This is a genomic window from Pseudomonas sp. WHRI 8519, assembly GCF_040224055.2.
Classification (GTDB): Bacteria; Pseudomonadota; Gammaproteobacteria; order Pseudomonadales; family Pseudomonadaceae; genus Aquipseudomonas; species Aquipseudomonas putida_X.
In genome coordinates this window covers 4450929-4564815 of the sequence record NZ_CP167996.1, presented here as the reverse complement: position 1 = coordinate 4564815, position 113887 = coordinate 4450929, and the positions used below count along the sequence as shown (strand labels likewise).

The following is a 113887-nucleotide window of genomic DNA, read 5'->3' as shown; positions in this document are numbered from 1 at the left end:
GATGAACGCGGCATCCAGGCCTTCAGCGCTTTGCAGGTGGGGTAGACGGAGCATGGTGGCGATGCCGCCGAAACGCGGCATTTCGTTGCCGCCCAGTGGTTGATGGAGAACTTTGTCCACGGTGGGCCTCATCAGTCGGTCGATTGTTTTGTTTGTTCGAACCTGTGCCGCCGCGCGCCTTGAAATACGGTGATGCCGGCGGGCAGGGACATTTCGGCCAAGTCTGCTGAAGGTAGTGCGTGGGAAAAATCGCTACCGGCAAATACTTACTTCAGGAATTTCTGAACTAAACGCCCCCGCAGCGGGTAGACTGCGCGCAAATGACACTGCGGAACCGTTGCACCATGGCCTCGACCCTGCCTGACCTGAAACTGCTGCGCATCTTTGTCAGCGTGGTGCGCCACCAAGGCTTCGCCAATGCACAGCGCGATCTCAACCTGTCGACCTCGGCCATCAGTACCTACATGAGCCAGCTCGAAGGTGCCTTGGGCATCGTGCTGTGCCACCGCGGCCGTGGCGGCTTCAGCCTGACCAGCAAGGGCGAGCTGTTCCACCAGGAGACCTTGCGCCTGCTGGCGGAGCTCGATGGCTTCGAGCAATACGCCGCAGCGCTCAAGGGGGAGCTGCGCGGTACGCTCAACCTCGGGGTGATCGACTCAACCGTGGGCGACCGCGCGCTGCCTTTGGCTGAAGCGATCGGCGCCTACAGCCAGGAGCACCCGGCGGTGCACCTGCACCTTTCGGTGTCCAGCCCCTATGAGCTGCAGCTGGGCGTGCAGGACAACCGCCTGGACCTGGCGATTGGGGCATTCTCCTCGCGCATGAGTGGCCTGGTTTACCAGCCGCTGTACCGCGAGCAGCATTGGTTGTACTGCAGCAGTCGCCACCCGTTGTTCGTCGAGCGGCGTATCCCCGAGCCGGTGGTGACCCAACAGCGTATGGTCGGGCGTGGTTACTGGAGCCAGGCGGAGTTGGCCCGGCACGGCTTCAAACACAGCGCGGCGACCGTCGAAAGTATGGAGGCGCAGCTAATTCTGATCCTGTCCGGTGCCTATATCGGCTACCTGCCCGAGCACTATGCCCAGGCTTGGGTCGACAAGGGCGACTTGCGGGTACTATCTCCGGCCACTTTCGGCTATCAAGCGCCATTTTCGTTGATCATTCGCCGCGGTCGCAGCCGGGAGCCCTTGATTCAGACCTTCCGCGATTTGCTCAAAAGCCAGCTCAATGTTGGCTGATGTACAAGGCGTTCCGGTCATTCCGTCGGGATGAGTAAATTTCCTACAAACCTGACCACTACGCTGATGGCGTTCTGCTAAACCTCTACTTGCTTTGATGATTTTCCCCTTCATCTATACAAGCAAGGACCGCCCAGATGCGCATGAATTTGCCCGTCACTGAGCATGAAAGAACCTTTTCCAGCGACCAGCGGCTGATCTCTACCACCGACCTGAACAGCCACATCACGTACTGCAACGACGCGTTCGTGGCGATCAGCGGGTTCACCTACGACGAGCTGGTGGGCCAGCCCCACAACCTGGTGCGACACCCCGACATGCCACCGGCGGTTTTCGGGCATATGTGGGACACCCTCAAACAAGGTAAACCTTGGATGGGCGTGGTGAAGAACCGCGCCAAGAATGGTGATTTCTACTGGGTGAGTGCCTATGTCACCGCCATCTATGAGAACGGCCGCATCAGCGGTTACGAGTCGGTGCGTTCGGTGCCCAGCCGTGAGCAGATCCGCCGCGCAGAGCTGCTGTATGCGCGCCTGCGCGCCGGGCGCCCGGCCGTACCCTGGGCCGCGCGGCTGGGGCGTGGCGTTGGCGATGGCTGGCCGCTGATCGGTGCAGGCCTACTGTCGGCCGCCGGCTACCTCTGGTTACCGCCCTATGCAGCGCTGGGCGTACTGATGGCCAGCATGCTGTTGGCCTGGTACCTGATCGAACAGCGGCATAACCAGGCGATCCGCCGCACACTGGCCGAACATCCCAAGGCCTTCACCAGCCCGCTGGTAGCGCTGACGTACAGTGACAATCCGGGCCTGCATGGCCAGCTCGACCTGGCAATCATCAGCGAGGAAGCCAGGCTGCAGACCGCCCTGACGCGGCTGGTGGACGCCGGCGTCGGCGTGAAGTCGCGGGCCGCCCAGTCGGCCGACCTGTCCGATGCCCAGGCACAGATGCTCGATCGCCAGCGCAGTGAGACCGACCAGTCGGCCACCGCCATTGCGCAAATGGCGGCGACCATCCAGGAAGTGACGCATAACGTGCAAAGCACCGCGCATGCAGCAGGCGATGCCGACCAGTTGGCGCAGCAGGGCAGCGAACTGGCCCAGCAGAGCCTCAAGGCGATGGGCAGCATGAGCGAGGCGGTCAGCGACATTGGCCAGGCGGTCAATGCCCTGGCTGAACAGACCCAGTCGATCGGCAGTGTGGTCGACACCATCACCTCGATTGCCGAACAGACCAATTTGCTGGCGCTCAATGCCGCGATCGAGGCGGCGCGGGCGGGTGAGCAGGGCAGGGGCTTTGCCGTGGTGGCCGATGAGGTGCGCTCGCTGGCGCAGCGCACGCGCACCTCGACCGAGGAGATCCACCAGATCATCGCCTCGCTGCGCGCTGGCGCCGAGCGGGCGGTGAGCACTGCCAGCCGTGGCGAACAGATTTCACGCGACAGCGTGCACAGTGTCGAGGCGGTGCAGTCGGCGCTGGCCGGGATCGCCCAGGCGGTCAGCCGTATCACGGGCATGAGCCAGCAGATGGCGACGGCGTCCGAGCAGCAAAGCCACGTGGCTGAAGACATCAACCAGCAGATCGTGCGCATCGCCCAGTTGTGTGACCAAACGGCGGGGCAGGCCAAGCAGGGGGCTGAGATCAGCCAGGACCTGGAGCGAATGGCGGAGTATCTGCACAGCCTGGCGGAGCGTTTCAACCGCTGATTCACAGCCTCTCCCACAAGGATGTGGGGCTTTTCCTCAGGGCTGTGGCACACTGCGCCCGGTAAGGAGAAGCCGATGTCCAGACCCCGCTGCGAGCGCTGCCAGCGCCCGCTCGATCACTGCCTTTGCCCACTGATCCCCTCGCTCGACAGCCGCACCCGTGTGGTCCTGCTGCAGCACCCCAGTGAAACCTCGCACGCCCTGAACACCGCACGCCTGGCTGCGCTTGGGCTGGTCAATGCCGAGTTGCGCGTTGGCGAGGTGTTTGAAGACCTGAGTGATTTGCTGAGCGCACCAGGGTACCGGCCGGTGCTCTTGTTCCCAGGTGAGCAGGCCCAGGTGCTCGCCGCCTATGGCGATGCAGAGGGCAGGCCGCTCATGCTGATCGTCCCCGATGGCACCTGGCGCAAGGCCCGCAAGCTTTTGTACCTCAATCCATTGCTCGAAGCGTTGCCCAGGGTGACGCTGGCGCAGGTGTCGCCCTCGCGCTACCGCCTGCGCAAGGCGCCGGAGCCGGGAGCGGTGTCGACCATAGAGGCGGTGGTGCAGGCCTTGAATGTGCTGGAGCAGCCGGCGTGTTTCGATGCGTTGCTGCGCCCGTTCGAAGCGTTGATCGAAGGGCAGATCAGGGCGATGGGGACTCAGACGTTCCAAAGAAATCATGGCGAAGGCTGATAACGGCACAGGCGGGGCCTTTATCTGCCAACGATTGCAGGCGTTTTTTTAGCCTGTAGCCTCGTGCCAGGGCAGCTGTGCGTGGGAGACCTTAAGGTCTGCCGAGTTCCAGGCTCCCGGTTCACCGCTCCCGCAACGCCTCGGTCCGTGCTTTGAGCACCGGCTTGAGCAGATAATCCAGCACGCTCTTCTGCCCGGTGATGATATCCACCGTGGCCACCATCCCGGGGATGATCAGCAGCGGCTTGTTGTCGCCGCCCAGGTGGTTCTTCTCGGTGCGTACCTGAATCAGGTAAAACGCATTGCCTTTGTCATCGGTCACGGTATCGGCACCGATCAGCTCGAGCTTGGCCTTCATGCCGCCATAAATGGTGTAGTCATACGCACTGAACTTCACCATCGCCGGTTGCCCCGGGTGCAGGAACGCCACGTCCTGTGGCCGCACCTTCGCCTCGATCAGCAGGTTGTCCTCGATCGGCACGATCTCCACCAGGTCGCTGCCCGGCTGCACCACGCCGCCAATGGTGTTGACCTTGAGCATCTTGACGATACCTCGCACCGGCGACACCACGGTGGTGCGGTTGACCCGGTCGTCGATGGCGATGCTGGTGGCGGTGATCTTCGACAGCTCCGTGCGTTTGTCGTTGAGCTCCTTGGCGGCGTCGGAGCGAAAGCCGGCCTCTGATTCCTGGATCTTGCTCCTGATCTCAGCCACGGCTGCCTCGGCACGGGGGATGGCCAGGTTGGTGGCGTTGAGTTGGCCGCGAGCTTCCACGGTGCGTTGCTTGAGCCGCAGGATTTCCACCGGTGAGATGGCACCTTTGCTCACCAGGGGGGCCGACATGTCCAATTCCTGTTGCAGCAGGCCTACCGCCGAGCGGTACTGCTCGACCTTGGAACGGAACTCGGCCAATTCCTGGGTCTTCTGTCGCAACTGCTCGTTGAGGGTTTGCTTTTCACTGGCCAGGCGACGCTGGCGCGAGTCGTACAGCGACAGCTCGTCCTCGGCCACCTGGGGCGCCTTGGCCCGTACCTCGTCGGACAGCACGAAGGGCCGGCCTTCGGCTTCTGCTGACAGGCGCTCGACCTGGGCAGTCAAGGCATAGCGGTCAGCCTCGCTTTCGCCTTTGTTGGACTGGAACCGCGTGTCGTCCAGGCGCAGCAGGGTGGCGCCTTTGTCCACCATCTGGCCTTCGCGCACGAAGATCTCGGTGACGATGCCGCCTTCAAGGTTCTGCACCACCTGCACCTTGCTCGAAGGGATCGCCTTGCCTTCGCCGACCGTCACCTCGTCGAGCACTGCCAGGCTTGCCCAGATCACGGCCGCCAGCAGTAGCGCCGCCGCCAGCCATACGGTCAGGCGCGACAGGCGCGGGGAATCCTGCAGGGTGGCGCTGGCCAGCTCTGGCATGTAGTCGTGTTCGGTGCGCTTGTCGGCGCTGCTGTGGGTGCTGCGCACGCTGTGGCCGATGAGCATGTGAACCTCCTAGAGAGCTGCGCCGATGCGGCCCTTGCGCAGGGCATCGATGACCGCATCCTTGGGTCCGTCGGCGACGATCTTGCCGTTGTCCAGCACCAGCAGGCGGTCCACCAGGCTCAGCATCGAGGTGCGGTGGGTGACCAGCAGCAGGGTCTTGCCAGGCACCCAGTTCAGCAGGCGTTGGCGCAGTTGCTCTTCACTGCTGTTGTCCATGTGGCTGGTAGGTTCGTCGAGGATCAGGATGGGCGGCTCCAGCAGCAGCGCACGGGCCAGTAGCACGGCCTGGCGCTGCCCGCCGGAGAGCAGCTGGCCGCGTTCGCCCACCGGGCGGTCGAAACCCTGCGGGTGCTGGCGGGCCAGCTCGCTGACGCCGGTCAGCTCGGCCACTTCGAGCATGCGCGCATCGCTCACGTGGCGGGCACCGAGGGTGAGGTTGTCACGCAGGCTGCCGGCCAGCAGGGGCAGGTCATGGGCCACGTAGCCAAGCTGGCTGCGCAGGTCGGCGATGTCCAGTTGGCGCAGGTCGAGGTTGTCCAGCAACACCTGGCCTTCCTCTGGGTGATGAAAGCCCATCAGTAGCCGGCCCAAGGTGCTTTTGCCCGAGCCGCTGCGGCCAATGATGCCGATCCGCTCACCTGGCTTGATGGTCACATTGACATCCTGCAGTGCCGGGCCGATCTGTGCTGGGTAACGGAAGCTGACATGGCTGAGGGTCAGGCCGCCCTTGAGGGCGGTGTGTTCCAGGGCTTGCTGTTCGGCCTGGCGTTCTTGCGGCAGGGCCATCAGGGCATCGGTGCTGCGCATCGTCAGTTGCGCTTGCTGATAGCGGGTGATCAGCCCTGCGATCTGGCCGAGCGGTGCCAGTACTCGGCTACCGAGCATGTAGCTGGCGACCAGGGCGCCGACACTGAGGTTACCCGCGATGATGCTGTACACCCCGGCGACGATGGTGGCCATGCCGCAGAACTGTTGGATGAACAGCGTGCCGTTGCTCGCCAGCGACGACAGGTTGCGGGCGTGGGCGTCGAGCCGGGCGATGGCGCCATTGGTGTGTTCCCACTGGTACTGGCGCTCGCTCTGAGCGCCGCAGGCCTTGAGGGTTTCCAGACCACCGAGGGTTTCGATCAGCAATGCCTGGCGTACCGCACCGAGGCTGAGGCTTTTTTGCACGGTGTCGCGCAGGCGTGCCTGAATGAGCAGGGCAAAGCCCACCGCCAGCGGGAAGGCGATCAGCGGGATCAGTACCAGCCAGCCGCCCAGCAGGCCGATCACCAGTAGCATGAGGGCGACGAAGGGCAGGTCGATGATGCTGGTCAGGGTGACTGCGGTGAGGAATTCGCGCAGGCCCTGGAAGTCGTGGATGCTCTGGGCGAAGCCGCCGATGCTGGCAGGTTTGGCCTTCATCGCCATGCCGGTGATGCGTTCGAACAGGGCGGCGGAGAGGATCAGGTCGGTCTTCTTGCCGGCTTGGTCCAGCAGGTGGGCGCGGACCATGCGCAGCACCAGCTCGAAGGCGGTGCCGATGAACAGGCCAGCGACCAGCACCCACAGGGTCGAAAGAGCCTGGTTGGGTACTACGCGGTCGTAGGTCTGCATCACGAACAGCGGCACCATCAGGCCCAGCAGGTTGATCAGCAGGCTGGCCAGCAACGCATCGCCGTACAGCCAGCGGGAATGGCGCAAGGTATCGCGGAACCAGGCCTCGACCCGCGGTAGCAGTGGCGAGCGGACCTCCTCCAGGGTATGACGGGGGCGTGCGAACAGGGCGTGGCCTGCGTAGGCCTGTTCCAGCGCCTCGCGCTCTACCCATTGTTCGCCGCCTTCAGCCTCGCAGGGCAGGATCAGCGCCCGGCCATCTTCGCCCCAGCGCTGCAGCACGGCACTGCGGCCGTCTTTGAGCAACAGCAGCACCGGCAGGTTGAGCGGCGAAATGGCCTCCAGTTCACGCTGCAACACACGCCCTTGCAAACCGGCACGCGCCGCAGCGCGTGGCAGCAAATCCGCCCCCAGGCGTTGCTGGAACAGTGGCAGCCCACTGCTCAGGCTGGCGCGGCTGGCCGGCCGACCATGCAGGTGGCATAGGATCAGCAGGCCATCGAGCAGCGGGTCATCGATATCGGGGCGCGGTTGTGCGCTTTGCATACTGGTCACGATGAACTACTCCCGCCACGGTGTTAGGGGGTGAGGTGCGGTACTGCGTGCCAGTTGCGAGCGGCTGGCTCAACGCATGTCAGGCAACCTGGCCTCGGTGCGTACGTCGTTGTTGGCAATGGCCTCCGGCGGCAGCGAAATACGCTGTTTGCTCAGCAGCTCACCCATGGTCGCCAGCACCCGATACATCGAGTACTCCTCGGTGTAACGCACCTCGGTGTAACGACGGTTGGCGTTGTAGAGCTCATTCTCGCTGTCGAGCACATCGAGCAGGGTGCGTTGGCCCAGGCCGAACTGGTCCTGATAAGCGGCGCGCACACGCTGCGTCGTTTCTGCGTACTCGCGGGCGGTAGGGGTCTGCTTACGCGCGTTGTTCATGGCGTTCCAGGCCAGGCTGAGGTTTTCGGTCAGCTCGCGCAACGCGTTGTTGCGGATGTCCAGCGCCTGGTTGATCTTGTGAGCGTCGGACTGCAGGCGGGCCTTGTCGCTGCCGCCGCGGAACAGGTTGTAGGTGAGTTCTACGCCGGCCTGCCAGTCGTTGTTGCTGTGGCCTTTTTCACCACCGAGGTTGTTGTTGGCGCCGGTGGCCAGCACCGCGTCCAGGCGCGGGTAGAACGGTGATTTAGCCACTTCGTACTGCTGCTCGGCGGCGTTGACGTCGGCCTGGGCAGATTTCAGGTAGGGGTTGTTCTGGCGCATGCCTTCGCGCGCCTCGTCCAGCGTGCCCGGCATTTGCACCTTGACCGATTGCGGGCCTTCCAGCTCATCCGGCAGGCGGCCGACCACGCTGTAGAAATTGGCTTCGGCATCGGCCAGGTCGACCTCGGCGGTGTCCAGATTGTTTTCTGCCAGAGCCCGGCGTGCGCGGGATTGGTCAAGGTCGGCAGTGCTGCCCACGCCCCGCTCGCTACGCAGGCCTATCTGGTCGCTGACGCGCAAGTGCGCCTGCAGGTTGTTCTTTGCCAGGGTCACCAACTCGCGGCGTTTGAGCACTTCCAGGTACACCTCGATCGCGCGCAGGGCGACATCTTGGGCGACGGCCTGTGTGTAGTAGGCGCGGGAGGTCGCTACCGCCTCGGTACGCCCCACTTCGTTGGCGGTGTTGAAACCATCGAAGATCATTTGCCGAAGACGCAACTCCGACTGGGTGTAGTTCAGGGTTTCTTTGTTGTGGTTGCGCGTACCGTCAGGGTTCAGGCCGCGGGTGTTGAGGTTGTCCGAACGCTGCCTGCCGTACCCGGCTACCAGGTCGACGGTTGGGTAGTAGCCGCCACGGGCGAATTTCACGTCCTCGTCGGCGGATAACCGGCTGTTACGGTTGGAGCTTATTTCCGGGTGGTAGTCCACGGCGCTCTGGACGGCCTCGGTGAGTGACATCGCCTGAACGTTGGCGCACGCCATGGCCAACAGAATTGCACTGGTGATGGGGTTGAAAACGCGCATGGGGTACTTCTCCCTGATCTCAAAATGGTCCTGCTATTCGCCAAAAAAATGACGATTTTTTTAGTTAAAACCGTTTCATGTTTGTAACAACAGAGCTAAGAACATTTAGCGCGCGAGCTAAGAAGATTTTTTCATAAGCCCTATGCGAAAAAAAACTTATGCGCTCTATCGAAACCAAGACATTGTTTTACCCAAGTGATTTGGGAAGCCGCTGTAGCCTGCGAGTTTCCTGCATCGCAAAGAGTTCCAGAGTTTTTATGGCTAAGGACGTGGGGTAGGTAGGTAAAAGCGGAATTTGGCGACAAAAATTTGGCATCGACTGATGGCAAATTCACATTGTTACTATCGCCAAATCAGTGACCTTCGCGCACGATGCTCACGGTTGAGACAATCGGACGAACGCGAAGCCGTTGACCTCCCTCTGCCATGTTGTTGGCTGTGTAGCCAATCGGTTAGGGAGGCGTGCGCTCATGGCTAAGTCAGTCGGTGTGGTCAGCAAGGTGGTGGGGCAGGTATTCGCCGTTGGCAGCGATGGCAGCCAGCGTCTTCTGATCGAAGGTGACCGCCTGTACGCGGGCGAGCAGCTGCAAACGGGTGTCGCTGGCGCCGTGGCTGTGCGCTTGGATAACGGCGCCGAGCTGACACTCGGCCGCGATAGCAGCCTTGTGATGACCCACGAACTCTTGGCTAACCAGCCAGCCCACGTTCAGACGCAGGATGTTGCGCCGAGCCAGGCGCAATTGAGCGACGTCGAGCGTATTCAGCGGGCGATTGCCGCCGGCGACGACCCCAGTGTCAGCACTGAAGCGCCTGCCGCTGGTAATGGTGGCAACGGCGCGCCAGGGGCACTGGGCGGTGGCCACAGTTTTGTGATGCTTACCGAAGTGGCGGATCGGGTTGACCCGGTGGTGGGCTTTCCCACGGCTGGCTTCAATGGCATTCCTGAATTGGCCAACCGCTATGTGGGTGACGAATTTGGCGCTGACAACGCAGGCAACGCGGGCTTGCCGCCCAGTCCGCCGGAGCAGCCAAATCCACCCGTCACGCCCATCGATGAAGACCGCCCGGTAGAGCTTTCCGGGTTGGACGTGAGCCCTGGCGAGCTGACGCTGGATGAGGCCAATCTGCCCCTGGGCTCGGCCAGCGACCCCGCAGCCCTGACCCAGCAAGGCAGCTTTACCGTGCTGGCGCCAGACGGGGTGTACAACCTCAGTGTGGGTGGCATCAACGTGGTGACGGCTGGTGTGGTCACCGGTGTTGGCCAATCGATAACCACAGGCCTGGGCAACACCCTGACCATCACCGGGTATAACCCTGCCACGGGCGTGGTGAGCTACAGCTACACCCTGAGCGGTGCCGAGCAGCACGTCGACGGCGCGGGCAACAACTCCCAGAGCGAACATCTCCGGGTACTGGTCAGCGACAGTGACGGCGATGTCGCCCAAGGGTCGCTGGACGTGGTCATCCGTGACGATGTGCCCCAAGCCGTGGATGACAGCAATGCGGTTGCCGCCACCGAACAGCACACCGCACTGACCGGGAATGTACTGGGCAACGACATACAGGGCGCCGACCGTGTGCCGGGTGGCCCGGTAATCGCCGGGACCTTCACCGGTACTTACGGCACCTTGGTGCTCGCCGCAGACGGTTCCTACACCTACACGCTGAACACCAGCGACCCGGACTTCAAGAACCTGGGTGGCGGCGGCCAGGGCGTGGAGAGTTTCAACTACACCATCAAGGACGCCGACGGCGACACCAGCAGCGCGACGTTGACGCTGAACGTGACCAACCTCAACGACCCGGTCTTGCTCGATGGCCTGGGTGTGCAGGGTGGCGAGCTGACGGTCTACGAGAAAAACCTGCAGGACGGCAGCGCACCCGATGCCGGCGCCCTGACCCAGCAGGGCACCTTCAAGGTCACTGCACCAGACGGTTTGCAAAGCCTGAGCGTGGGTGGCATCAGCGTGATCAGTGGTGGCGTGGTGGCGGGCTTCCCGCAGTCGATTGTCACGCCTGAAGGCAACACCCTGACCGTGACCGGGTATGACCCGGCGACGGGCGTGGTGAGCTACAGCTACACCCTGACGGGTGCAGAGCAGCATGCCGACGGCGCGGGCAGCAATTCGCTGAGCGAGCACTTCCAAGTGATCGCCAAGGATGTCGATGGCAGCACGGCGACCGGCAGCCTGGATGTGACCATCCGTGACGATGTGCCCCAAGCTGTGGATGACAGCAACGCTGTTGCGGCCACCGAACAGCACACCGCACTGACCGGGAATGTACTGGGCAATGACATACAGGGCGCCGACCGTGTGCCCGGTGGCCCGGTAATCGCCGGGACCTTCACCGGTACTTACGGCACCTTGGTGCTTGCTGCAGACGGTTCCTACACCTACACCCTGAACACCAGCGACCCGGACTTCAAGAACCTGGGTGGCGGCGGCCAGGGCGTGGAGAGTTTCAACTACACCATCAAGGACGCCGACGGCGACACCAGCAGCGCGACGTTGACGCTGAACGTGACCAACCTCAACGACCCCGTCTCGCTCGATGGCCTTGGCGTGCAGGGTGGCGAGCTGACGGTCTACGAAAAGAACCTGCAGGACGGCAGCGCACCCGATGCCGGCGCCCTGACCCAGCAGGGCACCTTCAAGGTCACTGCACCAGACGGTTTGCAGAGCCTGAGCGTGGGTGGCATCAGTGTGGTCAGCGGTGGCGTGGTGGCGGGCTTCCCGCAGTCGATTGTCACGCCTGAAGGCAACACCCTGACCGTGACCGGGTATGACCCGGCGACGGGCGTGGTGAGCTACAGCTACACCCTGACGGGTGCAGAGCAGCATGCCGACGGCGCGGGCAGCAATTCGCTGAGCGAGCACTTCCAAGTGATCGCCAAGGATGTCGATGGCAGCACGGCGACCGGCAGCCTGGATGTGACCATCCGTGACGATGTGCCCCAAGCTGTGGATGACAGCAACGCTGTTGCGGCCACCGAACAGCACACCGCACTGACCGGGAATGTACTGGGCAACGACATACAGGGCGCCGACCGTGTGCCGGGTGGCCCGGTAATCGCCGGGACCTTCACCGGTACTTACGGCACCTTGGTGCTTGCCGCAGACGGTTCCTACACCTACACGCTGAACACCAGCGACCCGGACTTCAAGAACCTGGGTGGCGGCGGCCAGGGCGTGGAGAGTTTCAACTACACCATCAAGGACGCCGACGGCGACACCAGCAGCGCGACGTTGACGCTGAACGTGACCAACCTCAATGACCCGGTCTCGCTCGATGGCCTTGGCGTGCAGGGCGGCGAGCTGACGGTCTACGAAAAAAACCTGCAGGACGGCAGCGCACCCGATGCCGGCGCCCTGACCCAGCAGGGTACCTTCAAGATCACTGCACCAGACGGTTTGCAAAGCCTGAGCGTGGGTGGCATCAGTGTAGTCAGCGGTGGCGTGGTGGCGGGCTTCCCGCAGTCGATTGTCACGTCTGAAGGCAACACCCTGACCGTGACCGGGTATGACCCAGCGACGGGCGTGGTGAGCTACAGCTACACCCTGACAGGGACAGAGCAGCATGCCGACGGCGCGGGCAGCAATTCGCTGAGCGAGCACTTCCAAGTGGTCGCCAAGGATGTCGATGGCAGCACGGCGACCGGCAGCCTGGATGTGACCATCCGGGACGATGTGCCCCAAGCTGTGGATGACAGCAATGCGGTTGCCGCCACCGAACAGCACACCGAATTGACCGGGAATGTACTGGGCAATGACATACAGGGCGCCGACCGTGTGCCCGGTGGCCCGGTAATCGCCGGGACCTTCACCGGTACTTACGGTACCTTGGTGCTCGCCGCAGACGGTTCCTACACCTACACCCTGAACACCAGCGACCCGGACTTCAAGAACCTGGGTGGCGGCGGCCAGGGCGTGGAGAGTTTCAACTACACCATCAAGGACGCCGACGGCGACACCAACAGCGCGACGTTGACGCTGAACGTGACCAACCTCAATGACCCGGTCTCGCTCGATGGCCTTGGCGTGCAGGGCGGCGAGCTGACGGTCTACGAAAAGAACCTGCAGGACGGTAGCGCACCCGATGCTGGCGCCCTGACCCAGCAGGGCACCTTCAAGGTCACCGCACCAGACGGTTTGCAGAGCCTGAGCGTGGGTGGCATCAGTGTGGTCAGCGGTGGCGTGGTGGCGGGCTTCCCGCAGTCGATTGTCACGCCTGAAGGCAACACCCTGACCGTGACCGGGTATGACCCGGCGACGGGCGTGGTGAGCTACAGCTACACCCTGACGGGGGCAGAGCAGCATGCCGACGGCGCGGGCAGCAACTCGCTGAGCGAGCACTTCCAAGTGATCGCCAAGGATGTCGATGGCAGCACCGCGACCGGCAGCCTGGATGTCAACATAGTCGACGATCTGCCTCAGGCTCATGACGATCACACCGCCGTGGATAAAGGCGGTGTGGTGTACGGCAATGTGATGTACAACGACGTGGTCGGTGCCGATACACGCGGCGACGGCCAGCACGTGGTCGGCGTGCGTGCCGGCAGCGATACCTCCACGTCGGCTATCGGCCAGCTCAATACCCAGGTCAACGGCCAGTACGGCTACCTGATCATCGATGCCCAGGGCAACGCTGAGTACCACTCCAACCCCAGTGTCGTTTCTCCACGGGACGCTGTAGACACCTTCGTCTATACCATTCGCGACGCCGATGGCGACGAAAGCACCACGACCATAACCGTGAATGTGCACAATTCGTTGATGGCCTGCGAAGACCGTGACATTACGGTTTACGAGAAAGCCCTGGACCTGCAAAAGGACGGTAACGACCTGGCCGCCGGCAATGTCACAGGCAGCGAGCCGGGTTCGAGCCAGGAAACCACATCCGGTACATTGGTCGGCTCAGCCAGCGGCGGGGTAGGTGCGCTTACCTACACACTGGTCGGAAATGCCGTAGGCCAGTACGGCCAGATTCAGCTCAACGCTGACGGCTCCTACACCTATACGCTGACTTCGCCGGCGAACTCCCCGAACCCTGCCAATGACGGCGCCAATACCGTGACCGAAACCTTCACCTACCAGGTGCAGGACTCCCTCGGCAATTCGACCACCAGTACCATCGTCATAACCGTCGTCGACGACGTGCCCACCGCCAACAGCGATTTTGTCAGCGTCTTCAAAGGCGACGTGGTGCGCGGCAACGTGATGTACAACGACGTGGTGGGCGCCGATACCCGCGGCGACGGCCAGTATGTGGTGGGTGTGCGTGCTGGCAGCGATACCTCCAGTTCGGCCATCGGCCAGCTCAACACGCAGGTGAACGGCCAGTACGGCTACCTGACCATCGATGCCTATGGCAACGCGGAATACCATTCCAACCCCGCTATCGCCTCTTCCCGGGATGCCATCGACACCTTCGTCTACACCATCCGTGACGCCGACGGTGACGAAAGCACCACGACCCTCACCGTCAATGTGCACAACGGTCTGATCGTCTGTGCTGACCGTGATGTGACCGTGTATGAAAACGCGCTGGACTTGCACAAGGACGGTAGCGACCTGGCGGCAGGCACGGTCACCGGCAGCAACCCTGGCTCGACCCACGAAACGGCGTCCGGCACGCTTACGGTCGGTGGGGTGGGCGCGTTGACCTTTACCCTGGTGGGCAATGCCGTAGGCCAATACGGCCAGATCCAGCTGAACGCGGATGGCTCCTACACCTACACGCTTACCTCGCCCGCCAATTCGCCCACCCATGCCAACGATGGGGCGAATGCCGTGACCGAGACCTTCACCTACCAGGTGCAGGATTCGCTGGGCAATTCGGCCATCAATACCATCGTGATCACCATCGTCGACGACGTACCCACCGCCAACAGCGATTTCGTCAGCGTGGACAAAGGCGATGTGGTGCGTGGCAACGTCATGTACAACGACGTGGTCGGTGCTGACACCCGTGGCGACGGCCAGTATGTGGTCGGCGTGCGCGCCGGCAGCGATACTTCGACCTCAGCCATCGGCCAGCTCAACACCCAGGTCAATGGCCAGTTTGGCTACCTGACCATCGATGCCTACGGCAATGCCGAGTACCACTCCAACCCCAACGTTGCCTCGCCGCGTGATGCCGTCGACACCTTCGTCTACACCGTCCGCGATGCCGATGGCGACGAAAGCACCACCACCCTCACCATCAACGTGCACAGTGCACTGATGACCTGTGAGGACCGCGATGTGACGGTGTACGAGAAGGCCCTGGACCTGCAAAAGGACGGCAACGATCTTGCGGCAGGCACGGTTACGGGGAGCGACCCCGGCTCGCCGCAGGAAACAGCTGCCGGCACCTTGGCCGGCTCCACCAGCGGCGGCGTTGGCGCGCTGACCTACACCTTGGTCGGCAACGCTGTAGGCCAATACGGGCAGATCCACCTGAACGCAGATGGCTCCTACACTTACACGCTTACCTCGCCCGCCAATTCGCCCACCCACGCCAACGATGGCGCGAATACCTTGACGGAAAGCTTCACCTACCAGGTGCAGGATTCCGCCGGCCATTCGACCACCAGCACCATCGTCATCACCATCGTCGACGACGTGCCCACCGCCAACAGCGACTTCGTCAGTGTGTACAAGGGCGACGTGGTAAGCGGCAACGTGATGTACAACGACGTGGTCGGTGCCGACACCCGTGGCGACGGCCAGTACGTGGTCGGCGTGCGCGCCGGCAGTGACACCTCCACGTCTGCCATCGGCCAGCTCAACAGCCAGGTGCATGGCCAGTATGGTTACCTGACCATCGATGCCCAGGGCAATGCCCAGTACCACTCCAACCCGGATGCCGTGGCACCGCGTGATGCGCTCGACACGTTCGTCTACACCATTCGCGATGGCGATGGCGATGGCGACGAGAGCACCACGACCCTCACCATCAATGTGCACAACCCGGCGCTGCAGCCGTGCGGTGACGGTGGCGTGTGGGTGTACGAGAACGCCCTGGACCTGTACAAGGATGGCAACGACCTAGCGGCCGGCAGCGTCACTGGCAGTGACCCCAGCTCAACCCGCGAGACTGCGTCCGGCAGCCTGGTCGGGCAAGTCGCTGGTGGCGTGGGGGCGTTGACCTACACCCTGGTCGGCAATGCCGTCGGCCAATTCGGCCAGTTGCACCTGAACGCTGACGGCTCCTATACCTACACGCTGACCTCGCCGGCGAATTCGCCAACCCATGCCAACGACGGCGCCAATACCGTCAGCGAATCCTTCACCTACCGGGTGGAGGACACGGTGGGCAACTGGACCACCAGCACGGTCAAGATCACCGTCGTCGATGACGTCCCGCAGGCCCATTGCGACTTTGTCAGCGTGGCCAAAGGTGACATCGTGCGCGGCAACGTGATGTACAACGACGTGGTCGGTGCCGACACGCTGGGCGACGGCGCCTACGTGGTCGGGGTGCGCGCCGGTCATGACACCTCCAGTTCGGCGGTTGGCCAGCTCGGCAGCCACGTCTACGGCCAATACGGCTACCTGACCCTCGATGCCCAGGGCAACGCGGAGTACCACGCCAACCCCAATGCCGTGGCGCCGCGCGACGCGATCGACACCTTCGTCTACACCCTGCGCGATGGCGACGGCGACGAAAGCACCGCCACCGTGACCATCAACGTGCACGACAAATCGCTGCACCCATGCGGCGATGGCGGCGTCACCGTGTTCGAGAAAGCCCTGGACCTCAACAAGGACGGCCATGACCTGGCGGCCGGTAGCGTCAACGGCAGTGACCCAGGTTCGCCAGCGGAAACCGCCTCAGGCAGCCTGGTCGGGCAGGTGGGGGGTGGAGTGGGGGCACTGACCTACACCTTGATCGGGCACGCCGTCGGCCAGTACGGCCAGATCCATCTGAACGCAGACGGTTCCTACACCTACACGCTGACCTCGCCAGCCAATTCGCAACCCCACGCCAACGATGGCGCCACTACCGTTAGCGAATCCTTCACCTACAGGGTCGAGGACACGGTGGGCAATTGGACCACTAGCACAGTCAACATCACCATCGTCGACGACGTACCGCAGGCCCATTGCGACACCGTGAGTGTCAGCAAAGGCGATGAGGTGCGGGGCAACGTGCTGTACAACGACGCCATCGGTGCCGATCTGCCCGCCGACTGCGGCTACGTGGTGGGCGTGCGCGCCGGCCATGACACCTCCACTTCGGCCATCGGCCAGCTGGGCAGCCATGTGGCAGGCCAGTTCGGCTACCTCACCCTGGATGCCCAGGGCAACGCGGTCTACCACTCCGACCCGAACGTTGCTGCGCCGCGCGATGCCATCGACACGTTCGTCTACACCCTCCGCGATGGCGACGGCGACGAGAGCACCGCGACCATTACCATCAATGTGCACGACAGCTCGATGTCCGAATGTGCTGACGGCTATGGCAGGGCGCAGGGGCAGCGGGTGATCGATCGCGGCGCGTTCACCCTCGATGCCAGCAGCATGACTGCAGCGTTGGTGGTGCTCGGCTACCTCGGCGCCACAGGCGCGGCTGCGGCGCAAGGCAATGCCGAAGAGGTGATCAACGTTAGCCTGCGCAAGGGTGAGACCCTGCAGCTCGACCACGACCAGCACGATGGCAACCTGGCGCTGCAGTGGAAGGACGCCGGTGGCGGTTACCAGCCCATTGCCGCCGGTGGCAGCTTCACCGCCAGCCATGACGGGGTGTACAGCATCCATGCCAGCGACCCGACGGGGGCGGGCAAGGCGGGCGAAAGCTACAAGCTGAGCCTGGTCGTGGACTATGCGCAGGCCGCGGCGCCGCACCTCAATGGCGGCAGTGAGCACTCCGCTGCGGGCATTTCCAGCCCGGTCGACATCGCTTCGCTGCAGGCGCCTGCACCTGCCGGCGATGAGCACGACGGCCACACTGCCAACTACGCACAGGCCAAGGCCGCGGTAACAATCGACCTGAGCCATGAAGGCGCGCAGGACACCGGTGGTGCCGGTGTGGAGACCTTGAACGGCATCCACAACCTGGTCGGCTCGGACTACGGCGATACCCTCATCGGCAACAGCGCCGACAACGTGCTCGACGGCGGCGCGGGCAATGATGTGCTCAAGGGTGGGGGTGGCAACGACATCCTGATCGGCGGGCCGGGCAACGACAGCATGACCGGCGGCAACGGTAACGACACGTTCGTCTGGCAGAAAGGCGACACTGGCCATGACACCGTCACCGACTTCACCCCGGGCAGCGATAAGCTCGACCTGTCGCAACTGCTGCAGGGGGAACACGGCACCGCCGCGTCATTGGACGACTACCTGCACTTCAAGGTCAGCGGCACAGGGGCCGATGTGGTCTCGACCATCGAGGTCAGCAGTGTGGCGGGCGCTGCGCCGGTACAGACCATCGACTTGGCTGGCGTAGACCTGGCTCAGCATTACGGGGTGTCGGCAGGGGCAGGGGGAGTGGTATCGGCGGGGCATGACACGGCGACCATCATCAACGGGATGCTGGATGACCATTCGTTGAAGGTGGATACAGTGTGAGGTGTCCGGACGTGCGTTGAACGGGCTGGCCTCATCGCGGGCAAGCCCGCTCGTACAGGGTTGCCGCTGGCCTGTAGGAGCGGGCTTGCCGCGATCAGGCCAGCACTGAGGACCCAAAACACCAAGCCCAATCACCCAACTAGCCAGTCACTATCGCCCTCGACCAACATCCCATCGTGGTCCGTCCGATCGCCTTCGCGTGCGACCTCTTTGCCCTCGATCAGATAACTCGCCGAACCACCGGTGATCACCGCACCACAACTGATGCGGTCGCCCACTCGGGCAACGGCCTTGCTATTGAAGGTGTAGTCGGCGCTGCCTGTTTCCACTACGCCAATGCCATGTATCGGGCAATCATGGCGGTGACCTACCAGGACGACGGGATTCATGGGTGTTCTCCTTGGGCGGGGGCGGTGCGGGATTCCAGGTCCATTTCGGGGGGCCATTGGACTTTGGGGGCTAGACGGTCGAACGGGTTGGAAAAGTTTTTTGTGTTCCAGTCAACGGAGCTATGCACGAACGCTGGAATAGCTTCGATACCGTCCTGCATGAAAAGCTTCGCAAGCTCCCAGTACTGCTTACCCTGTTCGAGATCACAGGAAAAGAATACCCGGTCGATTACCTCATCAGTCTCCGGGTTGCGAACTGATAACAGGATGTTTTCAATGAGTCCGCCGGCCCCCATGGGTCTGTAGATACGATAGACCTCTGCCGTAAGATCATCCCAGTTGTAGGCGACAGGTTTAACTCCCCAATTTTTTCTGCCTAAAGGGAGAAGTCGATCAAATCGGTATTGGTAGAAGTATACCTTTCGACGAGCCCTGTTGAAGCGAATAGGTTCGTTGTGCGGTGTTTCTATTTCCATTCTTATGTATGGGATCATGGCCCAATAACAAAACAGGTGTGTGGAAATGCCGACTCCAATAGTGTCCAATCTAATTTCTGATGGTGAGATCAATAATTCCAGTATCGGCGGAAGTGTCACGAATAAGCTCAGTAGCGTTATTATGATTCCTGTTACAATCCAATAGCCTCTGATTCTTATCGTCCTTCTGGTGAGCTCCAGGTAGATACTATTAACATGGTTGGGTGGTATGTCCAGTTGAGCGGTGATGCCATCCGTTTTGGCTGGAGTGTTTGGGCCGGGTAAGTTGTAAATCCTACCCCGTGGGCGATAGACTTCTGGCATTAGATGTAATCCTGAATTGTGATCTCGGCGTAACTGTTCGGGCTGTCGCAACTGCTGTAGGGTGAACGCAGAACGGCCGCGTCATTGGACGACTAGCTGCACTTCAAGGTCAGCGGCAGAGGGGCAATGTGGTCTCGACTATAGAGGTCAGCAGCGTGGCGGGAGCTGCGCCGGTGCTCGCGCAACGGCCTTGTCATTGAAGGTGTAGTCGGCGCTGCCTGTTTCCACTACGCCAATGCCATGTTTTGGGCAGCCATGGGGGTGATCTACCAAGACGACGGGATTCATGGTTGGTTTCCTTGGGCGGGGGGCGGTGCGGGATTCAAGGTCCATTTCGGGTGGCCATTGGACTTTGGGGGCTAGGCGATGAAAGGGGTTGCGCAGATCATCACTGTTCAAGTCCGTAGGCGCGTGGGTAAATGTTGGGAGGGCGTCCGGGCCTTCCTGCATAAAAATTCTCGCAAGTGCCCAGAATTGTTTGCCCTGTTCAATATTACCGGCGAAAAAAACGCGGTCGATCACTTCGTCGGTGCCAGGTTTGCGGACTGAGATCATGACTTTTTCAACTCGCCCACCGTATCCCATTGGGGCAGTAACACTATAGACTTCGGCGGTAAGCTGTTCCCAGTCGTAGGCAACAGGTTTAACACCCCAGTCTTTCCGACCAAAGGGGTGAAGTCGATCAAATCTGTATTGATAGAAATAAACCCTCTGGCGGCGCCTGTTGAATCGAATAGGCTCGTTGCGAGGGTATGTAAGGTCCATGCGTATGTATGCAAATGTGATAAAGAAAACAATTGCGTAATAGGTTGTAAAAATGAGTAGGTCACTAACGTCTACTCTGGTGGGGGAGGTGAATTCTTCGTAGATGAAGTAGACGAGCATCATTAAACCCACGAGCATGAGTGAGCCGCCTACAATAGGGTTGTAGCCTCTGAATTTGAATAGGGATCTCGGAAGCTCAATGTATATCGAGTCAACATGGCTTGGTGATGACAGAAATTCTTCTGTCACTGGGCGAAAATCTAAAGGGGTGGACGGGTCGGGTAAGTCATATTTCCAGCCGAAAGCTCTTCCGGGCAACGTCATATGTTAACTTCCTGTGGTTAAATTTCGGCCTATGCACTTGGGATGTCGCGCTCTGGCAATAGGTCAAACCTCGTCGCGGCCAAGCCCGCTCGTAAAGGTTTGTCGCTGGCCTTAGAGGCGGGCTTGCCCGCGATGAGGCCAGTAATGGCGACCCCCATCGTAGATCGTCTGATCTCCTTAGCATTCGACCTCTCTGCCCTTGATCAGATAACCCGCCGAACCATCAGTGATCAGCGCACCACTACTGATCCGGCCGCCCACTCGGGCAACGGCCTTGCCATTGAAGGCGTAGTCGGCGCTGCCTGTTTCCACTACGCCAATGCGATGTTTTGGGCAGTCATGGCGGTGATCTACCAGGACGACGGGATTCATGGTTGTTCTCCTTGGCCGGGGGCGGTGCGGGATTCAAGATCCATTTCGGGGGGCCATTGGACTTTGGGGGCTAGGCGTTCGAACGGGTTGGAAGAGTCTTTTGTATTCCAGTCAACGGAGCTATGCACGAACGCTGGAATAGCTTCGATACCCTCCTGCATGAAAAGCTTCGCAAGCTCCCAGTACTGCTTCCCTTGTTCGAGATCACAGGAAAAAAATACCCGGTCGATTACCTCATCAGTTTCCGGGTTGCGAACTGATAACAGGATGTTTTCAATAAGTCCGCCGCCCCCCATGGGTCTGTAGATACGATAGACCTCTGCTGTAAGATCATCCCAGTTGTGAGCGACAGGTTTAACTCCCCAATTTCTTTTACCTAAAGGGTTAAGTCGATCAAATCGGTACTGGTAGAAGTAGACCTTTCGACGAGCCCTGTTGAAGCGGATAGGTTCGTTGCACGGTGTTTCTATTTCCATTCTTATGTATGGGATTATGAGCCAATAACAAAAAAGGCATGTGGAAAGGGCGATTGCAGTCGTTTCCAAGGCTGTTTGTGACGGTGAGGCCAATGCTTCCAGGGTCGCCCAGCCTATTACGAAGAGGCTCAGTGGCGTCGTTATGATCCCTGTTAGAATCCAGTAGCCTCTGATTCTTATCGTCTTTCTGGTGAGCTCCATGTAGATACTACTCACATGGGTGGGTGATAGGTCCAGTTGAGCTGTGATGCCATCCGTTTTGGCTGGAATGTTTGGGCCGGGTAAGTTGTAAGCCCTACCTCGTGGGCAATAGACGTCTGGCATTAGATGTAATCCTGAATTGTGATCTCGGCGTAACTGTTCGGGCTGTCGCAACTACTGCAGGGTGAACACAGAACGGCCGCGTCATTGGACGACTACCTGAACTTCGAGGTCAGCGGCAGAGGGGCAATGTGGTCTCGACCATTAGAGGTCAGCAGCGTGGCGGGAGCTGCGCCGGTGCTCGCGCAACGGCCTTGCCATTGAAGGTGTAGTCGGCGCTGCCTGTTTCCACTACGCCAATGCCACATTTTGGGCAGTCATGGCGGTGATCTACCAGGACGACGGTATTCATGGTTGTTCTCCTTGGCCGGGAGCGGTGCGGGATTCAAGATCCATTTCGGGTGGCCATTGGACTTTGGGCGCTAGACGATGAAATGGGTTGCGCAGATCATCACTGTTCCAGTCCGTAGGCGCGTGGGTAAATGCTGGGAGGGCGTCCGGGCCTTCCTGCATAAAAATCCTCGCAAGTGCCCAGAATTTTTTGCCCTGTTCAATATTACCGGCGAAAAAAAAGCGGTCGATCACTTCGTCGGTGCCGGGTTTGCGGACTGAGATCATGACTTTTTCAACTCGCCCACCGTATCCCATTGGGGCATTAACACTATAGACTTCGGCAGTAAGCTGTTCCCAGTCGTAGGCAACAGGTTTAACACCCCAGTCTTTCCGACCAAAGGGGTGAAGTCGATCAAATCTGTATTGATAGAAATAAACCCTCTGGCGGCACCTGTTGAATCGAATAGGCTCGTTGCGAGGGTATGTAAGGTCCATGCGTATGTACGCAAATGTGATGAAGAAACAAATTGCATACGTGGCTGCAATTGTGAGTAGTCCGCTAACGTCTGCTCTGGTGGGGGAGGTGAAATCGTCGTAGATGAAGTAGATGAGCATAATTATCCCCGCGAGCATGAGTGAGCCGCCTACAATAGGGTTGTAGCCTCTGAATTTGAATAGCGATCTCGGAATCTCAATGTATATTGAGTCAACATGGCTTGGTGGTGCCAGAAATTCTTCTGTGACTGGGCGAAAATCTGAAGGGGTGGCTGAGTCGGGTAAGTCATATTTCCAGCCAAAAGCTCTTTTGGGCAAAGTCATACGTTAATTTCCTGTAGTTCAATTTCGGCATATGCACTTGGGATGTCGCGATCTGGCCAATAGGTCAAGCAGAGCGTTGCGGCTGTGATGTTGAGGACTCCCATCGTCGTTAGTGTTACCGACCCGCTGACGGTCATATTATTTTCTTCATCAGCCTGACTTTGCTCTGCTTTGCGCTTGGGCCTCGTAAACGCAATGCTATCTTTGAAGTAGTCGGCGTGGTTAGGTGCGGTAGAGACATTGAGTTCGCTGAGTGTACGCATCCTCTCCGAGATTGCCTGCGTATAGCTCATCTCATGAATGAGTATCTCTCCGCCACCAAATCGAGGTGGGTTACCATCTCCATGGCGATGGATTACCAAAATCCAATTGTAACTTGAAATGTGCTCGATGAAGCCAGGGAGTCTAAAGCGGAACTCCAAGGAGTGTCGTGTTTTGGGGTTGATAATGCCCTCGCTTTTTGAGGTTGTGGTCGTGGCTGTCCACTGAGTTTTGAACTTAAGCGCACCGCTGATGCCCAGAGTTGCCGCATTGAGTTCGGAAAAGGCAATATCGGCGTCATTCGGTGAGTGCCAATGGACAGGAGGCGTCTCATCAGCGGTTCCAAAATGGCAGCGCTTGACCCAAAGCTCGAGCGGTGTGGACTCATTGTTTATTGCGTATTTACTGAAGCTGTAGGCTGTCAGTCCCAGGGCGACGGCGTACCCTAATGGTCCTAGTAGCGAGGCGTTGTATATCGCTAGGTAAGCCGCATAAGCCCCGATTGTGCTGAATAATGCGGCGGTGAAGTGATACTTATTGGCACTGGTATCACCTGAAAGAGCATTGCGTCTAATCGCCTGTATTGACTGAAATGTGTCGATCACTCCCACTGCAACACCGATAATCGCCCCAGCTCGATAAATCATTTGTCCAGCGGCAACTCTCGTAGGATTGTATTTTTGAACAACGAGACCTAATGCCTGAATTGCACCCCCAATAATCCCTGCGCTAGATCCATAGAGCGCAAGCGTCGCCTCTGTAGACTTCGCCCCAGTTTCCTCTTCCACTTTTTTCAGGTTCTTGCCCAAGCTGTCACTCAGCAAATACAACCCGCCCAGCGTGAGCAGCAACTCTCCGCTTCCCGCCACCCCCTTCAGCCCAGAAAAACTGCGTCGCACCATCTGCGACGCCTGCAGCGCGCTGATCCGTATCCCCTCGAGCATTTTCCGCGCACCGGGCTCCAACGTGCCCGCCGCGACCCTTATGTCTACCAGGCTCATCTGCGCCGCGTGACTGAGCTGGTTCACATTCTGGCTGACCTCCTGGAGCAGCTGCTCTCGCAACACCTCAGCCTTGCCCTCGACCCAGACGCTGACGTCGATCAGCGTATGCGCCACCTTGGGATCGAGGACCGCTAGGCTCAGCAAACCGCTCTGGATAATCGGTTGTACCTTGCGGGCGTTCATCTGGGCGCCGGCTTTCAGTTCTTCGAGACTAGGCATCATCCGGTCTCGCGCTTTGGCCAGCGTGGCGCTTGCCTTGTTTTGCAATTCCCGAAGGTGCGCATTCTGCAGGGCGTAGTACTCGCTCAGTTTCATCTTTACCTGCAGCTCGACCAGGTGTACGCCGTTATAGAGGTACTGACTGGCGCTGTTCAGATGTCGCACGGCTTGCTGAATACCTGGGCCGAGCAGGGCCTGCAGGCGTTGACTGGCTGCATTCAACGCGCCTTGAGTTTGCGCGACCGCCTGATTGAGCTGATGACGCAGGTGAAGACGACCCTCTTCGCTGGTGATCATCTTGCTCAACGCCGCGTAGAGCTTTTCGCTGTCGTTCCAGTTGATTGGGGCGCTGGCGGAAAAACTGGGCAGCAGTGCCGCCAGTAGAAATTCGTTGCGTAGCAATACGGCGCGGTAGGGTGGGCTGTTTGGGTCCTGCAGCCATTTGAGCCACAGCGCTTCGCTGGTGCCGGAGGACGGCTGGCCATGCGCTGCGCTGGTTGCAGCCGCCTCGGTGACGCCGCCAGCCAGGCAACCGGCCATGGTCTTGCTGTAGGCCACGCCGGACTCACGATCATGGCCGTCATAGTCGTATTGCTCGATCAGCGTGAACATCTGGCTTTGGCAGCGTTCGGCATAGGCGTTGGCGTTCTGGTCGATATAGGCCTGAAACTGGCGTTCCTGCCGATCGTATTCGTCCTGGAAGGCGGCACGCTGGGGCTCGTGGTAGCGCTCCTCAAGGCGTTTATCGCTTTGTTGCTCCTGCACCGCGACGAGCCGTTGCCTCTCCACCTCGGGCGCAGCAAAGGCCGGTGCCCCATCACCTGTAGTCGGGGCTCCGAACGGCGCGACCTGCTGCGCCGCCCACTGTCTGTGCGTAGCCCGAATGATCTGCAGAATTTGCGATGTCTGGAATTGGTAGGCGCGCAGCGGGTCCTCGCGCCATGCCTGGCGTTTGACGAGCCAGCTCAGGCGCTGATGGTTGTACTCCTGCACCAGCCCGACCGTGTCATCCAGCACCACGGCTAGCACGCCCTGTTCCAGTTGGTGCCTGTTCATGGCATTGACCACGAAGCCACGCAGGGCGGTTCGGCGCAACAGCCGGCTGTGAAAGCCATGTGCACTGTCGAAGGGTGCGCAAAGCTGCTGGGCGTATTCAAAGACTTGCTTGTCTACCTGCAGGTTGTCCGGGGTCATCGCCAAGCCCAGCAGTTGCGGGTGCTCACGCGCCTGGACCAGGTCCAGGCCCTCGAAACGCTGCGCAGGTGCATGGCCGCGCTTGTACGCATCCAGCACGCTGCGCGGCCAGGCGTCACTGGAGAAGGCGAGCCAGGCCGAGCCGTAGGCTTCGCTGTCGAGGGTGAGAAAAGACGAGGGGATATCGTGGTTTTCGTTCAGGCACCGGGCGGGCAGCGAAGGCGGTGGGCCGGGCGGTGGCTCGTAGGGGTTGAAGCGGCGCAGGTGGCCTTGGTCGGTGACCTCGTAGGCCTGCCAGATGCGCTGGTCGAGCAGCACGTACAGATAACCGGAGCGCAAGGTGCGCAGCCCCATTCGGGTCTCGACATGGGGCTCGCCGGCCACGGTGCCGGCGTAGCCCGGGCGCGTGTCGGGCACCAGGGCGCGGCGCAGTGGCAGGATCGGCAGGCCTTGCCGCTCACAGGCCCTGCACGGGTCGACCGAGACTGCGGCTTCGGCGAGGGCGGTGGCGACGCGTTGGCTGATGCTCATGGGCGAACCTCTGAAGGGCCAAGGGTGGCGATCATTTGCCGCCAGTGCGCATCGTCGTGGCGGGCGAGCAGTGGCGCGAGGGGACGTTGCTGTTGCACAGCGGCGTCGATGATCTGGCGCACGTAGGGCGCGGCGTGCAGGCGAGGGTGCAGGTACAGGTGGTACAGGGCGAAAATCAGGATGTCATCGGTTGCGCTCAAGCCCAGCCTGCGAGCGTCATCTATGTGGTTGGAGGCTTTTACCGCAGCGAACGGCGGGAGCGGCCTTGGCTTCGGATCAGCAGGGCCTGATGGCAGGGCTCGCCAGGCCGCGAGGAGCATTTCGATCAACGCCACGTCGTCCTGAATGCGCAAGGCGGACGCAGGCAAGCCGCTGCGAGGACGGGCTTCACCGCTGAAACCAGCCAGCTGCGCGCCGCTGCTCACGAACAGCCAGTGCTTGATCGGCCACCAAGGCCCGCGCTCCACGTGTTCGAAGCTCGCAGCCAGCAGTTCGAGGCGCACGGGTTCGTAGAGGGGGTAGAAACGGGGCTCGCTTGCGGAACCGGGAAGCCGGCACAGCGCCGCCAGGTGCGCAGCGATGACCGGTGCCGGTGCTTCGCTCAGCAACCAGCCACACACGTGGCGCTTTCGGCGCTGGTTATCACGTTGTGCTGCATGGGCAGTCATCTTCAGCAGTGGCGGGCTCGGTTTCGCCCCGGGTGATGACAGGCAGGCCAGCACGGGGTGCAGCTGCGGGGCATGGGGCAAGTCGGCTCGATCCACCCGACTCATCGCACCTTCCCCCAACGCTTTGTTCAAGTGTGAAAGCACGGATTGGTCGCTGTTCTCGGGTATTGCCAGCGGGTCGATCAGTACATGGCAGTGCAGCTCTGGGGTGTGGTAGTCGGCGATGAGTTGGAGCAAGGCTTCGGTGCTCATCGGCGTCGTTCCTCGCACTGGCTGCCGGTAACGGCGGCGAGGTCCAGTGCCAGGGCGTTTCCAGCGCCTTTTGCCCCGGCTTTGGTCGGCCCAAGCAGGGTGAGTGACAGGCCATTGAGGGTGATGCCTTCGGCGTCCAGCACGATGCTGCCCCCCGGGCTTCTGAACTCGATACGTTCGCTGGCGCGGAGCTGGTAGACGGTCGTTTGCTGATCCACGCCATCGCCGACGCTGATCTTCTGGCCGCCTTTGACGAGTAGTGCGCTTTGACCTCCGATGGTGACAGAGTGATTGACCCCCGTGGATTCGCAGCGGTCATTGCCGACGTGCTCGATCAGGTCGTGGCCAACCTTCACCTTGCACGTTCGCCCCGTCCGTTCGGTGCGGTCCTGGCCTATGTCCTGGCAAAGATTGTTGCCGACACTGAGCTGTTCATCATTGCCCACTTGCTCTACACGGTTGCGCCCGATGCAGGTCGACTCATCGTTGCCGACTTCGATGTTCTGGTCCCGTTGCGCATGGATATAGAGTTCCTCGCGCCCCAGCTCATCCTCGAAGCGCAGCTCATTGAAGCCTGTGCCCTTGTGAGTCTGGCTCTTGATGGTCATGCGCGTCTTGTGCTGTGGCAAATCGTAAGGGGGCAGCTGATTACCGCAGTAGGTGCGCCCGGTGATCATCGGTTGGTCCGGGTCGGCGTTGACGTAGTGGATGATCACGTCCTGGCCAATGCGCGGGATGGCCATCGAGCCCCAGCTCCCACCGGCCCATCCTTGCGATACACGCACCCAGCAGGAGCTGAATTCGTTGTTCTTGCTTTCCCGGTCCCAGGGGAAGCTGACCTTGACCCGGCCCCACTCATCGCAATAGATCTCTTCGCCGGCGGGACCGACCACGGTGCCCATGTGTGGGCCATCGATGCGCGGTTTGGGCAGCGGCTGTGGGCGCCACTCGAAGCGGCCGGGTACCAGCACTGCAGTCTGCTGGTAACGGGTACCCTGCTCGGCACCAGCGGCTTCGTCCTCCAGGCTGGAGTACTGGATGCCTTCGTGAGCCACGCTTTTCACGCGCCAGTGCACGTTGAGGTCGTCACGCTCGTGGTTGACGAGGTTGAAACTCAGGCCGGGTTGCAAGCGCTCGTCATCGCCTTCGACCTCGGCAACGCGTGCGTCATGGCGCAAACCGGTGATGCGGGTTTCGGTGAAGGGCTTGCCGACCGCGTCGCGCTTGTAGCGGCCGGGGTAATCGAAGCGTTCGTACGCCTTGGACTGGTGCTCGAGGTGAGCACCGGTGGCGCGATGCTCCTGGCGGTACTCGGGATTGGTGAAGGTATGGTCGCGTTGCACCTGGCGTGCTGTGCGTACTTGTTCGCTGTAGTGGAAACGACGCAGGCAGGGTTCGGCCTGATAGCCGCCGCTGTTTGGGTTGTACAGCACGGTGTAGCCAGCTGCGGTTTCATCGCGCTCGACGCGGGCCAGCTCTCTGTCCTTGATCACGCTGATCGTGCCCAACGAAAGCACCCGGTCAGTGATGACCAGTTCGTGCCGTTCAGCGGTGTGCTTGAAGCGATAGACGAACCCTGCCTCGCCTGCCAGGCGGGCGAAGAAGTCGAGGTCGGTTTCGCCAGCCTGGACACAAAACTCGCGGGGTGGGTCGTCGTTTCTGATAATGAACTGGGACCGGGTAATGCCTTGGCGTTCGAGCATCAGCTCAAGAATCTGTCGTGTGGTTTTGTGCTGGAAGATACGCCAGTTCGAGCGCAGGCTGGCCCGGGCCAGTTGCGGTTCGACCAGCGCTTTGTAGCGCGTACGATGAAAGCCGGTCTCCCCTTGAGTGAAGCTGCTGACCAGGCCGTGCACATAACGCACCGGGCGCTCGTCACGCCAGATCGTGAACAGCACAGGTTTGTCGAGCAGGTGACCGAAGTCGACAGCGTGCTCGAAACTGACCAGTTCCAGCGTCAGGGTGAACGGCTGGCTCAGTTCCTCTTTGAGGGTGAACGACACCACATCGAATTCGCCATCGCCCACGAGCGGCTCAAAGGTGTAACGCAGATCGGATTGGCTAGACACGGTTCCTCCTGGAAGCACTTTTCCAGCTACTGCTGCAAAATGAGGTCGAGCGATTCGAGTACTTCTGCGGTGAGCAGGCCCAGGCGGTAGCTGTAATAGCTGTACGCAGCTACCATGGCCAAAGCCGATATCACCAATGGACTCCACCAAGGCAGCCAATCGCGTGGCTTTTTGTACGGGCGCATGACGACATTGGTATAAGGGTCGCAAACGTCTTCAGGCACGGGCCCGCGAAGTTGGCGGATGATGCCGTGTAGTTCCGTTATCAGTGCGTCCAGCAGTTCATCGCCTTTGGGCTCTAGGGCGTACTTGCCTTTCAGGCCAAAGCACAGGCACAAGTAGAGAAATTCCAGAACATCCTGGAAACGCTCAGGCTCTTGCATCATGCGCGAAAGCACCGCGAATATTTTTTCGCCACCCTGGGTGTCCTGATGAAAATCGCTGAGCAATGTTCGGCCACTCCAGACGGAGTTGCTGCCCCACGGTGTGGCCATGACGATTTCGTCGAGGTGCAGGCACAAGGCATAGGAGTAGGCCTGCATCTGGATAGCGTCGTAGCCGCGCTGGCCCACCTCTTCGAGAATGGCGCAAATCTGCGTGTGCACCTGCTGGCGTAGCGCCGCGATATGGGGGAGTGCGTCCAGGGTGCGAAGGCGCATGGCCAGGCCGAACAGCGGCATGGCTGCATCGACCATCAGGTTGCTGTGGCCGCCCCTCAGCTGGAATTGCGGGTCGGCTGGATAGCCGCACACGTTGATTTCAGGGCCCGCTGAAGCGCCTTGAGCCGATGAGGGGGGATCGCCCCACACCGCCTGTTTGAGCAGCAGATTTGCTCGGCGCTCGGTTACGTCGTAAGGAGGAGTGTTCGAATCGTCCGTTTCAGTGCAACGCCTCGTTTTATCTGGCATTGGTAATCCTCGCGCACTGTTAGTGTCCATGTTTTAGCTGTGGACCTAACACTAACGGGGAACTGAATCTTAGTGCAGATTTTGGCGTCCTAAAATGATGTAGGAATTGTCGCTAATATATATTTGTAATTGTTGCAGTGAAAATAAACGGCAACAATTAATCAACAGGAAGTACCCGTTGGCAACAGGGCCAATTCAGTCAGGTTTGCGCAACGTCTTCTGCTTCAGGATGTACAGGCTGACCAGCACCGCACTGGTCAGCATGAATGCCCGCGCCCAAAACAGGGGTACCAGGAAGCACGACAGGCCGATGCTCGCCCACATCAGGCCGATGGCGTACACCTTGCCCTTCAAGGGGATACCTTCACCGCTCAGGTAGTCACGGATCCACGGCCCCAGGGTGGGGTGGTTGACCAGCCAGTGATGAAAGCGTGGCGAGCTGCGGGCGAAGCAGGCCGCCGCCAGCAGCAGAAAAGGGGTGGTGGGCAACACCGGCAGGAAGATCCCCAGCACCCCCAGCGCAACGCTGAGCCAGCCGATGGCCAGCAGCAGGTAGCGCACAGCCGACTCAGTGGTGGCGGGGCTTGAGCAGCGCAGGCTTCTCGTCAGGCGCGTGCAGCAGCAGGAACAACGCGCTCAGCGCCTCTGGGATCTGCACGATCATGTCGTCCTGCAGGTTGGCGTTGCTGGCGATGTCGGCGAACTCCGGTTGCTCGTCGAACAGGCCCGAACCGACCATGATCGGCAGCAGCATCTCGCTGACTTCTTCTTCGGCGTTCTCGAACCAGGCCTCTTCACGCAGGAAAACGCCTTCCATGAAGCCGATGCACCAGCCGCGCAGGTCGGAGTCGTCCGGCTCGTCGGTCAGGTCCAGGTCGCACGGCAGGTCGAATTCTTCGTCGCTGGCCAGCTGGCGGGCGATGTGGCCCTTCAGTGCCACCAAGGTAGCTTCGATCTCGGTGCGCTGGGCATCGCTGGCGTAATGAGGCTCTTCGGCGAACAGCGCGTCGATCCATTCACGCTCGGGGACGTCTTCCGAGCAGATCGACAGCGCGGTCAGGTAGCCGTGGGCGGCGACGTAGTCCAGCGCTTCTTCGTGCAGCTCGTCGGCGTCGAGGAAGGCTTGCAGGCGGGTCAGTTGCTCGGCGAAGGACATTACAGGGCTACCTTGGGGAATAAACGATAGTGAATTCTAGCACCTTGCGGCGATGGCGGGGCAAAGGGAACATCTGTCACCGGGCATCCTGTACAGGCTGGCACTGGGGTATACTTCGCGGTTTTTCACCCAGGGGCGGGTTTCCCCGGCTTCTGGCAAAAGCCGCTTACGCATTTGGCGTGTGCGGAGCGGGTTTTTCGTCCAGCCTGTGTCCAGGATGGTACGGCGATTTGTGGAGTTGCACATGCTCGAACAGGCTCAGCGCGTTCTCAAGGATATCTTCGGCTACGACAGTTTCCGTGGGCGCCAGGCAGCAATCATCGAATGCGTGGCCAATGGTGGCGATGCCCTGGTGCTGATGCCCACCGGCGGCGGCAAGTCGCTGTGTTTCCAGGTGCCGGGGTTATTGCGCCCGGGCCTGACCGTAGTGGTGTCGCCGCTGATCGCGCTGATGGACGATCAGGTCGCCACGCTCGATGAACTCGGGGTCGCGGCCGCGGCCCTGAACTCCACCCTCAGTGCCGAACAGCAGCGTGATCTGGCCGGGCGGCTGCGCCGCGGTGAAGTGAAGATGCTGTACCTGGCGCCTGAGCGCCTGGTGCAGCCGCGGATGCTGGATTTCCTGCGCGGCCTGGACGTTTCCCTGTTCGCCATCGACGAGGCCCACTGCGTTTCGCAATGGGGCCACGACTTCCGCCCCGAATACCTGCAACTGGGCCAGTTGGCCGAGCTTTTCCCGCATGTGCCACGCATCGCCCTTACCGCCACCGCCGACATGCGTACCCGTGAGGAAATCGTCCAGCGCCTGCACCTGCAGGGCGCCGAGCGGTTCCTGTCGAGCTTCGACCGGCCCAATATCTTCTACCGCATCGTGCCCAAGGAGTCGCCGCGCAAGCAGTTGATGGCCTTCCTCGGCGAGCGCCGCGGCAATGCCGGCATCGTCTACTGCCTGTCACGCAAGAAGGTCGATGAGACCGCCGCCTACCTGTGCGCCCAAGGCTTCCCGGCGCTGCCGTACCACGCCGGCCTGGCTGCTGAAACCCGTTCGGCCAACCAGCATCGCTTCCTCAACGAGGAAGGGCTGATCATGGTCGCCACCATCGCCTTCGGCATGGGCATCGACAAGCCCAACGTGCGCTTCGTCGCCCACCTCGACCTGCCCAAGTCGCTCGAGGCTTACTACCAGGAGACGGGGCGTGCCGGCCGGGATGGCTTGCCGTCCGATGCCTGGATGGCCTACGGCCTGCAGGACATGGTGATGCTCAAGCAGATGCTGCAGAACTCCGACGGGGACGAGCGCCACAAGCGCGTCGAGCAACACAAGCTCGATGCCATGTTGGCGCTGTGCGAGGAAACCCGTTGTCGCCGCCAGGCGTTGCTGGCCTATTTCGATGAAGTCCTCGAACAGCCGTGCGGGCATTGCGACAACTGCGTCGACCAGGTCCAGACCTGGGACGCCACTGAGCCTGCGCGCCAGGCGCTGTCGGCGGTGTTCCGTACCGGCCAGCGGTATGGTGTCGGCCACCTGATCGATGTGCTGCTTGGCAAGGATACCGAAAAGGTGCGCAATTTCGGCCACGAGAAACTGTCGGTGTTTGGTGTTGGCAAGGCGATGGCCGAGGTCGAATGGCGCTCGCTGTTCCGCCAGTTGGTGGCGCGCGGCCTGGTCGACATCGACCTGGAAGGCTACGGTGGCCTGCGCCTGTCCGACAGCTGCCGGCCGCTGCTGCGCGGCGAAGTGACCTTGCAGTTGCGTCGCGACCTAAAGCCCCAGACCGTGGCGAAAACGTCCTCGGGCGGCGGCAGCCCGGCCAGCCAGTTGGTGCGCGCCGAGGAGCGCGAACTGTGGGACGCGCTGCGCACGTTGCGCCGCAAGCTGGCCGAAGAGCACAGCGTGCCGCCTTATGTCATCTTCCCGGACTCCACGCTGCTGGAGATGCTGCGTAGCCAGCCTACCAGCCTCAGCGACATGGCCCAGGTCAGCGGCGTGGGTGCGCGCAAGCTGGAGCGCTACGGGCAGGCCTTCCTCGAAGTGCTCAATGACGCCGGTGGCACCACGGAGGCGCCCAAGGTGGTACTCGATCTGCGCCACGAACTGGTCAGCCTGGCCCGTGCCGGCATGACCCCGGCGCAAATCGCCGGCCAGCTCAATTGCAGCGAAAAGAACGTCTACAGCCTGCTGGCCGAAGCTATCGGCCGTCAGGAGCTGAGCCTGGACCAGGCGCTGGACCTGCCAGAAGACTTGCTGATGGAGGTGCAGGATGCCTTCCTCGATGGCGAAGGCGAGCTGCCGCCGGTTTCGGCCATCGCTCCGCTGTTCGGCGCGCGCCTGCCCGAAGGGGTGTTGTACTGCGTGCGTGCTGCGCTGGCAGCTGAGTTCGAGCTTTGATGATGGAAGACATTTCGGACATCCACTGATCAATGTCATCCTTTTTGACGACTTTCAGACATTTCCGGGCGGGGCAGCCTTGCCTGATGGCCCGGGGCATGGTTAGCTGACTAATAATTAGTTCTAGTCAATGAGTTGTTTATGCCCCTGACCGACAACCAACACCGTTTCGGCATGCAGCTGGCCCAGATGTCCCGTGGCTGGCGCGCCGAACTGGATCGCCGCTTGGCCGGGCTCAACCTGTCCCAGGCGCGCTGGCTGGTGTTGCTGCACCTGGCTCGTTTCGAAGAAGCGCCTACCCAGCGCGAGCTGGCCAAAAGCGTCGGCGTTGAAGGCCCGACCTTGGCGCGTCTGCTGGACAGCCTGGAAAGCCAGAGCCTGGTTCGACGCCAGGCGGTGCTTGAGGACCGGCGGGCGAAGAAGATCCAGCTGTGTCCTCCGGCAAAGCCGCTGATCGAGCAGATCGAAACCATCGCCAATGCCTTGCGCCTGGAATTGTTCACCGGGGTTGATGAGGCTGACCTGGACGTGTGCATGCGCGTGCATGCAAAGATTCTGGCCAACCTGGAAAAGTCCTGAGGCCCGATTCGGCCTTCAGGCTTAGAACGTGTTCCCCAGGTTCAAGTAGATTGCCTGCTCATCCGCGGTGTTAGCGCCATAGCTGAGGCTCAGCGGCCCCAGGGGCGTGTCCAGCCCCAGGAAGATACTGGCGGCATTGATGTAGCCACTGTCGAACTCATTGTCATTGTTCCACGCCCGCCCGCGCTCCAGGGACCCGCCGATGTAGAGTGGAAAGTCCAGCGGCAGATAAGAGCGCGGCGTGAGGCGGCGGTAATAGACCATGCGCAGCAGGCTCACGTTCTGCCCGGATACCGAGTCCTGGCGGAAGCCGGACAGTTGCCGTGCCCCGCCAAGCACAAAGCTCGACGTCACCACCTCGGTGTCGTCGAGCGTGCGACCATACCCCCCACCGAGCACCAGCGTGTTCGGCCCGCTGCTCAATGCCTTGTCCAGATTGAACATCCATTGGCGGTAGTCCGCGTCCGAGTCCAGCGATTTGTCGTATTTGCGCAGGGTCAGGCCTATGTTCTCGCCACTGTGCGGGAAGTACACATTGTCGAGCGTGTCGAACGAGTATTTCAGCTCGTAGAAGCCTTCGTTGAAACTGAGCTTGGGCAGGTCCTGTTCGCCGATGCGCACCTCGGCCTCGCCCCAGGCCTTGCCCGCACCCAGGCGCACTTCGCCATAGGTGCCGATCTGGCGGCCGATGTTGAGGCCAAAGCCATAGCGTTCGAGGCGGTATTCGGCTATCGGATCGCTGTCCAGGGTGGCTTCGATATTCTGCGAGCCGAAGTCCAGATAAGGGGCGATGAAGTAGCGTGAACCCACGTCAAGTGGCTGGTAGAACTCGCTGTAAAGCTCTTGCTTGTCCCCGATCTGCGCGCGCGTCAGCCACTCGGCGCCCAGTTGGTTGATACCGTTGACCCGATAGCTGGCGCCCAGGTTGAAGGCACTGTCCCCGCGCAGGTCATCCGACAGGTTCAGGCCCAGGCGCAGGTAATCGGTGCCGCCGCGCTTGCCGCGGGCGTTGATCACCAAGGTGTTGTCGTTGCCTTTGTGGACCACGCGGTATTGCACGCGGTCGAAGTAGTCCAGGCCATACAAGGTGCCCATGTCGGTTTGCAGCCGGTCGAGCTCCAGCGGCTCGCCGATCGGCTGGCGGATGTAATAGCGGATCACGTCATCGCTGACCTTGGAGTCGTTCTCCACCTTGATGGCGGTGATCACCGGGGTGCGTTGGCGTGGTGAGCGTGCCATGGCCAGTTCGGCATCCCCTTCAGGCTGGCGCAGGGCCGCCAGGCGAGGGTCGAGCAGGCGGGTTGCGCGGTAGCCGGCTTCGATCATGTCGCGCGCGCGGCCGAAGTCGGTGACGCCGAACGCGGCCAGCTGTGGCTGGATGAGGATGTCATCTCTGTGCAAACTGGCCAGCTGCTCTTCGGAATTGCGCCGGGTCATCAGCGTGATGGACTGGTTGAGTACGTCCACCACCGTGGCCAGTTGTTTGCGGTCACGCAGCGGGGTGCCGATATCGACCACGATGGCCAGGTCAACGCCCATGTCCCGGGCGACATCCACGGGTATGTTGTCGACCATGCCGCCATCGACCAGCAGGCGCCCATCAAGCTCGACCGGGGCGAATACCGCCGGGATCGACATGCTGGCGCGGATCACTTGGGGCAGGTGGCCGCGGCGGAATACCACTTTCTCGCCGCTGGCGATGTCGGTTGCCACGGCGCGGAACGGTATCGGCAATTTGTCGAAATCGCGGGTATCGGCGGTGTGGGCCAGCTTGCTTTCCAGCAGCAGTGCGAGGTTCTGGCCTTGAATCACGCCCAGTGGCAGGCCGAGGCTGCCGTCGTCTCGAAAACTCAGCTTCTGCTTGACCAGAAAGTCGCGGTCGTCCTGCTTGCGCCGGAAGGGCACGTCCTTGCGCGGTGGGGCATCGGACAAGGCTTCCTGCCAGTCCAGCGTGGTGGCGAGCTTTTCCAGCTCCTCGACGCTGTAGCCGGACGCATACAGGCCGCCAACCACAGCGCCCATGCTGGTGCCGGCGATGGCGTCGATGCGCACGCCCTGTTCCTCCAGGGCCTTGAGCACGCCGATGTGGGCCAGGCCACGGGCGGCGCCCCCGGAGAGTACCAAACCGACCTTGGGGCGTGCCGCCTCGGCGAGCACGGTGAAGGAGCTGAGCGTCAGCAGGAGGCAGAACAGCAGGCGGCGCATCGTGAGTCTCAAACAGGGGGCTAAAGACCGCTAGTATAAGCGGCCATTACCTGGAGAAAGCGCACCATGGCCGACAACAAGCCGGAAATCATCATCACCTATTGCACGCAGTGCCAATGGCTGCTGCGCGCCGCCTGGCTCGCCCAGGAACTGCTCAGCACCTTCGCCGATGACCTGGCCAGGGTGGTGCTGGAGCCTGCTACCGGCGGTACTTTCCGCATCACTTGCAATGGCGTGCAGATCTGGGAGCGCAAGGCTGACGGTGGCTTCCCTGAGGCCAAGGTGCTCAAGCAGCGTGTGCGTGACCAGATCGACCCGCAGCGCGACCTTGGGCACAACGACCGCTGATCAGGCGCCCTCGGCCACGGTGCGTGGCCTGGGCGGCTGCTCGGCGGCAAGGCGGCTGGAGAGCACGATGGCGAAGATGATCAGTGCACCGCCCAGCAGCATGCGCAGGGTTGGGGTTTCGGCGAACACCATCCAGGCAACAGCGATGCCGTAGATCGGTTCCATGCCGAAAACCAACGCGGCAGTACGTGCCTTGATCACCGCCAGGCTGGCGACGAACAGGCTATGGGCGACGCCCGTGCAGAAAACCCCCAGCAGGGCGATCCACAGCCAATCCATGGGCTCTACCGTACCCAGGCCCTGCGCAGCGAACGGCAGCAGGCACAGGCCGACCACGAGGTTTTGCCACAGCGCTGCCTGAACGGCAGGCAAGCGCCCGGAGCCTGCCCGGTTGGTCAGCGACAGTAGCGAAAACAGCAGGCCGGAAAGCAGGGCCCATAGCAGCCCGCCCGTGGCGTCGCTGGCCAGGTCGAAAGAGGGCGTCACCAGCACCAGGCCGATACTCACCAGCAACACCAGCAGCGCTTCGTTGCGGCGGATGCGTTCACGGAACAGCAGCCCTTCGAGCATCACGGTAAATGCCGGGAAACTGGCGAAGCCCAGGGTGGCGATAGCCACGCCACCGACTTTGACGGCGATGAAGAAGCTGACCCAGTGGCCGGCCAGTAGCACACCGCCCAGCAAGAGGCGCTGGACGTCCTGGCTGCGCAGGCGCTGCCAGCCTGGGCCGGCGATGCTGGCGAACAGCGCAAGGGCAAGCACGGCAAAGGCGGCACGGCCGAAGACGATGATGGCTGGGCTCGCGCTGGCGGCCAGTTTGCCAAAGACGCCGGTCAGGCCGAAGAACAGTGCGCCGATGTGCAGGGCGCCCAGGGCGGTACGGTGGTTCATGGTGGTCCTTTGAAATCCTTCTGGTCAGGCCCGGCCTTGTCGTGCGGTTACCCCACAGGCCGGGGCAGGCACAGTGTAAAGCCGCTGCCAAGCCCGGTCTGTCGCCACCCTAGCGTGGTTTGTCGCCAGATTCTCGTCGCAATGCACTCGGCACGCATCCGAACATGCGCAGCATCGCCGCCGAAAACGCACTTTGTGAGCTGTACCCCACCTGCGCGGCAATCTCTCCCATCGGCAGCAATGTCTGGGTAACCAGCTCGCGCGCCTTGAGCAAGCGCCGCTGGCGGATGTAATCCATTGGCGTCATGCCGCACTCGGCCGTAAATCGCGCATGCAGCCGCGCACTGGACAATCCGGCGATGCGCGCCAGGTCGGCGACCTGCAGCGGGTAGGCTGCATGCTGCTCGATGTGGCTGTCGAAAGCGGCGTAAGGCAGGCGATGGCTGGGTGTGACATTGGCCGACGCCGCAGGGTTGAGGCAGGCCAGCAACAGCGCTGCGCCTTGGCGGGCGATCAGCGGGTCGTCCACCGGGCTTGCCGCCAGCCAGTCCACCAGTTGCTGTTGGCGAGGGTCCAGGCCCAGCGCGCCAGAGCGGTCCAGCAGCCGGCGGCTGGCGTCGGCATGCTCGCCGAGTTGCTCGTCCAGCCAATGGTCGCTCGGTACATCGAGCACCAAGCAGTGGCTGCCAGTATCGCTGCCACAGGTATGGTGGGCACCGGCGGGCACCACGATCAGGCCCTGACGGTCGATCCGCGCCCCGTGCCCTTGTACCTCGAAATCCAGCCGGCCGCGCAGGCCGAACACCAACTGTGGGTGGTCGTGGCTGTGAGCGATCACGTCATCGCGGTAGTGGCGAAGGGAAAGAATCGGGCCGGCGGCCATGGTGGGTCCTCGCAGGGCAGAGCGCCATTGTGCATCAATCCTGGCTGCTCAGCACCGGTCACATCGCTGCCACCAGCCTGTCATGTACCGATGCCAGTCTCCAGCAAACAGCGCCGGAGCCCGCCCCATGACCCATGCCGAACTCTCTCGCCCGTCGCGCAAGCAGCGCGTACGCACCCTGTGGATCTCTGACGTGCACCTGGGCACCCGCGACTGTCAGGCCGAACACCTGTCGCGCTTCCTCAAGGGCTACCAGGCCGACCGTCTCTACCTGGTCGGCGACATCATCGATGGCTGGAAGCTGCGTGGCGGTATCTACTGGCCCCAGGCCCACACCAATGTGATCCGCCGTTTGTTGACCCTGAGCAAACGCGGCACCGAGGTGATCTACGTGACGGGCAACCATGATGAGTTCCTGCGGCGCTACTCCAGGCTGGTTCTGGGCAACATCCACCTGGTGGACGAGGCTGAGCACCTCACGGCCGATGGCCGTCGGTTGCTGGTGATCCATGGTGACCAGTTCGATGTGATTACCCGCTACCACCGCTGGCTAGCGTTCCTTGGCGATCGTGCCTATGAATGCACCTTGGTGCTCAACCGCTGGCTCAACCATTGGCGGGCCCGCTACGGGTATGGTTATTGGTCACTTTCGGCCTACCTCAAGCACAAGGTCAAAGGTGCGGTGAACTTCATCAGCGATTTCGAGGATGCCATTGCCCATGAGTGCACCCGTCGTGGCTTTCACGGGGTGGTGTGCGGGCATATCCACCATGCCGAAATCCGCAAGGTCGGGAACGTGGATTACCTCAACTGTGGCGATTGGGTGGAGTCCTGCACTGCGCTGATCGAGCATTGGGATGGCAGCATCGAGCTGTACCGGTTGGCCGACGCCCAGCTACGGCAGGCAGAGGGCGTGGCGGCGTTGCGCGAACCTGCGTGACAGCCGCCCGGGCAACTAGAGGCTGATCCTGCCCAGCAGAATGTCGCGGAACATGGCGAAATCGCCAATCAGGCTGTACAGCGGATGCTTGAAGGTCGCTGGCCGGTTTTTCTCGAAAAAGAAGTGCCCGACCCAGGCAAACCCATAGCCGAACACCGGCACCGCCAATAGCAGCAGCCATTTGCCGCTGGCGATGGTGTACGCCAGCAGGGCGATCACCAGGCTGGTGCCGACGAAGTGCAGGCGCCGACAGGTGGGGTTGCTGTGCTCCCCCAGGTAATAGGGGTAGAACTCGGCAAAACTGCGAAACTGCGCTGAGCTGTTCATGGGCAGTGCTCCAGGATTGACACTTTTTGACAGGATACACGGCGTGGAGCCTGAATCGAGTCTAGAGTCATTGGCGGAGCCTACCAGTGACAATAGGCGCCAAATGAGTATCCTTGGGGTTAACCGCATGAAGCGGTGAGCATAAGAAGCCTGTCATGAGCGAGAGAACCACGTCAGCCAGCTGGGCATCAGGGATTGTGAAGGCGCTCGAGCTGGAAGGGCTCGATTGCCCGGCCATGTTCGAGCAGCTCGGCCTGGATTTCGCTGCCCTCGACGACCCCGATGCGCGCTTCCCGCAGGATGCCATGACCCGCCTTTGGCAACTGGCTGTAGAGCTGTCGGGCAATGAAGCGATTGGCCTGAACATGGCACGGGTGGTCAGGCCGGCTTCGTTCCATGTGGTGGGCTACGCGTTGATGTCCAGCCGCACCTTGGCCGAAGGTTTCGAGCGCCTGGTGCGCTACCAGCGCATCATCGCCGAAAGCTCCGATCTGAGCTTCCGCCTGGGGCCTGAGGGGTATTCGCTGATCCTCACCGTGCACGGTGATCACCTGCCGCCGACGCGGCACAGTGCGGAGGCTTCGCTGGCCTGTGCGCTGGCGCTGTGCAAGTGGCTCAGCGGGCGACCCATCCAGCCGCGGCGGGTACTGATCCAGGGGCCTCAACCCAAGGACGTCGAGCCCTACAAGGTGGCTTTCCATTCCCCGCTGGTGTTCGGTGCGCCCCACGATGCGCTGGTGTTCGAGCGCGCCGACATGGAAGCTGCGCTACCTACCGCCAATGAGGCCATGGCCATTCTGCACGACCGGTTTGCCGGGGAATACCTGGCACGCTTCTCTGAAAGCCGGGTGACCCACCGGGTGCGCCAGGTGCTATGCCGCATCCTGCCTCAGGGCGAACCGAAGCGGGAAACCCTGGCCCAGGCGCTGCACCTGTCCCAGCGCACGCTGCAGCGCCGCCTGCAGGAGGAGGGCACCAGCTTTCAGGCATTGCTGGACGACACCCGTCGTGAGCTGGCCGAGCAGTACCTCGCCCAGCCCGGCATGACCTTGCTGGAAACCGCCTACCTGTTGGGGTTCGCTGACCCGAGCAACTTCTACCGGGCCTTCCGCCGCTGGTTCGACGTTACCCCCAGCGAGTACCGCGCCCGTCTGGGCGCGGACCCCGAGGCGGTCAGTGACGCCAGAACGCCGGCATGCACAGCACCAGCACCGTGATGATCTCCAGGCGGCCGAGCAGCATGCCGCCGGCAAGAATCCACTTGGCAGCGTCCGGCAGCATGGCGTAGTTGCCTGCCGGGCCGATCACTTCACCCAGGCCCGGGCCGACGCCTGAAACGGTTGCCGCGGCGCCGGTCAGTGCGGTCATCCAGTCCACGCCCAGCAGCGACAATAGCAACGCCATCACGCAGATGGTGATCGCGAAGAAGAACGAGAAGGTCAGGATCGAGCGCACGATCTCTTCGTCCAGGCGATGGCCGTTGTATTTCTGCTTGATCACCGCACGTGGATGGATCAACTGGTTGAGGCTGGCCTTGAGCAGGATGTAGGCCACTTGGAAGCGGAAGATCTTGATACCGCCGGCGGTCGAACCAGAGCAGCCACCGACGAAGCCCAGGTAGAAGAACAGCATCAGCGAAAAATTGCCCCACAGGCTGTAATCGCCCAGGGCGAAACCGGTGGTGGTGACCACGGAGGTCACGTTGAACGCAACGTGGCGCAAGGCATCGAGCCAAGGCAGGTTGGTGGTGACCCAGTACCAGGTGCCCAGCACCAGCCAGGTGACCACCAGCAAGCCAAGCAGCCCCTGGACCTGCTGGTCGCGAATCAGCGCCCTGCGGTTGCCGCGCAAGGTGGCCACGTACAAGGCGAAGGGCAGGCTGCCCAGAATCATCACGACCACCGCGACCCAGTGCACGGCAGGGATGTCCCACTTGGCCAGGGACTGGTCAGAGGTGGAGAACCCCCCGGTGGAAATGGCTGACATGGCGTGGTTGATGGCGTCGAACGGCTTCATGCCGGCCCACCAGAAGGCCAGGGCGCCAAGCACCGAGAAGCAGACGTACACCCCGACGATAGACTTGGCGACCATGTGTGAGCGCGGCATGACCTTTTCCGAGCGGTCGGACGATTCGGTCTGGAACAGGCGCATGCCACCGATGCGCAGCAGCGGCAGGATCGCCACCGCCATGGCGATGAAGCCGATACCGCCGAGCCAGTGCAGCATCGAGCGCCACATCAGGATGCCCGGCGACATGGTATCCAGCCCGCTGAGCACGGTGGCACCCGTGGCAGTGATGCCGGACATGCTTTCGAAGAAGGCGTCGGTGTAGCTGATGTGCTGGGTCAGCAGGAAGGGCAGGGCGGCGAATACGCCTACCACCAGCCAGCTGCTGACGGTCAGCAGGTACATGTCGCGCGGACGCAGGTGCACATGCTCCGGACGGCCTTGGACGATCAGGAGCAAGCCTGCGACGAAGGTGATCAGGCTTGACCAGAGGAACGACGGCATGTCGCCGGTACGTTCGAAGATCACCAGCGTCGCCATGGGTACGACCATGCTGACCGCCAGGGTGATCAGGAAGATGCCGATGATGAAACCAATGATCCTTAAGGTCGGCAACGCCATGTGATCTGCTCTGACTTTGAACGGAGGGGCGCCATTCTACCTATGGGCCTGCCAGCTGCAAGCCGAGAGCTGCACGCAGGCAGAAATGGCAGTGTGCACCGGGTGGCTTCTGCGTGGCGCTTGCAGCTTGTGGCTTGCAGCTTGAGAATGGCCGCACATTCAACTGCCAGGAGGGTAGCCGATGGAGGCTCTCGACGCATTGCTCAACCGTGTATCCGTGCCACGCCTGACTGAACCTGCGCCCAATGCCGCCCAGCGCGAGGCGCTGTTCCAGGCTGCGCTGCGCGCGCCCGATCACGGCCAGCTGCGGCCATGGCGCTTTCTGACCATCGAAGGCCAGGGCCGCGACAAGCTCGGCGAGCTGTTTGCCGAAGCGGTGCAGAACAAGGGCGATGCCACCCAGGCTGCGCTGGACAAGGCCCGCGCCATGCCGTTGCGTGCGCCGCTGCTGATCGTGGTGATCGCCAAGCTGCAGGAGCACTACAAGGTGCCGATGTCAGAACAGCGCCTGGCCGCTGGCTGTGCCGCGCATGGCATTCTGATTGCCGCGCATGCCCAAGGCATCGGTGCCGTGTGGCGTACCGGCGACATGGCCTTCGATGCCCATGTGCACAAGGGCTTGGGGCTGGGCGAGAACGAAGAGTTGATCGGCTACCTGTATGTCGGCACGCCGCTGGCCGAGCCGCGTACGGCGCCAGTGCTGCAAACCGCCGAGTTCGTCAGCGCCTGGGGCCAGTAACGCCAGGGCCGCTGTGGCTTGATCGCCGGCAAGCAGGCCCCCACAAGGTGGTTTGCGTCAACGTTTAGACATTGGGTAAGGCAGCTGCTCCCACTGGTGCGGGAGCGCTGAATTCAGCTGCCAACCTCCACTTCCAGCGGCAACTCCAGGCGCGCGACAAAACCACCCTGTGGGTGGTTCGCAAGTACCAGGCTCCCGCCATGGCGCTCCGCCGCCTTGCGCGCAATCGCCAGCCCCAGGCCATGCCCCGCTGCTTCCTGCCCGGGGGCACGGAAGAAGGGCTCACCCAGCTGCGCCAGGTGCTCGGCAGACACCCCAGGCCCATGGTCACGCACACTCACGACGATGCGCCCCTGCTCGCGCCCGGCGCGCACTTCGATCGGCTGCCCCTGTGGGTTGAAGCGCAAGGCATTGCGCAGCAGGTTGTCAACGGCACGTTCGATCAGCGTTGGCCAGCCTTGCAAGGTCAAGCCTGGTTGCGCCTCCAGCCGAACGTCCTGCTCTGGCGCGCTGAGCTGTGCGTCCTTGCGCACGCTGCCCAGCAGGGCGTTGAGGTCGACCGTTTCGGCGTGAGACTGTTCGGCATCGACCCGGGCCAGCGTGAGGATCTCGCTGATCAGGTCCTCCAGGCGGTCACATTCGCGGGTCAGGCGCGGCCACAAGGCTTGGCGTTGCTCGGCTTCAGCCCGTTCGGCGAGCGCCAGGGCGATGCGCAGGCGTGCCAGCGGTGAGCGCAGTTCGTGGGAAACGTCGCGCAGCAACTGGCGCTGGCTACCGATCAGGCTCTGCAGGCGGGCGCCCATCTTGTTGAAGTCCTTGGCCAGCACGCCGAACTCATCGCGCCGTGCAGCCAGGCGCGCCAGGCTGTTCTGCTGGTAGCTGGCCTGGCCAAGGTCGTGCACGGCACTGCGCAAGCGGCTCAGAGGGCGGGTGATGGACAGGGTCACCAGCAGGCTGAACAGGGTCAGCACCACCAGGGCTATACCCAAGGCACTCAACGGCCAGAGCAGGCTCTCGCGGTGCCAGGCATCCAGTTCCGGGTGTGGAATTCGGTAGATCAGCAGGTACGTCTCGCCGCTCTCGGGGCTGGTGTACTCCTCGGTCAGGCGACGCCACGGCAGGTGCCGCTCGTCATTGCGCTGGCGCGCCTCGAAGGCTGCGGCACGGCGCGGGAAGGTACCGGGCACCACCGCCTGGCCACTGTCGTCGAGTACCTGTACATCGATCTTGAAGCGCTGCTTGCGACGTTCGAGGAAATGCTGGGCCGACGCCAGGCCTTCGTGTTCATAGTGCTTGACCCAACGGCTGGCGAGGGTACTGAGGCCGGGGTGGCGGCTGAGTATCCAGGCATCCTGGTTGAGCATGTGGCCCAGCAGGATCGACAGGCCTGCGACCAGGGTGATAGCCAGCCAGAAACTGGCCAGGATGCGCCAGAACAGAGAACGCAAGAGCACCTCCTAAACGGGAAAAGCCCGGCCCGCTTGGGGGCGGGCCGGGCATGGGTGGGACAGCTTACTGGGCCTTGGCGGCTTTTTCAGCTTTCCAGGCCTGGAATTCCTTCCATTCAGCCTTGCGTGCTTCGCGGGCTTTCTGCAGTTCGTCGAACTTCTTTTGCTGCTCTGGCTTGAGCAGGGCGCGGACCTGGCTGTCGGTCTTGTCGCGGCTGGCCTTGAGTTCGTCCTTCATGGCTTTCTGGTCTGCTGCTGGCAGTTTGGCCAGGTAGCGTTCGGTGATGTCGTGGCGGTTTTTCATCTGCTCGCCCATCAGCTTGCCAATCTGCTGGCGCTGGTCGCGGCTCAGGTCCAGTTGGGCGAAAGGCGCGTCACCGCGATGATGCGGGCCGTCGTGACGCGGGCCGCCGTCGGGCATGGCCATGGCCACGGTCGGCAGGGCAGCGGCGAACATCAGGGCGATCAAGGTCTTGCGCATGGTGTCTCTCCTGTCATGGGCCGGTGGTTACCGGATGAGCTCAGTTTAGGGAGATCAAGGTCAGGCGCGGTCAGCGAACGGTAAAGGCTGGGTAAAGAAGGGGCTTTGAGCTGCGAGCTGCAAGCTTCAAGCAAGAGCAAGAGCAAGAGCGAGCGCGCACGCCGGGCTTTTTCTTGCAGCTTGCAGCTTGAAGCTTGCAGCTCAGAGACTGTAGTAGTAGCCGCGGCTACGCAGTGCGACGATGCGCGGGCGGCCGTCGGCGTGGGGGCCGATCTTCTTGCGCAGGTTGCTGACATGCATGTCCAGGCTGCGATCGTAAAGGGTCAGCTTGCGGCCAAGGCCGATTTGCGCAAGCTCCTGCTTGTCCAGCGGCTCGCCAGGCTGGCGCAGCAAGGCTTCGAGGATGCGGCTTTCAGACAGCGTAAGGGTCATCTCGCGGCCATCGATGCTGACCACCCCGCGCACAGGGCTGAAGGCCAGATCGCCGATCTCCACCTGCGTCGTGGTGGCTGTCGGGTGGCTACGGCGCAGCACTGCGCGCAGGCGGGCGGTCAGTTCGCGCGGGTCGCAGGGCTTGGCCAGGTAATCATCAGCGCCCAGTTCCAGGCCAAGAATGCGGTCCAGAGGCTCGCCGCGGGCCGACAACATCAGCACCGGCAGTTCAGCGTGGTCGCTACGCAACTGTTTGAGCAGCTCAAGGCCGCTACCGTCAGGCAGCATCACGTCGAGCACCACAGCTGCCGGCGCATGTTCGGCCAATGCCTGGCGCGCGCTCTGGCCATCATGGCAGGCGCGGACGGCAAAACCTTCCTGGGTCAGCCAGCTGCCGAGCAGCTCGCAGAGTTCCTGGTCATCATCAATCAGTAACAGCTCGCTCATGACTCACTCAATTCAAATCGACGGCGTCTGACGCGCTCGCCAGTGGCAAAGATACCGCAGACGCCGACAATTTATCGATCAGGGCAAGACTTGCTTGAAGGGTTTGACGATGACCTGGTCGTAAACACCCGCAGCGATGTACGGGTCGGCATCGGCCCAGGCCTGGGCAGCGCTCAGGGAATCGAACTCGGCGACGATCAGGCTGCCGCTGAAGCCGGCTTCGCCCGGGTCGTTGCTGTCGATGGCCGGGTGCGGGCCGGCCAGCACTACGCGGCCTTCGCTCTGCAGCTGCTTCAGGCGCTCGATGTGCGCCGGGCGCGCGGCCAGGCGTTTTTCCAGGGAATTTGCGACGTCGCTGGCAATGATGGCGTAAAGCATGTCAATCCTTGGGTTTGGAGGTAGAAGGGTCGTCGTGCAGGTGGCGCGACAGGTACAAGCCTTGCGCTACCAGGAATATCACGGTCATGCCCAGGCTGCCGAACACTTTGAAGTCGACCCAGAAATCCTGGAAGGTGAAAGCGACAAACAGGTTGGCCGCGCCACAGAACAGGAAAAACGCGATCCACGCCACGTTCAGTCGGGTCCAGATGGCATCGGGCAAGCTCAGGGCGTGGCCCATGATGCGCTTGATCAACACCCGGTCGCCGATGAAGTGGCTGCCGGCAAAGCCCAAGGCGAACAGCCAGTTGACCACCGGCGCCTTCCACTTGAGGAAGGTTTCGCTATGGAAGGTCAGGGTCAGGCCGCCGAATACCAGGCAGGCCACCAGCGTCAGCCACTGGCCTTTCTCCAGCTTGCGCTGGCGCAGGAACAGCGCGCCATACACCACCAGCGAACTGATGATCAGCATTGCCGTGGCGCTGTAGATGCCGCCGAATTCGAAGCTGTGCCCGGCAACTTCCAGGGGGCGTGGGTCAAGCTTGTAGACGATGAAGAACAGCAGCAGCGGGATGAAATCGATGAATTGTTTCACAATGGCAGCCAGAATCGGGATGTGGCGGCATAATAACAAACATCGAATCCAGCGGTAGCGCTCCTCCATGAATGTTGATCTGCACTGTCACAGCACGGCCTCCGACGGCGCCCTGTCGCCTACGGTCCTGGTCGCCCGGGCCCATGAGCACGGGGTGCAGACCTTGGCACTGACCGACCACGATACCCTTGAAGGCCTGCCCGAGGCCCGCCAGGCCTGCGTCGAACGGGGTATGCGCTGGGTCAGCGGCGTGGAGCTTTCGTGCACGTGGGGGGGCGCGACCATCCATGTGCTGGGGTATGACTTCCCGCTTGATGCCCCGCCGTTGCTCGAAGCGATCGAAGCCCTGCACCGTGGCCGCTGGCTGCGAGCCGAGGAAATCGACAAGCGGCTGGCGGCCAAGGGCATGCCAGGTGCCCTCGAGGGTGCCCGCGCCGTGCAGCAGGCGTTGGGCGACAGCGGTAACGCGCCGGCGCGGCCGCATTTTGCCGAGCACCTGGTGCGCGCGGGCCACGTCAAAGACCGTGGTGAAGCGTTTCGCAAGTGGTTGGGGGCCGGCAAGCTGGGTGACGTCAAACTGCATTGGCCGACGCTCGAGGAAACCGTTGCCACCTTGCGCCGGTCCAACGCCTGGGTGAGCCTGGCCCACCCCATGCACTACGATCTGACCCGCAGCAAGCGCAGGCGCCTGATTGCCGACTATATTCAGGCAGGCGGGCAGGCGCTTGAAGTGGTCAATGGGATGATGCCTGCCGAGCAGGTGGGCACGATGTCCATCCTCACTCGTGAGTTCGGCCTGCTGGCAAGCGCTGGCAGCGATTTCCACGGCCCCGGCACCTGGGGCGAGATCGGTGCCTACCGGCCATTGCCTGAGGATCTGCCACCTCTGTGGCGCCGATTCAGCCATGAACAACCTATGGCGATATGAACAGGAAGACTTCGTGAGCCAATTTTTCCAGATTCATCCGGAAAACCCCCAGCCGCGGCTGATCCGTCAGGCGGTGGAAATCATCCGCAAGGGCGGTGTGGTCGTCTACCCGACCGATTCGGCCTACGCACTGGGATGCCAGATCGGTGACAAGGCAGCGATTGAACGGGTTCGGCGTCTGCGTGGGCTGGACAAGACCCACAATTTCACCCTGATGTGCTGCGACATGTCGCAGCTGGGCCTTTACGCCAAGGTCGACACCGGTACCTTCCGCCTGCTCAAGGCCCACGTACCCGGCCCCTACACGTTCATCCTCAATGGCACCCGTGAGGTGCCGCGGCTGTTGCTGCACGAGAAGCGTCGCACCATCGGCCTGCGCGTGCCGGACCACGCCATCACCCTGGCATTGCTGGCTGAGCTGGGTGAGCCGCTGATGAGCGTGAGCCTGATCCTGCCCGGGGATACCGAGCCGATGACCGACCCGTATGAAATCCGCGAGCGCCTGGAACACCATGTGGACCTGGTGATTGACGGCGGTTTCGGCGACCTCAAGGCCTCGACCATCATCGACCTGTCCGGCGAAGAGCCTGAACTGATCCGCGAAGGTTGCGGCGACCCCACGCCTTTTCTGGTCAACGCGTGAGCCAGATGGAGCTACCTGAGGCTTCGGCCATCGAAGCCGAACTGCCTCGGCAATTGCAGTTGGCCCTGGTCTACGGCGAAGCCCTGACCGAGATGCCGGTGGACCTTTACATTCCGCCGGACGCACTGGAGGTCATCCTCGAGGCCTTTGAGGGGCCGCTCGACCTGCTGCTTTACCTGATCCGCAAGCAGAACATCGACATTCTCGACATCCCCGTGGCGGAGATCACCCGCCAGTACATGGGTTATGTCGAATTGATGAAAAGCGTGCGCCTGGAGTTGGCCGCCGAATACCTGGTGATGGCTGCCATGCTTGCCGAGATCAAGTCGCGCATGTTGCTGCCACGCTCCGCCGAGGTCGAGGAGGAGGAAGGCGACCCGCGTGCTGAACTGATTCGCCGCTTGCAGGAGTACGAGCGTTTCAAGGCTGCAGCCGAAGGCATCGACGAGCTCCCGCGTGTTGGCCGTGACGTCGTGGTGCCGCGTCTGGAGGCGCCCCAGGCCAAGGTGCGCAAGCTGTTGCCCCAGGTCAGCCTGGAAGAATTGTTGGTCAGCATGGCCGAAGTCATGCGCCGCAACGATCTGTTCGAAAGCCACCAGATCACCCGTGAAACGCTGTCTACCCGTGAGCGCATGAGCGAAGTGCTGGCGCGCCTGAAGGGCGGCGGCTTCGTGCCTTTCGTCGAACTGTTCACGGCTGAGGAAGGCAAGTTGGGTGTGGTGGTCACCTTCATGGCGATTCTTGAGTTGGTGAAGGAATCGCTGATCGAACTGGTGCAGAATGAGCCTTTCGCCGCTATCCATGTCCGGGTGCGTGCCGAGTCTGTCGAAGAACCTGATGAATCTGAATGAACCCCGCGACCTGGCGTCGCTGATCGAGGCGTTTCTGCTCGCCTCAGGCAAGCCGCAATCTCTCGAACGGCTGTACGAGCTGTTCGAGGAGGCCGAGCGCCCTGAGCCGAAGGTATTCAAGAAAGCGTTGGAAGTGCTCGGCAAATCCTGCAGTGGTCGGGCCTTCGAGCTCAAGGAAGTGGCCAGTGGCTATCGCTTGCAGATTCGCGAGAATTTCGCGCCTTGGGTGGGCCGCCTGTGGGAAGAGCGCCCGCAGCGCTATTCCCGTGCGCTGCTCGAAACCATGGCCTTGATCGCTTACCGCCAGCCCATCACCCGCGGCGAGATCGAGGACGTGCGGGGTGTTGCGGTCAACAGCAACATCATCAAGACCCTGATGGAGCGTGAATGGATCCGGGTGGTTGGCCATCGCGAGGTACCTGGGCGGCCGGCGATGTTCGCCACCACCAAGGCGTTTCTCGATCATTTCAACCTCAAGAGCCTGGACGAGTTGCCGGCCTTGGCCGAGCTGCGTGAAATGGAGCCGGCGCCCTCGATCGACCCGGATGATGCACCGGTGCCAGCGCATTTGCAGGCGTTGGCCGATGCCAGCCTGGCCGACGAGCAGGCGGTTGCCGAACCTGAGGAGAAAACGAGCTTTCGTAGCCTGCTGGTGGAACTGGATGCGATGGAGGAGGGGCTCAAGACCGATTTCGATGATTTGCCAGAGCAGGATGCGCCAGAGCCAGAGCCAGAGGCCTCGGTCGAGGATCAAGGTAAGCTGCAGCCCTGAGTCTTGTGCGCCAAGATCACAGGCGCTGCGCGGTCGGGTGGGCACCGGCTTGCCGGCGATGAGGCCGGGGCTTTCAATACGAAACCGCTGGGCAGAAAACCACTTCACCCCCTGAAAACCCTCTAAGCTCCAGTGCGTTCCCCGTTAGAAGCGCGTATGATGCGCGACCTTTTGGCGCGTTCGTCGCCAGAATCTCTGTTTTCATTCCTACACCGGGAGGTGCCCAGATGAGTGAGCAAGACCTGCAAAACACCGAAATCACCCCGCCAGCCGGCGAAAAGCTGCAGAAAGTGCTGGCGCGCATTGGCGTGGGTTCGCGCCGTGACGTCGAGGCTTGGATCAGCCAGGGCCGTATCAAGGTCAATGGCGTCGAGGCCACCCTCGGCCAGCGCGTCGACCTGCACGATGCCATCGCTGTCGACGGCAAGCTGATCAAGCGCGAAGAGGCCGCCGAGGCCACGCGCCGGGTGATCATGTACAACAAGCCCGATGGCGAGATCTGCACCCGTGACGACCCGGAAGGCCGCCCGACCGTGTTCGACCGCCTGCCGCGGCCGAAGGAAGGCCGCTGGATCAACATTGGCCGCCTCGACATCAACACCACCGGCCTGCTGCTGTTCACCACCGACGGTGAGCTGGCCAACCGCCTGATGCACCCGTCCTACGAGATGGACCGCGAATACGCGGTGCGTGTGCGTGGCGAGGTCGATGACGAGATGATCGAACGCCTGAAGGCGGGCGTGATGCTTGAAGACGGCCCGGCCAAGTTCACCGACATCCAGAAGGCTCCGGGTGGTGAAGGTTTCAACCACTGGTACCACTGTGTGGTGATGGAAGGGCGCAACCGTGAGGTACGCCGCCTGTGGGAATCGCAGGGCATGGTGGTCAGCCGCCTCAAGCGCGTGCGTTTCGGCCCGGTGTTCCTCAACTCCGATCTGCCGATGGGCCGCTGGCGTGAAATGACCCAGGGCGAAATCGACATCCTGGCCGCTGAAGTGGGCCTGCAGCCGGTGGCGCTGCCTGCCATGAACCTGAAGGCCAAGGACAAGATGGAGCGCCTGCAGCGCAAGTCGACGCGGCCGATGGGGCGTAGCGAGCGTGTGCGCAGCCTGCGGCCGGCGCAGGATGCCGCGGCTGCCGAGCGTCCGGCTCGCCAGCCGCGTGAAGAGGCGCCACGCAAGGGCAGCCGCGGCAGCGCCGTTGCTGAGCGTCCGAGCGAGATGCGCAAGCGCCCGGCCAAGCCTGACGGTGACAAGCCGGCAGGGCGTGGTCGCGGCAAGCCGCGTGGCTGATCCGCTACGGCCCGTCAGTTAAGCGACTTGGGGCCGCTGTGCGGCCCATCGCCGGCAAGCCGGCTCCCACCCGGGCCGCGCAATCTTCAGATTTGCGCGGTGACCTGTGGGCCGGCTAGCCGGCGATGGGCTGCACAGCAGCCCCAGCAACGCTGACAGGCACCACCCCATCCTTCAGGCCGGCTTTCTAAAGCCCAACGCGGTCCAGGTGGGAGCCGGCTTGCCGGCGATGGGCTGCAAAGCAGCCCCAACAACGCTGACAGGCAATACCCCATCCTTCAGGCCGGCCTTCTGAAGCCCAACGCGGTCTAGGTGGGAGATTCTATGGTTATCAGCAAGCCATTTTCCCGCCTTTGGTAACGTATTCGTCCTGATTTCTCATCAGGGCGAATGCCACTCGTGCGAGCTTCCTGGCCAGAATTACCAACGCCTGGGTCGTTGCCTTACCGCTGTTTCTGTACTGCTCATATACCCCTTTCCAAGCGGCCGACCTGCTGGCCGCCATTGCTGCGTTATGCAGCAAACGACGGATTTCCGAGCAGCCGCGCTTGGTGAGCCGACGACGTCCATTCTTCTCTCCAGAATCATTAACCCGTAGGTCCATTCCCAGGAATGCGATGTACGAATCACTGCTCTTGAACTCGCCCCTTACAAAAGCCATTACCAGGGCTGTAGCGGTAAGAAACCCAATTCCCTCTACCGCCTGACAGCGGGCAACTTGCTCGTGCAGCCCAGCCTCTCGTAGCACTTCCTTAATCTTTTTTTGTATCAGCTGATCCAGCCGATCTATCGATGTTACGAAGGTTTTGAAGGCGGCCTTCAGCAGGCTTTCGTTTGTCCAGCTCTGAGCTAATGCAGTGCGAGCAGTCACCAAGACAGCTCTGCGTCGAAGGAGGCTCTGAAGCTTGCCGTAGACAGCAGGAGGCGGGGTCCAAGGACGAAGATCGTCGCCCTCGTTTTTCAAAAATCGGGACAGCAACCGAGCATCAGAGGGGTCAGTTTTAACCCGCCCTCCAACACTTTTCCTGTAGTTGCTCAGTTGGAAACCATCGATGACATAAACGTCGAAACCGAAGCCATGGGCTAGCTCAACCAGGTCCAGATGGTAGACATTGGTCGCCTCAACAGCGATTGCAGTGCCGAGGGGCTGTTGCTTTAGCCAGCTTTTGATTTCGGGCTTGGTATTTTTCAGCCTGATAATTTCATCACGATCATCGTGATGAATCACTAATTCGGCTTTTGCGACATCCGCACCCACGATCAGTTTGTTTACCTGCATTGCCATGGGCGGCTCCTCGCGTTATGGTTTTTGAGCTTGAAGGGTTTTCACCAAGAGGCGCTGGCTTGCTTCTATCGTCGTTTGCAAACGATGCATTCTTTATCGGCGCTTTGGTGGAAGGGGTGGGGCGATGTCTCCCACAGTCTGTACTGCGTCAACAGTCAGAATCCGGCATTTAGTCCCACCACCCCTTCAAGTCTAACCATACAAGCCGGCTTGCCGGCGATGGGCTGCAAAGCAGCCCCAACAACGCTGACAGGCAATACATCAACCTGCATCCTGGCCTACTGCGCCCGCAGCAGCTCCGCACCCGCCTCACCGCGCGCCAAGATATTGAAGAAAAAGATTTTTTCGGACGACTGGCAAGTTTTCGAACCGCGCTGTAAAGAAAACTATACGAATTCACCCGCTTTCTCTACTCGGCCCCCCTCCCTGTAAACAGATCTTGCCGCGCCCCACCGCCTAAGACCCCACCTGCGCCCGTCAACCCTATTGCTCAAACCCCCGTCCCACGCTGATATAGCGACCATTGCCGTGCGCAAAAGCCCGTCCACAGAGCCGGGCAGACAGAACAACAAATGGAGGCGCCATGTACGCCGATCACTCCGCCTTTCTAGGCTTCCTACCACAGGATCGCTGCGTTTTTTCTGAGGAAACGACGCAACGCGTTGACGCCTGCGCGCTTGCAGGGGTATACAGTGCGCCGCGTTTTACCTGTGACCCTCTTGCGTACCGCGCACTCTTGCTCACACCCGGCTGATCCGCTCCGGCAGCGGCTGTGTTCAAGAAACCAAGGTAACCACCTTGCCCATTCCGCTGCGCCACGAGCGCGGTGGGTCCGATTCCGTCACAGATAAAAACAATGCAGGTGACTTCGTTCATGAGTGAACACAACATGCATTCAGGCGAGCTCAAGCGGGGCCTGAAGAACCGCCACATCCAGTTGATCGCCCTTGGCGGCGCGATTGGTACCGGCCTGTTCCTTGGCTCGGCAGGCGTGATGAAATACGCCGGCCCGTCGATGATCCTGGGCTACGCCATCTGCGGTTTCATCGCCTTCATGATCATGCGCCAGCTTGGGGAGATGATCGTCGAAGAGCCAGTGGCCGGTTCGTTCAGCCACTTTGCCCATAAGTACTGGGGCGGTTTTGCCGGATTCATGTCGGGCTGGAATTGCTGGGTGCTGTACATCCTGGTGGGCATGTCGGAGCTGACGGCGGTCGGCAAGTACATTCACTACTGGTGGCCGGAGATCCCGACGTGGGTCACGGCAGCAGGCTTCTTCCTGCTGATCAACGTCATCAACCTCATGAACGTGAAGGTGTTCGGCGAAGCCGAGTTCTGGTTCGCCATCATCAAGGTCGCCGCCATCGTCGGCATGATCGGCCTGGGTGCCTACCTGCTGACCAGCGGCAGCGGCGGCCCCGAAGCTTCGGTGACCAACCTGTGGGCGCATGATGGCTTCTTCCCGAACGGTGTCAGCGGCCTGGTCATGGCACTGGCGTTCATCATGTTCTCCTTCGGTGGCCTGGAAATGCTCGGCTTCACTGCAGCCGAGGCAGACAAGCCGAAAACCGTGATCCCCAAGGCCATCAACCAGGTCATCTACCGCATCCTGATCTTCTACATCGGTGCACTGGTCGTCCTGCTGTCGCTGACCCCGTGGGATACCCTGGTCGCCAGCATCGATGCTTCTGGCGGCAGCTACGGCAGCAGCCCGTTCGTGCAGGTGTTCTCGCTGCTGGGCAGTGATGTGGCCGCCCACCTGTTGAACTTCGTGGTCCTGACGGCGGCACTGTCGGTGTACAACAGTGGTACCTACTGCAATGCCCGCATGCTGCTGGGCATGGCCGAGCAAGGCGATGCCCCCGCAGCGCTGGCCAAGGTCGACAAACGTGGTGTGCCGGTGCGTTCGATCCTGGTGTCGGCAGCCGTTACCCTGATCGCCGTGCTGCTCAACTACTTCATGCCGCATGATGCGCTGGAGCTGCTGATGTCACTGGTCGTGGCGACCCTGGTGATCAACTGGGCAATGATCAGTTTCTCGCACCTGAAATTCCGCCAGCATTTGAACCGCACCGGCCAGAAGCCGCTGTTCAAGGCGCTGTGGTACCCCTATGGCAACTACATCTGCCTGGCGTTCGTGGTGCTGATCCTGGGCATCATGCTGCAAATCCCGGGCATCCAGGTTTCGGTATATGCCATTCCAGTGTGGGTGCTGATGATGTTCCTGTTCTACATCATCAAGCCCAAACGCCGCGAGCTGGGCAACGGCGCAGCAGCCGGTACTGTTGCCAAGTAAGCGCAGCGGGCGGTGAACGAAACCCGATGTCAGGTAGCTGGCATCGGGTTTTTCATTGCCTGCCCTCAGCGTTTTTGCGGGCATTGCTGGAGGCTTTCTGCGTCGCCTTGGCAGCGACAGGGCCTGTGACGGGAGAAAGCACTCAGATCTGCTCGAGCAGCCAGCCACGAAACGCCCGCAGCGAGGGCAGCGCTTCGTTCCGTGGGGGGTAGATCAGGTAATAGCTGCGCTGGCTGGCGAACGCCGTGCCCGGGCTGAACAGTTCGCCCTTGGCCAGCTCCTCGTCCACCAATATCCGCGGCACCAGGCCGATGCCGATCCCTGCGCGCACCGCCTGAATCAGGTGTGACGTCAGCTCGAAGCTCGGCCCCAGGCGCATCGCCCGGTGCGCCAGGCCATGGTGCGAAAACCATTCGCCCCAGGCATGAGGATTGTTGGCGACGTTGAGCAGTACCTCGGCACTGATGCGTGCCGGGTCCCAGGCCTGGGCATCGCTGCCGGCTTGCGGCGGGAGGATCACCACCAGCTCCTCGGCATGCAGCCGATGGCAGATAAGCCCCGGCAGGTCATGGCTGGCCACGCCGATGGCGGCATCGATCTCGCTGGTATCGAAGTTGATCGCTTCGATCCGCGAATGAATGTGTACCAGCATGCCCGGGTGGGCGCTGTAGAAGGCATGCAGGCGCGGCAGCAGCCACTTGGAGCCGAAGGTGGGCAGGGTAGCCAAGCGCAGCGTGCCGACCCCGGACTGGTAAGCCAGGGCTTGCAAGGTGGCGCTGCGGATGCGGCCCAGCGCCTCGCTGAGTTCGCGCTGGTACAGCCGGCCCACGTCGGTGAGTTGTACCTGGCGGCCTTCGCGGCGGAACAGGGTCAGCCCGAGTTGCTGTTCCAGCGCCTGCACTTGCCGGCTGACCGCGCTCTGGGTCAGGGACAGTTCGGCAGCGGCGCGGGTGTAGCTTTCATGCCGGGCGGCAGCCTCGAAAGCCAGCAGCAATGACATGGAGGGTGTCAGGTGACGGTAATTCATTCATTAAAGTCATTGATAGCGGCAGGATTATCCGTTTGCCCCTGGGGCGAAACTACAGGAACATTGGCCCATTCGTCATCCTTGCCTGGTTCGATCCATGCCAAGGCGACAGGAATCCCGTGAATTAGCCCATTTCAAGAGGCCATCCTTCGATGATCGCCCAACTGCCGACCACTGCGCCAAGCGCCGGTTACCCAGAATTCCTCGAAGCCCTGCGCAACAGCGGCTTCCGTGGCCAGATCAGCGCCGATTACGCCACCCGTACCGTGCTGGCGACTGACAACTCCATCTATCAGCGCCTGCCCCAGGCGGCGGTATTCCCGCTGGACGCCGACGATGTCGCGCGGGTGGCCGCGCTGATGGCCGAAGAACGCTTCCAGCAGGTCAAACTGACCCCACGCGGTGGCGGTACCGGCACCAATGGCCAATCGCTGACCGACGGTATCGTGGTCGACCTCTCGCGGCACATGAACAGCATCCTCGAAATCAATGCCCAGGAGCGTTGGGTGCGAGTGCAGGCTGGCGTGGTCAAGGACCAGCTCAATGCCGCGCTCAAGCCTCACGGGCTGTTCTTTGCGCCTGAACTGTCCACCTCCAACCGCGCTACCGTCGGGGGTATGATCAACACCGACGCCAGCGGCCAGGGCAGTTGCACCTACGGCAAGACCCGCGACCACGTGCTGGAACTGCACAGCGTGCTGCTCGGTGGTGAGCGCCTGCACAGCCTGCCGATCGACGATGCGGCGCTGGAGCAGGCTTGTGCGGCCCCCGGTCGGGTGGGTGAGGTGTACCGGACTGCCCGCGACATCCAGCAAACCCAGGCCGAGCTGATCGCAGCCACCTTCCCCAAGCTCAATCGCTGCCTGACCGGCTACGACCTGGCGCACCTGCGCGACGAGCACGGCCGTTTCAACCTCAACAGCGTGCTGTGTGGCGCCGAGGGGTCGTTGGGTTATGTGGTCGAAGCCAAGCTCAACGTGCTGCCGATTCCCAAGTATGCGGTGCTGGTCAACGTCCGCTACACCAGCTTCATGGACGCGCTGCGCGATGCCAATGCACTGATGGCGCACAAGCCCCTGTCGATCGAGACAGTGGATTCCAAGGTGCTGATGCTGGCGATGAAGGACATCGTCTGGCATAGCGTTGCCGAGTACTTCCCGGCCGACCCGCAGCGCCCGACGCTGGGTATCAACCTGGTGGAGTTCTGTGGCGATGAGCCTGCCGAGGTCAATGCTCGGGTTGAAGCCTTCATCGATCACCTGCAGCGCGACACCAGTGTCGAGCGCCTGGGCCATACCCTGGCCGAAGGGGCTGAGGCCGTGACTCGCGTCTACACCATGCGCAAGCGTTCGGTGGGGCTGCTGGGCAACGTCGAGGGCGAGGTGCGCCCGCAACCTTTCGTTGAAGACACTGCGGTGCCGCCCGAGCAACTGGCCGACTACATTGCCGATTTCCGCGCGCTGCTCGACGGCTATGGCCTGGCCTACGGCATGTTTGGCCACGTCGACGCCGGCGTGCTGCACGTACGCCCGGCTCTGGACATGAAAGACCCCGCCCAGGCGGCGCTGGTCAAGCCGATTTCCGATGCAGTGGCAGCGTTGACCAAACGCTACGGCGGCCTGCTGTGGGGCGAGCACGGCAAGGGGTTGCGTTCGGAATATGTGCCGGAGTACTTCGGCGAACTGTATCCGGCTCTGCAGCGCCTCAAGGGTGCCTTCGACCCGCGCAACCAACTCAACCCTGGCAAGATCTGCACCCCGCCGGACAGCGCCGAAGGGTTGACCAAGGTAGATGGCGTGACCTTGCGGGGCGACCTCGACCGTACCATCGACGAGCGTGTATGGCAGGACTTCGACAGCGCCGTGCACTGCAACGGCAATGGCGCCTGCTACAACTACGACCCCAACGACGCCATGTGCCCCTCGTGGAAGGCCACCCGTGAGCGCCAGCATTCGCCCAAGGGGCGCGCCTCGTTGATACGTGAATGGCTGCGCCTGCAGGGTGCAGCGAACATCGATGTGCTGGCTGCGGCGCGCAACAAGGCATCCTGGCTCAAAGGGCTGCCGGCGCGGCTGCTCAACAACCGGGCACGCAACCAGGGCCAGGAGGACTTTTCCCATGAGGTCTACGACGCCATGGCCGGCTGCCTGGCGTGCAAGTCATGTGCAGGCCAGTGCCCGATCAAGGTCAACGTGCCAGACTTCCGCTCGCGCTTCCTCGAGCTGTACCACGGCCGCTACCAGCGCCCGGTGCGTGACTACCTGATAGGCTCGCTGGAGTTCACCATCCCCTACCTGGCCCATGCACCTGGGCTGTACAACGCGGTGATGGGGTCGAAGTGGGTCAGCAGGTTGCTGGCGGACAAGGTCGGCATGGTCGACAGCCCGCTGATCAGTCGCTTCAACTTCCAGTCCACCCTCACGCGCTGCCGGGTTGGTGTGGCCAGCGTTCCAGCGCTGCGCGAGCTGACCCCGGCCCAGCGCGAGCGCAGCATCGTGCTGGTGCAGGATGCCTTCACCCGTTACTTCGAGACACCGCTACTGGCGGCGTTCATCGAGCTGGCCAATCGCCTTGGCCACCGTGTATTCCTGGCGCCTTACAGTGCCAATGGCAAGCCGCTGCACGTGCAGGGCTTTTTGGGGGCATTCGCCAAAGCGGCAATCCGCAATGCCACCCAGCTCAAGGCCCTGGCTGACTGCGGTGTGCCGCTGGTGGGCCTGGACCCTGCCATGACCCTGGTCTACCGCCAGGAGTACCAGAAGGTGCCGGGCCTGGAGGGCTGCCCCAAGGTGCTGTTGCCGCAGGAGTGGTTGATGGAGGTGCTGCCCGAGCAGGGGCAGGCCGAGCCTGCAAGCTTCCGGCTGATGGCCCACTGCACCGAAAAAACCAACGTGCCGGCCAGCACCCGCCAGTGGGAGCAGCTATTCGCGCGCTTGGGCCTGAAGCTGGTGACCGAGGCCACGGGGTGCTGCGGTATGTCCGGTACCTACGGGCACGAGGCACGTAACCAGCAGACGTCGCGGACCATCTTCGAGCAATCCTGGGCGACCAAGCTGGACAAACAAGGGGAGGCGCTGGCAACCGGCTATTCGTGTCGTAGCCAGGTCAAGCGCATGACCGAACGGCAGATGCGTCATCCGCTGGAAGTGGTGTTGCAGTACGTCCGCTGAAGCGAGGAGTGGGGGCGCTTCGCCCCCACTCAACTCTGCCTGAAACGCCGTGCCTGACGGTACAGATACAGGCTCAACAGCAGCCCGCTGCAGGCTGCCGCTGCCGCGAACAAAAACATCGAAGCGAAGCCGAACCCCGAGGCCACCGCGCCCACCAGTGGCCCGGTAATCCCCAGCGACAGGTCGATGAACAGCGAGTACGCCCCCACCGCCGCCCCGCGATTGGCTGCCGAAACCTGGTTCACCGCTTCCACGCCCAGTGCCGGGAATACCAGCGAGAAGCCGAAGCCACTTAGCGCCGCGCCGGCCAAGGCGAGTTCTGCACTGGGTGCCAGCCACAGCATCAACAGCCCCAGTGTCTCGACCGACAGGCACGCGATCGCCACCTTGAACCCGCCAATCCGGTTGATGAGGTTGCCGAACAGCAGCCGCGCACAGATGAAACTGGCACCGAACAGGCTCAGGGTCAGTGCTGCGTTCGCCCAGCCGCGGCTGGCGTAGTAAAGGGTGATGAAGGTGGCGATGGTGCCAAAGCCGATCGAGCCCAAGGCCAGGCCCGAACCGTGTGGGAACACCTTGCCCAGTACCCGCAGAAACGGCAGGCGCACGCCGCTGACGATCGGCGCAGCGCGTTTTGGCCATGCCAGCAGCAAGCCTGCCGCGCACAGCGCGATGATGCTCGCCCCCATGCTCCACAGCCCCAGGTGCTTGACCATCAGCACGCCCAGTGGGGCGCCGATGGCCAGTGCACCGTAGCTGGCGATCCCGTTCCAGGAGATGACTTTAGCGGTGTTCTCGGCGCCGACCCGGCCAATCCCCCAGCCTATCGAGCCCGAGCCGACCAGGCTCTCTGCACTTCCCAGTACCAGGCGGCCGACCAGCAGGCAGGCCAGGCTCAGCCAGGGCAGGTGGGTGAGAAAGGCGCAGGCGAGCATGAACACGCCACTCAGGCCGCAACCGGCGAGGCCATACATGACGGCCTTCTTGCTGCCCAGGTTGTCGATGATGCGGCTGGCTGTGGGGCGGCTGAGCAGGGTGGCGAGGTATTGCACGCTGATCACCAGGCCGGCGACGACGGTGCTGAAACCCAGATCGTTGTGCACATAGCCAGGCAGTACGGCGAGGGGGATGCCGATGTTCAGGTAGCCGATGAAGGTGAACAGGACGATGGAGACGACTTGCAGGGTGACCGCAAGGGGGCGCGGTGAGTCGGGCATGGGGGCCTACGTGGCAAAGGTTCTGGACGGTGTGAAAACGTGATGACAGCGGTAGTCCGAAAGTCAGCCGTTTTCACACAGTCGGGGTTGCGCGGTTATTCCTGGTCAGCGCTGGATTGATCGTCGCCATCCTCGACGGCAGGCGTCGGTTCGGAATGAGCGGCAACGGTTTGCTCTTCGGGGTTCAGGCTTGGGAAGGGAAGATTCGGGATTTCGTGCATCTCGTCGTTCCTCGCAAGTGTGAGTCAAAAGGCTGCGCCAGGCGCGTTTGGAGCTTCGCAAAGCTGACGCAGGATACACAAGTCTGGATGACAGTTTGTAATTTTTCCCGGTCGCTTGTCGGTTTTGCGGGCGGATACCGGACATTGCCGGGGCACGAAAAGGCCGCTGCGCACCCCGCGAACAGGGCGCGCAGCGGCCTTGGCCAGCGCGTTTACTTGCGCCCTTCAGCGGTTTCGGCAACCTTGTCGGTGCGCGCGCACATGATGAAGTCGTTGCGGTGCAGGCCTTTGATGGAGTGGCTCCACCAGGTGACAGTCACTTTGCCCCACTCGGTCAGCAGGCCTGGGTGATGGCCTTCAGCTTCAGCGATTTCGCCTACGGCATTGGTGAAGGCCAGGGCGTGCTTGAAGTTCTTGAACAGGAACACGCGCTCCAGCTCCATGTGACCGTCACGTACTTCGATGTTCCAGTCCGGGATCTCGCGGATGAGTTCGGCCAGTTCCTCGTCGGTGACTTTTGGCGCATCGGCGCGGCAGGCTTCGCAGTGGGCTTGGTTCAAGGCATTCATGAGGTGTTTTCCGATTCGAGTTGTTGTCGGCGAGGTCGCTCAGGCGGCGACCTTGGGTGGAAATTTCGGTGCATGCAGCCCCAGCTGCATGGCTTGCTGGACCATGCCCATGATGTCTTCGTGGGCCAGGTCGAGCAGGCGCTTGAGGTTCGGTAGCACGAAGTACAGCGGCTGCAGAATGTCGATACGGTAGGGGGTGCGCATGGCTTCGATCGGGTCGAAGGCCTGGTGCTCCGGCTCACCGGACAGACTGTAGACGGTTTCCTTGGGCGACGAGAGGATGCCGCCGCCATAGATCTTGCAGCCCTGCGCGGTTTCCATCAGGCCGAACTCAATGGTCATCCAGTACAACCGCGCCAGGTAGACGCGCTGCTCCTTGGTCGCGGCCAGGCCCAGCTTGCCATAGGTGTGGGTGAATTCGGCGAACCAGGGGTTGGTCAGCAGTGGGCAGTGGCCGAAGATCTCGTGGAAGATGTCGGGCTCCTGCAGGTAATCCAGCTCTTGTGGGGTGCGAATAAACGTGGCGACCGGGAAGCGCTTGCTGGCCAGCAGCTCGAAGAAGGTCTGGAAAGGGATCAGCGCTGGCACACGGGCAACTTGCCAGCCGGTGGTGGCGCCCAGCACCTTGTTGATCTCGCCCAGCTGCGGGATGCGGTCATGGGGCAGTTTGAGCTGATCGATGCCATCGAGGTACTCCTGGCATGCCCGGCCTTCGATGACCTTCAGCTGACGGGTGATCAGGGTATTCCACACCGCATGCTCTTGCTGCGGGTAGTCGATGAAGCCTTGCGCATCGGGCTCGCGTGCCACGTATTGCGTCTGTTTCATGTGGCTCTCCTGGTGAGGGCTTTTATTGTTATGTCCACGACATACCCAAGAAATATCCCTTCATCCGACCGATTGCACGGGGTGCCCGAACCCTTGGGCGGCAGTTCCCAGGTGATTTTCGTAACGATAATTTTACAAATGCCGGAGGGTCGCGGAAAATTTGGTGTGTCGGGCTGACCATTACTGAGTTTTTGTCAGCTTTTCTTTACGGATTTTATGCGGCCGGTTGAAAAACTTCGCCGCTTCGAGAGCTTTCATGCGTATCAAAGTGCATTGCCAGAACCGCATCGGCATCCTGCGCGACATTCTCAACCTGTTGGTGGAGTACGGTATCAACGTGCTCCGTGGTGAAGTCGGTGGCGACCATGGCAACGCCATCTACCTGCACTGCCCGAACCTGATCAACCTGCAGTTCCAGGCTCTGCGCCCGAAATTCGAGTCGATCGCCGGGGTGTTCGGGGTCAAGCGCGTCGGCCTGATGCCCAGTGAGCGACGGCACATGGAGCTCAACGCGTTGCTGGGTGCCCTGGACTTCCCGGTGCTGTCGGTCGACATGGGTGGCAGCATCGTCGCCGCCAACCGCACCGCGGCGCAGTTGCTGGGCGTGAGGGTCGACGAGGTGCCGGGCATCCCGTTGGCGCGTTATGCCGAAGACTTCGACCTGCCGGAACTGGTGCGGGCTAACAAATCGCGAATCAATGGCCTGCGGGTCAAGGTCAAAGGCGACATTTTCCTGGCCGACATCGCCCCGTTGCAGTCCGAGCATGACGACAGCGAGGCATTGGCTGGCGCGGTATTGACCCTGCACCGTGCCGACCGCATCGGCGAGCGGATCTACAGCGTGCGCAAGCAGGAGCTGCGCGGTTTCGACAGCATATTCCAGAGCTCGCGTGTGATGGCGGCGGTGGTGCGTGAGGCACGGCGCATGGCGCCACTGGACGCGCCATTGCTGATCGAAGGCGAGACAGGCACCGGCAAGGAGCTGCTGGCGCGTGCCTGTCATCTGGCCAGCCCGCGGGGCCAGGCGCCCTTGATGGCACTCAACTGTGCCGGCCTGCCAGAGTCCATGGCGGAAACCGAGCTGTTCGGTTATGGCCCCGGTGCGTTCGAGGGCGCGCGCGCCGAAGGCAAGCTGGGCCTTCTGGAGTTGACCGCGGGTGGCACACTGTTCCTCGACGGGGTGGGGGAGATGAGCCCGCGCCTGCAGGTGAAGCTGCTGCGCTTTCTGCAGGACGGCTGCTTCCGCCGGGTAGGCAGTGATGAAGAGGTGTACCTGGATGTACGTGTGATCTGCGCCACCCAGGTGGACCTGTCCGAGCTGTGCGCCCGGGGTGAATTTCGCCAGGACCTGTACCATCGCCTCAATGTGTTGTCGTTGCACATACCGCCGTTGCGCGAGTGCATGGACGGCCTGGAAGGGTTGGTGCAGCACTTTCTCGATCAGGCCAGCCGGCAGATTGGCTGTGCCATGCCGCGCCTGGCGCCTGCGGCGATGGACAAGCTGGCGCACTACCATTGGCCGGGCAATGTCCGGCAACTGGAAAACGTATTGTTCCAGGCGGTATCGTTGTGCGAAGGCGCAATGGTGAAGAGCGAACATATTCGCTTGCCGGATTACGGCGTACGGCAACCCTTGGGTGAGTTTACCCTTGAAGGTGATCTTTCGCAGATTGTCGGGCGCTTCGAAAAGGCTGTACTGGAAAGTCTGATCGGTGAATACCCAAGTAGCCGGGCGCTGGGCAAACGGCTGGGTGTTTCACATACGACCATTGCCAATAAGTTGCGGGATTATTCGTTGGGCAAGTCGAACGAATAGTGCTGGAGTGAACTCAAGCGGTTCATTATGCAATCGTTAATGAATGGGCCCCGCAGGGCCCAGATCATTCATCAGCCGTTGGAGCAGCCGTTACCCATCACGCGGTATTCGAGAATATGCTTCTGGCCCTTGGAGTCCTCATAGGTCATGCGGGCCGGCACGACTTCGCACACGTTTGGCACTTCGCTCATGGAGATGACGCGGGCGATGTCCAGGTGCTGCGAATAACTGTACTGCTCAACCGGAATCTGCTCGACATCCTTTGCTTCACCGGCGATTGCCGCACTGCAAAGACCGCCAAGTACCAATACCAGTAACGCTTTCATTTTCAATTTACCTGTCTAAGGTCGTGAGAGGGCATGCGGCGCTTGTGGCGCCACAAGTAAAGCCAAGTGTTCAACTGTCGGATTAGCGTGGGATTAACGTATTGCCTTCGTGGGGGCTGTTACTGTTACCAGTTGTTAATCGCCTTGCCGTTGCTGGCGAGGTGAATGTTATGCCTGGGTAATTACGGGAAACAGTAGGGGTTTTGATAAAGTTTTTTCGCCTTTTGACAGAAACTGTAACAATCCCCCCGGCAAAATCTTGTGCATTACCTCTCGCCAGGCTGCCAGCTGCGGCCTAGAGCCTTTCCGGCGGGTCACGAGGTGCGCAGCCCGTCGCGTTACTACCATCGTCGTATGGCTTTTGCCGCTCTGGTACAGTTACAAACGGTTCCATACAAAAACAACTATTACACCGAGGTAACACAGATGAGTGCGGCTCCACTGTATCCCGTTCGTCCCGAGGTTGCGGCCACTACCCTGACCGACGAGGCCACCTACAAGGCCATGTACCAGCAATCGGTGATCAATCCGGACGGCTTCTGGCGTGAGCAGGCCCAGCGCATTGACTGGATCAAGCCTTTCACCAAGGTCAAGCAGACTTCCTTCGACGATCACCATGTCGATATCAAGTGGTTTGCCGATGGCACTCTGAACGTTTCCTCCAACTGCCTGGACCGCCACCTCGAAGAGCGCGGCGACCAACTGGCGATCATCTGGGAAGGCGACGACCCTTCCGAACACCGCAACATCACCTACCGCGAACTCCACGAGCAGGTCTGCAAGTTCGCCAACGCCCTGCGCGGGCAGGACGTGCACCGTGGCGATGTAGTCACCATCTACATGCCGATGATCCCCGAGGCCGTGGTGGCGATGCTGGCCTGTGCCCGCATCGGTGCGATTCACTCGGTCGTGTTTGGCGGTTTCTCGCCTGAAGCGCTGGCCGGGCGCATCATCGATTGCAAGTCCAAGGTGGTGATCACCGCCGACGAAGGTTTGCGCGGCGGCCGCCGTACTCCGCTCAAGGCCAACGTCGACCTGGCGCTGACCAACCCTGAAACCAGCAGCGTGCAGAAAATCATCGTGTGCAAGCGCACCGGTGGTGACATCGCCTGGCACCAGCACCGCGACATCTGGTACGAAGACCTGATGAAGGTGGCTTCCAGCCATTGTGCGCCAAAGGAAATGGGCGCCGAAGAGGCGTTGTTCATTCTTTACACCTCCGGCTCCACCGGCAAACCCAAAGGGGTGCTGCACACAACGGGTGGTTACCTGGTGTACGCCGCGCTGACCCACGAGCGCGTCTTTGACTACCGCCCCGGCGAGGTCTACTGGTGCACCGCGGACGTCGGTTGGGTCACCGGCCACAGCTACATCGTCTACGGCCCGCTGGCCAATGGTGCTACCACGCTGCTGTTCGAGGGCGTACCGAACTACCCGGACATTACCCGGGTGTCGAAGATCGTCGACAAGCACAAGGTCAACATCCTCTACACCGCCCCTACCGCGATCCGCGCCATGATGGCCGAAGGGCAGGCGGCCGTTGAGGGGGCCGATGGCTCGAGCCTGCGCCTGCTGGGTTCGGTCGGTGAGCCGATCAACCCTGAGGCGTGGAACTGGTACTACAAGACCGTCGGCAAGGAGCGCTGCCCGATCGTCGACACCTGGTGGCAGACCGAGACCGGCGGCATCCTGATCAGCCCGCTGCCAGGCGCCACGGGCCTGAAGCCGGGTTCGGCGACCCGTCCGTTCTTCGGTGTGGTGCCGGCGCTGGTGGACAACCTGGGCAACCTGATCGATGGCGCGGCCGAGGGCAACCTGGTCATCCTCGATTCCTGGCCGGGCCAGTCCCGCTCGCTGTATGGCGATCATGACCGCTTCGTCGATACCTACTTCAAGACCTTCCGTGGCATGTATTTCACCGGCGACGGTGCGCGCCGTGACGAGGATGGTTACTACTGGATCACGGGCCGTGTGGATGACGTGCTCAACGTTTCCGGCCACCGTATGGGTACCGCAGAGATCGAAAGCGCCATGGTCGCCCATGCCAAAGTGGCTGAGGCTGCGGTGGTGGGTGTGCCGCACGACATCAAAGGGCAGGGCATCTATGTGTACGTGACCCTCAACGCCGGTGTGGAGCCCAGCGAGCAGTTGCGCATGGAGCTGAAGAACTGGGTGCGCAAGGAAATCGGCCCGATTGCCTCGCCAGATGTCATTCAGTGGGCGCCAGGGCTGCCGAAGACGCGCTCGGGCAAGATCATGCGGCGTATCCTTCGCAAGATCGCCACGGCGGAATACGGCTCGCTGGGGGATATCTCCACCTTGGCCGACCCGGGCGTGGTGCAGCACTTGATCGATACGCACAAAGCGATGAGCCTGGCATCGGCTTGATGAGCTGAGCAGGGCTGCAGCGCAGTTCTGCTTCAAACGAAAACCCCGTACGGGCGACCGGCGGGGTTTTTGCTTTACTGTTACCCGACATTCATCGGTAACTCTGTTTGTCACCGATTACGCACAGTCACGGGGCGAGCGGGAACACTCATGACTCGTTTCGGTGCGTTCATGGCGCCATTTTTCCCATGGCGGCACGCTGCACTTGCCGTCGTACAAGGCTTTGCCAATAATAGGCCCAGTAATTGCTAGGTCTGTAGGTTGTTTTTCTTGCGCTCTTGCATATCTTGCAGGGGCTGTCAACCTCGCCCGCTGCCGTTTCAAGCGCTTCTGTAAGTAGTTGTCGCTTTGAAGAAATATCGACTACCGGGCTGTCGTTAAAATGCCACTCACTCGCTCGTGGTCTGCGACCTTGGTCGAACCCTGCGCGGCTCGCGTTGTACCCATTCGCATATCGGGCAGTTGTTACTCCTGCCTTGTATTGCCCCGTACCGATGGAGTTACCTGATGAAGAAGCTCGCACTGCTTGGCGCCCTGGCGCTTTCCGTGTTTTCCCTGGTGTCGCAGGCTGATGAAAAGCCGTTGAAAATCGGTATCGAAGCCGCTTACCCACCCTTCGCCTTCAAGCAGCCCGACGGCAGCATCGCTGGTTTCGACTACGATATCGGCAACGCCCTGTGTGAAGAGATGAAAGCCAAGTGCACCTGGGTAGAACAGGAGTTCGATGGTCTGATCCCGGCACTGAAAGTGCGCAAGATCGACGCGATCCTGTCGTCCATGTCGATCACCGAAGACCGCAAGAAGTCGGTCGACTTCACCAAGCGTTACTACCTGACCCCGGCTCGCCTCGTGATGAAGGAAGGGACTGCCGTGAGCGACAGCCTGGCTGAGCTCAAGGGCAAGAAGATCGGCGTGCAGCGTGGTTCGATCCACGACCGCTTCGCCAAGGAAGTGCTGGCCCCGCAAGGCGCTACCGTGGTGCCGTACGGTACCCAGAACGAAATCTACCTGGACGTCGCCGCTGGCCGCCTGGACGGCACCGTGGCCGATGCCACCCTGCTCGAAGACGGCTTCCTGAAAACCGACGCTGGCAAGGGCTTCGCCTTCGTGGGCCCGTCGTTCACCGACGTGAAGTACTTCGGTGACGGTGTCGGCATCGCCGTGCGCAAGGGTGACAAGGCCAACGCCGAGCGCATCAATGCCGCGATCGACGCCATCCGTGCCAACGGCAAGTACAAGGCGATCCAGGACAAGTACTTCAATTTTGACATCTACGGTCCAGACTCGAAGTAAGACGTCGGGTTTCACCTGTGCAATGGTGCAAACAGCAGAGGCTCTGAGGTTTGCACCATTTTTCATTCTCTAGGTCGAGGACCTCATCATGTTGAAAGGCTACGGGGCAGTCATCCTCGACGGGGCGTGGCTGACGCTGCAGCTCGCCCTGTCGTCGATGGCCCTGGCCATCGTACTCGGCCTGATTGGCGTGGCGCTGCGCTTGTCGCCGGTGCGCTGGCTGGCCTGGTTGGGCGATATGTATGCCACGGTGATCCGTGGTATTCCGGACCTGGTGCTGATCCTGCTGATCTTCTACGGCGGGCAGGACATCATCAACCGTGTGGCGCCGCTGGTCGGCTATGACGATTACATCGACCTGAATCCGCTGGTGGCAGGGATCGGTACCTTGGGCTTCATCTTTGGCGCCTATCTGTCGGAAACCTTCCGTGGTGCCTTCCTTGGTATCCCCAAGGGGCAGGCGGAGGCCGGCGCGGCCTACGGTATGAGCGGGCGGCAGGTGTTCTTCCGCATTCTGGTGCCGCAGATGATCCGTCTGGCGATTCCGGGCTTCACCAACAACTGGCTGGTGCTGACCAAGGCTACGGCGCTCATTTCGGTAGTGGGCCTGCAGGACATGATGTTCAAGGCCAAGCAGGCGGCAGACGCCACCCGCGAACCTTTCACCTTCTTCCTGGCGGTGGCTGCGCTGTACCTGGTGCTCACCAGTGTCTCGCTGCTGGCGCTCAAGTATCTCGAGAAGCGCTACTCGGTGGGCGTCAAGGTGGCTGAGCTATGATCTTCGACTACAACGTCATCTGGGAAGCGATGCCGCTTTACATCGGCGGGCTGCTGACCACGCTCAAGCTGCTGGCGCTGTCGCTGTTGTTCGGTTTGCTGGCGGCGGTGCCGCTGGGCCTGATGCGGGTGTCCAAACAGCCGCTGGTGAACATGACGGCCTGGCTGTACACCTACGTCATCCGCGGTACGCCGATGCTGGTGCAGTTGTTCCTGATCTATTACGGCCTGGCCCAGTTCGAGGCGGTGCGCCAGAGCATCTTCTGGCCGTGGCTTTCCAGTGCGACCTTCTGTGCCTGCCTGGCGTTCGCCGTCAACACCAGCGCCTACACCGCCGAAATCATCGCTGGCAGCCTCAAGGCCACGCCGCATGGCGAGATCGAGGCAGCCAAGGCCATGGGTATGTCACGCATGAAAATGTACCGCCGCATCCTGCTGCCTTCGGCCTTGCGCCGGGCGCTGCCGCAGTACAGCAACGAAGTGATCATGATGCTGCAGACCACCAGCCTGGCGTCGATCGTCACCCTGATCGACATCACCGGTGCCGCACGTACGGTCAATGCCCAGTATTACCTGCCTTTCGAGGCCTACATCACGGCGGGCGTGTTCTATCTGTGCCTGACCTTCATCCTGGTGCGCCTGTTCAAGATGGCCGAACGCCGCTGGCTCGGCTACCTGGCGCCGCGCAAGCACTGAACGCTCTGTGAGAACCGACAGCATGTACAAACTAGAAGTCCAAGACCTGCACAAGCGCTACGGCAGCCATGAAGTGCTCAAGGGTGTGTCCCTGGCGGCCAAGGCAGGCGATGTGATCAGCATCATCGGCTCCAGCGGTTCGGGCAAGTCGACCTTCCTGCGCTGCATCAACCTGCTCGAGCAGCCGCACGCCGGCAAGATCCTGCTCAACAACGAAGAGCTGAAGATGGTCGCCGGCAAGGACGGCGCCCTCAAGGCTGCCGACCCGCGCCAACTGCAGCGCATGCGCTCGCGGCTGTCGATGGTGTTCCAGCACTTCAATCTGTGGTCGCACATGACCGCGCTGGAAAACGTCATCGAGGCGCCGGTGCATGTGCTTGGCGTGAACAAGAAGGAAGCCCTGGAAAAAGCCGAGCACTACCTGGCCAAGGTGGGCGTGGCCCATCGCAAGGATGCTTTCCCGGGGCATATGTCCGGCGGTGAGCAGCAGCGTGTGGCGATTGCCCGGGCGCTGGCCGTGGAGCCGGAGGTGATGCTGTTCGACGAACCGACGTCGGCGCTGGACCCGGAGCTGGTCGGCGATGTGCTCAAGGTCATGCAGGCCCTGGCCCAGGAAGGCCGGACCATGGTGGTGGTGACCCACGAGATGGGCTTTGCCCGCGAAGTGTCCAACCAGCTGGTGTTCCTGCACAAAGGCCTGGTCGAGGAGACGGGCTGCCCGCGCGAAGTGCTGGTCAACCCGCAATCGGAGCGGCTCAAGCAGTTTCTCTCTGGCAGCCTGAAGTAAAGGCTGCACCTTTGCACCAGAATAGGGCATGCTGCGCAGCAGTGCGCAGTCTGCCCTGGCGCCACAGACTCGAACGACTTCAGGTTTCGGACCTTACCCTATGACCACCCAGCGAATCGGTTTTCTCATCTGGCCAAGCACCAAGCCCTTGACGTTGGCGCTGGCGGAGGAAGTATTGCTGGTGGCCCAGCGGGTACATCCTGACGTGGTATACGAGCTGGCCTTTCTCCAGGCCGAGCCTGCGCAGGAAGGCGCCTGGCGCCTGCCGGGCGAGCCCTGGAGCGGGCGCCTGGAGGGGTGTCACAAGCTGTTCCTGCTCGCTGACGAACTGCCCCAGGCATTGGGGTCGGCGCTGTCCACGGCGCTCAAGCAACTGGCCCGCAGCGGCTGCATCATCGGTGGGCTGTCTGCAGGTGTGTATCCGTTGGCCATGCTCGGCCTGCTCGACGGTTACCGCGCTGCGGTGCATTGGCGCTGGCAAGACGATTTCGCCGAGCGTTTCCCCAAGGTCATCGCCACCAGCCATCTGTTCGATTGGGACCGTGATCGCCTGACCGCCTGCGGCGGTATGGCGGTGACCGATCTGCTGTTGGCGGTGCTGGCACGTGATCACGGGGCCGAGCTGGCGGGTGCGGTTTCCGAGGAGCTGGTAGTCGAGCGCATCCGTGAGGGTGGGGAGCGTCAGCGCATTCCGCTGCAAAACCGCCTCGGCTCCAGCCATCCGAAGCTGACCCAGGCGGTACTGTTGATGGAGGCCAATATCGAAGAGCCGCTGACCACCGACGAAATCGCTCAGCATGTGTGCGTATCGCGCAGGCAGCTGGAGCGCATCTTCAAGCAGTACCTCAACCGTGTGCCTAGCCAGTACTACCTGGAGCTGCGGCTGAACAAGGCACGGCAGATGCTGATGCAGACCAGCAAATCGATCATCCAGATCGGCCTTTCCTGTGGCTTCTCCTCCGGCCCGCATTTCTCCAGTGCCTACCGCAATTTCTTTGGCGCCACGCCCCGCGAAGACCGTAACCAGCGGCGTAACAGCAGCCCCTTCGAATTGAGTTCGGCGCCTGCCGAAAAGGGCTGAACGCTGCCCGGTGCACTGCGCCTCTGTCGCCTGCAAGCCAGCGTCCAGGCTGATCGGGTTGCCGCCGGCCCGGTGGCGGCCGGCTTGGCGGTGAGGGAGGCGGTGCAGCCGGCCTATCTTCTTATGTGAACACCCGTTCACCCAGTCCCGCTCTGCCGTTACACTGCGCGATTGCGACAGTGTTTGTCGCATTGCCGAAAGCCTGGGTAAAACTGGGTTTTGCGCTGTAACAAGTTGTCGCTTGGCCGCAAGGACAGGCGCAGATCAGTCCTTACAATCCCCCCATCGCTCGCCACTTCCAGGCCAGCGTTCCTCTTCAGGAGACTCAGATGTCCGTTGAGCAAGCCCCGGTGCAGCGTGCCGATTTCGACCAGGTCATGGTCCCCAACTATTCTCCGGCGGCCTTCATTCCTGTGCGAGGCGAGGGTTCCCGCGTGTGGGACCAGTCGGGCCGCGAGCTCATCGACTTTGCCGGCGGCATCGCGGTGAATGCCTTGGGCCACTGCCATCCGGCACTGGTCAAGGCCCTGACCGAGCAGGCCAATACCCTCTGGCACGTTTCCAACGTCTTCACCAACGAGCCGGCACTGCGCCTGGCGCACAAACTGGTCGACGCCACCTTTGCCGACCGGGCTTTTTTCTGCAACTCAGGCGCCGAATCCAACGAGGCCGCCTTCAAGCTGGCCCGTCGCGTCGCCCATGACCGCTTCGGTCCTGAGAAGCACGAAATCATCTCCGCCGTGAACAGCTTCCACGGTCGCACCCTGTTCACCGTCAGCGTCGGCGGCCAGCCGAAGTACTCGGATGGTTTCGGCCCGAAGATCACTGGCATCAGCCATGTGCCCTACAACGATCTGGAAGCGCTGAAGGCACAGATTTCCGACAAGACCTGCGCCGTGGTGATCGAGCCGATCCAGGGCGAGAGTGGTGTGGTCCCGGCCGACAAGGCGTACCTGGAAGGCGCCCGCAAGCTGTGTGACGAGCACAACGCCCTGCTGATCTTCGATGAAGTGCAGACGGGTGTGGGCCGTACCGGCTCGCTGTACGCCTATCAGCATTACGGTGTGACGCCAGACATCCTGACCAGCGCCAAGAGCCTGGGCGGTGGCTTCCCGATCGGCGCCATGCTCACCACCACTGAGCTTGCCAAGCATCTGGCGGTCGGTACGCACGGCACCACCTATGGCGGTAACCCGTTGGGCTGCGCCGTTGCCTGCGCGGTACTGGACGTGATCAATACCCCAGAAACCCTGGCCGGTATCAAAGCCAAGCACGAGCGCTTCAAGGCGCGCCTGGAGCAGATCGGCCAGAAGGCTGGCCTGTTCTCTCAGGTGCGTGGTGTCGGCTTGTTGATCGGCTGCGTGCTGACCGAAGCCTGGCAGGGCAAGGCCAAGGACATCCTCAATGCCGCCGAGAAAGAAGGCGTGATGGTGCTGCAGGCCGGCCCGGACGTGGTGCGCTTCGCGCCGAGCCTGGTGATCGAAGATGCCGATATCGATGAAGGTCTGGACCGCTTCGAGCGGGCTGTGGTCAAACTGACCCAGGCCTGATTCGCCGGCGGTCCCTTCGCCGGCTCCGTCGGGCCGGCGATTGCAGAATCCCAGTGCGGGCGCGTGCTTGCAGACTCAACACGCGCCCGCCGTTTTTCCGTGCCGCCAGAGCGGCCAGTTTTTCCAAAGGAGTGACACCATGCTGGTGATGCGCCCCGCGCAAATGGCTGATCTGAACGAAGTGCAGCGCATGGCTGCAGACAGCCCCGTTGGTGTCACTTCGCTGCCAGATGACGCTGCCCGTCTGGGCGACAAGATAGCCGCCTCGGAAACGTCGTTTGCTGCCGAAGTCAGTTTCAACGGCGAAGAAAGCTACTTCTTCGTGCTCGAGGACAGTGTCACCGGCAAGCTGGCCGGTTGCTCGGCAATCGTCGCCTCGGCAGGCTACTCCGAGCCTTTCTACAGCTTTCGTAACGAAACCTTCGTGCACGCCTCCCGCGAGCTGAAGATCCACAACAAGATCCACGTGCTGTCGCTGTGCCATGACCTCACCGGCAACAGCCTGCTGACCAGCTTCTATGTCCTGCCTGAACTGGTGAACAGTGGCTGGGCCGAGCTGAATTCGCGTGGTCGCTTGCTGTTCATGGCTTCGCACCCTGAGCGCTTTGCCGACTCGGTGGTCACCGAGATCGTCGGTTACAGCGATGAGCAAGGCGAGTCGCCGTTCTGGGATGCCATAGGGCGCAACTTCTTCGACCTCAACTACGCCCACGCCGAGCGCCTGTGCGGCCTGAAGAGCCGTACTTTCCTCGCCGAACTGATGCCGCACTACCCCATCTACGTACCCCTGCTGCCGGACGCTGCGCAGGAGGCCATGGGGCAGGTGCATCCGCGCGCGCAAATCACGTTCGACATCCTCATGCGTGAGGGCTTCGAGACCGAGCACTACATCGACATCTTCGATGGCGGCCCCACCTTGCATGCGCGTGCCTCGGGCATCCGCTCGATCGCCCAGAGCAGGGTGGTGCCGGTCAAGCTCGAGGAGCTGCCGGCCAAGGGCGGGCGCCCGTACCTGGTGTGCAACGGCCAACTGCAGGATTACCGTGCGGTGCTGGTCGAGTTGGACTGGGTGCCGGGCAAGCCTGTGAGCCTCAGTGCCGAGGCTGCCGATGCGCTGGGTGTGGGCGAGGGCGCCAGCGTGCGCCTGGTCGCGGTCTGAGGCCTGGGAACAGAGAGTTTTGCGGTAGCCACAGCGGCCGCACAAGGAGATAGCATGATCGTTCGTCCTGTACGCAGCAGCGATTTACCTGCGCTGATCGAGTTGGCACGCAGCACCGGTACCACCGGGCTGACCACCTTGCCGGCCAACGAGGAGCGCCTCGGGCACCGTGTCGGCTGGGCCGAGAAGAGCTTCCGGGGTGAAGCCGAGCGCGGAGACACCGACTACCTGTTCGTGCTGGAGAACGACGAAGGCCTGGTGGTCGGCATCAGTGCCATCGCCGGCGCCGTCGGCCTGCGCGAGCCCTGGTACAACTACCGGGTGGGCCTGACCGTCAGCGCCTCGCAAGAGCTGAACATCTATCGCGAGATCCCCACCCTGTTCCTGGCCAATGACCTGACCGGCAACTCCGAACTGTGCTCGCTGTTTTTGCGCAGTGACCACCGCTCTGGGCTCAATGGCCGCTTGCTGTCGCGGGCGCGCATGCTGTTCATCGCCGAGTTCCCGGAACTGTTCGGCAACAAGATCATTGCCGAAATGCGCGGCATGTCCGACGAGCAGGGCCGTTCGCCGTTCTGGGAGAGCCTTGGCCGGCACTTTTTCAAGATGGAGTTCAGCCAGGCCGACTACCTCACTGGCGTAGGCAACAAGTCGTTCATTGCCGAACTGATGCCCAAGTTCCCGTTGTACACCTGCTTCCTGTCGGAGGCCGCACGCAGCGTGATCGGCCGTGTGCACAGCGACACCGAGCCTGCGCTGGCCATGCTCAAGCAGGAAGGCTTCAGCTATCAGGGGTATGTGGACATCTTCGACGCAGGCCCCGCCATCGAGTGCGAAACCTCGAAGATTCGTGCCGTACGCGAGAGCCAGACCTTGGTGCTGGCCGTGGGTACGCCTGGCGATGACGCAACCCCTTACATCATCCATAACCGCAAGCGCGATGACTGCCGTATCACTGCCGCGCCCGCACGCCTGGCGGCGGGCACCCTGGTGGTGGACCCGCTGACCGCCAAGCGCCTGCGCATGGGCGCGGGTGACAACGTGCGCGCCGTGCCGCTGTCGGCAAGCCGGGAGGCCCAGTAAATGACCACGCATTACATCGCCGGCAGCTGGCAGGCCGGCCAGGGTGAAGCCCTGCGGTCGCTCAACCCGGTCACGCAAGCCGTTGTCTGGCAAGGGCAGGGCGCCGATGCCGGCCAGGTCGAGGCTGCCGTACAGGCTGCGCGTCAGGCTTTTCCAGCCTGGGCGCAACTGAGCCTGGAGGCGCGCATCGACGTACTGGAAAAGTTCGCCGAACAGCTGAAGCAGCATTCCGAGGCGCTGGCTCACTGCATTGGCGAAGAAACCGGCAAGCCGCTGTGGGAGTCGGCTACCGAAGTGAGCAGCATGGTCAACAAGGTCGCGATCTCGATACAGAGCTACCGCGAGCGCACGGGCGAGAAAAGCGGCCCGCTGGCAGATGCTACCGCGGTACTGCGGCACAAGCCCCACGGAGTGGTGGCGGTGTTCGGCCCCTACAATTTCCCCGGCCATTTGCCCAATGGGCACATCGTTCCGGCACTGCTGGCGGGTAACTGTGTAGTGTTCAAGCCCAGCGAGCTGACCCCCAAGGTCGCTGAGCTGACCGTCAATTGCTGGATCGCCGCGGGCCTGCCTGCCGGCGTGCTGAACCTGGTGCAGGGCGCGCGTGATACGGGGGTGGCGCTGGCTGCCAACCCGGGTATCGATGGCTTGTTCTTCACAGGCTCCAGCCGCACCGGCAACTTGCTTCATCAGCAGTTTGCCGGCCGTCCGGACAAGATCCTTGCCCTGGAAATGGGCGGCAACAACCCATTGCTGGTGGATGAGGTCAAGGACCTCGATGCGGCGGTGTACACGATCATCCAGTCGGCGTTCATCTCCGCGGGCCAGCGCTGCACCTGCGCTCGCCGCCTGCTGGTGCCGCAGGGCGCCTGGGGCGATGCGCTGCTCGCGCGGTTGGTCGAGGTGTGCAAAGGCATCACGGTCGGCGCTTTCGATCAGCAGCCGGCACCTTTCATGGGCTCGGTCATTTCGCTGCAGGCTGCGCAGGCGCTGATCGCGGCCCAGGCTGAGCTGCTCGCCAAAGGCGCCACCCGGTTGCTGGAGATGACCCAGCCACAGGCCGATGCCGCATTGCTGACCCCGGGCATCATTGATGTCACTGCCGTGACCGACCGGCCCGACGAAGAATTTTTCGGCCCGCTGCTGCAGGTGATTCGTTACGCGGACTTCGATGCCGCCATCGATGAGGCCAACAACACCCAGTACGGCCTGGCGGCTGGCCTGCTATCCGACTCCCGTGCCCGCTACCAGTACTTCTGGCTGCGCAGCCGCGCCGGCATCGTCAACTGGAACAAGCAACTGACCGGTGCCGCCAGCAGTGCGCCGTTCGGGGGGGTAGGCGCCAGTGGCAACCATCGCGCCAGCGCCTATTACGCCGCCGACTACTGCGCTTACCCCGTGGCTTCGCTGGAGACTGCCAGCCTTGCCCTGCCGGCGACCCTGACGCCGGGCGTCACCCTATAACAACAGGTCACGGAGCCTAGCCGATGAAATCCTATGAAGTGAATTTTGATGGCCTGGTGGGGCCTACCCACAATTACGGCGGCCTGTCCTACGGTAACGTGGCTTCGCAGAGCAACAGCCAGCAGGCCTCGAACCCGCGTGAAGCGGCGCGCCAAGGCCTGGCCAAGATGAAAGCGCTGGCCGATATGGGCTTCAAGCAGGGCGTGCTGGCGCCGCAGGAGCGCCCGGACGTGGCCGCTCTGCGTCGTCTGGGCTTCAGCGGTAGCGATGCCGAAGTGATCCGGCGCGCCGCCAAAGAGGCCATGCCGCTGTTGGTCGCCAGCTGTTCGGCATCGAGCATGTGGGTGGCCAACGCGGCCACCGTCAGCCCCAGCGCCGACACCGCTGATGGCCGCGTGCATTTCACCGCTGCCAACCTCAACTGCAAGTACCACCGCAGCATCGAGCATCCGACCACCAGCCGTGTGCTGGCCGCCATGTTCAGTAATGAGCAGCACTTTGCCCATCACCCGGCGCTGCCTGCCGTGGCGCAGTTCGGCGACGAGGGCGCGGCCAACCATACGCGCTTCTGCCGCAGCTACGGCGAGGCGGGCGTCGAGTTTTTCGTCTATGGTCGCAGCGCGTTCGACGGCCGTTATCCCGCGCCGCAGAAGTATCCGGCACGCCAGACCCTGGAAGCCTCACAGGCCGTGGCACGGCTTCACGGTCTGAGCGATGACGGTGTGGTCTACGCTCAACAGAACCCATCGGTGATCGATCAGGGTGTATTCCACAACGATGTGATTTCGGTGGGCAATGGCGAGGTGCTGTTCTACCACGAAGATGCTTTCCTCGAGACTGACGCGGTGCTTGGCCAGCTGCAAGCTAAACTGGCCAGCAAGGGTGGCAACTTCCAGGCTATCCGTGTACCACGGGCAGCGGTGGCGGTAGAGGATGCGGTGCGTTCCTACCTGTTCAACAGCCAACTGCTCAGCCGCGACGACGGCTCGATGCTGCTGGTGGTGCCGGAGGAGTGCCGCAACAATGAGCGGGTCTGGGCGTACTTGCAGCAACTGACCCGCCAGGGTGGCGCGGTGAAGGAGGTCAAGGTGTTCGACCTCAAGCAAAGCATGCAGAACGGCGGCGGCCCGGCATGCCTGCGCTTGCGCGTGGCTTTGAAGGAATCGGAACTGGCGGCGGTCAATCCAGGCGTTATCATGACCGCCCCGCTGTACGACACACTGGTGCAGTGGGTCGACAAGCACTACCGCGACCGCCTGGGCGAAGCGGACCTTGCCGACCCGCAGTTGCTGGTCGAATGCCGTACGGCGCTGGATGAGTTGACCCAGATTCTGAAGTTGGGCTCGGTGTATCCGTTCCAACGCCAACCTTGAAGAGAGACTTTTGTAATGACCGACGCCCTGCGCCTGATCCTTGAAGATGTAGACGGCACCCAGCTGGAAACTTCCTGCACCCGCTTTGCCGTTGTCTGGCAGGGCAAGGAAGTGTGGATTCAGCAAGACGGCCGTGGCCAATTGCTGATCGGTGTCGACGTCGATGAGAACGACACCGAGTACGCCAACCTGCTCCTGCGCCCGATGGCTACCAACCTGGTCAGCCTGCAGCTGGAGATGGAGCCGGCAGAAGTCGGTGAAGACGATGACCACGTCCATGGCCCCGACTGCGGCCACGACCACTAAGGAAGCGCCTATGCTCGCCCTTGGCAAATTGCTTGAGCTGACCCTGACCGATCACGAGCCGGCCGAGAAGACCCAAGTTACACCCAAGGGCGTGCGTTTACGCTGGCTGGGGGAGGGCGCACTCGAGGTGCGTCCGCCCGACGGCGACGATTGCAGGCTGGACCTGCTGTTGTCGGCCGGTATTCATGGCAATGAAACAGCGCCGATCGAATTGCTCGAACGGCTGCTGCACGGCGTGGCCGATGGCACGATCAAGCCGCGTTCGCGTGTGATGTTCCTGTTCGGCAACCCAGCGGCGATCCGCAAGGGCGAGCGCTTCATCGAGCAGGACATCAACCGCCTGTTCAATGGTCGTCACGAGCTTTCCAGTGGTTTCGAGGCACTGCGTGCTGCGGAGCTTGAGCAGTTCGCCCGGGTGTTCTTCAGCAAGCCTGAGCGTACCCGTCTGCATTACGACCTGCACACCGCCATTCGTGGCTCCAAGATAGAGCAGTTTGCCCTTTACCCCTATAAAGAGGGGCGCAAGCATTCCCGCCGCGAGCTGGCTCGGCTGGCTGCTGCAGGCATGGAAGCGGTGCTGCTGCAGAGCAAGTCATCGATCACCTTCAGTGCGTTCACCTATGAGCAGCTGGATGCCGAAGCATTTACCTTGGAGCTCGGCAAGGCGCGGCCGTTCGGGCAGAACGAGCAGGTCAACCTCGACAAGCTGGAGCAGCGCCTGATCCAGATTATCGAAGGCGATGAGCCTGAGGCCGGGGAGTCGCTCGATGGTCTTAAACTGTTCAGTGTGGCTCGCGAGATCATCAAGCACAGTGAGGGCTTTCGCCTGCATCTGCCGGCGGATATCGAGAACTTCTCCGAGCTGAGCAAAGGTTATCTGCTGGCCGAGGACCTGGCTGAAATGCGCTGGGTGGTGGAGGAGGAGGGGGCGCGGATCATCTTCCCCAACCCCAAGGTCAAGAACGGGCTGCGCGCCGGGATTCTTATCGTCCCGGACTCAGGCCAGCGTCTGGGCTGAGTTTGCGCAGTGCCTGGCAGGAGCGGCCTTGTTGTCGCCAAAGGGCGCTTCTGCCAAGGCCGGTCGTCGCTGAACCTTGCCCATGACAATCATTTAATTCACCGCCTGTTCCATTTTCCCTTCCCTTGAGCGGTAATAGGCTTGCCAGCGGCAAAAGCCTGCATTTAGCATCCGGTCATGTCATTTTCGTTTGCACGCGCTTCAAAAGCCGTCCAATCGACGTTTTGCATCGCATAAACACACTGCACCGAGATTGCAGGACCGATATAATGCGGCCCTTTGCCGTCGTTTCGTCGACGCGTTTGCCCCCAGGGGCCGTCGTTTCCGTGGAAGAACCTATGAAAAGCGCAGAAATCCGTGAAGCCTTCCTTCGCTTCTTCGAAGAGCAGGGCCATACCCGAGTCGCCTCCAGTTCGCTGATTCCGAACAACGACCCGACCCTGCTGTTCACCAACGCAGGCATGAACCAGTTCAAGGACTGCTTCCTCGGTGCCGAGAAGCGCGCCTACACCCGTGCGGTCAGCAGCCAGAAGTGCGTGCGCGCCGGTGGCAAGCATAACGACCTGGAAAACGTCGGGTACACCGCGCGTCACCACACCTTCTTCGAGATGCTGGGCAACTTCAGCTTCGGCGACTATTTCAAGCGCGATGCGATCACTTTCGCCTGGACCTTCCTGACCTCCGACAAGTGGCTGAACCTGCCCAAAGAGAAGCTCTGGGTCACCGTCTACGCCAGCGACGACGAAGCCTACGACATCTGGACCAAGGAAGTCGGTGTGCCGGCCGAGCGCATGGTGCGCATTGGTGACAACAAAGGCGCCCCGTACGCCTCCGACAACTTCTGGACCATGGGCGATACCGGCCCGTGCGGCCCTTGCACCGAGATCTTCTACGACCACGGTGCCGATATCTGGGGCGGCCCACCCGGTTCCCCGGAAGAAGACGGTGACCGCTACATCGAGATCTGGAACAACGTCTTCATGCAGTTCAACCGTACTGCCGATGGCGTGCTGCACCCGCTGCCAGCGCCGTCGGTGGATACCGGCATGGGCCTGGAGCGCATCAGTGCGGTCATGCAGCACGTGCACTCGAACTACGAGATCGACCTGTTCCAGAACCTGCTGAGCGCTGCGGCCAAGGCCATCGGCTGCAGCAACGACGGCCAGGCTTCGCTGAAAGTCGTGGCAGACCACATCCGCTCCTGCGGCTTCCTGATCGCAGACGGCGTGCTGCCGTCCAACGAAGGCCGTGGCTACGTGCTGCGCCGCATCATTCGTCGCGCCTGCCGTCACGGTAACAAGCTGGGTGCCAAGGGCAGCTTCTTCTACCAGATCGTCGCAGCCCTGGCTGCCGAGATGGGCGAGGCGTTCCCCGAGCTCAAGAGCCAGCAGGCCCACATCGAGCGCGTGCTCAAGGCCGAAGAAGAACAGTTCGCCAAGACCCTCGAACAGGGCCTGCGCATCCTCGAGCAGGACCTTGCCCAGCTCAAGGGCGACGTCGTGCCGGGTGACGTGGTGTTCAAGCTCTACGACACCTACGGCTTCCCGATGGACCTCACCGCCGACATCGCCCGTGAGCGCGAGCTGACCATCGATGAAGCGGGCTTCGAGCGCGAGATGGATGCCCAGCGTGAGCGTGCCCGTTCGGCCAGTGCCTTCGGCATGGATTACAACAGCCTGGTCAAGGTCGACACCGCCACCGATTTCGTCGGGTACAACGCCACCGAAGGTCAGGGCAAGGTCATTGCCCTGTACAAGGACGGCCAGTCAGTCGACCAGTTGGGCGAGGGCGAGCAGGGCGTCGTGGTGCTGGACCGCACCCCGTTCTATGCCGAATCCGGTGGCCAGGTCGGCGATACCGGCTACCTGCAGTCCGGCGCCGTGCGCTTTGACGTGCAAGACACCACCAAGACCGGCGGCGCTTTCCTGCACCATGGCGTGGTGGCCAGCGGCGCGCTGCTGATCGGTTCTCCGGTCGAAGCCAAGGTCGATGCCGAGGTGCAGCACGCCACCTCGCTGAACCACTCGGCCACGCACCTGCTGCACGAAGCGTTGCGCCAGGTGTTGGGCGAGCATGTGCAGCAGAAGGGCTCGCTGGTCGACAGCCAGCGTCTGCGTTTCGACTTCAGCCACTTCGAGGCGGTGACGCCTGCGCAGATCAAGGCGCTGGAAGATATCGTCAACCGCGAAGTGCGCAAGAACACGCCGGTGGAAACTGAAGTTACCGATATCGAAACCGCCAAGCGCAAGGGCGCGATGGCCCTGTTCGGCGAGAAGTACGGCGATACCGTGCGCGTGCTGAGCATGGGTGGCGATTTCTCCGTCGAGCTGTGCGGCGGTATCCACGCCAAGCGCACCGGCGATATCAGCCTGTTCAAGATCATCAGCGAAGGCGGCGTGGCCTCTGGCGTGCGCCGTATCGAAGCGGTGACCGGCGCTGCTGCACTGGCCTACCTGAACGCTGCCGAAGAGCAGGTCAAGGAAGCCGCGCAGCTGGTCAAGGGCAACCGTGACAACCTGATCGACAAGCTGTCGGCTGTGCTCGAGCGCAACCGTCAGCTTGAGAAGCAGCTGGAACAGCTGCAGGCCAAGGCCGCCAGCGCCGCAGGGGACGATCTCTCCAATGCGGCTGTTGAGGTCAAGGGTGCCAAGGTCCTCGCCGCCCGCCTGGATGGGCAGGATGGCAAGGCCCTGTTGGCCCTGGTCGATCAGTTGAAGAACAAGCTCGGCCACGCAGTGATCCTGCTGGGCAGCGAGCATGAGGGCAAGGTCGTGCTGGTGGCCGGCGTGACCAAAGACCTCTCCAGCCAACTCAAGGCTGGTGACCTGATGAAACAAGCCGCTGCGGCAGTGGGTGGCAAGGGCGGTGGCCGTCCGGACATGGCTCAGGGCGGTGGCGTCGACGTCGCTGCGCTGGACCAGGCCCTGGCGCTGGCCGTGCCGTTCGCAGAGCAGGGACTTTGAGATGGAGGGGCCGATGGTCTAGTCATCGGCCCCTCCATGTTGGATGGTTTTTTTGAGGCCCGGTATGGGCTGAGGCACCATTGAAATGGCGTTGATCGTACAGAAATTTGGCGGTACCTCTGTCGGTTCCATCGAGCGGATCGAGCAGGTTGCCGACAAGGTCAAGAAACACCGTGAAGCGGGCGACGACCTGGTGGTTGTGCTGTCGGCCATGAGTGGCGAAACCAATCGCCTGATCGACCTGGCCAAGCAGATCACCGATCAGCCGGTTCCGCGTGAGCTGGACGTGATCGTGTCCACCGGCGAGCAGGTCACCATTGCCCTGCTGGCCATGGCCTTGATCAAGCGTGGTGTGCCGGCGGTGTCCTACACCGGCAACCAGGTGCGCATCCTCACCGACAGCGCGCACAATAAAGCACGCATCCTGCAGATCGACGACCAGAAGATTCGCGCCGACCTCAAGGCCGGGCGCGTGGTGGTTGTAGCCGGTTTCCAGGGCGTTGACGAGCACGGCAGCATCACCACCCTGGGCCGCGGCGGCTCCGATACCACGGGCGTGGCCCTGGCGGCCGCGCTCAAGGCTGACGAGTGCCAGATCTACACCGACGTCGATGGCGTTTACACCACCGACCCGCGCGTCGTGCCACAGGCGCGCCGCCTGGAGAAGATCACCTTCGAAGAGATGCTGGAGATGGCCAGCCTCGGCTCCAAGGTGCTGCAGATCCGCTCGGTGGAGTTCGCCGGCAAGTACAACGTTCCGCTGCGCGTGCTGCACAGCTTCAAGGAGGGTCCAGGTACCCTCATTACCATTGATGAAGAGGAATCCATGGAACAGCCGATCATTTCCGGTATCGCCTTCAACCGTGATGAAGCCAAGCTGACCATTCGCGGCGTGCCGGACACCCCGGGCGTCGCTTTCAAGATCCTCGGCCCGATCAGCGCTTCGAACATCGAAGTGGACATGATCGTGCAGAACGTTTCGCACGATAACACCACCGATTTCACCTTCACCGTACACCGCAACGAGTACGACAAGGCTCACAGCGTGCTGGAAAACACCGCACGTGAAATCGGTGCCCGCGAAGTGATCGGTGATACCAAGATCGCCAAGGTGTCGATCGTCGGTGTTGGCATGCGTTCCCACGCGGGTGTTGCCAGCCGCATGTTCGAAGCCCTGGCCAAGGAGAGCATCAACATCCAGATGATCTCCACGTCCGAGATCAAGGTGTCGGTCGTCATCGAAGAGAAGTACCTGGAGCTGGCCGTTCGCGCGCTGCATACCGCGTTCGAGCTTGACGCTCCGGCCCGACAGGGCGAGTAAGGCGTTGCCTTGAGGGGCGCGGCTTGCCGCGCCCTTCGCGTTTCTGCGCGTCACGCAGGCCCTGTCCTGCCAGCGTGACGTGCTACGGAGCCCTGTGTCGTCGTCCACGGCCAGGCCCTGTTGTTCCCAGACTGTTATCCCTGAATGTCTTGCGTAAGGAGAAAGCTATGTTGATTCTGACTCGTCGGTGCGCCGAGAGCCTGATCATTGGAGATGGCGAGATCACCGTGACGGTGCTCGGCGTCAAAGGAAACCAGGTGCGTATCGGCGTCAGCGCGCCCAAGGAAGTGGCCGTTCACCGCGAGGAAATCTACCTGCGGATCAAGAAAGAGAAGGATGAGGAGCCAAGCCTTTAATTTTTTTGAAGTTTTTTTCAAAAAAAGGGTTGCAAACGAGGAAGAGCCTGTTTAATATTCGCCTCGTGTTGCGGTGAGGTGGCCGAGTGGCCGAAGGCGCTCCCCTGCTAAGGGAGTATACCTCATAAGGGTATCGGGGGTTCGAATCCCCCCTTCACCGCCATTATTCGCTTAGGGCGCTGTAATCGGTAAGAACGCTAAGTCGTTGAATTTAAACGAAAAAGTTCTTGCAAAAATGTTTCAGCGACCTATAATGCGCGGCAAGATACGGACTCATAGCTCAGCTGGATAGAGTACTCGGCTACGAACCGAGCGGTCGGAGGTTCGAATCCTCCTGAGTCCGCCACTTTTGAAGTGGCTTTGCTTACAAAGCTGCTTCAAGCAACCAGTGGTAATCTGGTCTAAAACTACCAACTACGGACTCATAGCTCAGCTGGATAGAGTACTCGGCTACGAACCGAGCGGTCGGAGGTTCGAATCCTCCTGAGTCCGCCACTTTTTGAAGTGGCTCTGCTTGCAAAGCGGCTTCAGTCAGCCAGTGGTAATCTGGCCTAAAACTACCAACCACGGACTCATAGCTCAGCTGGATAGAGTACTCGGCTACGAACCGAGCGGTCGGAGGTTCGAATCCTCCTGAGTCCGCCACATATCAAGAAGCCCGCTCAATTGAGCGGGCTTTTTGTCTTCTGCCGTTCACTGATTTATCAGTGATGCCCGCTAGACTGAAAATCAACCCGCCCGACACTTCTTTGCGCCGCATGTGTTTTTTCGCTGGCTCGTGCCGTCGCACACATGGCTTCGAGCGTTGTCATAGCTTTATCGCGCAAACGATTGTTCTGGCCAAAAATTTAAGCGATCTGACAGCTTAGGCAGTGTATGATTGCGCCCGTCAGCCCCGCCGGGGCTTGTGGAATACCACCATGGACTTACCCAGTAGTTACTCGTTAACAAGATTCTTACAGCCTGATCTGACCGATTGATTCCCCCGGCGTGCTCCGCTGCTGGGAGTGGAGTTCGCCTATGACTGAAGTAGAAGTAAAGAAAGCGCAAGAGAGCCTGCAGGATCGCCTGGCCCAGGTGGTCGAACTGTTGCAGCGTCAGCGCGTCGTTGAAGACCTGACCCATCGTCAGGAAGGTCATCACCACGACCTGGTGGAAAACCTCGTCCACCGTCAAAACCTCGTCGAGTTGCAGCGTAAGCTCGACGACCTGCACCCCGCAGATATCGCCTATATCCTCGAAGCTTTGCCCCTGGAAGACCGCCTGACGGTGTGGCAGCTGGTGCGCTCGGACCGTGACGGCGACATCTTGCTTGAGGTTTCCGACTCGGTTCGTCAATCGCTGATCGCCGACATGGACGATCACGAGATCCTCGCTGCGGCCAAGGAAATGGACGCCGACGAGCTGGCGGACCTGGCGCCGGAATTGCCGCGTGATGTCGTCCATGAGCTCATGGAAAGCCTCGATGCCCAACAGCGTGAGCGTGTGCGCTCGGCATTGAGCTACGACGAGGAGCAGGTTGGTGCGCTGATGGACTTCGAGATGGTGACCATCCGTGAAGATGTCAGCCTGGAAGTGGTTCTGCGTTACCTGCGCCGCCTCAAAGAGCTGCCCAACCACACTGACAAACTCTTCGTGGTCGACTACGACGGCATCCTCAAAGGTGTGTTGCCGATCAAGCGCCTGTTGGTCAACGACCCGGACAAGAAGGTCGCGGAGGTCATGGCGGTTGATCCGGTGTCCTTCCACCCCGACGAAGATGCCTACGACGCTGCGCAGGCTTTCGAGCGTTACGACCTGGTTTCGGCGCCAGTTGTGGACAAGAGCGACCGCCTGATCGGCCGTTTGACCATCGATGAGATGGTCGACCTGATTCGTGAAGAGAGCGAGAGCGAAGTGCTCAACATGGCGGGTCTGCGCGAGGAGGAAGACATCTTCGCCTCGGTCTGGCGTTCATTGCGCAACCGTTGGGCCTGGCTGGCGATCAACCTGATAACTGCGTTTCTGGCCTCGCGGGTGATCGGCCTGTTCGAGGGCTCGATCGAGAAGCTCGTGGCCCTGGCGGCGCTGATGCCGATAGTGGCGGGTATTGGCGGCAACTCCGGCAACCAGACCATAACCATGATCGTTCGCGCCATGGCGTTGGACCAAGTGTCGCCAGGCAATACCAGCCGCCTTATGCGCAAAGAGCTGGCGGTGTCGCTGCTCAATGGCCTGATCTGGGGTGGGGTGATCGGTGCTGTGGCGTTCTGGCTGTATGACAGCTGGTCACTGGGGTTGGTCATGACTGCGGCCATGACGTTGAACCTGTTGCTGGCAGCGCTCATGGGGGTATTGATCCCGATGACCCTGACGCGCCTGGGGCGCGACCCTGCCATGGGGTCCAGCGTGATGATCACGGCCGTGACCGACAGTGGTGGCTTCTTCATCTTCCTGGGGCTGGCTACGCTGTTCCTGCTGTGATGGTGCAGGTGTATGCGCCGCCCGTGCGGCGCTGGATACCCAGGCCGCCAGGGCGATCAAGGCATGTGCCCGGCCGGATCACCACCGACCAGTGAACAACCCAAAAAAAAAGCCAGCTTACGCTGGCTTTCTTATTTTTGCTGCGCGCCTCAGGAGGCGTCGGCTGCCATTTCCACATCGTGAGCGATGAGGGCGACCAGCGCGTTCTGCTGTCGGTGGGACAACTGGCGGAAGCGTTGCAGCAACTCGCGCTCATGCAGGGACAGTTCCGGGCTGTCCAGGCGCATGCTCAGCTCGTCGCCCAGCGCACCTTCCTGGATAAGGCTCTGCTCCAGGCGTGCGATGATCTCGGAGTTCATGCTGCGGTGATGATTGCGCGCTACCTCGGCAATGCGCTCACGCATTCCGTCTGGCAGGCGGACGACAAACTTGTCAGCGGTGCGGCTCGAATAAATAGCCTGTTTCATTGGGCGCATATAAATTAACCGGTTTTTGGTTCAGGGGAAGCGGTTCACAAATTGGCCGCACGGGATGCTGGTACGACCGTGGCGACGACAAAATGTTCAACCGCCTGGAAAATTTGGTGCTCATCTTGCCTCAAGGTCGCCGTTTCCTTGGCGTCAATTCTGTGACAAATAGTGATCTCGGTAAAGGCTTTTTGCCAGTACCAATTATCAGAAATGAGTACTGGTTGGAAAAGTTTTGCATTTCCAGGATCGCCTTACCGTCAGCCCTCTGCCGTCAAAAACCCGTAAAACGCGGCAAAGGGTAGAGAAAACCCTTAAAATGCGCGGGTTTCCTTCCATAGAGCATAGTGGCTATGCAACATGACGCAAGCTCCCACGATAAAGCCTCGGGTCGCCTGATTTATTTGATAGGCCCTTCCGGTTCGGGAAAAGATTCTCTGATCGAGGCCGCTCGCTCACAACTGGCTGCCGCCGGTGTGGAAATCGCCCGGCGAGTGATCACACGCTCTGCAGAGGCCGCAGGTGAGGCGGCGCTGAGCGTCACGCCACAGCGCTTCGAAGCGATGCGTGCGGCAGGCGAGTTTGCCATGCATTGGCAAGCCAACGGCCTGGAGTACGGCATACCCAAGCAAGTGGACATCTGGCTCGCACAAGGGCGATCGGTGCTGGTCAACGGTTCCCGTGGCTATCTGCCCGAGGCGCGCAGGCGCTACCCCAGCCTGCTGGCAGTGCGCCTGGAGGTTGACCCAGCGGTGTTGCGCGCGCGCCTGGTTGCCCGGGGCAGGGAGGCAGCGCAAGAGATCGATCAGCGCCTGGCGCGCAGCGCCAGGCTCCAGTCCTGCCCCGATCCCCGCGTGCATGTGCTGGACAACTCAGGGCCACTGGCCGCGGCGGTCAGCACCTTGATGGACCTGCTGCGTCAGCACGGGGTGCCCGTTTGACACAAGCCTCCGAAAAGCCCTACGTGCAAAAAGCCCGATAGATGCATGACAAACGGCTGCCCGCTGGTTAACATGCTCGCCGTCCAGCTGTGCAGCGTTCGCTGCCGGTTCTCGTGTCTCAGTAGCTCAATTGGATAGAGCATCCCCCTCCTAAGGGGAAGGTTGCAGGTTCAAATCCTGCCTGGGACGCCATATCTTCTCTCGCTCCATACGCCTACTTGCAGTTCCCTGCCTTGCGGTAACCTGCACGCTGCGCTTCTGCTTCACTGCCAAAGGCTACCTGGTTTTTCTGAGCGACCTGGCTGTAGCTGGGGCAACCGCTGGCCAGGTGGTACACGTGACTGTTACGGTTGCCAATGATCGCACCGTCAGCTGGCGCATTCGCCAGGGTCGGCTTGCCGACATCTCTCGCAGCCGTTTTCGCGGGAGCCGAAGCTACCACGTCCATCGCCCCGACAGGCTTGTAGCCCAGCGTCCATGTGCGCTCGCCGGTGACGAAGGGGTTCGAGTGCCCCATGATCGCGGCGATGCGCTGATTGCGCTGCTTTTCCCATGCCGACACCGGGTGCTGTTTATCCCAGGCCATGAGCACCTGCTGCTGCTGGCGCGACATGCTCAACTTGTACCGGTCGAACATGTAGAACGTGGTACGCGCAACCAGGCCTTTGACTTCGTCACGCGGCTCGGCGGTTTTTTGCTGGAAGTCGACCTTGGTGGTGCACTGTCCATACTGGCGCTCAACGCCGGAAACCATGCCGTAGTTGAAATTGCTGCGGTCACCGTTCACTTCACCCACAGACGGGTAAAGGTTGAACAGGTCCGCCTCCATGGCGCGGAAGGTCGGGTCTTCATTGACGCAATGCTCGCGACCACCGTTCTGCCAGCATTTGCGCTGGTGGCCAAACGTCCAGGCCGGCACGATGTGCTCCCATTCGGTACGCTCGGCGCGGGTTTGCACTTTGCGGGTTTCGTAACCGCAGGACTTGGCATCGACACGGCCACCGGACTTGCCGACCCACTTCCATTTGCAGCCACAGTACAGCTCGCCCATGGGGCTGTCGGCCTGGTCGAGGTAGATTTTCTGTTTGGCGACAACCTTGGCTTCGGTAAACGTTGCGGGGGGGTTGGCGAAGGCGGCGGGGATGACAGAGAGGGCGAGGGTAAAGACGTACAGCAGTTTCTTCATGAGAAAGCATCATCGGATTGCGGGGGCAGAATTATACGGCGTACTGACGTCAATTGAAGAAATGTCCGATCACGTTGCTGTATTGCGCCTGTTGCGCGGTGCTGATTGGGTTTCTCGATTTGGGGCTACTCCTGTTGCATAATGTCCCGGAACCAACGGTCATGATTTGAAGAGCACGGCCGATAACTGGGTTGCTGCACTACGCCCTTGTTGACCCCTTCGAAGCGAGTACCATGCTCCCCATCTATTTGAACCTAGGTTGCGCCGATCACCCTCGCCAAGGCTTTATCAATATTGATGTGGAGTCCACGGGCGCCGATCTGCAATGGAAGCCGGGCCAGGCTTTGCCGTGGGACCAAGGCACGGTGCCTGGGATCTATAGTGCTCATCTTCTGGAGCGACTCGAGCGTAATCAAGGTATTCGCTTGCTGCACGAATGCCGCCGAGTCCTGCAGCCGGGCGGGGTGATCCGTCTCGTCTGCGCCGACCTGGAAGCGTTGGTGGACGATTATGTTAATAACCGCACACGCCCTGAGGCGCCGGGCGTCGGTCGCGCTGAAAGGCTGAACAAAGCCCTGCGCCAGCATACCTGGACCTTCGACGCCGAGGAGCTCACGCGGATCTGCACGATGGTAGGGCTGGAACCGATAGCTATCACCGCAGAAGCCAATAGCAGCGATCCGCATCTGAGTGGGCTGGACGCTTCGGTGGCGGGCCAGTTAGTGCTGGAATTTTGCAAGCCGCAGCGTCAATTGGCGGCGGATGCCCAGCCTCTGGTCAGCATTGTCATGCCGACCTACAAAACCGAACACCTATACGACGCCTTGGGCAGCGCGCTTAACCAGACTTACCGCAACCTGGAAATCCTGGTGTGCGACGACTGCCCGACTGATGAGATCGAAAAGATCTGCGCCGACCTGAGCCAGGACGACCCGCGCGTGCGTTATGTGCGCAACCCTGATGCCGGAAAAGACATTGGCCGTCTAAATCATGTACTTTGCTTGAAAGAGGCTCGTGGCGAATTCGTCAAGTTCCTCAACGACGACGACCTGCTGGAACTCGAATGCGTGGAACGGATGCTCGACAGCTTCCGCTCTCATCCAGACGTTACGCTTGTAACCTCCAAGCGCCAGCGCATCGACCAGTATGGCGAACCTCTAGCCGATATCGCAGCAACCCAAGCCCCCGTGGCAGACGATGCGATGATCGAAGGCCTGTCGCTGGGCACCGCACTGATGCAGTCGCAGATCAATTTCGTTGGCGAGCCAAGCACGGTCATGTTCCGCCGCGCTGACATGCTGGACATTACTCCGGATTTCATGTCGGTAGACGAACAACCCATCGCCTGGGCCTCCGACGTAGCGATTTTTCTCAACCTGGCACTGCGCGGCAACACCGTTTATCTGGTTCAGCCACTGAGTAGCTTCCGCATCCACGGCGAGCAATGTCAGGTGCTCTACGGCGCCGCTGCACAGGGTGAATCCCGACGCTGCTGGGCAATCATGCGCGACTTCTGGGCGCGGCATGAATTCGACAAGGCGCTTTGACATTGCGCATATGACCACGCCTGAACAACACAAGGTTGGCCACCGTCGCCGGCCACAGGAACACCGCTCATGATTGGTCGGCCACCCGTTTTCGTGACCCAGCCTGCGTTGCCCGAGCTGGAGGCTTTTTTGCCATACCTGCGGGAAATTTGGGACAGCCGCATGCTGACCAATGGCGGAGCCATGCACCAGCGACTGGAAGCGGCGTTGTGCGCTTACCTGGGCGTGGAACATATTTCGCTATTCTGCAACGGTAGTCAGGCGCTGATTACAGCGTTGCAAGCGGCCGGGCTCAGCGGTGAGGTGATCACAACGCCTTACTCCTTTGTTGCTACTGCCCATTCGCTGCTATGGAACAATTTGACGCCAGTATTCGTCGATATCGACCCGCACACCCTGAACCTTGACCCGGCACGCATCGAAGCGGCCATCACCGACAAAACCACGGCCATCCTGCCAGTACATTGCTATGGCCATCCCTGTGATGTCGAGGCTATACGCGCGATTGCCGAGCACCATGGATTGCAGGTGATCTATGACGCGGCTCATGCTTTCGGTGTGCAGGATGAAAACGGTAGCCTGCTGCGTCACGGCGACCTGGTGACCCTGAGCTTTCACGCTACCAAGGTGTTCAGCACCTTCGAGGGCGGCGCTGTCATCTGTCGCGACGAGGAGACCAAGCGGCGCATAGACCAGTTGAAGAACTTCGGTCTATCTCCCGACGGAAGTACCGTAGAACTGACCGGTACTAACGGCAAGCTCAGCGAAATTCACGCGGCCTTTGGCATGTTGCAGCTGGATGGCCTGGATGAGGCGCTGGGGAAACGGCGGCTGATCGACCAGCGTTATCGCGAAGGCCTTGCGGGTATTGCGGGTATTCGCTGTATCGAGGGGAGGGGCGAGGCAGTCGCCAATCATGCGTACTTCCCGATACTGGTAGGGCCTGAGTTTGCGCTTGGCCGTGATGCACTGTTCTCGCACCTCGCCGCCCACAACATCCATGGGCGGCGTTATTTCCAGCCCCTGATAAGTGGCTTGCCGATGTACTGCGGGTACCCATCGTCCAGTGCCGACAACCTGCCAGTAGCGCATCAGGCGGTGGAGCAGGTTATCTGCCTACCGATCTATCCTGATCTGGATCTCTGCACCGTGGACTTCATTATCGGTTTGATCGTCGGGGCCAGTGCATGACCAGGGTGGCGATCATGCAGCCGTACCTGTTTCCCTACATTGGCTATTGGCAACTATTGAAGGCTGCAGACTGCTTCGTGGTCTACGATGACGTTAACTTCATCACGCGGGGATGGATCAACCGCAATCGCATCCTCATCAACGGGGCGCCAGGGCTGATCACGCTGCCGTTATTGCAGGCGTCGCAAAACCGCAAGATCAACGAAATAGACATCGCGCCTGCTGCCCAGTGGCAACGACGTATGCTGCGCAGCGTGGAAATGGCCTACCGCAAGGCACCCTGCTTTGATCAGGTATTTCCAGTGATAGAGCGTATTCTGGCGCACGAAGACAACAATCTCGCGGGTTTTCTGAGTCATCAAATTCAGGTGTTGGCCAACTTCATGGGCCAAACGACTCGGCTAGTTACGAGTAGTGAGGCTTACGGCAATGCTCAACTTAGAGCGCAGGCGCGGATTCTAGATATTTGCCGCCACGAAGGTGCTACCTGCTATATCAATGCTCAGGGCGGGCGCTCGCTCTATGAGGCGGAGCGGTTCGCCGACGCCAACATCGATCTGCGTTTCATCGGTATGCGGGTAATGGGCTATCGCCAACGCTGCGGGGGTTTCACACCGTACCTGTCGATCATCGATGCCCTGATGGAGGTCGGCGCCGAGGGCATCGGGCCGCACTTGGCGGCCTACGACTACCTCTGAGGTTCAAGCCTGGCAGACTACATAGATACTCGCGGTGAGGTCCGGGTATTTCATGCCCATCTTGTAACAGCCCTCGAAGAATGCCTGGTCGATGATACCGGCACGCAAGGCTGCATCGAACTGAAAGTTGGCCATCGGCTTGAACAGGATACCGCCGCGCTGGGTCACTTCGAAGCCCGCCTGCAACGCCTCGTGCTCCAGTGTGTCGAGGCTGTAAGTGCAACGGTGGCCGTGCTTGCGCTCGCCATCGGTAACAGCTGCATTGAAGTCGATCAGCCCCATGTTCACCGCGATCTGCCGCGACGCCGCATTGGCATTGGGCACGACGATGAATAGCCGGCCACCCGGCGCCAGCCACTGGCGTATCTTCTTGAGCACCGGCTGCGGCTCGGTCAGATGTTCGAGGGTATGGATCAGGAAGATGTTGTCGAAGCGACGTTCCAGGGTAGTGTCTTCGAACCGACCCAGGATGAATGTTGCGCGCGAATCGGCAACGTTTTTGCGGGCGACTTCGAGCAGGTCACAGGCCCCTTCAAGCACGGTCACGTCATCGAAGACCTGCAGCAACTTTTTGGTGAACTCGCCGTGATAGCATCCCATTTCCAGCGCATTCCCGGGGCGAAACTGCCCGTTTAGCGCCCTGAGCATGTAGTCGCGGTGTATATAGTCGAAATCGTAGGCGTACAGGCGGTTTTCCGTGTCCTGGTACTCGGTATTCAGATCTCGTGACATGGTTAACCCTGGTTGGAGTGATACATGCGCCTGGCCGGTGGCTGATACCACTCGTCCAGCGATGCGGGTACCCGCGCGTTGTAGCCGATGACCTGGCGCATCAATGGGTCGAGGTTTGGCCCCAGGTCATAGCCCAGGGCCCGCGGGTAGTCGAATTGCTGCTTGATGAACGGCTTGGAAAACATTGGCGTCACCGAGCGGCGCACCTGATCGGTAACGTTGCTGCCCCCCGCATGCCAGACATTGGAGTTGAACATGAGGATGCTGCCGGCCGGTGCGATCGCCTGTTCGGCGTGGGCCATGAAATAGTCGTCCGTCGGCTTGGCTTCGGCCTTGTGCGAACCGGAGAGCATCCAGGTCGCGCCATTGGCGGCGGTGAAGTCGTCGAGCATCACCAGCGTGTTCAGTAGCAACGGCATGTCACCGGAAAACGAACGGATATCACGGTGAACGCGCTGGGCGTAAGATTGGCTGTCGCGGGTGTTGATGGCGCCGCCATACGAGTTAAGGATGAACTGCCCGCCGAAATAGCGCTCGATGAAGGCATAGATAGGGTAGGCCTTCAGACAGTCGAGAAAACTGCCAAACTGGCCGATCAGGTGGTGCACGGTGTAACTGGTGTCCTGATCGATGCCGTTTTTTATCTGGTAGTGGCGGCAGATTGCATAGGCCTCGTGGATGTCTTTACGCATCTGCTCGACGATAGTGATCGGGATGGCCTTCTCAAAGATCACCCAGCCTTGTTCCGCCATGCGCTGGTCGAATACCTCGGAAGAAATCATAGGCGCTTCACCTGATCGTGACGATGCATTTTGAGGGGTACAGCTCGCACTTCTCCAAGGTGTATCCAGCAGGGGTGAAGACTTCTTTGAAGGCCAGCGCTTCGCCTGGTGCTTGAGCCCATGTCAGCTCATCCATCAATAGCATGCTGCCGGAAACCAGATGGGGCTTGACCGCCTTGAGCGCTGCCAGGGTTGGCTCGTACAGACCCATGTCGAAGTAGGCGAAAGCGACGATGGCCGAGCCGTTGTTCTTGAAGAATTCGGGCGCGGTCTGACAGACGTCCCCCGCAACCAGTTGATGTACTCCGCGCTTGTGTCCCAGCACGTTGTTGCCTTCGTGCACCTGCAACAGTTCGCTCAGGTAATCCTTGTAGCTGGCTTTGGTGGAGTAGGAGTTCTCAACCCACACACCGCTCTCCTTGCAGTCTTTTTCACCCGGCGCGCAATAGCCTTCAAAGGTGTCGAAACCGACGATCTGCCGCTGTTTGTTGAACGGTTCGTACATGGCCCTCAGGTTTTCCAGCAGCACCAGGTTGTGGCCGTACCAGGTGCCAAACTCGCAGATCATCCCCGGGATATGCTTGAAGCGTTTGTAAAGGTCGCTCAAGACGATGAACTTCACCAATACTGAGCTGCGGGTATAAAGGCCGATATTGAAAAGCACGTCGTCGTCAGAGAGCGGGCTGTTCAGGTACATGTCGCGCAACTTGTCACGAAAGGCGTACTGCAAATCCGATGCAGTGGATTCGAGTTTGTAGACTTCGTTTTGAAGCTGTTCGTTATTCATCATCACTCCACTGGGCCAGGCCGAAGCCGCTGGTCCCGAAACGGTTGCCGTTGTACAGCATGTAGGTGCGCTCGCCGCTCTGGAAGATGAACGGGTAGCAGGTCATCAGCGAGTCCCAGCCTTCGGCTGACGGTGAGATACCCGCATCGTCGTAGCGAGTCCAGGTCTTGCCGTCGGGCGACTCTGCGTAGCGTATGCGATACGAGCCGGCGCCATTGCGGTAGTCCTGCGATGCGCGTGAGCAGTACCACATCTTGAAAATCCCGTTTTCCTTGATGACGCAGGGGCGGGAAAAGGCTTCGGTCTCAAAGCGCGATTCAAGGCATTGCGGCGCGAAGCGGGTGAACTCGAATCCGTCTTTGGATTCGGCGTACTTGATCACGTACAACGGCTCGTATTTGCCGTCCACCTCCAGCCAGCGTGTACCGGACACGTACCACATCTTCCACAGGCCTTGGTCGAACAGCACGGTGGGCGTCACGGCCAGGTAGGGCTCGGTGGCAGTGCGATCCATGATCGGGCCTTCGAACAGTTTTTCGAAGTGCAGCCCGTCGTCGTCAGAAACCGCGATGCCCATGGCATTGTGGTAGGGCACGGTCAGGCGCTGGTTCCACCCGCTGTAGTACAGGTAGGTACGGCCATCTTTCTTCAGGGCGTAGCTGGGCATCACGCCTTCGTCATCGAAGGTGCCGGGAGCGCCGAAACCCAGGCAAGGTTCGCGGTGGCGGGCAACGACGGTGCGCGGGTCCTGCTTGTCCAGGTCAACCGCATAGCACAGGCTTTTGCCTGCGCTGTTGCGGGTGGAGATGAATACCCGAATCACATCGTCCAGCACCAGCGCGGTGGGCACTTGGGCGTGGGAGCCGACCCAGTCTTTATCGGGGTCGAAGGTTCTACCGAGTTTTTTCCAGGCCATGCTCTACCTAAAAATCCAGTTCCTGACTGCTCTTTACTGCGCGCGCGGGTGCGCCGATGTAGAGCTGCCAGGGTTGAGTGTCTTTTGAAATCAGTGCCCCCATGGCGACGCAGGTACCTGCACCGATCGTGCAATTGTTGGTGATGGTCGCGTTGACGCCGAACCAGGCGAAGGGCTCGACCAGGCAGTGCCCGGAGAGGACCACGTGGGAAGCGAAGAACACATGATCGCGGATCTCGCCATGGTGGCCTATGTGGTTGCCGCTCCACATCACCACATTGTTGCCGATGGTGGTGAATGGTTGCAGCGTGTTGTCTTCGAGAATGAAGCAGTTCTCACCGATGACGTTGTCGTTTACCGTGGCATTGGGGCTGACATAGCTAATGAAGTCGTAGCCCTTTTGCTTGCCCTGAATGTACACCGACTCACGTAGGCGGTTCATCTTGCGGCCGGTCATGGGCGCAAACAGCTTGTAGTCGGTGCTTGGGAAATAGTCCTGCAGGGTTTCAAAGGGCACCACCGGCAGCCCTTCGAACATTCTCGATTCTGGCAGGTAGCGTTCGTGCACGGTAAAGCCTACCACGTCCACTGCAGGGTCTTTTTTCAGGTAGTAGTGCGCCAGTTGGGCGGTGTCCAGCACTCCGAAAATGACAACTTTTTGCATCAGGGTATCCAGTGTGTTCGAGGATGAGTCAGGTCAACCGGTGCTGAGGGTACGCTGTGTATACTGCTGGCCACGATAGCACCTCCGCTTGCGTAACAAAAAAGGGCACCGGGCCGATGGGAAAGATTCTTGATCGAAATCAAATCCGCTTTTATCGCGAGCAGGGTTATCTGGTCGCCGAAGGCATTTTCGACCCGCGTCATCTCGACGAAACCCTGGTCCACTTCAATCTGGCATTTGCCCAACAGTTGGACCGGCTTGCTCTACCTGTCGCTGATGGTCCTGCCGTTGAAGCCCTGCATCTGAACATGGCCGTACTGCTGGGGGCGAGCGTTCCTCTCTACTTGGCGACGCTGCGCATGTGCTCCAAGCTGTACGGCGTCTACCGGTTGATGACCGCCGATCGACTACGCGAAGCGGCTGCCGACCTGGGCGTCGTTACTCCGTTGTTCCAGACCACCCCTGTGTTGCATCTGATGTCGAAAAAGTTGGTGATCCCGGGAGGTTATCAGGGGTTTGACGTGCATCAGGACTGGACTTCAGTCCAGGGCAGCCTGGATACCATCACCACCTGGATCCCGTTCATGGACATCGACACGCAATTGTTCACCATGGAGGTGATGCCCGGCAGTCATTTGCTGGGCCTGCTTAGCGGCGACCAGGAACAGCATGTGTTGAGGGTCGACGAAAAGCACTTCAAGGAAGATGACTTCGTTCCTGTCTGTGTCGGCAAGGGTGGCGTTTGCTTGATGTCGAACTTCACCATTCATCGGTCTTCTCGTGAAGGGGATGAGCGCTTGCGGATTTCCGTCAGTGGGCGTTATGAAAATGCCAGTGAGCCGACGTTCATCGAGCGCGAGTATCCGTTCACCCAGCACAAGACAATGCAGCGCGGGTTGATTACCGAGCACTTTCCGAGCGTGGAACAGGTGCGCGCTGTGTATGCCATTGAAGGCCACTAATTAGCCGATATTTGGCCAGCATCGGCGTCACGCGCGCTTAAAGTTTCCTGCCGGCATGCCGATCACTGAAGCACTGGATACAGGTAATACACCTGTATCGCCATGGTTGGAGTTCCCGCCCTCAGCGGCTGGATGCGTCGCCTTGCGTCCGCTTCAATCCATGCACCGCTGCCAGCCCACGTAGTTCGTGGTGGACATTGGTCTCAATGAGGTCCTGAAGGGACAAGTATGAATTTTTATGTCAATCAGGTGAAGAACAAGCCGGACTACCGGGGCTCGCTGTTCAGGGGTGATATCTTCCTGGAAACCGCCCTTGGCAATGCACATGAGCTGTGTGCATTGGCCCGGCAGAGTATTACCGCCGCCTTTGATGGCGAAACCGACCACCAGTCGCTGCACAAAATGATGCCGGTGGAGACCTTCGTAGAGCGTGTCACTGCACTCAAGCGGCAGTTTACCAATGGTCCGCAGGCCAAGGCGTTGATCCGCGATTTCATTCGCGAGATCGGGGCCGATCCCAAGGACTATATCTTCGACGTGCCTCGTGTGCGTGTAGTGCCCAACTACGAGTACCTGCATGCAGGTGTGAGCTACGCATACAAGCCCCACCGCGATACCTGGTACGGCAGTGTGGAAAGCCAGGTGAATACCTGGATGCCGGTGTACAGCATCGAGCCCGAACAGACCATGATGATCAACCCGGCCTATTTCGAGCGGCCGGTGCGAAACAGCTCCGCTGATTGGAGCCTCAATGACTGGATTCATGTGCAACGGCACAAGGCTTCGCAGAACATCACTGAAGAAACCCGGGTACACCCGGTGCCGCTGGAAGACATCGATACCAGCGCCGAACTGCGTGTGGCTGCAAACAGCGGCGAAATGCTGATTTTCTCTGGCGCTCATCTGCACGGCACCGTAGCCAACTTCACCGACAAGGTGCGTTTCAGCGTGGACTTCCGTCTGATCCACTTGCAAGACCTGCTGCATAAGCGCGGTGCACCGAACGTCGACAACGGTTGTTCGGATGCAGAGGCCGGCTTCAAAGACTTTTTCAACGCCAGCGACTTTTCGCAATTCCAGGGAGTTAACCCATGACCAAGCGTCGTCTGACTGCTGCCGAGGTCGAGTACAACGAAAAGCGCGCCAGCGTGCTGAGCCGTGTCGATGCCCAATACGTGGCCGATGCGCCGTTCGTGTTTGCCAACCGTATCGCCGTGACCGCTGCGCTTTCGCGCATCGAACTGTTCAAGATGGTGCAAGACATTCCGGGCGCTATCGTCGAGTGCGGCGTATACAAAGGCAACTCGTTGATGCTGTACATGCAGCTATCGATGATTCTGGAACCCTATGCGATCAACCGTTCGATCATCGGTTTCGATACCTTCGGCGGCTTTGCCAGCATCGATGCCGAGCAGGATCCAGCCGACATCAATGAAAGCATGTTCTCCGACACCGACGAGACCCTGATTCAGGACATGATCGAGGCCAACGATCTGATTCGCCCGGTCAATCGGATCCCGCGCTGCGAGATCGTCAAGGGCGACATTCTGGAAACCGTGCCTGCCTTTGTGAAAACCCGCCCCGATCTGGTAGTGGCCATGCTGATCCTCGACACGGACCTGTATTCGTCCACCAAGGTGGCGCTGGAGACTTTCCTGCCTTACATGCCTAAAGGCGCGATCGTGGTGCTGGACGAAGTCGCCTACCGCAACTTCCCTGGCGAAACTGCCGCGCTGCGTGACGTGCTGGATCTGAACAAGATCGAACTCAAGCGCCTGCCGTTCGATTCGTCGGTGGGCTACTTCCGCGTTTGAACTGATCATCGGCATGTCTGCAGGCCAATGCAGCATCGCCGAATGAAAAAAAGCCCGCAGCGCCGAGGGCGCTGCGGGCCAAATCGGCCGCAGCCGCTTCAGTGTCAGATGTGCAGGGCGTGGCCCAGCGCGCGCAATGCCGCTTCCTGCACCGCTTCGCCCAGGGTCGGGTGAGCGTGGATAGTGCCCGCGATATCCTCCAGCCGCGTGCCCATTTCCAATGACTGGGCAAACGCTGTGGACAGCTCTGAAACCGCCACGCCAACCGCCTGCCAACCCAGGATCACGTGATTGTCACGCCGCGCCACCACGCGCACGAAGCCGGTTTTCGACTCCAGGCTCATGGCGCGGCCATTGGCGGCGAAGGGGAACTGCGCGACGATGCAGTCCAGCCCTTGCTGGCTGGCCTGTTCCGGGGTCTTGCCGACCACAACGACTTCCGGGTCTGTAAAACACACTGCTGCAATTGCGCAGGGTTCGAACCGTCGTGCCTTGCCGGCAATGATTTCCGCGACCATTTCACCTTGCGCCATTGCGCGGTGTGCCAGCATCGGTTCGCCGGCCACGTCACCGATGGCCCAAACGTTGTGCATGCTGGTCTGACAGCGTTCGTCGATGGCGATGGCCGCGCCGTTCATCTTCAGTTCGAGGCTTTCCAGATTGAAACCGTGCGTGCGCGGGCGGCGGCCAACCGCCACCAGCACCCGGTCGGCCTCCAGGCGCAGCTGTGCACCTTGAGCATCGCGGGCCAGCAAGCAACCGCTGTCGTAACCTTCGACGCTGTGCCCAAGGTACACAGTGATGCCCAGCTTTTTCAGCGATTCGGCTACCGGCGCGGTCAGCTCGCTGTCATAGGTCGGCAGGATGCGCTCACGCGCCTCCACCACGCTCACCTGCGCGCCCAGTTTGCGGTAGGCGATACCCAGCTCCAGGCCGATATAGCCGCCGCCAACCACCACCAGGTGCCGAGGTAGGGTTTCGGGGGCCAGGGCCTCGGTCGAGGAGATGATCGGCCCGCCCAGCGGCAGCATGGGCAGTTCGACGCTGTTCGAGCCGGTGGCCAGCAGCAGGTGCTCGCACTGGATGCGCTGGCCGTCGACGTCGACGTGCTTGCCGTCAAGGATCTTCGCCCAGCCATGGATCACTTTGACCCCGTGCTTTTTCAGCAGCGCGGCGACGCCGGTGGTCAGGCGATCGACGATACCGTCCTTCCAGGCCACGCTCTGGCCGATGTCCAGGCGCGGCGAGGCGACGCTGATGCCCAGGGGCGAGGGTTCGGTAAAGCGCGAAGCCTGGTGGAACTGCTCAGCCACATGGATCAGCGCCTTGGACGGAATGCAGCCGATGTTCAGGCAAGTGCCGCCCAGCGCCTGGCCTTCCACCAGCACGGTGGGGATGCCCAATTGCCCTGCGCGGATGGCGGCCACGTAGCCACCAGGGCCACCGCCGATGATCAGCAGGGTGGTGTCGATAGTCTGTTGCATGCTTACTCCACGAACAGGCAGGCGGGTTGTTCAAGCAAGCCACGTACAGCCTGGATGAACAGCGCGGCATCCATGCCATCGACCACACGGTGGTCGAACGAGCTGGACAGGTTCATCATCTTGCGGATCACGATCTGGCCGTCGACCACCATTGGCCGCTCGACCATGCGGTTGACGCCGACGATCGCTACCTCCGGGGTGTTGACCACCGGTGTGCTGACGATACCGCCCAACGCACCGAGGCTGGTCAGGGTGATGGTCGAGCCGGACAGTTCCTCGCGGCTGGCCTTGTTGTTGCGCGCTGCATTGGCCAGGCGGCCAATCTCGCTGGCATTGCCCCACAGGCTGCCGGCCTCGGCGTGGCGCAGCACCGGCACCATCAGGCCGTTGTCGCCTTGGGTGGCGATGCCCACGTGCACCGCGCCATGGCGGGTGATGACCTGGGCTTCGTCGTCATAGGTGGCGTTGATCTGCGGGAAGTCGCGCAGCGCCACGACCAGGGCGCGCACCAGGAACGGCAACAGGGTCAGCTTGCCGCGGCTGTCACCGTGCTTGCTGTTGAGTTGCTGGCGCAGGGCTTCCAGCGCCGTGACGTCGATTTCCTCGACATAGCTGAAGTGCGCCACGCGGCGCTTGGCATCCTGCATGCGCTGGGCGATCTTGCGGCGCAGGCCGATCACCTGCACCTGCTCGCTGTCGGTGCGCTTGGCATAACCGCCAGGTGCCTGGCCGGCAGGGCTCTGCGGTTTGCTGATGAAGGCATCGAGGTCTTCGTGCAGGATGCGCCCGGCCGGGCCGCTACCATGCACGTAACGCAATTCGATACCAGCATCCAGGGCGCGCTTGCGCACAGCGGGGGAGGCCAGCGGCTTTTCGTCGGCCTGGCGCGGCACGATAGGGGGGGCACTGTGCGACGTGGTGGCCGGGCAGGCAACCGGTTGTGCGTCGACACGGGGTTCCGGCTTGACGGCGACCGGTGCGGCCTGCGGCTCGACCGGCTTGGCCTGCGGCACATCCACGTGGTTGCCGCTGCCTTCCACTTCGATGCGGATCAGCTCGCTGCCGACCGCCATCACTTCACCCGGCTGGCCACCCAGGGCCAGCACCTTGCCACTGACCGGCGAAGGGATTTCCACGGTGGCCTTGTCAGTCATGACATCGGCGACCACCTGGTCTTCGGCGATCACATCGCCGACCTTGACGAACCATTCGACCAGTTCGACTTGCGCGATGCCTTCGCCAATGTCCGGCATCTTGATGACGTGCGTGCCCATTCAGACCTCCATGACCCGTTTCAATGCCGCACCAACACGAGAAGGGCCTGGGAAATAAGCCCACTCCTGTGCGTGAGGGTAGGGCGTGTCCCAACCGGTGACGCGCTCGATGGGCGCTTCGAGGTGATGGAAGCAATGCTCCTGCACCAGCGCCACCAGTTCGGCGCCGAAACCGCAGGTCCGTGTGGCTTCATGCACGACCACGCAGCGGCCGGTCTTCTTCACCGACGCGACGATGGTGTCCAGGTCCAGCGGCCAGAGGCTGCGCAGGTCGATCACTTCAGCATCCACACCGGTTTCCTCGGCGGCCACCTGGGCCACGTAGACCGTGGTGCCGTAGGTCAATACAGTGACGTCGTTGCCTGGGCGGGTGATGGCCGCTTTGTCCAGCGGCACGGTGTAGTAACCGTCCGGCACGGCACTTTGCGGGTGCTTGGACCACGGCGTCACCGGGCGGTCGTGGTGGCCGTCGAACGGGCCGTTATACAGGCGCTTGGGCTCCAGGAAGATCACCGGGTCATCGCATTCGATCGAGGCGATCAGCAGGCCTTTGGCATCGTACGGGTTGGAGGGCATGACCGTGCGCAGGCCGCACACCTGAGTGAACATCGCTTCGGGGCTCTGGCTGTGGGTCTGGCCACCGTAGATGCCGCCACCGCAAGGCATGCGCAGGGTCAGTGGCGAGATGAATTCGCCGGCCGAGCGATAGCGCAGGCGCGCCATTTCCGAGACGATCTGGTCGGAGGCGGGGTAGAAGTAATCGGCGAACTGGATTTCCACCACCGGCCGCAGGCCATAGGCCCCCATGCCCACGGCGGTGCCGACGATACCGCTCTCGGAGATCGGCGCGTCGAACACGCGCGACTTGCCGTACTTGGTCTGCAGGCCCTCGGTGCAGCGGAACACGCCGCCAAAGTAACCCACGTCCTGGCCGTAGATCACCACGTTGTCGTCGCGCTCAAGCATGACGTCCATGGCCGAGCGCAGGGCCTGGATCATGGTCATGGTAGTGGTGGCCATGGCGGTTTCCGGTTTGATGCTGTTGTTGTGGTCGTTCATCTCAAACCCCCAGTTCCTGGCGCTGACGGCGCAGGTGGTCGGGCATTTCCTTGTACACGTCCTCGAACATCGAGGCTGCACTCGGGATGTGGCCGTTGGCCAGGGTGCCGTATTGTTCGGCTTCCTTTTGCGCGGCGATGACGGCCGCTTCGAACTCTGCGGTGACGGCCTGGTGTTCTTCCTCGGACCAGTGGCCGATCTTGATCAGGTGCTGTTTCAGGCGGGCGATCGGGTCGCCCAGCGGGAAGTGGCTCCAGTCGTCGGCAGGGCGGTATTTGGACGGGTCGTCGGAAGTGGAGTGGGGGCCTGCGCGGTAGGTGACCCACTCGATCAGGCACGGGCCCAGGCCGCGGCGGGCGCGTTCGGCGGCCCAGCGCGAGGCGGCATATACAGCGACGAAATCGTTGCCGTCCACCCGTAGGGAGGCGATACCGCAACCCACGCCACGGCCGGCGAAGGTGGTCGATTCGCCGCCGGCGATGGCCTGGAAGGTGGAGATCGCCCACTGGTTGTTGACCACGTTGAGGATCACCGGGGCGCGGTATACGTGGGCGAAGGTCAGCGCGGTGTGGAAGTCGGACTCGGCCGTGGCGCCGTCGCCGATCCAGGCCGAGGCTATCTTGGTATCGCCCTTGATCGCCGAGGCCATGGCCCAGCCGACCGCCTGCACGAACTGCGTCGCCAGGTTACCGCTGATGGTGAAAAAGCCGGCTTCGCGTACCGAATACATGATCGGTAGCTGGCGGCCTTTTAGCGGGTCGCGTTCGTTGGACAACAGCTGGCAGATCATTTCCACCAGCGACACGTCGCGGGCCATCAGGATGCTTTGCTGGCGGTAGGTGGGGAAGCACATGTCGGTGCGGTTCAGCGCCAGCGCCTGGGCGCTGCCGATGGCTTCTTCGCCCAGGCTCTGCATGTAGAAGGACATCTTCTTCTGGCGCTGGGCAAGCACCATGCGGCTGTCGAAAATCCGCGTCTTGAGCATGGCGCGCATGCCTTGGCGCAGCAGCTGTGGATCGATGTCTTCGGCCCATGGGCCAAGAGCATCGCCATGCTCGTCGAGCACGCGGACCAGGCTGTTGGACAGGTCGGCAGTGTCGGCAGCATCGACATCGATGGGCGGTTTACGGACTTGACCCGCGTCGTTCAGGCGCAGGTAGGAAAAATCGGTCTGGCAGCCTGGCCGGCCGGTAGGCTCGGGCACATGCAAACGCAGGGGGGCGTACTCGTTCATGCTTTTTACGCTCGCTCGGATGTTGTTTTTGTGAGCTTTGAAGCGGCCGCCGCTGACTACCGGCTTGTGACTGGCAGGTCAGCGTCAATTACATAGTAGTGACACCCCGGGAGAATTTTTCTCTCAAGTTGATTGCCTTTAGCGAGCGGTCCAGATAAACATTCTGCATAAACACAAAAAACCGGTGAATTTGTCTCATGCGCAAACTCGATCGTACCGATATCGGCATTCTCAACAGCCTTCAGGACAACGCCCGCATCACCAACGCAGAACTGGCGCGGTCGGTGAACCTGTCGCCCACGCCTTGCTTCAACCGGGTCAAGGCCATGGAAGAGCTGGGTGTGATCCGTCAGCAGGTGACCCTGCTGTCGCCAGAGGTGCTGGGGCTGGATGTCAATGTGTTCATCCATGTCAGCCTGGAGAAGCAGGTAGAGCAAGCGCTGCACCGCTTCGAGGAAGAAATCGCCGAGCGCCCGGAGGTGATGGAGTGCTACCTGATGACTGGCGACCCCGACTATTTGCTACGGGTGCTGTTGCCGAGCATTCAGGCGCTGGAGCGGTTTCTCGATTACCTGACGCGACTGCCAGGGGTAGCGAACATACGCTCGAGTTTTGCCTTGAAGCAGGTCCGGTACAAAACGGCGCTGCCATTGCCTGCCAACGGCATGACCCTGCGCGAGTGAGGGGCAAGAACTGCGTCGTCGCGGATGCAGGTGCTTGATATTTTAAACACCCCCAGCCTATGTTGTTGCCAGCCCATAACAACAAGGACAAGCGTCATGACCACCGCAGCCCCGCGCTCGCTCGCCGAGCATCTTCAGGGCATCGACCAGATCGAATGTGTCACTCCCGACCTTAACGGCGTTCCCCGTGGCAAGGTCATGACTGCCGATGGCTTCCTCGAAGGCCGGCGCCTGCAGATGGCACGTGGCGTCTTGTTGCAGTGCATCATGGGCGGCTACCCGCCAGCGAAATACTACGGCAGCGACGATGGTGATCTGGCCTTGGTCGCGGAGCCTGCGCAGATCCACCGCTTGCCCTGGAGCGAGGAGGGCCTGGCGCTGGCGATCTGTGATGCCAATGAGCTCGATGGCCGGCCGTCAGGGCTATCCACCCGCGGGCTACTCAAAGGGGTGATCGCCCGCTATGCCGCGCTGGGCCTGACGCCGGTGGTGGCCACCGAGCTGGAATTCTTCGTCTTTGCGCCCAACAGTGACCCTGTACAACCGTTTGTGCCGCCGCTGGGCAAGGACGGCCGCCGTGAGCTCGGCCACTCGGCATTCAGTGTCAGTTCCAACAACGGCCTGCGGCCGTTCTTTCAGGAGGTTTACCGGTGCATGGCCGCGCTTGGCCTGCCGCGCGACACCTTCATGCATGAAATGGGCGTCAGCCAGTTCGAAATCAATCTGCTGCACGGCGACCCCTTGCTGCTGGCCGACCAGACGTTCCTGTTCAAGCACCTGCTCAAGGAGGTCGCGCTCAAGCATGGCCTGACGGTGGTGTGCATGGCCAAGCCCCTGGCGCATACGCCGGGCAGCTCGATGCATATCCACCAGAGCCTGGTAGAGACAGCCACGGGGCGGAACGTGTTCAGCGATGACCAGGGGCAGCCGAGCGAGACCTTCCATCATTTCATTGGCGGCCTGCAGGCGTGCATGGCCGATTTCACTGCGCTGTTCGCACCCAATGTCAACTCGTACCAGCGGCTGTGCCATCCCTATGCGTCGCCGAACAATGCTTGCTGGTCGCATGACAACCGCGCTGCCGGGCTGCGTATTCCGGCCAGCGGCCCCGCGGCGCGGCGCGTCGAGAACCGCCTGCCGGGCGCGGATGCAAACCCCTACCTGGCCATTGCCGCCAGCCTGGCAGCTGGCCTGCACGGCCTCGAGCAGCGCCTGGCGCCTGCACCGGCCATCCAGGGTGAGTTCCAGGTCCCTGAGCACCTGAGCCTGCCCTGCACCCTGCATGCGGCGCTGGAACGTCTCAAGCGCAGCGCCTTGGCCCGGGAACTGTTCGGGGCTGAGTTCATCGAAGGTTACGCTGCCAGCAAGACGCTCGAGTTGACTGATTTCTACAACGAGATCACGCCGTGGGAGCGGCGCGTGTTGGCGGCACAAGCCTGATCGCGACACGAACGCTACTGCATGCGCCCCTGTTCTGCTATTTCGCAGGCAGGGGACTGCGCCGCGGCTGATTTGCTTTTATGCTTGCCAGCAAGCCAACGCCACCTGACCAGGGAGCCCTACGGGACGTATGCGAAACATCTGGAAGCCGTTTCAGTCGTTGTATTTCGCTGCCTTGATGATGCTTATCGGCTCGGGTCTGCTCAGTACTTACCTGGCTTTGCGCCTGGCGGCCGACAATGTCGACAGCCTGTGGGTCGGTGCGTTGATGGCGGCCAACTATTTCGGCCTGGCTGTTGGTGGCAAGGTTGGCCACCGGCTGATCAGCCGGGTAGGGCACATCCGGGCCTATACCACCTGCGCCGGCATCGTCTGTGCGGCGGTGCTGGGCCATGGCATGACCAACTGGCTGCCGGTCTGGGTCGGGCTGCGGATGCTCGTTGGCCTGGGCATGATGTGCCAGTACATGGTCATTGAGAGCTGGCTGAACGAGCAGGCTGACGCCAAGCACCGCGGCGCTGTGTTTGGCGGGTACATGATCGCCTCTTACCTCGGGCTGGTGCTCGGTCAGCTGATTCTGGTGGTGCATCCCGAACTTGGCCCTGAACTGTTGATGCTGGTCGCGATGTGCTTCGCCCTGTGCCTGGTGCCGGTGGCGATGACCCGGCGCATTCACCCGGCGCCGCTGCGCCCGGCACCGATGGAGCCGAAATTCTTCATCAAGCGCGTGCCGCAGTCGCTGAGCACGGTGCTGGGGTCGGGTTTGATCGTTGGCTCTTTCTACGGCCTGGCGCCGCTGTATGCGTCCAGCCAGGGGCTCTCCACCGAGCAGATCGGCTTGTTCATGGGCAGTTGCATCTTTGCCGGGTTGCTGGTGCAGTGGCCGTTGGGCTGGTTGTCCGACCGCTATGACCGGGCCGTGCTGATCCGCAGCGTGGCTGTGGGGCTGGCGCTGGCGGCGGCGCCGCTGGCGATTCTGCCCAATGTGCCGTTGGAGTTGCTGTTCGGCATCGGCTTTCTGATTTCGCTGTTGCAGTTCTGCCTTTATCCGCTGGCTGTGGCATTTTCCAACGACCACGTGGAAAGCGAGCGGCGTGTCTCGTTGACCGCCATGCTGCTGGTCACCTACGGCGTGGGGGCGTGCGTCGGGCCGCTGGCGGCGGGGGTACTGATGAAGGTGCTGGGCGCGCAGATGCTGTATGCCTTCTTCGTGTTCTTCGCCCTGGTGCTGGTGTGGCGGATTCGGCCGAAGGCGGTCACCGGGCTGCACCAGGTACAGGACGCGCCGTTGGGTCACGTGGCCATGCCGGCGGCGGGCTCGCCATTGTCGGCGGCGCTCGACCCGCGGGTGGATGAACAGACCGTGCAGGAGGTAATGCAGGCGCCTGTGGCGGCTGAGGATACCGAGGCTGAAGAAAAGGCCGAACCGGCTGATCCGGGCGAGGTCAGCAAGCCGGTTTGAGGCGGGCCCAGGGTAGGCACAAACGAATAGCCAGTCTCAGGTCAATGCCAGTGAGTACGCTTCATCAGGGCTGCTATGCAGCCCATCGCTGGCAGGCCAGCTCCACCAGTGCGGCGTAGGCTTCACCATACGGGGTTGCCCAAGACATTGGATGGATGGGTGTCCAACATCTGGGGTGCAGCCAGATCCCGGTGGGAGCCGGCTTGCCGGCGATGGGCCGCAAAGCGGCCCTGATCGTTCAAAAGACTGGCATCAGCCTTCAGGGGGGGCGTTCTAAGCAGACGATCAATAATCGTCTTTATCGAACCGCCGCGCTTCGCGCTGCAGCTGGTACACGAAGCTCTCTATCTTGCGTTGCGCCTGGCCATTGAGGTTATGGAAGCGTACGCCGGCAAAGGTGGTGTTGATCCGCTCTTCGTAATGCAGGTGGCGCAATTCGACCATCATGTCCACCAGGCCCAGCGGGTTGCTGGCTTTGAAGCGCTCGTAAACCTGGCCCAGTTGCAGACGCGCCTCGACGTTGCCGTCGAACCGCAGCTTGCAGCCAGTGGCGGAGATGTCGAGCAACTTGCCGCGCAAGGCACCATTCCCCTTGAGATGGGTACCATCGAGAATCACATCGACCAGCTGCGACAGCTTCAGCGCAGCGCGAAATGCATTGCGCCGCTGGTGGTAGGTCACCTCGTCCGGCAAGGCACCGCGGTAGGAGCGATGGCCATCGACCTCGGTGATCCTCAGTTCGTGGTTGCACTCCCACGCAATGCGTACGCCGTCGTGGAACCCTTCAACGCGGAACGGCTCGCCGTTCTCGATGAATTTTTCGCCATCGCGCGGGATCATCTCGTCCAGCGCCAAAGTATTGCTGTCACGGTCCACATGAACCACGTAGCTCTGGAAACGCTGGCTGCGCTCATGGAAGGTGATGATCAAAGGATCATGGCTCTCCAGCAACTGGCGCAGGTTGGCCGCAATCTCCAAAGGAGTGTTCAGCACCTTTGGCGGCTGCGGAGCATCGGTTTCATTGAACACGGGTTATCAATCTCCAGGCAAAAACGACACACGCAAGTAAAGGCATTTTGCCAGTATGTTCCGTGCCTTGATAGAACTAATCACACTTGGCTGAGCGCCCGAGGCTTGGCCAGTGGCGAAGTGGCGCCACGGCTGTCGTAGAGCGACGGAGAATCGCCGCCCATGAGGATTCTGATCTGGTTGGCGGTGACGTGCTGCTGTACCTGGACGATCCGGCCATTGGTTTCGTTGACCTTTTGGCAGGTTTCCATCAATTCGGTCAGCGCTCTGAGTTGTTGCATGATCACTTCACCGTTTGGCGACTGTGCAGCAACGGCCTGCACCCCGGCGCGGTCGGCGCTGAGGCCGAGGCTGGTGAGCAGGTTGTGGCGGCGGATGCCTTGCTGCTCGAGCAGAACGATCAGCGATTGCTTGCGGGCCAGGATGCCCTCCAGCGGTGCCATATCGCGCCCGTGCAGGGCGACTGCCTCCTGCTGAAGCAGGTCGAGCAGCTCCTGGGTGGGGGCGATGTCGTCTTCGATCAGTTGCAGCAATGTGATGTCGTGCATGGCTAACTCTTGGCTTTTCAAGCGTCCGTGAAGTCAGCGCGCCGAACGGTCAGCGCTGGGCTTCGAAATCGAGCAGTTTGCTGGCGACCCGGCCGGCATCGACCTGGTAGCTGCCATCTGCGATCGCCTGTTTCAACTGTGCCACGCGGGCATTGTCGACAACGGGCTGGTCGCGCAGCTTGTCGCTGACCTTTTGCAACTGCTGGGCCTCTTGGCTGAGGTGTACCGCTTCTCCGCTGGCGCTTGCGCTATTCGGCGCGGTGGTTTCGCCGGACTTGTCGGCGTTGCCGGGCGCGGCATTGCCGCGAACGCCGCCCGTGATGGACGGAGAGTTATTCAAACGACTGAAGTCGATGACCATGATCAGAAACCCCTGGGTATTTGGACGCTTGCCATGTTTTCGGCCATTGCGAAAGAAACTTTAGGCATAAATGCTCAGCCGCCTCTCGGCAAGCCCGCGAACCCGTTCCTGATACAGTTTAGAAAAAGCGGTAATACACTGCCAGCCCAATCTACATAGCGACCTCCACCTGGCCGGGGGCCGTGACCCGGGCCTTCACTACCCTCTGCGAATTCAGGTTGCGCACCCGGATCTGCTCGCCCTGGCCGCCTTTGCTGAGGGCCTCGCCGGGCATGCGTACGGCCAGGCTGCCGCTGCGGGCGATGATCACCACATGGTCGCCCTTGCGTACCACCTCGGCCTGCTCCAGGTGCTGTGGGGTCAAAACCTGGTCGATCACCGTCGGGCGCAGCATCTTCATGCCAACCACCTGATCAAGGTCGGTGAGAAAGCCTTGGGTGAGGGTGCCAACGTCACGTTCGCGCAGGGCCACGTCACCTTCACCCACGATATTCTGGCGCTTCAGCGGGCGGGTAACCACCACCACATCGCGGAACAGCCGCACCGTTGCCGGCACGAAGACGGTCCACGGCGCGGCGCCGTCGCAGCGTACACGTACCGTGACACGCCCCAATGGCTGCGCCGGGCTTTCCAGCGAAGCGTCCAGTTGCTGGCTGCACAGCGGCATGCGCAGGCGCGGATCGAGCGAGTTGACCTGTATTTCGTAGCGGCCCGGTGTCTGCGTCGTGGCCAGGTAATCCTCTACGGTGAATTCAAGAAACCCTTGGGTGACACCGATAAGCTGTTCAGGCAAGGTAACCGCGTCCGCCAGCGTTCGAGCGCCGGGTGCCAGCAGGCACAGTGCAGCCAGCGAGCCGCTCAGCAGGTGCGTCAGTCGTCGGAAAATTGTCGTTTTCGTGTACATGACGCTCAAAAAAGCAAAGCCCGTGCCGACTCGCTGTAGGAGTGGCTACGATATGGCAGAAATAAAAAGGAGTCAGGCATGGCGGGGGTTATGGATTCAGTCAACCAGCGCACACAGCTGGTTGGGCAGAATCGCCTGGAATTGCTGTTGTTCCGCCTCAATGGCGCGCAGCTTTACGGCATCAATGTGTTCAAGGTCCGCGAGGTGCTGCAATGCCCTGAGCTGACCGTGCTGCCCAAGTCCCACCCAGTGGTGCGTGGTGTGGCCAACATTCGTGGGGCGACCATTCCGATTCTCGACCTGTCGATGGCCACCGGCTTGCCCGGGCTGCAGGAAGAGACTCGCAACAGCTTCGTGATCATCACCGAGTACAACACCAAGACCCAAGGTTTTCTGGTGCACTCGGTCGAGCGCATCGTCAACATGAACTGGGAAGAAATCCACCCGCCACCCAAGGGCACCGGTCGCGACCATTACCTGACTGCGGTTACCCGGGTGGACAACCGCATGGTTGAAATCATCGACGTGGAAAAGGTACTGGCCGAGGTGGCGCCGTCGTCCGAGTCGGTGTCAGCCGGTGTGGTCGATGCCGACACCCAGGACAAGGCCGTGCTGCTGCGTGTGCTGACCGTTGACGATTCGTCGGTGGCGCGCAAACAGGTCAGCCGCTGCCTGCAGACGGTCGGTGTCGAGGTGGTGGCGCTCAACGATGGGCGCCAGGCCCTGGACTACCTGCGCAAACTGGTGGAGGAGGGCAAGCGGCCGGAAGAAGAGTTCCTGATGATGATTTCGGACATCGAGATGCCGGAGATGGACGGTTATACGCTGACCGCCGAGATCCGCAGTGACCCGCGCATGCAAAAGCTACATATCTGCCTGCATACTTCGCTGTCCGGGGTGTTCAACCAGGCGATGGTCAAGAAGGTCGGTGCCGATGACTTCCTGGCCAAGTTCAGGCCGGACGACCTGGCCCAGCGCGTGGTCGACCGGATCAAGGCAACGCATTGAAGTAGCCGGGAGGCGACTCCCGGTACCTGTGATTGAAAAGAGGCCGCAGTAGTGTCTACGGGTAATTTGGATTTCGAACAGTTCCGGGTATTCCTGGAGAAAGCCTGTGGCATCCTGCTGGGTGAGAACAAGCAGTACCTGGTCTCCAGCCGTCTCAACAAGCTGATGGAGCAGCAGGGCATCAAGAGCCTGGGCGAACTGGTGCAGCGCATCCAGGCTCAGCCGCGTGGGGGGCTGCGCGAGCAGGTGGTGGATGCGATGACCACCAACGAAACCTTGTGGTTTCGCGATACCTACCCATTCGAAGTGCTGAAGAACAAGGTCATTCCCGAGTTCATCAAGAACAACCCCGGCCAGCGCCTGCGCATGTGGTCGGCGGCCTGCTCGTCGGGCCAGGAGCCGTACTCCATTTCGATGGCCATCGATGAGTTCGAGCGCAGCAACCTGGGCCAGTTGAAGATGGGTGCGCAGATCGTTGCCACCGACCTGTCCGGGTCGATGCTCAACAACTGCAAGACCGGTGAATACGACAGCCTGGCGATCGCCCGCGGCTTGTCCCAGGAGCGCCTGCAGCGCTACTTCGACACCAAGGGGCCGGGGCGCTGGGCGGTCAAGCCGGCGATTCGCAGCCGTGTCGAGTTCCGCTCGTTCAACCTGCTCGACAGCTACGCGGCGTTGGGCAAGTTCGACATCGTGTTCTGCCGGAATGTGTTGATCTATTTCTCGGCACAGGTGAAGAAAGACATCCTGCTGCGTATTCACAGCACCCTGAAGCCAGGTGGGTACCTCTTCCTGGGGGCGTCCGAGGCGCTCAATGGGTTGCCGGACCACTACCAGATGGTGCAGTGCAGCCCGGGAATCATTTACCAGGCCAAGTGATCGGCTGCGAGCCTGCCGGTCTGTTCCAGGCAGGCGTGAGAGCGAACGCTGCCCGCGCGGCGCTCGCGCTCAAAAGCCTGATGTTCCAAGCAGCAGGTTGCCCTCCCCCAAACGCCACCCACGCCTGTTGACGTCAATTTTTTGTTTTGCCGCTTTTTCCGCCCGGCAATTGCCGCTTTGCGTTGTTCAGGCGGAAGCCTTTTGCCGCTTTTCTGGCATCGCGCCATCAGCCATCTCCGCCCCAGCCCAGTGTTTCTGGCCTTTCAGGATATTGGCACAGCCCTTGCTATAGCTTGGCCAACGATATTCCGGTCAACCTTCGAAGGTTTCCCCGACATGAGCATCAGTTTCGACAAGGCGCTTGGCATCCATGAAAAGGCACTGGGCTTCCGCGCTCAGCGCGCCGAAGTGCTGGCCAACAACATCGCCAACGCTGACACGCCCAATTACAAGGCGCGTGACATGGACTTCTCTTCGGTGCTCGCCGCCGAAAGCCAGAAGCAGCAGAGCGGTGGCCGCTTTGCCATGGACCGAACCAACAGCCGTCACATCGAGGCCGAAGGCCTGGCAATGGCTGACGACACGCTGCAGTACCGCACGCCGACGCAGCCGTCGATCGACCAGAACACCGTGGACGCCCAGATCGAGCAATCGAACTACACGGAAAACGCCATTGGCTTCCAGGCCAGCTTCACCCTGCTCAACAGTAAATTCAAAGGGCTGGTTTCTGCCCTGCGAGGAGAATGACCATGTCCCTGTCCAGTGTCTTCAACATTGCCGGTAGCGGCATGAGCGCGCAGAACACCCGCCTCAACACCGTTGCTTCCAACATTGCCAACGCCGAGACGGTTTCGTCGAGTATCGATCAGACCTACCGCGCGCGGCACCCGGTGTTCGCCACCACCTTCCAGAATGCGCAGGCCGGCGGCAGCCAGTCGCTGTTCGAAGACCAGGGCGAGGCAGGGCAGGGAGTGCAGGTCAAGGGCATCATCGAAGACCAGAGCAACCTCGAAGCACGCTACGAGCCCAACCATCCGGCGGCGAACAAGGACGGTTACGTCTACTACCCGAACGTCAATGTGGTCGAGGAGATGGCTGACATGATCTCCGCCAGCCGCGCGTTCCAGACCAACGCCGAGCTGATGAACACCGCCAAGAACATGATGCAGAAAGTGCTGACCCTGGGTCAGTGATAAGGAATCCGGACCATGGCAGTCGATAGCACCAGCGGTGTGAACCTCAATGATGTCCTGACAGCGTCGGGCGTCGGTGGTACCACCAAGAAAACCACCGATACCGTGTCCAAGACCGGTACCGATACGCTTGGCAAGGACGCGTTCCTGCAGTTGCTGGTTACCCAGATGCAGCACCAGAACCCGCTGGATCCGCAGGAGAACGGTGAGTTCGTGGCCCAGCTGGCGCAGTTCAGCAGCCTGGAAGGCATCACCTCCCTGAACGAGTCGGTCAGCAGCATCACCAATGCCATGGCGTCGTCCCAGGCCCTGCAGGCCTCCTCGCTGGTCGGCCGTTCGGTGGTGGTACAGAACGACAAGGCGGTGGTCGATACCACTGAAAGCTTCAATGCACAGTTCGTCGTGCCGCAGGCAATCAGTGAAGCGAAGATCACCATCAAGGACAAGGACGGCAACACCGTCAAGACCATCGAGCTGGGCGAGCAGAAAGCCGGCTATGCCGACTTCATCTGGGACGGCACCAACGACAGCGGCGAGAAGGTCGACCCGGGCACTTATACCTTCG

General features: G+C 61.3%; 100 protein-coding genes and 5 tRNA genes (2 of these 105 only partly in view). 56 read left to right on the top strand and 49 right to left on the bottom strand.

The genetic code is table 11. From position 1 onward, the window contains the following. Window positions 1-120, bottom strand: the beginning of a protein-coding gene (speB, locus tag ABRP30_RS20755; RefSeq protein ID WP_012315641.1) for an agmatinase. Its footprint begins 831 nt before the window's first position; 120 of the gene's 951 nt are visible here — the first part of the coding sequence; it begins with the start codon at window positions 118-120; the stop codon falls past the left edge of the window. Between the two features lie 224 nt (window positions 121-344). Between speB and ABRP30_RS20750 the strand changes: the two genes are divergently transcribed. The 3 genes from ABRP30_RS20750 to ABRP30_RS20740 all read left to right on the top strand — a co-directional run bounded on the left by ABRP30_RS20750 (window position 345) and on the right by ABRP30_RS20740 (window position 3616). Continuing rightward, window positions 345-1238 (top strand): LysR family transcriptional regulator, encoded by an 894-nt coding sequence (locus tag ABRP30_RS20750; RefSeq protein WP_241804681.1) that lies wholly within the window; start codon window positions 345-347, stop codon window positions 1236-1238. A gap of 137 nt (window positions 1239-1375) precedes the next feature. After that, window positions 1376-2941: a PAS domain-containing methyl-accepting chemotaxis protein gene (locus ABRP30_RS20745; RefSeq protein WP_349974633.1), complete on the top strand. Its 1566-nt coding sequence runs from the start codon at window positions 1376-1378 to the stop codon at window positions 2939-2941. A gap of 75 nt (window positions 2942-3016) precedes the next feature. Next, the gene (locus ABRP30_RS20740) at window positions 3017-3616 is read left to right on the top strand and encodes a DTW domain-containing protein (protein WP_349974632.1); all 600 of its coding nucleotides are present in this window, start codon (window positions 3017-3019) and stop codon (window positions 3614-3616) included. 121 nt (window positions 3617-3737) lie between these two features. Here the strand turns inward: ABRP30_RS20740 and ABRP30_RS20735 are convergent, their stop codons facing one another. The 3 genes from ABRP30_RS20735 to ABRP30_RS20725 all read right to left on the bottom strand — a co-directional run bounded on the left by ABRP30_RS20735 (window position 3738) and on the right by ABRP30_RS20725 (window position 8690). Beyond that, window positions 3738-5093 (bottom strand): HlyD family type I secretion periplasmic adaptor subunit, encoded by a 1356-nt coding sequence (locus tag ABRP30_RS20735; protein ID WP_349974631.1) that lies wholly within the window; start codon window positions 5091-5093, stop codon window positions 3738-3740. A gap of 9 nt (window positions 5094-5102) precedes the next feature. Beyond that, on the bottom strand, window positions 5103-7238 hold the full coding sequence (locus ABRP30_RS20730) for a type I secretion system permease/ATPase (protein ID WP_241804693.1): 2136 nt from the start codon (window positions 7236-7238) through the stop codon (window positions 5103-5105). Between the two features lie 78 nt (window positions 7239-7316). Further along, window positions 7317-8690 (bottom strand): TolC family outer membrane protein, encoded by a 1374-nt coding sequence (locus ABRP30_RS20725; protein WP_267817894.1) that lies wholly within the window; start codon window positions 8688-8690, stop codon window positions 7317-7319. Window positions 8691-9160: 470 nt separating this feature from the next. Here ABRP30_RS20725 and ABRP30_RS20720 point away from each other — a divergent pair, with 470 nt between their 5' ends. Then, window positions 9161-18247, top strand: a complete 9087-nt coding sequence (locus ABRP30_RS20720) for a retention module-containing protein (protein ID WP_349974630.1) — start codon at window positions 9161-9163, stop codon at window positions 18245-18247. Window positions 18248-18378: 131 nt separating this feature from the next. Here ABRP30_RS20720 and ABRP30_RS20715 read toward each other — a convergent pair whose 3' ends face one another. The 13 genes from ABRP30_RS20715 to ABRP30_RS20655 all read right to left on the bottom strand — a co-directional run bounded on the left by ABRP30_RS20715 (window position 18379) and on the right by ABRP30_RS20655 (window position 31048). Then, a complete protein-coding gene (locus ABRP30_RS20715) occupies window positions 18379-18636 on the bottom strand; it encodes a PAAR domain-containing protein (RefSeq protein ID WP_349974629.1) in 258 nt (85 codons plus the stop codon). Continuing rightward, window positions 18633-19436 carry a DUF6708 domain-containing protein gene (locus tag ABRP30_RS20710; protein WP_349974628.1) on the bottom strand — a complete coding sequence of 268 codons (804 nt, stop codon included), beginning with the start codon at window positions 19434-19436 and terminating at the stop codon, window positions 18633-18635. Before ABRP30_RS20710 ends, ABRP30_RS20715 begins: the two co-directional genes overlap by 4 nt. Window positions 19437-19583: 147 nt before the next feature. After that, window positions 19584-20525, bottom strand: a complete 942-nt coding sequence (locus ABRP30_RS20705) for a DUF6708 domain-containing protein (RefSeq protein WP_349974627.1) — start codon at window positions 20523-20525, stop codon at window positions 19584-19586. A gap of 177 nt (window positions 20526-20702) precedes the next feature. Beyond that, window positions 20703-20897 carry a PAAR domain-containing protein gene (locus ABRP30_RS20700; RefSeq protein WP_349974626.1) on the bottom strand — a complete coding sequence of 65 codons (195 nt, stop codon included), beginning with the start codon at window positions 20895-20897 and terminating at the stop codon, window positions 20703-20705. Then, window positions 20894-21574, bottom strand: a complete 681-nt coding sequence (locus ABRP30_RS20695) for a DUF6708 domain-containing protein (protein ID WP_349974625.1) — start codon at window positions 21572-21574, stop codon at window positions 20894-20896. Before ABRP30_RS20695 ends, ABRP30_RS20700 begins: the two co-directional genes overlap by 4 nt. 271 nt (window positions 21575-21845) lie before the next feature. Further along, entirely contained in the window at window positions 21846-21986 is a 141-nt protein-coding gene (locus ABRP30_RS20690; RefSeq protein WP_349974624.1) for a hypothetical protein, read from the bottom strand. Then, a complete protein-coding gene (locus ABRP30_RS20685) occupies window positions 21983-22786 on the bottom strand; it encodes a DUF6708 domain-containing protein (protein WP_349974623.1) in 804 nt (267 codons plus the stop codon). The genes ABRP30_RS20690 and ABRP30_RS20685 overlap by 4 nt, the downstream gene beginning before the upstream one ends. Further along, a complete protein-coding gene (locus tag ABRP30_RS20680; protein WP_349974622.1) occupies window positions 22783-25995 on the bottom strand; it encodes a T6SS effector BTH_I2691 family protein in 3213 nt (1070 codons plus the stop codon). The genes ABRP30_RS20685 and ABRP30_RS20680 overlap by 4 nt, the downstream gene beginning before the upstream one ends. Beyond that, entirely contained in the window at window positions 25992-26915 is a 924-nt protein-coding gene (locus ABRP30_RS20675) for a hypothetical protein (RefSeq protein ID WP_349974621.1), read from the bottom strand. Before ABRP30_RS20675 ends, ABRP30_RS20680 begins: the two co-directional genes overlap by 4 nt. Beyond that, complete coding sequence (locus ABRP30_RS20670; RefSeq protein ID WP_349974620.1) at window positions 26912-28984, bottom strand: type VI secretion system tip protein TssI/VgrG; 2073 nt, start codon at window positions 28982-28984, stop codon at window positions 26912-26914. Before ABRP30_RS20670 ends, ABRP30_RS20675 begins: the two co-directional genes overlap by 4 nt. 26 nt (window positions 28985-29010) lie before the next feature. After that, window positions 29011-29892, bottom strand: a complete 882-nt coding sequence (gene icmH, locus ABRP30_RS20665) for a type IVB secretion system protein IcmH/DotU (RefSeq protein WP_349974619.1) — start codon at window positions 29890-29892, stop codon at window positions 29011-29013. Between the two features lie 195 nt (window positions 29893-30087). After that, window positions 30088-30453 carry a YbaN family protein gene (locus ABRP30_RS20660; protein WP_241804664.1) on the bottom strand — a complete coding sequence of 122 codons (366 nt, stop codon included), beginning with the start codon at window positions 30451-30453 and terminating at the stop codon, window positions 30088-30090. A gap of 7 nt (window positions 30454-30460) precedes the next feature. Continuing rightward, window positions 30461-31048, bottom strand: a complete 588-nt coding sequence (locus ABRP30_RS20655; protein ID WP_012315632.1) for a YecA family protein — start codon at window positions 31046-31048, stop codon at window positions 30461-30463. Window positions 31049-31292: 244 nt separating this feature from the next. Between ABRP30_RS20655 and recQ the strand changes: the two genes are divergently transcribed. Continuing rightward, window positions 31293-33437 (top strand): DNA helicase RecQ, encoded by a 2145-nt coding sequence (gene recQ, locus ABRP30_RS20650; RefSeq protein ID WP_267817868.1) that lies wholly within the window; start codon window positions 31293-31295, stop codon window positions 33435-33437. 141 nt (window positions 33438-33578) lie between these two features. Then, a complete protein-coding gene (locus ABRP30_RS20645) occupies window positions 33579-34016 on the top strand; it encodes a MarR family transcriptional regulator (RefSeq protein ID WP_267817866.1) in 438 nt (145 codons plus the stop codon). Window positions 34017-34037: 21 nt separating this feature from the next. On the opposite strand, the gene ABRP30_RS20640 is transcribed toward ABRP30_RS20645, so the two are convergent. Then, window positions 34038-36221, bottom strand: a complete 2184-nt coding sequence (locus ABRP30_RS20640) for a patatin-like phospholipase family protein (protein ID WP_267817864.1) — start codon at window positions 36219-36221, stop codon at window positions 34038-34040. A 66-nt stretch (window positions 36222-36287) separates the two neighbouring features. On the opposite strand from ABRP30_RS20640, the gene ABRP30_RS20635 reads away from it, so the two are divergent. Next, window positions 36288-36569, top strand: a complete 282-nt coding sequence (locus ABRP30_RS20635) for a SelT/SelW/SelH family protein (RefSeq protein WP_267817862.1) — start codon at window positions 36288-36290, stop codon at window positions 36567-36569. Here ABRP30_RS20635 and ABRP30_RS20630 read toward each other — a convergent pair whose 3' ends face one another. Then, window positions 36570-37460 carry a DMT family transporter gene (locus ABRP30_RS20630; RefSeq protein ID WP_267817859.1) on the bottom strand — a complete coding sequence of 297 codons (891 nt, stop codon included), beginning with the start codon at window positions 37458-37460 and terminating at the stop codon, window positions 36570-36572. A gap of 109 nt (window positions 37461-37569) precedes the next feature. After that, window positions 37570-38343, bottom strand: a complete 774-nt coding sequence (locus ABRP30_RS20625) for an AraC family transcriptional regulator (protein ID WP_241804658.1) — start codon at window positions 38341-38343, stop codon at window positions 37570-37572. Between the two features lie 127 nt (window positions 38344-38470). Between ABRP30_RS20625 and ABRP30_RS20620 the strand changes: the two genes are divergently transcribed. Beyond that, on the top strand, window positions 38471-39283 hold the full coding sequence (locus ABRP30_RS20620) for a UDP-2,3-diacylglucosamine diphosphatase (protein WP_349974618.1): 813 nt from the start codon (window positions 38471-38473) through the stop codon (window positions 39281-39283). 15 nt (window positions 39284-39298) lie between these two features. On the opposite strand, the gene ABRP30_RS20615 is transcribed toward ABRP30_RS20620, so the two are convergent. Further along, a complete protein-coding gene (locus ABRP30_RS20615) occupies window positions 39299-39610 on the bottom strand; it encodes a DUF962 domain-containing protein (RefSeq protein WP_241804656.1) in 312 nt (103 codons plus the stop codon). Between the two features lie 155 nt (window positions 39611-39765). On the opposite strand from ABRP30_RS20615, the gene ABRP30_RS20610 reads away from it, so the two are divergent. After that, window positions 39766-40827 (top strand): AraC family transcriptional regulator, encoded by a 1062-nt coding sequence (locus ABRP30_RS20610; RefSeq protein ID WP_267817853.1) that lies wholly within the window; start codon window positions 39766-39768, stop codon window positions 40825-40827. On the opposite strand, the gene ABRP30_RS20605 is transcribed toward ABRP30_RS20610, so the two are convergent. Then, window positions 40784-42238: a TrkH family potassium uptake protein gene (locus tag ABRP30_RS20605; RefSeq protein WP_241804654.1), complete on the bottom strand. Its 1455-nt coding sequence runs from the start codon at window positions 42236-42238 to the stop codon at window positions 40784-40786. The genes ABRP30_RS20610 and ABRP30_RS20605 overlap by 44 nt on opposite strands. Window positions 42239-42419: 181 nt before the next feature. On the opposite strand from ABRP30_RS20605, the gene ABRP30_RS20600 reads away from it, so the two are divergent. Then, entirely contained in the window at window positions 42420-42977 is a 558-nt protein-coding gene (locus ABRP30_RS20600; RefSeq protein WP_267817849.1) for an NAD(P)H nitroreductase, read from the top strand. A gap of 113 nt (window positions 42978-43090) precedes the next feature. Here the strand turns inward: ABRP30_RS20600 and ABRP30_RS20595 are convergent, their stop codons facing one another. The 5 genes from ABRP30_RS20595 to ABRP30_RS20575 form a co-directional block, all read right to left on the bottom strand. Continuing rightward, window positions 43091-44431 (bottom strand): HAMP domain-containing sensor histidine kinase, encoded by a 1341-nt coding sequence (locus ABRP30_RS20595; RefSeq protein ID WP_349974617.1) that lies wholly within the window; start codon window positions 44429-44431, stop codon window positions 43091-43093. Window positions 44432-44489: 58 nt separating this feature from the next. Beyond that, entirely contained in the window at window positions 44490-44906 is a 417-nt protein-coding gene (locus tag ABRP30_RS20590; protein WP_241804651.1) for a Spy/CpxP family protein refolding chaperone, read from the bottom strand. Between the two features lie 201 nt (window positions 44907-45107). Continuing rightward, the gene (locus tag ABRP30_RS20585; protein WP_241804650.1) at window positions 45108-45785 is read right to left on the bottom strand and encodes a response regulator transcription factor; all 678 of its coding nucleotides are present in this window, start codon (window positions 45783-45785) and stop codon (window positions 45108-45110) included. 78 nt (window positions 45786-45863) lie between these two features. Further along, window positions 45864-46163: a YciI family protein gene (locus ABRP30_RS20580; RefSeq protein ID WP_039604111.1), complete on the bottom strand. Its 300-nt coding sequence runs from the start codon at window positions 46161-46163 to the stop codon at window positions 45864-45866. A 1-nt stretch (window position 46164) separates the two neighbouring features. Continuing rightward, a complete protein-coding gene (locus ABRP30_RS20575; RefSeq protein WP_349974616.1) occupies window positions 46165-46758 on the bottom strand; it encodes a septation protein A in 594 nt (197 codons plus the stop codon). A 67-nt stretch (window positions 46759-46825) separates the two neighbouring features. Between ABRP30_RS20575 and ABRP30_RS20570 the strand changes: the two genes are divergently transcribed. From ABRP30_RS20570 to rluB, 5 genes are all read left to right on the top strand, one after another. Then, entirely contained in the window at window positions 46826-47686 is an 861-nt protein-coding gene (locus ABRP30_RS20570; protein ID WP_349974615.1) for a PHP domain-containing protein, read from the top strand. Window positions 47687-47699: 13 nt separating this feature from the next. Continuing rightward, a complete protein-coding gene (locus tag ABRP30_RS20565) occupies window positions 47700-48329 on the top strand; it encodes an L-threonylcarbamoyladenylate synthase (RefSeq protein ID WP_349974614.1) in 630 nt (209 codons plus the stop codon). Window positions 48330-48454: 125 nt separating this feature from the next. Continuing rightward, window positions 48455-49180: a ScpA family protein gene (locus tag ABRP30_RS20560; protein WP_241804692.1), complete on the top strand. Its 726-nt coding sequence runs from the start codon at window positions 48455-48457 to the stop codon at window positions 49178-49180. Next, entirely contained in the window at window positions 49167-49952 is a 786-nt protein-coding gene (gene scpB, locus ABRP30_RS20555) for an SMC-Scp complex subunit ScpB (protein WP_241804646.1), read from the top strand. The genes ABRP30_RS20560 and scpB overlap by 14 nt, the downstream gene beginning before the upstream one ends. A gap of 227 nt (window positions 49953-50179) precedes the next feature. Further along, on the top strand, window positions 50180-51244 hold the full coding sequence (rluB, locus tag ABRP30_RS20550; RefSeq protein ID WP_241804645.1) for a 23S rRNA pseudouridine(2605) synthase RluB: 1065 nt from the start codon (window positions 50180-50182) through the stop codon (window positions 51242-51244). A gap of 331 nt (window positions 51245-51575) precedes the next feature. On the opposite strand, the gene ABRP30_RS20545 is transcribed toward rluB, so the two are convergent. Then, window positions 51576-52529, bottom strand: a complete 954-nt coding sequence (locus tag ABRP30_RS20545; RefSeq protein ID WP_372490323.1) for an IS110 family transposase — start codon at window positions 52527-52529, stop codon at window positions 51576-51578. An 874-nt stretch (window positions 52530-53403) separates the two neighbouring features. On the opposite strand from ABRP30_RS20545, the gene ABRP30_RS20540 reads away from it, so the two are divergent. After that, window positions 53404-54825, top strand: a complete 1422-nt coding sequence (locus ABRP30_RS20540; protein WP_241804644.1) for an amino acid permease — start codon at window positions 53404-53406, stop codon at window positions 54823-54825. Between the two features lie 142 nt (window positions 54826-54967). Here the strand turns inward: ABRP30_RS20540 and ABRP30_RS20535 are convergent, their stop codons facing one another. After that, complete coding sequence (locus ABRP30_RS20535) at window positions 54968-55852, bottom strand: LysR substrate-binding domain-containing protein (protein ID WP_267817833.1); 885 nt, start codon at window positions 55850-55852, stop codon at window positions 54968-54970. Window positions 55853-56004: 152 nt separating this feature from the next. On the opposite strand from ABRP30_RS20535, the gene ABRP30_RS20530 reads away from it, so the two are divergent. Next, a complete protein-coding gene (locus ABRP30_RS20530) occupies window positions 56005-59022 on the top strand; it encodes an FAD-binding and (Fe-S)-binding domain-containing protein (protein ID WP_349976541.1) in 3018 nt (1005 codons plus the stop codon). A gap of 29 nt (window positions 59023-59051) precedes the next feature. On the opposite strand, the gene ABRP30_RS20525 is transcribed toward ABRP30_RS20530, so the two are convergent. From ABRP30_RS20525 to phhA, 4 genes are all read right to left on the bottom strand, one after another. Then, window positions 59052-60239: an MFS transporter gene (locus ABRP30_RS20525; protein WP_267817829.1), complete on the bottom strand. Its 1188-nt coding sequence runs from the start codon at window positions 60237-60239 to the stop codon at window positions 59052-59054. Window positions 60240-60334: 95 nt separating this feature from the next. Beyond that, window positions 60335-60460 carry a hypothetical protein gene (locus tag ABRP30_RS20520; protein ID WP_256215917.1) on the bottom strand — a complete coding sequence of 42 codons (126 nt, stop codon included), beginning with the start codon at window positions 60458-60460 and terminating at the stop codon, window positions 60335-60337. Between the two features lie 212 nt (window positions 60461-60672). Continuing rightward, window positions 60673-61029: a 4a-hydroxytetrahydrobiopterin dehydratase gene (locus ABRP30_RS20515; RefSeq protein ID WP_003254532.1), complete on the bottom strand. Its 357-nt coding sequence runs from the start codon at window positions 61027-61029 to the stop codon at window positions 60673-60675. Between the two features lie 39 nt (window positions 61030-61068). Next, window positions 61069-61857, bottom strand: a complete 789-nt coding sequence (gene phhA / locus ABRP30_RS20510) for a phenylalanine 4-monooxygenase (RefSeq protein ID WP_349976542.1) — start codon at window positions 61855-61857, stop codon at window positions 61069-61071. Between the two features lie 256 nt (window positions 61858-62113). On the opposite strand from phhA, the gene ABRP30_RS20505 reads away from it, so the two are divergent. Further along, window positions 62114-63673, top strand: coding sequence for a sigma-54-dependent transcriptional regulator (locus ABRP30_RS20505; RefSeq protein ID WP_267817825.1), 1560 nt, complete (start codon window positions 62114-62116; stop codon window positions 63671-63673). A 71-nt stretch (window positions 63674-63744) separates the two neighbouring features. On the opposite strand, the gene ABRP30_RS20500 is transcribed toward ABRP30_RS20505, so the two are convergent. After that, entirely contained in the window at window positions 63745-63999 is a 255-nt protein-coding gene (locus tag ABRP30_RS20500) for a DUF2790 domain-containing protein (RefSeq protein ID WP_241804639.1), read from the bottom strand. A 426-nt stretch (window positions 64000-64425) separates the two neighbouring features. Here ABRP30_RS20500 and acs point away from each other — a divergent pair, with 426 nt between their 5' ends. From acs to mgtE, 21 genes are all read left to right on the top strand, one after another. Further along, a complete protein-coding gene (gene acs / locus ABRP30_RS20495) occupies window positions 64426-66387 on the top strand; it encodes an acetate--CoA ligase (RefSeq protein WP_241804638.1) in 1962 nt (653 codons plus the stop codon). A 507-nt stretch (window positions 66388-66894) separates the two neighbouring features. Continuing rightward, complete coding sequence (locus ABRP30_RS20490) at window positions 66895-67680, top strand: ABC transporter substrate-binding protein (RefSeq protein ID WP_267817822.1); 786 nt, start codon at window positions 66895-66897, stop codon at window positions 67678-67680. 88 nt (window positions 67681-67768) lie between these two features. Next, window positions 67769-68458 (top strand): ABC transporter permease, encoded by a 690-nt coding sequence (locus ABRP30_RS20485; protein WP_267817820.1) that lies wholly within the window; start codon window positions 67769-67771, stop codon window positions 68456-68458. After that, window positions 68455-69153: an ABC transporter permease gene (locus tag ABRP30_RS20480; protein WP_241804635.1), complete on the top strand. Its 699-nt coding sequence runs from the start codon at window positions 68455-68457 to the stop codon at window positions 69151-69153. The genes ABRP30_RS20485 and ABRP30_RS20480 overlap by 4 nt, the downstream gene beginning before the upstream one ends. 22 nt (window positions 69154-69175) lie before the next feature. Further along, window positions 69176-69940 carry an ABC transporter ATP-binding protein gene (locus tag ABRP30_RS20475; protein WP_241804634.1) on the top strand — a complete coding sequence of 255 codons (765 nt, stop codon included), beginning with the start codon at window positions 69176-69178 and terminating at the stop codon, window positions 69938-69940. 100 nt (window positions 69941-70040) lie between these two features. Next, complete coding sequence (gene argR, locus ABRP30_RS20470) at window positions 70041-71021, top strand: transcriptional regulator ArgR (RefSeq protein ID WP_267817816.1); 981 nt, start codon at window positions 70041-70043, stop codon at window positions 71019-71021. Between the two features lie 329 nt (window positions 71022-71350). Further along, window positions 71351-72571, top strand: coding sequence for an aspartate aminotransferase family protein (locus ABRP30_RS20465; RefSeq protein ID WP_349976543.1), 1221 nt, complete (start codon window positions 71351-71353; stop codon window positions 72569-72571). Window positions 72572-72710: 139 nt separating this feature from the next. After that, complete coding sequence (aruF, locus tag ABRP30_RS20460; protein ID WP_349976544.1) at window positions 72711-73730, top strand: arginine/ornithine succinyltransferase subunit alpha; 1020 nt, start codon at window positions 72711-72713, stop codon at window positions 73728-73730. A gap of 54 nt (window positions 73731-73784) precedes the next feature. Next, a complete protein-coding gene (gene astA, locus ABRP30_RS20455; RefSeq protein WP_349976545.1) occupies window positions 73785-74813 on the top strand; it encodes an arginine N-succinyltransferase in 1029 nt (342 codons plus the stop codon). Beyond that, window positions 74814-76277, top strand: a complete 1464-nt coding sequence (gene astD, locus ABRP30_RS20450) for a succinylglutamate-semialdehyde dehydrogenase (protein WP_349976546.1) — start codon at window positions 74814-74816, stop codon at window positions 76275-76277. A gap of 23 nt (window positions 76278-76300) precedes the next feature. Continuing rightward, window positions 76301-77650, top strand: coding sequence for an N-succinylarginine dihydrolase (gene astB / locus ABRP30_RS20445; RefSeq protein ID WP_267817807.1), 1350 nt, complete (start codon window positions 76301-76303; stop codon window positions 77648-77650). Between the two features lie 15 nt (window positions 77651-77665). After that, window positions 77666-77956, top strand: a complete 291-nt coding sequence (locus ABRP30_RS20440; RefSeq protein ID WP_039602667.1) for a hypothetical protein — start codon at window positions 77666-77668, stop codon at window positions 77954-77956. Between the two features lie 10 nt (window positions 77957-77966). Beyond that, complete coding sequence (gene astE, locus ABRP30_RS20435) at window positions 77967-78974, top strand: succinylglutamate desuccinylase (protein WP_349976547.1); 1008 nt, start codon at window positions 77967-77969, stop codon at window positions 78972-78974. 338 nt (window positions 78975-79312) lie between these two features. After that, window positions 79313-81937, top strand: a complete 2625-nt coding sequence (gene alaS, locus ABRP30_RS20430; RefSeq protein WP_241804627.1) for an alanine--tRNA ligase — start codon at window positions 79313-79315, stop codon at window positions 81935-81937. A gap of 85 nt (window positions 81938-82022) precedes the next feature. Beyond that, complete coding sequence (locus ABRP30_RS20425; protein WP_267817801.1) at window positions 82023-83258, top strand: aspartate kinase; 1236 nt, start codon at window positions 82023-82025, stop codon at window positions 83256-83258. A gap of 167 nt (window positions 83259-83425) precedes the next feature. Beyond that, on the top strand, window positions 83426-83614 hold the full coding sequence (csrA, locus tag ABRP30_RS20420) for a carbon storage regulator CsrA (protein ID WP_003254503.1): 189 nt from the start codon (window positions 83426-83428) through the stop codon (window positions 83612-83614). Between the two features lie 72 nt (window positions 83615-83686). Further along, a tRNA-Ser gene (locus ABRP30_RS20415) sits at window positions 83687-83777 on the top strand. Between the two features lie 106 nt (window positions 83778-83883). Next, a tRNA-Arg gene (locus ABRP30_RS20410) sits at window positions 83884-83960 on the top strand. A 72-nt stretch (window positions 83961-84032) separates the two neighbouring features. Beyond that, a tRNA-Arg gene (locus tag ABRP30_RS20405) sits at window positions 84033-84109 on the top strand. A gap of 73 nt (window positions 84110-84182) precedes the next feature. After that, a tRNA-Arg gene (locus ABRP30_RS20400) sits at window positions 84183-84259 on the top strand. Window positions 84260-84634: 375 nt separating this feature from the next. Beyond that, a complete protein-coding gene (mgtE, locus tag ABRP30_RS20395; protein WP_267817799.1) occupies window positions 84635-86077 on the top strand; it encodes a magnesium transporter in 1443 nt (480 codons plus the stop codon). A 149-nt stretch (window positions 86078-86226) separates the two neighbouring features. On the opposite strand, the gene ABRP30_RS20390 is transcribed toward mgtE, so the two are convergent. Beyond that, window positions 86227-86553 carry an Arc family DNA-binding protein gene (locus ABRP30_RS20390; RefSeq protein WP_003254499.1) on the bottom strand — a complete coding sequence of 109 codons (327 nt, stop codon included), beginning with the start codon at window positions 86551-86553 and terminating at the stop codon, window positions 86227-86229. 83 nt (window positions 86554-86636) lie between these two features. Between ABRP30_RS20390 and ABRP30_RS20385 the strand changes: the two genes are divergently transcribed. The 3 genes from ABRP30_RS20385 (at window position 86637) to ABRP30_RS20375 (ending at window position 87677) form a co-directional block, all read left to right on the top strand. Further along, the gene (locus tag ABRP30_RS20385) at window positions 86637-86849 is read left to right on the top strand and encodes a hypothetical protein (RefSeq protein ID WP_349976548.1); all 213 of its coding nucleotides are present in this window, start codon (window positions 86637-86639) and stop codon (window positions 86847-86849) included. Window positions 86850-86897: 48 nt separating this feature from the next. Next, window positions 86898-87485 (top strand): phosphonate metabolism protein/1,5-bisphosphokinase (PRPP-forming) PhnN, encoded by a 588-nt coding sequence (gene phnN / locus ABRP30_RS20380; protein WP_349976549.1) that lies wholly within the window; start codon window positions 86898-86900, stop codon window positions 87483-87485. Between the two features lie 115 nt (window positions 87486-87600). Beyond that, window positions 87601-87677: transfer RNA gene (locus tag ABRP30_RS20375), tRNA-Arg, on the top strand. Window positions 87678-87699: 22 nt separating this feature from the next. On the opposite strand, the gene ABRP30_RS20370 is transcribed toward ABRP30_RS20375, so the two are convergent. Next, window positions 87700-88671, bottom strand: a complete 972-nt coding sequence (locus ABRP30_RS20370) for an endonuclease (RefSeq protein WP_267817795.1) — start codon at window positions 88669-88671, stop codon at window positions 87700-87702. A gap of 191 nt (window positions 88672-88862) precedes the next feature. On the opposite strand from ABRP30_RS20370, the gene ABRP30_RS20365 reads away from it, so the two are divergent. The 3 genes from ABRP30_RS20365 (at window position 88863) to ABRP30_RS20355 (ending at window position 92107) form a co-directional block, all read left to right on the top strand. Continuing rightward, window positions 88863-90218, top strand: coding sequence for a glycosyltransferase (locus ABRP30_RS20365; RefSeq protein WP_372490347.1), 1356 nt, complete (start codon window positions 88863-88865; stop codon window positions 90216-90218). A 69-nt stretch (window positions 90219-90287) separates the two neighbouring features. Beyond that, window positions 90288-91409 (top strand): DegT/DnrJ/EryC1/StrS aminotransferase family protein, encoded by a 1122-nt coding sequence (locus ABRP30_RS20360; RefSeq protein ID WP_267817791.1) that lies wholly within the window; start codon window positions 90288-90290, stop codon window positions 91407-91409. 14 nt (window positions 91410-91423) lie between these two features. Further along, window positions 91424-92107 (top strand): WbqC family protein, encoded by a 684-nt coding sequence (locus ABRP30_RS20355; RefSeq protein ID WP_241804620.1) that lies wholly within the window; start codon window positions 91424-91426, stop codon window positions 92105-92107. A gap of 3 nt (window positions 92108-92110) precedes the next feature. Here ABRP30_RS20355 and ABRP30_RS20350 read toward each other — a convergent pair whose 3' ends face one another. From ABRP30_RS20350 to ABRP30_RS20330, 5 genes are read right to left on the bottom strand one after another with little or no spacing between them, the layout of a single operon-like run. Next, on the bottom strand, window positions 92111-92839 hold the full coding sequence (locus tag ABRP30_RS20350) for a bifunctional 2-polyprenyl-6-hydroxyphenol methylase/3-demethylubiquinol 3-O-methyltransferase UbiG (RefSeq protein WP_241804619.1): 729 nt from the start codon (window positions 92837-92839) through the stop codon (window positions 92111-92113). A 2-nt stretch (window positions 92840-92841) separates the two neighbouring features. Next, the gene (locus tag ABRP30_RS20345) at window positions 92842-93621 is read right to left on the bottom strand and encodes a phytanoyl-CoA dioxygenase family protein (RefSeq protein WP_241804618.1); all 780 of its coding nucleotides are present in this window, start codon (window positions 93619-93621) and stop codon (window positions 92842-92844) included. Between the two features lie 7 nt (window positions 93622-93628). Then, window positions 93629-94408 (bottom strand): class I SAM-dependent methyltransferase, encoded by a 780-nt coding sequence (locus tag ABRP30_RS20340; protein ID WP_349976550.1) that lies wholly within the window; start codon window positions 94406-94408, stop codon window positions 93629-93631. Then, window positions 94401-95324, bottom strand: coding sequence for a hypothetical protein (locus ABRP30_RS20335; protein ID WP_349976551.1), 924 nt, complete (start codon window positions 95322-95324; stop codon window positions 94401-94403). The genes ABRP30_RS20340 and ABRP30_RS20335 overlap by 8 nt, the downstream gene beginning before the upstream one ends. A gap of 7 nt (window positions 95325-95331) precedes the next feature. Beyond that, window positions 95332-95988 carry an acetyltransferase gene (locus ABRP30_RS20330; RefSeq protein ID WP_267817788.1) on the bottom strand — a complete coding sequence of 219 codons (657 nt, stop codon included), beginning with the start codon at window positions 95986-95988 and terminating at the stop codon, window positions 95332-95334. A gap of 116 nt (window positions 95989-96104) precedes the next feature. On the opposite strand from ABRP30_RS20330, the gene ABRP30_RS20325 reads away from it, so the two are divergent. The 3 genes from ABRP30_RS20325 to ABRP30_RS20315 all read left to right on the top strand — a co-directional run bounded on the left by ABRP30_RS20325 (window position 96105) and on the right by ABRP30_RS20315 (window position 98764). Beyond that, window positions 96105-96950 (top strand): phytanoyl-CoA dioxygenase family protein, encoded by an 846-nt coding sequence (locus ABRP30_RS20325; protein WP_267817786.1) that lies wholly within the window; start codon window positions 96105-96107, stop codon window positions 96948-96950. 228 nt (window positions 96951-97178) lie between these two features. Further along, window positions 97179-98045, top strand: coding sequence for a hypothetical protein (locus tag ABRP30_RS20320; protein WP_267817784.1), 867 nt, complete (start codon window positions 97179-97181; stop codon window positions 98043-98045). Continuing rightward, on the top strand, window positions 98042-98764 hold the full coding sequence (locus tag ABRP30_RS20315) for a TylF/MycF/NovP-related O-methyltransferase (protein ID WP_012315576.1): 723 nt from the start codon (window positions 98042-98044) through the stop codon (window positions 98762-98764). Before ABRP30_RS20320 ends, ABRP30_RS20315 begins: the two co-directional genes overlap by 4 nt. A gap of 104 nt (window positions 98765-98868) precedes the next feature. Here ABRP30_RS20315 and lpdA read toward each other — a convergent pair whose 3' ends face one another. The 4 genes from lpdA to ABRP30_RS20295 are packed head-to-tail and all read right to left on the bottom strand — an operon-like array spanning window position 98869 to window position 103815. Continuing rightward, window positions 98869-100248 (bottom strand): dihydrolipoyl dehydrogenase, encoded by a 1380-nt coding sequence (lpdA, locus tag ABRP30_RS20310; protein WP_349976552.1) that lies wholly within the window; start codon window positions 100246-100248, stop codon window positions 98869-98871. A 2-nt stretch (window positions 100249-100250) separates the two neighbouring features. Further along, a complete protein-coding gene (locus ABRP30_RS20305; protein ID WP_267817779.1) occupies window positions 100251-101522 on the bottom strand; it encodes a dihydrolipoamide acetyltransferase family protein in 1272 nt (423 codons plus the stop codon). Further along, window positions 101523-102581, bottom strand: coding sequence for an alpha-ketoacid dehydrogenase subunit beta (locus tag ABRP30_RS20300; RefSeq protein WP_012315573.1), 1059 nt, complete (start codon window positions 102579-102581; stop codon window positions 101523-101525). Between the two features lies 1 nt (window position 102582). Beyond that, window positions 102583-103815, bottom strand: coding sequence for a 3-methyl-2-oxobutanoate dehydrogenase (2-methylpropanoyl-transferring) subunit alpha (locus ABRP30_RS20295; protein ID WP_241804611.1), 1233 nt, complete (start codon window positions 103813-103815; stop codon window positions 102583-102585). A 197-nt stretch (window positions 103816-104012) separates the two neighbouring features. On the opposite strand from ABRP30_RS20295, the gene bkdR reads away from it, so the two are divergent. The 3 genes from bkdR to ABRP30_RS20280 all read left to right on the top strand — a co-directional run bounded on the left by bkdR (window position 104013) and on the right by ABRP30_RS20280 (window position 107400). Further along, the gene (gene bkdR / locus ABRP30_RS20290; protein WP_008098689.1) at window positions 104013-104498 is read left to right on the top strand and encodes a Bkd operon transcriptional regulator BkdR; all 486 of its coding nucleotides are present in this window, start codon (window positions 104013-104015) and stop codon (window positions 104496-104498) included. A gap of 198 nt (window positions 104499-104696) precedes the next feature. Beyond that, window positions 104697-105938 carry a glutamine synthetase family protein gene (locus tag ABRP30_RS20285; RefSeq protein WP_349976556.1) on the top strand — a complete coding sequence of 414 codons (1242 nt, stop codon included), beginning with the start codon at window positions 104697-104699 and terminating at the stop codon, window positions 105936-105938. Between the two features lie 130 nt (window positions 105939-106068). Then, complete coding sequence (locus ABRP30_RS20280; protein ID WP_349976553.1) at window positions 106069-107400, top strand: MFS transporter; 1332 nt, start codon at window positions 106069-106071, stop codon at window positions 107398-107400. A 285-nt stretch (window positions 107401-107685) separates the two neighbouring features. Here the strand turns inward: ABRP30_RS20280 and ABRP30_RS20275 are convergent, their stop codons facing one another. The 4 genes from ABRP30_RS20275 to flgA all read right to left on the bottom strand — a co-directional run bounded on the left by ABRP30_RS20275 (window position 107686) and on the right by flgA (window position 110242). Beyond that, window positions 107686-108429, bottom strand: coding sequence for a flagellar brake protein (locus tag ABRP30_RS20275; protein WP_241804609.1), 744 nt, complete (start codon window positions 108427-108429; stop codon window positions 107686-107688). An 80-nt stretch (window positions 108430-108509) separates the two neighbouring features. Continuing rightward, window positions 108510-108977 (bottom strand): flagella synthesis protein FlgN, encoded by a 468-nt coding sequence (locus ABRP30_RS20270; RefSeq protein ID WP_241804608.1) that lies wholly within the window; start codon window positions 108975-108977, stop codon window positions 108510-108512. A 49-nt stretch (window positions 108978-109026) separates the two neighbouring features. Next, window positions 109027-109338 (bottom strand): flagellar biosynthesis anti-sigma factor FlgM, encoded by a 312-nt coding sequence (flgM, locus tag ABRP30_RS20265; RefSeq protein WP_241804607.1) that lies wholly within the window; start codon window positions 109336-109338, stop codon window positions 109027-109029. Window positions 109339-109489: 151 nt separating this feature from the next. Next, window positions 109490-110242, bottom strand: coding sequence for a flagellar basal body P-ring formation chaperone FlgA (gene flgA / locus ABRP30_RS20260; RefSeq protein ID WP_241804606.1), 753 nt, complete (start codon window positions 110240-110242; stop codon window positions 109490-109492). Window positions 110243-110320: 78 nt separating this feature from the next. Here flgA and ABRP30_RS20255 point away from each other — a divergent pair, with 78 nt between their 5' ends. The 5 genes from ABRP30_RS20255 to flgD form a co-directional block, all read left to right on the top strand. Further along, window positions 110321-111250 (top strand): chemotaxis protein CheV, encoded by a 930-nt coding sequence (locus tag ABRP30_RS20255; protein ID WP_241804605.1) that lies wholly within the window; start codon window positions 110321-110323, stop codon window positions 111248-111250. A gap of 51 nt (window positions 111251-111301) precedes the next feature. Further along, window positions 111302-112129, top strand: a complete 828-nt coding sequence (gene cheR, locus ABRP30_RS20250) for a protein-glutamate O-methyltransferase CheR (protein ID WP_012315563.1) — start codon at window positions 111302-111304, stop codon at window positions 112127-112129. Between the two features lie 336 nt (window positions 112130-112465). Further along, window positions 112466-112876, top strand: a complete 411-nt coding sequence (gene flgB / locus ABRP30_RS20245; RefSeq protein WP_012315562.1) for a flagellar basal body rod protein FlgB — start codon at window positions 112466-112468, stop codon at window positions 112874-112876. Window positions 112877-112878: 2 nt separating this feature from the next. Next, the gene (gene flgC / locus ABRP30_RS20240; protein ID WP_012315561.1) at window positions 112879-113322 is read left to right on the top strand and encodes a flagellar basal body rod protein FlgC; all 444 of its coding nucleotides are present in this window, start codon (window positions 112879-112881) and stop codon (window positions 113320-113322) included. A 15-nt stretch (window positions 113323-113337) separates the two neighbouring features. Then, window positions 113338-113887: the 5' portion of a flagellar hook assembly protein FlgD gene (gene flgD / locus ABRP30_RS20235; protein WP_241804604.1), read on the top strand. Its footprint extends 158 nt past the window's final position; only the first 550 of its 708 coding nucleotides appear in the window; it begins with the start codon at window positions 113338-113340; the stop codon falls past the right edge of the window.

Excerpts from the sequence above, each read along its gene's own strand:
- astB (WP_267817807.1), top strand. The coding sequence starts at position 76,301 with ATGAAATCCTATGAAGTGAATTTTGATGGCCTGGTGGGGCCTACCCAC.
- ABRP30_RS20675 (WP_349974621.1), bottom strand. The coding sequence starts at position 26,915 with ATGAGCACCGAAGCCTTGCTCCAACTCATCGCCGACTACCACACCCCA.
- ABRP30_RS20540 (WP_241804644.1), top strand. The coding sequence starts at position 53,404 with ATGAGTGAACACAACATGCATTCAGGCGAGCTCAAGCGGGGCCTGAAG.
- csrA (WP_003254503.1), top strand. The coding sequence starts at position 83,426 with ATGTTGATTCTGACTCGTCGGTGCGCCGAGAGCCTGATCATTGGAGAT.
- ABRP30_RS20730 (WP_241804693.1), bottom strand. The coding sequence starts at position 7,238 with ATGCAAAGCGCACAACCGCGCCCCGATATCGATGACCCGCTGCTCGAT.
- ABRP30_RS20385 (WP_349976548.1), top strand. The coding sequence starts at position 86,637 with ATGTTCAACCGCCTGGAAAATTTGGTGCTCATCTTGCCTCAAGGTCGC.
- ABRP30_RS20545 (WP_372490323.1), bottom strand. The coding sequence starts at position 52,529 with ATGGCAATGCAGGTAAACAAACTGATCGTGGGTGCGGATGTCGCAAAA.
- ABRP30_RS20490 (WP_267817822.1), top strand. The coding sequence starts at position 66,895 with ATGAAGAAGCTCGCACTGCTTGGCGCCCTGGCGCTTTCCGTGTTTTCC.
- ABRP30_RS20750 (WP_241804681.1), top strand. The coding sequence starts at position 345 with ATGGCCTCGACCCTGCCTGACCTGAAACTGCTGCGCATCTTTGTCAGC.
- acs (WP_241804638.1), top strand. The coding sequence starts at position 64,426 with ATGAGTGCGGCTCCACTGTATCCCGTTCGTCCCGAGGTTGCGGCCACT.
- ABRP30_RS20330 (WP_267817788.1), bottom strand. The coding sequence starts at position 95,988 with ATGCAAAAAGTTGTCATTTTCGGAGTGCTGGACACCGCCCAACTGGCG.
- ABRP30_RS20285 (WP_349976556.1), top strand. The coding sequence starts at position 104,697 with ATGACTGCCGATGGCTTCCTCGAAGGCCGGCGCCTGCAGATGGCACGT.
- ABRP30_RS20320 (WP_267817784.1), top strand. The coding sequence starts at position 97,179 with ATGAATTTTTATGTCAATCAGGTGAAGAACAAGCCGGACTACCGGGGC.
- ABRP30_RS20515 (WP_003254532.1), bottom strand. The coding sequence starts at position 61,029 with ATGAATGCCTTGAACCAAGCCCACTGCGAAGCCTGCCGCGCCGATGCG.
- ABRP30_RS20655 (WP_012315632.1), bottom strand. The coding sequence starts at position 31,048 with ATGTCCTTCGCCGAGCAACTGACCCGCCTGCAAGCCTTCCTCGACGCC.
- ABRP30_RS20725 (WP_267817894.1), bottom strand. The coding sequence starts at position 8,690 with ATGCGCGTTTTCAACCCCATCACCAGTGCAATTCTGTTGGCCATGGCG.
- ABRP30_RS20645 (WP_267817866.1), top strand. The coding sequence starts at position 33,579 with ATGCCCCTGACCGACAACCAACACCGTTTCGGCATGCAGCTGGCCCAG.
- astA (WP_349976545.1), top strand. The coding sequence starts at position 73,785 with ATGATCGTTCGTCCTGTACGCAGCAGCGATTTACCTGCGCTGATCGAG.
- ABRP30_RS20505 (WP_267817825.1), top strand. The coding sequence starts at position 62,114 with ATGCGTATCAAAGTGCATTGCCAGAACCGCATCGGCATCCTGCGCGAC.
- mgtE (WP_267817799.1), top strand. The coding sequence starts at position 84,635 with ATGACTGAAGTAGAAGTAAAGAAAGCGCAAGAGAGCCTGCAGGATCGC.
- ABRP30_RS20530 (WP_349976541.1), top strand. The coding sequence starts at position 56,005 with ATGATCGCCCAACTGCCGACCACTGCGCCAAGCGCCGGTTACCCAGAA.
- ABRP30_RS20300 (WP_012315573.1), bottom strand. The coding sequence starts at position 102,581 with ATGAACGACCACAACAACAGCATCAAACCGGAAACCGCCATGGCCACC.
- ABRP30_RS20585 (WP_241804650.1), bottom strand. The coding sequence starts at position 45,785 with ATGAGCGAGCTGTTACTGATTGATGATGACCAGGAACTCTGCGAGCTG.
- ABRP30_RS20520 (WP_256215917.1), bottom strand. The coding sequence starts at position 60,460 with ATGCACGAAATCCCGAATCTTCCCTTCCCAAGCCTGAACCCCGAAGAG.
- ABRP30_RS20700 (WP_349974626.1), bottom strand. The coding sequence starts at position 20,897 with ATGAATCCCGTCGTCCTGGTAGATCACCGCCATGACTGCCCAAAACAT.
- ABRP30_RS20705 (WP_349974627.1), bottom strand. The coding sequence starts at position 20,525 with ATGACGTTGCCCGGAAGAGCTTTCGGCTGGAAATATGACTTACCCGAC.
- ABRP30_RS20280 (WP_349976553.1), top strand. The coding sequence starts at position 106,069 with ATGCGAAACATCTGGAAGCCGTTTCAGTCGTTGTATTTCGCTGCCTTG.
- ABRP30_RS20630 (WP_267817859.1), bottom strand. The coding sequence starts at position 37,460 with ATGAACCACCGTACCGCCCTGGGCGCCCTGCACATCGGCGCACTGTTC.
- flgB (WP_012315562.1), top strand. The coding sequence starts at position 112,466 with ATGAGCATCAGTTTCGACAAGGCGCTTGGCATCCATGAAAAGGCACTG.
- ABRP30_RS20625 (WP_241804658.1), bottom strand. The coding sequence starts at position 38,343 with ATGGCCGCCGGCCCGATTCTTTCCCTTCGCCACTACCGCGATGACGTG.
- aruF (WP_349976544.1), top strand. The coding sequence starts at position 72,711 with ATGCTGGTGATGCGCCCCGCGCAAATGGCTGATCTGAACGAAGTGCAG.
- ABRP30_RS20570 (WP_349974615.1), top strand. The coding sequence starts at position 46,826 with ATGAATGTTGATCTGCACTGTCACAGCACGGCCTCCGACGGCGCCCTG.
- ABRP30_RS20370 (WP_267817795.1), bottom strand. The coding sequence starts at position 88,671 with ATGAAGAAACTGCTGTACGTCTTTACCCTCGCCCTCTCTGTCATCCCC.
- phhA (WP_349976542.1), bottom strand. The coding sequence starts at position 61,857 with ATGAAACAGACGCAATACGTGGCACGCGAGCCCGATGCGCAAGGCTTC.
- ABRP30_RS20535 (WP_267817833.1), bottom strand. The coding sequence starts at position 55,852 with ATGAATTACCGTCACCTGACACCCTCCATGTCATTGCTGCTGGCTTTC.
- ABRP30_RS20680 (WP_349974622.1), bottom strand. The coding sequence starts at position 25,995 with ATGAGCATCAGCCAACGCGTCGCCACCGCCCTCGCCGAAGCCGCAGTC.
- ABRP30_RS20360 (WP_267817791.1), top strand. The coding sequence starts at position 90,288 with ATGATTGGTCGGCCACCCGTTTTCGTGACCCAGCCTGCGTTGCCCGAG.
- ABRP30_RS20605 (WP_241804654.1), bottom strand. The coding sequence starts at position 42,238 with ATGGCGTTGCCGACCTTAAGGATCATTGGTTTCATCATCGGCATCTTC.
- recQ (WP_267817868.1), top strand. The coding sequence starts at position 31,293 with ATGCTCGAACAGGCTCAGCGCGTTCTCAAGGATATCTTCGGCTACGAC.
- ABRP30_RS20635 (WP_267817862.1), top strand. The coding sequence starts at position 36,288 with ATGGCCGACAACAAGCCGGAAATCATCATCACCTATTGCACGCAGTGC.
- ABRP30_RS20740 (WP_349974632.1), top strand. The coding sequence starts at position 3,017 with ATGTCCAGACCCCGCTGCGAGCGCTGCCAGCGCCCGCTCGATCACTGC.
- ABRP30_RS20640 (WP_267817864.1), bottom strand. The coding sequence starts at position 36,221 with ATGCGCCGCCTGCTGTTCTGCCTCCTGCTGACGCTCAGCTCCTTCACC.
- ABRP30_RS20710 (WP_349974628.1), bottom strand. The coding sequence starts at position 19,436 with ATGCCAGAAGTCTATCGCCCACGGGGTAGGATTTACAACTTACCCGGC.
- ABRP30_RS20580 (WP_039604111.1), bottom strand. The coding sequence starts at position 46,163 with ATGCTTTACGCCATCATTGCCAGCGACGTCGCAAATTCCCTGGAAAAA.
- ABRP30_RS20610 (WP_267817853.1), top strand. The coding sequence starts at position 39,766 with ATGAGCGAGAGAACCACGTCAGCCAGCTGGGCATCAGGGATTGTGAAG.
- ABRP30_RS20695 (WP_349974625.1), bottom strand. The coding sequence starts at position 21,574 with ATGGAGCTCACCAGAAAGACGATAAGAATCAGAGGCTACTGGATTCTA.
- ABRP30_RS20615 (WP_241804656.1), bottom strand. The coding sequence starts at position 39,610 with ATGAACAGCTCAGCGCAGTTTCGCAGTTTTGCCGAGTTCTACCCCTAT.
- ABRP30_RS20440 (WP_039602667.1), top strand. The coding sequence starts at position 77,666 with ATGACCGACGCCCTGCGCCTGATCCTTGAAGATGTAGACGGCACCCAG.
- ABRP30_RS20335 (WP_349976551.1), bottom strand. The coding sequence starts at position 95,324 with ATGGCCTGGAAAAAACTCGGTAGAACCTTCGACCCCGATAAAGACTGG.
- ABRP30_RS20355 (WP_241804620.1), top strand. The coding sequence starts at position 91,424 with ATGCAGCCGTACCTGTTTCCCTACATTGGCTATTGGCAACTATTGAAG.
- ABRP30_RS20735 (WP_349974631.1), bottom strand. The coding sequence starts at position 5,093 with ATGCTCATCGGCCACAGCGTGCGCAGCACCCACAGCAGCGCCGACAAG.
- ABRP30_RS20690 (WP_349974624.1), bottom strand. The coding sequence starts at position 21,986 with ATGAATACCGTCGTCCTGGTAGATCACCGCCATGACTGCCCAAAATGT.
- ABRP30_RS20270 (WP_241804608.1), bottom strand. The coding sequence starts at position 108,977 with ATGCACGACATCACATTGCTGCAACTGATCGAAGACGACATCGCCCCC.
- alaS (WP_241804627.1), top strand. The coding sequence starts at position 79,313 with ATGAAAAGCGCAGAAATCCGTGAAGCCTTCCTTCGCTTCTTCGAAGAG.
- ABRP30_RS20475 (WP_241804634.1), top strand. The coding sequence starts at position 69,176 with ATGTACAAACTAGAAGTCCAAGACCTGCACAAGCGCTACGGCAGCCAT.
- ABRP30_RS20325 (WP_267817786.1), top strand. The coding sequence starts at position 96,105 with ATGGGAAAGATTCTTGATCGAAATCAAATCCGCTTTTATCGCGAGCAG.
- ABRP30_RS20255 (WP_241804605.1), top strand. The coding sequence starts at position 110,321 with ATGGCGGGGGTTATGGATTCAGTCAACCAGCGCACACAGCTGGTTGGG.
- flgM (WP_241804607.1), bottom strand. The coding sequence starts at position 109,338 with ATGGTCATCGACTTCAGTCGTTTGAATAACTCTCCGTCCATCACGGGC.
- astD (WP_349976546.1), top strand. The coding sequence starts at position 74,814 with ATGACCACGCATTACATCGCCGGCAGCTGGCAGGCCGGCCAGGGTGAA.
- ABRP30_RS20620 (WP_349974618.1), top strand. The coding sequence starts at position 38,471 with ATGACCCATGCCGAACTCTCTCGCCCGTCGCGCAAGCAGCGCGTACGC.
- ABRP30_RS20350 (WP_241804619.1), bottom strand. The coding sequence starts at position 92,839 with ATGTCACGAGATCTGAATACCGAGTACCAGGACACGGAAAACCGCCTG.
- ABRP30_RS20715 (WP_349974629.1), bottom strand. The coding sequence starts at position 18,636 with ATGAATCCCGTCGTCCTGGTAGGTCACCGCCATGATTGCCCGATACAT.
- rluB (WP_241804645.1), top strand. The coding sequence starts at position 50,180 with ATGAGTGAGCAAGACCTGCAAAACACCGAAATCACCCCGCCAGCCGGC.
- astE (WP_349976547.1), top strand. The coding sequence starts at position 77,967 with ATGCTCGCCCTTGGCAAATTGCTTGAGCTGACCCTGACCGATCACGAG.
- ABRP30_RS20390 (WP_003254499.1), bottom strand. The coding sequence starts at position 86,553 with ATGCGCCCAATGAAACAGGCTATTTATTCGAGCCGCACCGCTGACAAG.
- phnN (WP_349976549.1), top strand. The coding sequence starts at position 86,898 with ATGCAACATGACGCAAGCTCCCACGATAAAGCCTCGGGTCGCCTGATT.
- ABRP30_RS20720 (WP_349974630.1), top strand. The coding sequence starts at position 9,161 with ATGGCTAAGTCAGTCGGTGTGGTCAGCAAGGTGGTGGGGCAGGTATTC.
- ABRP30_RS20590 (WP_241804651.1), bottom strand. The coding sequence starts at position 44,906 with ATGCGCAAGACCTTGATCGCCCTGATGTTCGCCGCTGCCCTGCCGACC.
- bkdR (WP_008098689.1), top strand. The coding sequence starts at position 104,013 with ATGCGCAAACTCGATCGTACCGATATCGGCATTCTCAACAGCCTTCAG.
- argR (WP_267817816.1), top strand. The coding sequence starts at position 70,041 with ATGACCACCCAGCGAATCGGTTTTCTCATCTGGCCAAGCACCAAGCCC.
- ABRP30_RS20500 (WP_241804639.1), bottom strand. The coding sequence starts at position 63,999 with ATGAAAGCGTTACTGGTATTGGTACTTGGCGGTCTTTGCAGTGCGGCA.
- ABRP30_RS20480 (WP_241804635.1), top strand. The coding sequence starts at position 68,455 with ATGATCTTCGACTACAACGTCATCTGGGAAGCGATGCCGCTTTACATC.
- ABRP30_RS20600 (WP_267817849.1), top strand. The coding sequence starts at position 42,420 with ATGGAGGCTCTCGACGCATTGCTCAACCGTGTATCCGTGCCACGCCTG.
- lpdA (WP_349976552.1), bottom strand. The coding sequence starts at position 100,248 with ATGCAACAGACTATCGACACCACCCTGCTGATCATCGGCGGTGGCCCT.
- icmH (WP_349974619.1), bottom strand. The coding sequence starts at position 29,892 with ATGCCAGATAAAACGAGGCGTTGCACTGAAACGGACGATTCGAACACT.
- flgC (WP_012315561.1), top strand. The coding sequence starts at position 112,879 with ATGTCCCTGTCCAGTGTCTTCAACATTGCCGGTAGCGGCATGAGCGCG.
- ABRP30_RS20465 (WP_349976543.1), top strand. The coding sequence starts at position 71,351 with ATGTCCGTTGAGCAAGCCCCGGTGCAGCGTGCCGATTTCGACCAGGTC.
- ABRP30_RS20685 (WP_349974623.1), bottom strand. The coding sequence starts at position 22,786 with ATGACTTTGCCCAAAAGAGCTTTTGGCTGGAAATATGACTTACCCGAC.
- ABRP30_RS20315 (WP_012315576.1), top strand. The coding sequence starts at position 98,042 with ATGACCAAGCGTCGTCTGACTGCTGCCGAGGTCGAGTACAACGAAAAG.
- ABRP30_RS20295 (WP_241804611.1), bottom strand. The coding sequence starts at position 103,815 with ATGAACGAGTACGCCCCCCTGCGTTTGCATGTGCCCGAGCCTACCGGC.
- flgA (WP_241804606.1), bottom strand. The coding sequence starts at position 110,242 with ATGTACACGAAAACGACAATTTTCCGACGACTGACGCACCTGCTGAGC.
- scpB (WP_241804646.1), top strand. The coding sequence starts at position 49,167 with ATGAATCTGAATGAACCCCGCGACCTGGCGTCGCTGATCGAGGCGTTT.
- ABRP30_RS20745 (WP_349974633.1), top strand. The coding sequence starts at position 1,376 with ATGCGCATGAATTTGCCCGTCACTGAGCATGAAAGAACCTTTTCCAGC.
- ABRP30_RS20525 (WP_267817829.1), bottom strand. The coding sequence starts at position 60,239 with ATGCCCGACTCACCGCGCCCCCTTGCGGTCACCCTGCAAGTCGTCTCC.
- ABRP30_RS20425 (WP_267817801.1), top strand. The coding sequence starts at position 82,023 with ATGGCGTTGATCGTACAGAAATTTGGCGGTACCTCTGTCGGTTCCATC.
- ABRP30_RS20305 (WP_267817779.1), bottom strand. The coding sequence starts at position 101,522 with ATGGGCACGCACGTCATCAAGATGCCGGACATTGGCGAAGGCATCGCG.
- ABRP30_RS20345 (WP_241804618.1), bottom strand. The coding sequence starts at position 93,621 with ATGATTTCTTCCGAGGTATTCGACCAGCGCATGGCGGAACAAGGCTGG.
- ABRP30_RS20485 (WP_267817820.1), top strand. The coding sequence starts at position 67,769 with ATGTTGAAAGGCTACGGGGCAGTCATCCTCGACGGGGCGTGGCTGACG.
- ABRP30_RS20340 (WP_349976550.1), bottom strand. The coding sequence starts at position 94,408 with ATGAATAACGAACAGCTTCAAAACGAAGTCTACAAACTCGAATCCACT.